Below are 113,282 nucleotides of genomic sequence, written 5' to 3'. Positions count from 1 at the left end.
TTGCCCAGGCAATGGTCAGCCATCCAGCCATCAAACGGGTACTCTATCCGGGGTTACCTGATTTCCCCGGCCATAGCTTGGCGGCGCAACAAATGGACGGGTTTGGCGGCGTACTGACGTTGGAGATTGAGGGAGGCCGGGAACAGGCTGCAAAAGTGGCCGACAGCCTGCAGGTTTTTCTGCTGGCCACCAGCTTGGGAGGCGTGGAAAGCCTGGTGTCCCAACCCTGCGCCACCAGCCACCACGGCATCAGCAAACAGGAGCGGGAGCGCCGCGGGATCAGTGACAGTATGCTGCGGCTGTCTGTTGGCCTGGAAGATGCGAAAGATCTGATCGCAGACCTGGAACAGGCTTTAGGCCAGCTATAGCTCGCCACTACTGAGGAAGTCGCGAAGGGCGGCCGCGTTATTGTGCTCGGTATCCTTTGCGGCAAACACCAGCGTTATGCGCTTGTGCTCCTTGACGATCGACTGCAGTTCTTTCAGATCTTCGGCCGCTTCATCGTTCTTCAATTCCTTCAGATACTTCTGCCGGAATTCGTCCCATTTCTCAGGGTCATGATCAAACCACTTCCGCAGTTCGGTCGAGGGGGCAAGCCCTTTCAGCCAGGTTTCGAGCTCGGCGTCTTCCTTGGCAACACCACGGGGCCATATTCTGTCGACCAGAATACGTGGTCCATCAGAACGCGCGGCGTCGTCGTAAGCTCTCTTGATTCGAATGTCCATCATCAAGCCTCCGTCTTGTCGTTCAGATAAGGTCATCCGGAGTTAACTGTTCTACCGAATTTTTACCCAACAATGCAAGAGTCAATTCTACTTCGTAACGGAAGTTTTCCAGCATCCGGGAGACAGCTTCTTCGCCACCTGCCGCCAATGCATAGGCCCATGCACGGCCCACAAGACAAGCGTTTGCACCCAGGCAAAGCGCTCGCACAATGTCCTGGCCAGAGTGCACTCCGCCATCAAACAGAATCTCGGTTTTTCCTGATACGGCGTCGACAATGCCTGGCAGCGCCGAGATGGTTGAGGGCGCACCATCAAGTTGTCGCCCGCCATGATTAGAGACAACAATGCCGTCGGCCCCGACATCCACCGCAGAACGGGCGTCGTCGGGATCCATAATCCCCTTTATCACCAGTTTGCCCGGCCAATGCTGCCGCACCCAGTCCAGATCCTTCCAGGTAACGGACGCGTCAAACTGCCTGTCCACCCAGGCTTTGAAATCTTCAGGGTTGCGGCCCGAAGGTACCGCATCGGCGAGATTACCGAACGTCAGAGGTTTGCCCTTGATGGCAACGTCCCAGAGCCAAAGCGGATGAGAAAGCAGATCAGACAGCTTCTGAATTTTCCCCCAGGGAGAAAGACCACCGTTCATGCCATTGCGCACGTCCCGGTAGCGCACACCAAGCCTGGGTAGGTCCACGGTGAACACAAGTGTGGAGTACCCCGCTTTGTGCGCCCGATTGAGCAGTGCTTCAGAGTAGCTTCTATCCTTAAGCACATAAAGCTGAAACCAGTTGGCCGCGTCCGTTGCCTCGGCAACCTCTTCCAGCGAACAGATCGAGACGGTACTCAGGCAAAACGGCACGCCGCCTTTTTGTGCTGCCCGTGCCGCCTGAACCTCACCCCGCTGCGCAAGCATGCCGGCAAGGCCTACAGGCGCGAGTGCAAGCGGTAATGAGGCGTTCTGGCCCAGTATCTGCGTTGCGGCGGAAGCACTGGAGACATCCCGCATAACCCGCTGGCGAAAATGCAGGTTCTGGAAGTCTGCCGTGTTCTCTCTGAGTGTCTGTTCGGAGAAAGCACCACCATCAAAATAATCAAACATCATTCGGGGTAATCGGGCTTTGGCAAGTAAGCGGTTATCAGATGTATTGGCAGGTGTAATCATGTCGTTGCGCGCTCTCCAACTGACCATTCCGGAAACGTTTTCCATTGACCTTTCCAGGCGCCGACTGCCTCGGGCCTCATGGGCCTCGCAATGGCATACCCCTGCGCATAAAAGCAACCAAGGCTGATCAGAAGCTCACCGTGCTCTCTGGTTTCCACTCCCTCGGCAACCAGTTTTCTGTTGAATGCATGGGACAAGCCGATAATACCTTTGAGAATGGAAATGTCATGCCCATTCGAGAGTGAGCCCCTCACAAAACCCTGATCTATTTTCAGGGTTTTCACCGGCAACTGTTTCAGGTATGACAGCGAAGAATATCCCGTTCCAAAATCATCCAGAGAAAAGGTCACGCCAAGGCTCCCGCAGTCCCGGATAATATTGTTTGCCTTATCAAGCTCGCCAAGAGCTGCTGTTTCAAGTATTTCGAGATCGAGCCGTTGTGGAGCAACATGGGGATAGCGTGCAAGAATCCTCGCAAGATTTTCCATAAAGTCAGGTTGCTGAAGATGCAGTGCGGCCAGATTCACACCCACATCCAGAGTCAGCCCCTCGGCATCCCAGGTCGCCATCTGCCGGAATGCCTGCTCGATGACCCACTCACCAATATCGATAATAAGTGGATGATGCTCCAGCATCGGCAAAAAATGTATCGGGCTGAGCAAACCTCTTGTCGGATGATCCCAGCGAATAAGCGCTTCCACACCAATCAGGTCCCCCGAACGCATGCACACCTTGGGCTGATACTCCAGTCTGAACTGATTATCTGCAAGCCCTGCCCTTATGTCTGCCAGCAGCTGCTGGCGTTCCGCAGAGAGGCGTTGTTCGTTTGCATCCAGAAACAGCCAATCTCCCTTTTGTTCCTGTTTGGCGCGAAACAATGTGTGATCAGCCTGCCGCAGAACCGTATCTGCATCACCAGCGCCATCATGAGGGAATATAACGACGCCAGCGGTGAAGTCCACGGAAATGCTGTCACCACCCAGAGTAAACGGCTGCCCGGCCGTTAGCCTCAGGGCGTTTAGTTGGGTCTCAACTTTCCCGCCATCCGCCAACAGCACCACAAACTCGTCACCACTGATCCGGGCGAGCTGCCCACCATGGGCTATGGCTTCCTTCCAACGCCTGGCAAGCAAGCCAAGCAGTCGGTCGGCAGCCTCTTCACCAAAACGGGCATTTACACCATGAAAGTTATCCAGATCAATGGAAATCAGCGCGGCGGACCCGGCTGCCAGGTCGTTTTGTTGCAAAACATGTCGGATCTCCCGGAGGATTCCATTACGGTTCATCAGGCCTGTGACAGGGTCTGAATACGCAAGAAACTGAAGCTGCCTTTCATGGTCAGAGGCCTGTTGTTCCAGTGCTGCATCGAGCTTTTCATTCTGCAATCTCGCCAGCTCATCCTCAGCGCTCAGCCTTGCTATTTTTTCACGCATCAACTGTATGGTGCTGGCAGAGAACTTGCCATAAATCTCCAGCAAAGCCGAAACCATGACAGAAACCGCCCCGCTCAGTTGACCATCTACTTCCTCTCTGGCTTTGGCTATGGGAGTTCCACGCTTTACTGCACTGACCGTAAGCGCCATTCGACGATCAGATTCCAGAATATGAAAAGCAAGCCATCGGGTCAGGTAGTTGAACAGATCTCCAATCACTTTCTCCTCAGGTTTACCGCTGGAGCGGTACATCTGAATCTGAACGAAGAAGAGTTGATGGCTATCATGATGGTTATTCACCATTTCCTGCTCACCGAGCGCCGCTTTCCAGATATCCTCTTCCTCCTTGAAGTGATAGGCAGCGTAAGAAAGCAGCTCGTCAAGAATATGTCCACATTCGACGTCCGAGGTACTGGAAGCAAAGTGCCAGGCGAGCCGGTTCAGGATTTCAACCAACACCCGGTGTTGCTCGTCAATCTTCTCGATGCCCGTTTCGAAATTCCGGTTCCACGGAAAGATTTCAAAAGCTGTGGCGTCATCATCAGACATATTGAAAGGCCCAGCGATAGAATGTTTTTGAGAGTTAGCAGCATAGGTTATGAACGCAAAAGCGACACTTGATGTATCTCATGTTCTGACCCAATAGCTGGGTGCCGTTCCCGTCCAGCGCTTGAATGCTTGTGAGAATGTCGATGCATCGCTGAATCCCAGGTTGCTTGCAATCTCCGAAATGCTCATCCCCCCTTGCCTCAACAAACGTTTAGCCCTGTTTTTCCGGACGTCTTCCAGTAACTGCCGGAAACTCACTCCTTCGGCCTGCAAATGACGCTTCAGCGTTCGTTCACTCATGTGGAAATGACGGGCGGTAATTGGCAGAGTAGGTATACGCGCTCCGGCATTCTGCAAATAATGAGTAACGACGGTCTGTATGCCGGCGTAACTCCGCCGCTGATCTATCAATGCACAACATTGCTGCTCACACAGTGCCGCTGTGACCGGGTTTGCCTGGGGCAATTTGCGATTTAACTGCTCCAAGGGAAACTCAAATGTATTGCAAGGACCTTCCGAAAACTCGAACTTATCCCCTGCCAACTCTCGCATCAAAACAATCGCTGCCGCCATGTCACGAGCAAGAACAAATTGTTTTATTGAAGGCTCCAGATCTGGCTCACCAAACACCAGAATTCCCATATTGTTCTTTTCATGATGAGAAATAACGGTAAAAGCGTAGGTAAGCGGTAGAAAACGCAGGGCTAGTTGCAAAGCATCACCTACCGTGGGGCTACACATGAGGCCATACCCCCAGAGCCCATAGGCTGAACAGTGGTATCTTTGCCCGATATCTCGGGCAACTGCTTCCACGTCTTCAAACCTGTTTACCAGATTCCGGATTACCTGCAACTCCTGGCCTGCGGTGATCTCTGTGTTTGGATTCATCAACATGGCCGGGGATATACGGCTGCCTGCAAGCAGGTCTCCGGCTGCCACTCCCTGCTCAGTTCCATAATCAACCATCAAACGCACACTCGTAATGCTACGCGTGTAATTCAGAAACCCGAGCATCGAAGCATCCATGGCCCAAAAACTAAGATTATTGACCCTGTTCAGCATTTGCGCAAGGTGACTAAAGACATACTCTGGACCTGAACAGAAAAAACAACAAATCAGGTACTTTTTATGACCACCTCCCTGATTGCGGCCAATGATCTTCAGCCACTGCTGGACGAGGTCTCCCGATTCTGCAGTGCAGAAATAGCCCCAATAGCCGCCCGCCCCGAAATTCCGGCTGCTGCTGACGATGTTTCGAAACTCAGTCAGTCCGCTCTCGAATTTGGCATTCTGCCGGGGATGGATCTGGAGCCCGGCTTTGCTTTATGGGAACAACCTGATGATGTAAACGCAATTGCTTTCAGCATCGGCGCCCTTAAACAGATAGCGTCGGTTAATGCCGGTATAGCCCTGGCATGGCACCGGCATGCATTGGCCCGTTTTCTCGCGCGTACCGCTGGATTCCAGCTTACCGAAACGCAGCAGGTGCCACTCGCCCTGACTGCAATCTCCACGGGGCACCACGGACTTGCCCGAGGCTCTCTGGCCCGTTGGCTAAACCAGCGAACTGCAAACAGAGATCAACCCATGCTGGCCGACTGGCTGGATCGAACCACTCACAAGACGACCGTCACGGCACCACCACATTGGCAGGACCTGATCTGGCCTGTGTGGCACAAAGGAATTATGAGCTGGCAACTCCTGAACCGCAAAGAGATTGCGGTTACGCCATGCCGTCCACAGCACGGGTTAGATGAACTGGGCACATGGCAAGTCAGCGCTTGTCAGGGGGCTGGCGTGGTCATCAAAGCAAAGCCACAACAGGTCTCTTCCATGCTGATTCTGGACGCCTTGGGGCTGCTTTCCATAGCGGCCGGCATCAACCAGCACGGAGAGGCTTTGGCACGGTCATTCGCCAGTCTGCGTCGTCAAGGGGGGCGGGTAATCAACGAGCACTCGGCTGTTCAGACCATGCTGGCAACGATCCAGCAAGCTCAATGGGAAGCGGAAATGGCTCTGAACGGACTGACAAGACCGTTACCCAGATTAAGCCTTAAAGATCTCCTCATGGCCCGCCAGCAACTCCATCCCAAGCTTTGCCTTGCGGCCAACCTCGTTATGCAAGTACACGGTGGCATTGGGTATATGGAGGATTGCGGGCCCGAGAAACTGCTGCGAGACCAGAACATGATGCGCTTCCAAAGCGGAGGTCTCCGGGAGATACCACTGTTCGTTCAGGCATGGGGAGAGATGTAAATGATGAACCGAGCAATGCATCTGGAAGGTCATCTCCCGGCGGATCACAAACTGGCGCCGCACTGGCAATTCCGTCACCTTTCCAGGATCGCCCAACAGATTACAAGCTACCAGCGTGATGACCTTTGGGAATCGGATACCCGCAAACTACCTGCGCCGCTGGGCAAACTGCGACGCAGAGCCCGGGCTTTCGCCGAAACGCACCTTGCTCCCCTTTCTGCCGAGGCAGATCTTGCCGCACACGAAGCACCGGGGCAGTCGTCGCCGGCAATTACGAACTTGCTGAAAGTTGCCGCACGCGAGGGATGGCTGAGTTACTTTCTGCCTGGTCCCTTAGGCAGCATGAGTTGGAAAAGAGGTCTTTACCCGCCCGTATGGCAATCCAGCCTCGTGGTTGAGGAGTTCAGCAGGGTCTGCGGTGGGCTTATGCTTCTGCTCTCAGCTCATCACCTCGGCTGTATACCGCTACTTCTTTCGGGCGATATAAACGTTATCCGACGTTTTCTGGCGCCAGTATATCGCTCTTGCCACAAAGGTGATCCGCATCTCGTGGCATTCGCCATTACCGAACCCGGCGCGGGTTCGGTAATGGCGAAGACGGGCACGGAGCCCGTGATTACAAACCAGGCGTCGTTGCCAGCCACTGCCATGGTGGCTGGAGGCTCAACGGGCGCAAGTGTTTTATAAGTGGCGGAGACATGGCCAGAACTCTGACCGTCTTTGCGGCACTTGAGGGCGAGGGCATGGAGTCCTGGACATGTTTTTATGTGGACGCGGCCACTCCGGGGTTCAGAGTTGCACGAAATGAAATGAAAATGGGCATGCGCGCATCCGGCGCTGCTGAACTGGAGTTTACAGATGTGTTTGTGCCAGATAGCCATGTTATCGGCGGCTTGCGCAAAGGCTGGGTGTTGAACCGGGCAAGCCTGAACACATCACGAATCCCGGTAGCCTCAATGGCTGCCGGGTTTGCCCGTGCAGCAACCGAACAGGCCGTCACCTTTGCCTGCCGTTATCAGCTCGGCGGCAAGCCACTGATCCACTATCAGGATGTGCAGCAACACATAGCCACCATGGTGGCGGAAACCCGGGCAATACGCAGTATAGTTTGGCAGGAAGCACAGAATGCCTGGAAGCCGCGCCAGCTGAACGCTTCGGTCTGTAAATTCCATGCGACAGATCGTGCTCAGGTTGTTGTGGAAATGGCGCTGGACCTGCTTGCCGATCAGGGCGGACTGCATGAGCAGAATGTTGAGAAAATATTCCGGGACGTTCGCCTGACCCGAATCTTCGAAGGAACCAACCAGATCAATCAGCTTTCTGTCATTGAAGACTGGCAAGACCAGCTACTTCCTCTCTGCTCAAAATCATCAGCAAACATCGGAGTTTAAGTATGACAAACTGGCACCAGGACCCGTTTTTTCAATACCCCCTGACACCCTTCGAAACCAGTGAAGGCAAAATAGACCTGCCCATACTCTACTATGACAACTCCAACTTTCTGGCACTCTATGAAGTCGAGCTGGAGAAGGCGGCTCCCCTACTGAATAGCAAGTTAGTAGACGTGGCAAGGTTCCCCGGCGGTAAGGCTCTGGTGGCGTTAGCTCTGTATGAATACCGGGAAACGGCTGTGGGTATCTACAACGAGGTTGGTGTCGCCATCGCCACCGTGCCAGCCGGAACGGCTCAACCCAAACATCCCTGGCTGGCCATGTATGAGGCGCTGGATAGGCGAATGCTTGGGCTTACCGTAATCGATCTTCCTGTAACCACAGCAGCAGCTTGCGCTGCCGGCAAAGAAGTCTGGGGATTCCCAAAGTTCATTACCGATATCAGCTTTTCACTGTCCGGATCGCGTTTTTGCAGTACCGTTAAAGACCCGGACAGTGAAGGAGACATTATTACCGTCAGCGGGTCGCCCGGTCTTGGCGTATCCGGGCCGCAACTGGACATCCTGCTCTATTCCCAACTCAACGAAGACCTGCTACGAACCCTGGTGGTTACCCGTGGTGGTGGCCGGCTGTGCTTGCCAGGTAGCATCCGGGCTTCCGTTGGCGCAGGTTCCCATGCAATGGCGCGGCGGCTACGGGATCTGGGAATTCACGGTAAAAAACCCAAACTGATATTTTATAGCCATGGTTTGCAGCTAAGGCTGAATGCCGGAGCGAAAATTAAGTGACATAGTAACGACAATGAGCCTGACAAGCTGAAAGCCCCATTCAGCGTGTTCCGATGCTGGACGATTGGAAATTGCGTGGCATATGCCCGAAAGGTCTCAATCCGATGAAACAAATCGGCCAGATCAAGGCAATGCTGGTTCGATCTCAAGTCTGAACAGGGTATTAAGGGTTATTAATCCGATTTGATCGGCAAATAATGCCCAAGCGTTTACACTGGTTCATTGTCTGACCCAAAAAACACAAACCTGAACAGGTCAACAATAGGAGCAGTCTGATGCAAACAATCCGATCCTATACCCAGTCCGTTTCAGCGATCATGACGCTGGTGATGATATTGAGTTCAATGTGGGCAATTCCCGCCTCTGCAAACATCGTCGGTACAGGCGAACTCCTGACTGAGCAGCGTGCTGAAATCGATCGCGAAGCGCTGATGGGGATGCTGGAACGGGAAGACGTCAAAACCGCCCTGGCGAACATGGGCGTGGGCGAGCAGGAGGTTCAAGACCGGATCCAAAGCCTTACACCCGCCGAACTGGCTGATTTCAAGCAACAGCTGGCACAAGCGCCTGCCGGCGAGGGTGTTGTAGGCATAATCGTGCTGTTCCTGTTGGTTTTCATTGTGACTGACATGCTGTGCGCGACGAATATTTTCCCATTCATTAACTGCATACGCTGAACAGCATCGCCATGTTCGGATTCTGGCTAAAGCCAAACCGCCCCGGTTTGGCCGCGCTCCTGGGAGTTCTACTCTCAGGCTGCGCCAGCCAGCCGCCCTGGCCCGACTCTTTCAACGCGACCACTCTCAACCAGGTACCCTTTCATCCACAAGAGCAATATCAGTGTGGTCCGGCTTCATTGGCCATGATGCTGAATGCACAGGATATTGAGGCAACGCCAGACGAGTTGGTCGACCGCGTTTACCTACCCCAGCGAAAGGGTGCCCTGCAAGTTGAAATGGTTGCGGCGGCACGTCAATACGGGATGCTGGTTTATCCGTTGGAGCCCGAACTGGAACACGTTTTAAAAGAGGTTCGAGCAGGTCACCCGGTTCTCGTTCTGCAGAACCTGCGTTTTGGCTGGTGGCCACAATGGCATTTTGCAGTGGTTATTGGCTATGACAGCGCGAAAGGAACACTGATACTTCACACTGGCACCCAAGAGAGTAATCGCCAGCCTGCCAGCGTTTTCATGGCAACCTGGGATCGCTCTAAACGGTGGGCGCGGGTTATTCTGCCGCCAGACCAGATTCCAGCAACGGCAGAGCCTCTCACTTTTTTGATGGCTGCCCACGACCTGGAGACAACTCGGCAAACAGGTGCGGCAAAATCCGCTTACAGCGCGGCAGCAGAGGCTTGGCCAGACCAGCCTGCAGCATTACTCGGCTTGGGGAACATTGCCTATCAACAAGGCCAGTGGTCTGAAGCGGAAGCGTACTATCGTGAGATGACAGAGAAGTTTCCAGACATCAATGCCGGCTGGAACAACCTGGCAGAGGCCTTATCGAAACAAAGCCTCCACAAGGAGTCTGACTAACTGTTTTCGGTTGGGTTATCCACTTCAGGTTCTTTACCTGAAAACAGCCTCTCCAGATTCAGAAGGCCATCCTGGATTAGATTGAAGCCTTCGTCGATTTCCGCGCCAAGGGTTTCGTTCATCATGCCCAAAGCCACAATCTGTTCTCGCGCCTCTGCATAACCTTTTTCGATTCCAGCTCGGGCCTGTTCCATTAAGCCGGCCAGTTTCTCGACATCTGCTCCGGCATCCGCTTCTTGCTGAAGGCGGTTCTGCACAAACCCCAAAATCACGCTGGCAACATCAGACGCCGTAGGTGGCTGAGCCTGGGTGGCGTATTTATCGGCGCCTGATGCGGCTTTGCTTTGGCCCCCCATGGCTTCCTGAAGCCTCTGTTCCATGCGCGCACGCATAACATTAATGGCGTCCGCTGGTGTGCGGATAGAAGCCTGTTTATCAGCACGCACGTCGGCGGTTGCCCGGCCTGCCGACCTTGCCTCAGTTGGGCCCGTATTCACTCGACCGATCACATCCGGCCCGCGACCAATGATTGGCGCTACCATAACTTTCTCCTCTGGCAAGGGCTTATATGTAATGGCTATCGGCAGGTTGTGACCCGGCATTAAGATTGATTGGTTATAAACCCATCAAACAGCTGACGATTCGTCCTATTTTTTAATCCAGTGGTTATCCACCTGGATGTACTGCCCGGATGGCGTCTTCTCAACCGCTTTCTGGCCCGCTACGGTCTCTACCTTGGTTACTGCAATGCCATGCTTTTCAGCAATCGCTTTGTAAGCTTCGCGACGGGCATCGTTGATGGCGCTCACAATCTCTTTAGCCCGCTGGTCGGAGCCTACTGCAGCCAGATAACCCGAGGGTGTCTCGCCCACCAGCCCATCGCTTTTGGCAGATTCAAGGGCATTTTTCGCTTCATCCAGGCTCATGGCCGTTGCCGGCAGAGCCAGGAAAAACGCTAGAATAAGGGCACTGAATCGCGCAAATAATGTCATGGTCAACTCCTTAATAGTTCGCTAAGTACAAAACACCAAGGCAATCAGAAGAGGCCCTTTTCACTGAACAGCTCGTCGACATCTTTATCAACCTTCACGTAAATTTCATGCTGTATTTTCACGTTCAGGTTCACGGTTATCGGCTCCTTGGGCGCAGCCACCTGAACCGTCGGGGTGCAAGCTGCGAGCAAGCTACCCATAACCAGGCCCGCGCACAGGGCGGACACACGCCGGGAAAGCCTGAAACCAAATTGCGTCATATCGGTGTACTCCTTTGTTACCCTTCACTCTAACAGGTCGCCTGACTCATCGTCAGGATTCCGTTCGCGCTTATTGAACAGCTTTTTTACCCTCTCCGTCACCGCATCGCTCACTTTGCCGCTCAGCTGAAGGCTCCTGAGCAACGCCGGAATGTTCTCCTCCAGATTGATGTTCAACACCACCGGCTGGCCTTTGCCAACGTTTGGGCTACTGCCTTTCAAGTGAAGCGTCAGCACCAGAGTGCCGTTCTCATCATAATCAATACCGCTACCCAGAACCGAGTAACGGAAATCCTCGAGTGCTTGTGCCACCAGCTTCATGGACTCGTTCTGGCTGGCGAGTGTTTTCAGCCGTTCGGCCGTCAGCTGCAATCGCCCCCCGGGCTCAAGTGCGTCAATACGCCCTCGCTCCACTCTTATACCGGTAGCCGGGTCGAACAACACAGGAACAGTGCCACTGAGAATTCCAGTGCCCGCAAGCCCCTCAGTCGGGTATAACTGTAAAAGATACGCAAGACTGAGCTGCTTGAGTTCAACAGGAATCGTCACTGGCGCCAGCGCCAGATCCCAACTTCCTGGCTGTATGCGTATCTCGCCTCCCAATGCATCAGAGTTGGCCTGCTTCAGAGTCAGCTTCCCGGCGTCCAGTTTCGCCAGAGGCGCTTCGTAAGTTCCAACCAGAAGCACAGGCCCGATGGGCAGCCCGGGATTCACTTCCTCCACGGTCAGCTCCGGCGTGGATAATCTGATGCGATCGTTTTCCAGTCGGAACTCAGCGGAGCCGGTCATCTCGCTCCATGCGGTGCGATCGTAGGTGCCACTCCAGTCGGCGAACACCAGCTTGCCAGTCGCTGCCATCGCCCCGTTTTGCGATTGTTTATAGGTAGCGTTAGCACTGACGGTGCCGCCGGATACCGTGAGAAGGGGGGGCCAGACTGAGAAAATACGAGACAGCGCCTCGGCTTCGCGCTCTCCACTCACCCGCATCTTCCCCTCAAGCGTCAAAGGCCGCTGGTATGGAAACGTCAAATCCAGGTTCATCGTTGTTCCGGCGTTGGCCCTGAGCACGCCTGCAACATCTGCGTGAACCTGGTCGCTGTTCACCCTGCCGCTGAACTGCCAGGGTTGCGGCAACAACTGCGGATGCCTGACCTGTTTTGCTTTCACGCTAACCGGTCCTTCAAGGGTTAACTTATCGAGTTCGCCCTGTTCCACCCTGTAGTTTGCGTTCAACATCGTTTTTCCGAGATCTGCATGCAAGCCTTTGAGCTGCGTTTCGGTTGCCGTTGCCGTTCCGGCTGTCATCCCGGAGAGCGGCTCTAACCTTTCAACCTCAAGAAACGTGGGCTCACCAAATTTCAGTGCCGCAGTGGTGGTGTTCAACCAACCCGTGAGCGCAATCTGTACCCGAGGCTTGGTCAGTCGCCAGCCGGCCGCCTCCAGTTTCGGCAAGGCTGCGGTTAATTGGGTTTTCCCCAGCTGCACCATCCATGGCGCTTTGGTGGTTACCGCGAGATGTGAGTGCATGGACACATTTGCGCCGCCGCGGCTGCTCAATTCCACATTGAGCGGCAAGAGGGCGTTCCCGGAGCCTGTTTGAACGGCAGGAGAATTGGCGGAAGGAGGCGCCAAGACCTGAGCGGGTCGGACAGATAGCGTAAGCGAGCTTGGCCGCATCAGCTCCGGCACCTTCCTTATCCACGCAGCCGGATGGTTCAACTCCAGATCAGCCTGCAGTGTTTCGGGCTGCCACTGGCCCTGGTCTGCCTCCAGAGCGACCTCTACACTGCCGCTGATCGTTCCCACGCCGGGCGCCGGCCAGGGCTGAGGTACTCGCATCTGGGCGCTCACGCTTCCCGTCGCCTGCGCCAGAAAGCGTTCGTTGCCCGGGCCCTGCAAATCCCATTCGGCTTCCATGGACCCCGTTTCCGGCTGCTCCGGCCACTGCTCTGCAGGAATGCTCTGCCAGGTTTGCAGCCAGGCCAGCAACCAGTCCGTCTGGGGCAAATCGGGCATCTTCACCAAGCCGTGCCAAGACACCAGGCCATTCGCATTCTGTTTGCGGTAACCCGAATCCACCGACAAGTACCGAGTGCCATCAACTTCCAATTCTGCAGAGAAATCCAGATCGCCATCCCAGGCACCGTCAAGCGTTGCCAGCACATTCACCTGATGGCTTTCGTGATCCAGCTGCACATTGGCATTGATGGGAAGGCGGGCGTTTGCAGCGACGATAGAGCGCAAAGCGGAGTCAGGTTCGGAAGCTGGATCGGACTCCGGAGTGGCAATCGACAGGCTTCCTGCCAGCGGGCAGCGCCCTGCCTCACACGGCAGAGTCACCCTGAACTTCTGAACGGTAATGTCAGAAGGCAGCCAAGCGGGTATTTCAGGCGGCCACAGTGTCGGTTGCTGCTCCCCCTCTGTAGGCTGTTCTCCGGGTTTTGTGTACCAATCCAGCTCCAGGTATCCAGCCGTCAGCGCCGTTAGCTTCGGCAGCCATCCCTCCCCCCATTCAGGGCTCCGCCAGCCCAACACCAGATCGCTGCCGTACAACGCAATTTCTCGTGTCGGCAGGGACTGGGTGAGCGTTAGTTCACGCACAAACACACCACTGAAAGATAGTTCCAGCCCTTGCCACTCCAGCGTATCAATTCCGTTCTGTTGTAGCGTCTCGCTCCAGAGATATCGGGCAGCCAGAATGCCGAACAGTGTGGTGAGCACCAATACCGTAAACAGTCCCCATCCAAGTGGTTTCCATGCAATGCGCATTGCGGGCTATCTCCTGACCCGTTACCGGAGTTAAGTGGTTTCTACCGTACATCGGTTGATATAACTGAAACAGTTACAGTATCTGCATCCATCAGCCTGCACTAGCCTTTGGTCTACCGCCTCTGCATGAGGATTGATTTACGTTATGTTCTTTATGAGAAAGGAAAGAGTGTATTTTTGGAACACGGACAATGACGGACTTCTCCCGAGTCTCCTCACTCGCGCTGTTTAACGAGTATTGCCAGCAAACCGGGCTGGATTCCGCCACCATGCTCAAAGCCGCCAGGCTGCCAACCCGGCAGCCATACCGGCTCATGGGCGGCCCTAATGAGTCCTCGACAGAAAAATGCGAAAGATTGCTGGGCTATAAACCCGTGTTCAGTTTTGAACAGGCCATCCAGGAACTGGCGGACGAGTTCGAACGATCATCCCAGCCATCGAAAAAGAGCCTGAAATCATGACATCGTGGAAACACGGCGCTCCTCGAGTTGCCTTCATCAGCGGCGGTGGCAGCGGTATTGGACTGTGCCTCATCAAATCATTGATCAGCGAAGACACGAACGCTGCGATTTTTGATCTGCGCGTGGACGACTCTGTCATCACAGAACTGCAGAACAATGCGAGGCCGAGCCAGAAAATTACTTTCTACGCGGCCGATGTTACCGATCCGCTCGCTGTAGAAGCGGCGATGGAAAAGGCAGTCAGCGACATGAGCCCACCGGATTTGGCGATTTATTCCGCAGGTATGATGCGCAACGGTGAGTTTACAGTCCTGCCCTACGAAACGTTTGAACGGGCTGTTTAAACGTCCACGCTCACTACCCTGGTCAATTAGTACCCTCGGGCCCTTTAGCGCACACTCTTAACACTTCAGGGCTGATATCCAGCTCAATGTCCGCTGCGATGTTTACCAATTTGAACTGGCTCCAGGGAACTGCTATCGATGAGCTCTCCGTATCCACCTCATGGGTAACAAGCGCCAACCTGACGTACTCTATACGACCGTTATGAGGATTGAGCACAATGTCGTGGATGTACCCCAAAACCTCGCCTTCACAATTTTTGACGGCATTATTGAGTAACCGGCTCAACTCAACACTTGCAAGTTTGTGTGGCATAACACTCCCGCGCTTGTTTCTGACACTTTTCGGCAGCAGCTACCCTATTCAGCACCAGCTACCCTGCGTGTAAAATTTCATGCAGATTATGAGCCAAGGGCTAACAGACCTTATGAGAAAGCGGCGCGCTTAAACATCGAACCGAGGGAAAGTACGATTTTTTGCCCAGTTTTCCGGGATGACCGGCTCTACATGTCGTATTCCTTGAGCCGGTTGTAAAGTGTTTTCAAACTTATCCCAAGCTCTTTGGCAGCGATTGTCTTGTTACCGTTATGGTAGCGCAGCGTCGCTATTATTATATTCCGCTCCACATCATCAAGTGTCCGACCGACCGGAAGTCGCAGATAATCCATGCCTATGGGCTGTTCAGATATATAATTGTCGGGCAAATCGTCCACCGAGATTTCGTTACCCGCCAGCAAAAAAGCTCTTATTACAACATTTCGCAACTCACGTACGTTTCCGGGCCAGCCGTAGATGCGGAATACATCCAACACTTCGTCAGAAAATTCCTTTTTGATCTTAGTGATTTCACACTGCTCGTAAAGGAATGCCTTAGCCAGACGTACGACATCTTCGCCACGCGCACGCAAAGGAGGAACCTCCAATGAAAACTGGGCTGCGCGATAATAAAGATCCTGGCGAAGCAGACCTTCCTGTATAGCTTCCTTCAGGTCCCTGTTGCTTGAGGCAATGATGCGGACATCGCATGATTGCGACCGCTCTGCGCCCACAGGCTGAAATGTCTGGGACTCCAGCACTCGCAACAATTTTACCTGCAAATCCTGTTTCATCTCAGTTAATTCATCGAGAAACAGCGTGCCGCCCTCGGCTTGTTTAAAAAGCCCATTATGGGCGCTGGCAGCCCCGGTGAAAGCACCTTTTACGTGGCCAAACAGTTCACTTTCAGCCAGATCAGGCGCAATTGCTCCACAGTTGACCGCAACAAAAGGACAATGACTTCGCGGAGAAAGTGCATGAATGGTACGGGCAACCAGATCTTTACCCGTACCGCTTTCACCACTCAAAAAAACGGAAATGTCGGCCGGCGCAACCTTGCGCAAGGTTTTGTACAGGTGTTCCATCGGAGGAGACTCTCCGATCAAAAGTCCGCGCCCACTTTGGTGTACGGTTTTATCGCGGCTATTTTCGCAACTAATCTCCTGTTTATATTGTTGGAGCGCCGCCGCCAGCCTATTTAGCTGACTCGGGTACACGAAAATATCCCGAGCCCCCACGCGCATGCCTTCAGCGGCCTGAACATAAGAAGGAGCGCTGCTCATGAGAAATATCTGGGTAACGTCGGCAACATTGGAGTGAGCCAAAAACGTAAGAAGCCTGGCCCGGCTACTAACGTCTTCTCCATCCAGATTGATCAACAACACTTCGGGACGCGCGCTGAGAATTATGTCTCGCGCTTGCTCGGTGTCACTAACCGATTCAACGGAAAAGTCATGGGCTCTGAAGATCTCACTAGTCTGCGTGAGCCTTTCCGGATTATTATCAACCACCAATGCATGAGGCACAGGTTTTTCCTTATCCCAGTGGCCTGATAACGGAGAGCACCAGACCATCGCTCGCAAACTTTACGAATGGCAGGTCAGGAGCAATGCCAATGTTTCACCAGCCGACACAGCTCCCGCTCAGTACTGCGGACAATCAACTCCCGATTTTCGAGCCACAGCTACACCCTGGATGATTACAGCCTTTTCCTTCCGAACATTTCTGGCAACAAAATATTCCAGCTGCAGTTTTTACGTGGTTTTTATCATCGGCAACTTTGCAGCTGCAATCATTATGGGCGCATTGATCGGTGCCATCGGCCTTTACGTTAGCCATAACTGCTCCTCCCCATATTCACAAGTTAAGATTAAGCCCTTCCAGACTTGGCCCTTACCATGCCCACATTCAAACCATAGTAGGTATTAGCGAGATCGCGCTGATATGGGCAGGAAAAAACATTACAAAAAAGTATGAGGGATATATATTTTTGCGCATGAACGCAAAAGATCCTTGTTTCGGTAAAAATGACATGACACTTTGTAGCTTTTACACAAACACCTTTGCCAAAATCAAAAAAAGAGCCACCTGCGTCGGGGGGGCTCTGCCGTAGTCACAGAGTTTGAGTACCATGACCAATGCTGGCTTTTACCAACTCCTGTTGCTCGCGCGTGGAGCAATGTGCCACAACGCTCCACTTCCCCGAATCCGTAGCCACACGTGTTTTTTCTATTAAACGGTCATGATCCGGTCGCAGGGCTACTGCGCCCGCTAGAAGCAGAGCCAGTATCGGGCCCAAGAAACCCAATGCGATAAACGTCATTACAGGACTTGATCGCGTCAATGCTGGCCCCACCATAACCAGCACCGCGGCGATCACTAACCCAGCTACCAAGCCTGCCAAGCCGAACGTCACATGTGCTTTAACCAGAGACTGCGCGATCCCCTTTGTTTCAGGCTCAATCTTGCGGGCCAAATCCGGGTCGTTTGGCTGGATAACCCGGATTTGCCCATGCGGTATCCCAGCGAGTTCCAGCGACTCAGCCGCACGGTACGCCGCCACCTGGCTGTCGAATTCTGAACTGATTTTATGGGAATAGTGCTCTCCCGACACTGCATCGTCTTCAAACATGGGGATACCTCCATCAACGTTTTATTCGTGACTGATATGAAGTGACCAGCAAAATATGTACCGCGCTGCGATTGACCAGTTCAGCCAGGTGCATAACCCTCGCAAGCAGTTGGCACGGGCAGTGCTTTCGGTGTAAGTAAGCCGGTCGGGCATATATGGCCGGCGATCGTAAATCGTAAGCCAGGAGACCGACATGAACAAAGATATTGCAGATGGGAAATGGCAACAGATGAAAGGAAAGATACAACAAAAGTGGGGCGACCTTACCGACGATGATCTGGATAGGATAAACGGCCAACGGGAGGAGTTTGCCGGCGTTATGAAGGAACGCTACGGTAAAAGCAAGGAAGAGGCTGACCAGGAATTCGACAAATTGCGTGATAGCGATATCTGATTGCCAGTCAGCTAGCTGCTGGGGGCATTGCGAAAATGCAATCGCTCCCAGCAACATCAGCATTCAAAGTACTGCAAAACTGCACTATTTAACGCCCCAGTAATCAAAATCGTCTCTCGCCTTTTAAATATCTGACAGTAAATATAAGAGCGAGCATCTGCGCAACAAATCGTTACCCTGTGTAAAAATAACCCGGTGCTTTGTAAGTTTTACAAAATCACCTGTATCAAAACTTGAAAATGAAGATATATTTCCGCCAGTTTTTACTGTATTCAAAGCGCTTGTAGGCAGCGGTCGAGAGTGATTTTTGCCAGCTGCCGTTGCCCCCGGGTAGAGCAATGCGCCACAACACCCCAACAGTCTGAATCCGCAGTGGTACGCGTTTTTTCTATTAATAGTCCATGGTCCGGCCGCAGGGTTACTGCACCGGCCAGAAGAACAGCAACTAGCGGATATGTGAAGCCCAAAGCGATAAAAGTCATCATAGGGCTCGATCGAACCACGGCCAGACCGATGGTAACCAGCATCGCAGCGATCGCCAACCCGACCATTAAGCCCAATAGCCCAAGCATCACATGCTTCTTAACCAGAACCCATGCAACTCCCTGGACTTGAGGTTCAACCTCATGCGCCATGCCTGGATCAGTAGGCCGTACAACCCGGATTTGCTCAAGAGGTATCCCAGCGACTTTGAGCGATTCTGCCGCACGGTATGCGGCCACCTGGCTGTCGAACTCTGCACTGAACCTATAGGTATAGTGTTCCCCCAGCGCTGCATCACATTCATACATAGCTGCACCTCCGCTAACGTCCTGGTCGTAGGTATCATAAAGTTGAGCGCAAGATGTGTACCACCCACGACGACGCTTCACGTTAGAAACATACCGGGACCCGTATTTGTGTGGCACAAAAGTTGCTGCTACCCAATAACGTCAACTTGCAAAAGCAGCTGACGAAACAGACACCATTTGGGAGATCAGCTATGAAAAGCTATATAGCGCTAATCGCAGGACTCGCCTTGGCAGGAGCTTCGGTTGTATATGCAGCTGATGACGAAAAGATGAAGTCCGACGACAAAGCAACCACCAGCGAGCAGCACAGCTCACAAGGTAAGTTGAGTTCCATGGATCCGGATAAACTTGAGGGCATGAACATTCACAACGACTCGAAAGAAGAAATCGGAGATATTGACGAAATCGTAAAAGATAAGTCTGGTCGGCACATGGCCGTCATCGGCCTCAAAAACAGCATGAAAGAAGTGGCCGTGCCACTGGATACGCTTTCAATGTCCAGTAACGGCGAAACGTTAACCACCAGTATGAGCCAGGAGGAATTGCTGGCGCTGCCGGATTACGACCCCATGGATATGGAAAGCGCAGATGATTGAGTGAACGTCTTCGCACTTCAGTAGGTCCCGGTTACCCCGCGTCGACAGAATTCATGTATTTGGATGGCGCGGTTTATCGACACGAAACACAGGGCCTGCGCAGATACGGCAGGCCTGATCTCCCAAGTCAGAGCCAGGCTATTCCATAGCAGGGGGGCAAAATGGAGCCATCATTCAGTTACAGCAAATCCGCCTGCAGACGTTCAGGCAAACTGAGGGGTTGCGTCGCTCTTATAACGGGCGCAGACAACGGTATAGGGCGTGCGATCGCCGTAGCTTACGCAAGAGAAGGCGCAAATATCGCCTTTACGTACCAGAAGGGATATACAGACGCCGCAGTGACGGCGGATCTGATCCGCGACTCGCGAACCTCAATGATGGCTCTTAAAATGGATCAAACCAAGCGTAATGCCAGTGAGGATGTCATCCGCCAAGTCGTTGAAACCTTCGGTCACATCGATATCCTCGTAAACAATACGGCCTACCAGCAAACCTACAGCGCACTTGAAGAGCTTGCGGACGATGAACTGGAACGCATTTCAAACACCAATATTGCCGATACAGTTGAGTTCTGTCGCGCAGCATTAAAGCACCTTCCTCCGGGTGGCAGCATCATCAACACGACGTCTATTGAGGCCGTCAAACCAAGCAATAGTCTCGCGCCGTATGCTGCGGCCAAAGCTACTCTTGCCAACTTCACTGCGGCCCTTGCAAAAGAAGCTCTTGGAAGAGGCGTTAAAGTGAACGGTGTTGCGCCTTATCTGGCAAAGAAACCATTAATACCTTCCAATTTCCCGACCTATAACGTCCCACATTTTGGCGCAAACACTCTTTTCGACCGAACTGCTCAGCCGGCGGAAGTGGCGCCGATTTTCGTGCTCCTTGCCTACAGGGCCGCCAGTTTCTTTACTGGTGAAATATATGACATGACCCGTGACCAATTCCGTAAGAGCCTGACCCTTTCGAGGAATATAGCCCGCAGGTTTCAGACCAAATTATAAAGGAACACAATCGCGATACCCGCTGGCGTTACAAACTTAAGCACCACCATAAAGGCTTTGAACGCACCGCTTTTCAAACCTATATCCTCAGCAAGCCCTTCGCGTCGGATTACCCAACCTGCAAACAGTGCAATCGCAAGACCACCTAAAGGCATCATGACGTTGGAAACCAGAAAGTCGAGCAGGTCGAATACTGTTTTGCCTTCAAAAAAACCGATGAAGCCCAAGGGATGCACATCGCTCCACAGGTTGAAGGACAGCACTGTGCCAATACCAATAAACCAGACAGCAAGCCCGCCGCCCACGGCGCTTTTGACGCGGCTTGCGCCCTTGTGCTCCTCCAGCCATTCGACAACCGGCTCCAACATGGAGATGGCCGACGTAATGGCCGCCACCAGCAGCAACGCAAAGAAGATAGCGCCAAACACAATACCGCCGCCCATCTGACCGAAGGCCAGCGGCAGGGTCACAAAAATTAACCCCGGCCCTGCTCCGGCTTCAAGGCCGTTGGCAAACACCAGAGGGAAAATTGCCAGCCCCGCAAGCAATGCCACACTGGTGTCCAGCACCGCAATGGTCATGGCAGTTTTGGCAATGTTGATGTTTTTGGGCAGGTAGGAACCGTAGGCCATCAGTACGCCGATACCAATACTGAGCGTAAACGCCGCATGACCAAGTGCGACCAGAACGCCCTCGGTTGTCAGGCGGCTGAAATCCGGTGAAAACATGAAGCTCACAGCACGGCCAAAGCTGCCGCTGTTCATGGCATAGAACACCATTACTATGAGCAGCACAAACAGCAATGGCATCAGCATGTTGACTGCTTTTTCCAGGCCAGAACGAATGCCACGGCCAACGATGAACACAACAATGGCCATAAAGACCGTGTGCCAGAGCAGCAATTCCCAGGGATTCGCCAGCAGATTGTTGAACTGCCCACCGATGGCTTCTGCATCTGCGCCAACGAACACCCCGATCGCAGCCTTGCCAATGTAAACCAGCGCCCACCCTCCGATCACAGCATAGAAGGAAAGCACCAGAAAAGAAGCCACTACACCGTTCCATCCGATGATGCGCCAGCCTTTGGATATGCCCTCGGTTTTGGTGAGTGTGCGCATGGTTGCAATGGGGCTTTGACCACCCCGGCGACCAATCATTATCTCTGCAATAAGAACTGGCACTCCGATCAGGAAAATACAGGCGAGGTACACCAGTACAAAAGCACCGCCACCGTTTTCACCGGTGATGTAGGGGAATTTCCAGATGTTGCCAAGCCCGACGGCCGAGCCGGCTGCGGCCAGAATAAAGGCCATTTTGGAGGTCCAGAGGCTACTGGCCTGCTGGTGGGGATGAACCGTCTCACTCATTGCGTTCTCCGAATAGTTGTTTTTGTCGGATCGTCATAATGGAAAGCCTCTGTGGAAGAGGCTCTGATTTAATGCTATTCAAGGGATAACTGGCGCTACATAACGCTGCGTATCGCGTTGGCAACTTGTGGCAATACCCGGTCATTCAGGCCTGCCACGTTCACCCGGCTGCTTTCCAGCATGTAAATGCCGTGCTTTTCACGCAGCTGGCGAACCTGTTCCGGCGTTATGCCCAGAAACGAGAACATACCCCGCTGTCGTGCGATAAAGCTGAAGTCGCCCACAGGCGCCAGCGCATCTGCAAAAGCATGACGCAGGCTGAGGATTCGCGCGCACATGCCGCCCAGCTCAAGCTGCCATTCGGCGCGCAATACGTCGTCACCCAGAATGATTTCGACGATGGCGGCACCATGTGCCGGCGGCATGGAATAGTGAGAACGAACAACGCTCAGTAGCTGGCTGGTTGCCGCCTTATTAATGGCCTCGGTGGCCGAGATCAGCATCAGGGCACCCGTGCGCTCCCGGTACAGACCAAAGTTCTTGGAACAGGACGCAGCAACGATCATCTCCGGGACTTCACTTGCCAGATAACGCAGGCCGGCGGCATCTTCCTCAATACCCTCGCCGAGGCCCTGATAGGCCATGTCTACAAAGGGCAACAGGCCTTTGCGCTGGATCAATTGAGTAACGACCTGCCATTGATCGAACGTAAGATCAGCGCCGGACGGGTTGTGGCAGCATCCGTGAAGCAGCACGACATCCCCCGTTTTGGCACCTTCCAGGGTGTCGAGCATGGCGGAGAAATCTACCGTTAATGTCTCGCGATTGAGATAGGGATATTCGCGAATGTTCAGGCCGGCGCCACCCAGCAACGGCATGTGGTTTGCCCAGGTGGGTGTGCTGACCCAGACTGTAGTCTCGGGGTGGCACAGCCGCAACAACTCAGCCGCCATGCGCAGTGCCCCACAACCACCCGGTGTCTGAATTACCGAGGTGCGGCCATCGCGGATCAGACTGTTGCTGTCGCCCAGAATAAGGCGCGCCATGGACTCATTGAAGCCTGCGGCCCCGGCTGGCCCCACATAACTCTTGGAAGTTTCACCTTCAAGCAGGCGCCGTTCGGCTTCATGCACCGCAGCCATGATGGGTGTATGACCGGCGCCATCCTTGTAGACCCCAACCCCTAGATCAACCTTGTCTGGCCGATTATCGTCGCGGAACGCTTGCATCAGGTGAAGGATCGGGTCCTGAGGTAACTGTTTTAGCGCCTCAAACATGATCTGCCTCCTTGTTTTCTGCCTGACTGGTTCGAATCAGTGTCGGCCGGCCCGTATCCAGAGCTTTGATCAGCTGTGAATGTTTGTCCTGAACAGCTTCGGCAGCCTGCTCACGCACCGGACCATAACCCCGAACCTCACTGGCCAGTTCCGCCAGCTGCAGGAAGGTGTCGTAATTGCTGGCATCCAGCTCACTGACAATGCGTTCCACCAGTTGCTGGTAGTCTTTCAGCTGGGCGCGGTCCATTTTCCTGTCGGCGGAATAGCTGAACGGATCGACAGGCGTGCCACGCAGCACCCGGAATTTTGCCAGCAGCTTGAATACCCGGAACATCCAGGGGCCAAACTGACGCTTCCTGGGCCGACCCTGGGCGTCTGTGCCACGGTTCATGATGGGCGGTGCCAGATGGAAGTGAACCTTGAAATCGCCTTCGAAGGTGTTGTTTACCTCCTTCATGAAGTCTGTTTCCGCGAACAGGCGAGCCACTTCGTATTCGTCCTTGAACGCCATAAACCGGTATAACTGCTGCGCCACAGCGCGAGTCAGTAACTGGTTGGTCTCACCCAGACTGTCCTCTGCCTTAAGCACCCGCTTGACCATGTCCGTATAGCGATCGGCCCAGCGACGGCTCTGATAGCCCACCAGATGTTTGTGGCGAATGTTGATTAACTCATCCAGGCTCGGCTCCGCCTTCACTTCTTCTACTCTCGCCTCGCCGGTATTCAGCAGGTCGATAATCACCTTCACGTCTGTCGCCGCGATACGACCCCAACCAAAGGCTTCCTTGTTGCGCTCAACTGCAACACCATTCAGCTCGATGGCTTTCATCAGCGCAGCCAGTGATAGCGGCAACAGCCCTCGCTGCCAGGCAAAGCCCAGCATCATCACGTTGGAAAACACGGTATCGCCCAGCAGCTTCTCGGCAATGCCATTGGCATCCATTCGTGCAAAGTTGCTGTCGCCAACGGCATTACGGATCAGATCCAGGCGCTTTTCTGACTGCATGTCCGCGTCGCGGAAAAGCACGTAATCTCCAGTGGGCAGTTCAGCCTCATTGGCAACCACACGGGTGTGATCCGGGCGCAGAACGCTCAACGCCTTCTGGGAGGACGCAACCACCAGATCGCATGCAATCACTGCATCTGCCTGGCCGTTGCTGATACGAACCTGGTGCAACTTGTCCGGAGACGGCGCCATGCGAACGTAACTGAGCACCGTACCGCCCTTCTGGGCAAAGCCGGTGAAATCCAGCACCGACGTACCTTTAGCCTCAAGGTGCGCCGCCATGGTAATAAGTTGACCCACGGTTACGACGCCTGTGCCACCAACGCCACCCACCAGCACATCGTATGAGCCTGTGAGTTCTGGCAGAGCTGGCTCCGGAATATCCGTGAGTTTGCCGGTAAGCACAGAGCCGGTATCCATACCCCGGGATTTGCGCAGCTTGCCCCCTTCGATGGTCACAAAGCTCGGGCAAAAACCATTAACGCAGGAGAAATCCTTGTTACACGAAGACTGATCAATCTTCCGCTTGCGGCCCAGCTCGGTCTGGCGTGGCACCACAGAAAGGCAATTCGACTGCACTGAACAGTCGCCACAACCTTCGCATACATGATGGTTGATGAACGCTCGCTTGGCGGGATCCGGGTAGAGGTTGCGCTTGCGCCTGCGACGCTTCTCAGCGGCACAGGTCTGGTCATAAATCAGTACCGTGCAGCCAGGAATATCGCGCAGCTCTCTCTGCACCTTGTCCAGCTCCGTGCGGTCGTGGAAGCTTACGTCATCCGGGAACAATTTCTTATGGCCATCGTACTTTTCGGGCTCATCACTGAGCACGACAACCCGACGCACACCTTCAGCCGCAACCTGCTGCGCTATCATCGGCACCGTAATCTGGCCATCCACGGGTTGACCGCCGGTCATGGCCACTGCGTCATTGAACAGAATCTTGTAAGTAATGTTGATGCCGGCCGCAACGGCCTGGCGAATCGCCATGGACCCGGAGTGGAAATAGGTGCCCTCCCCCAGGTTCTGGAACACGTGGGGATTACCGGTGTAACGGCTCTTTCCAATCCAGTTGACCCCTTCACCACCCATCTGGATCAACGACTCGGTGTTACGACCCATCCAGGACGCCATAAAGTGACAACCGATCCCGGCCAGCGCTTTACTGCCTTCCGGCACTTTGGTGGAGGTATTGTGAGGGCAGCCTGAACAGAAATACGGCAGGCGCTTAACGCCACCCGGATCCTGAGCGTTGCTCATGCTGTTGATGGCCATCAGGCGTTCGTTGTAATCCTCGCCGAAGAAGCGACCAAGACGAGCGGCCAGAAAACCAGCTACCAGTTTGGGGCTCAGTTCACCCACGTAGGGAATCAGAGGCCGGCCCAGCTCATCCTGTTTACCGGTAATCAGAACCTCACCGGGGTGATCCGGCTCCGACATGGCTTCCTTGATCTGGCTCTCGATAATGCCCCGCTTTTCTTCGATAACCAGCACTTCTTCCTTGTTGTGAACAAAGTTCAGAATGCCCCGACGCTCAATCGGCCACACCAGGCCTACTTTGTAGATATCCAGCCCCATCTCACGGGCCCGATCTTCATCAATGCCCAGCAGATCAAGCGCTTCGAGCAGGTCCAGGTGGCCCTTACCGGTGGTGACAATGCCGAAGCGCGCCTCGGCATTATTGAACAGGCAGCGATCAATGGGATTGGCGCGTGCAAAAGCCTGCACAGCTGCCAGCTTGTGCTCAATACGGGTTTCCAGCTGCGGGCCAGGCAGATCCGGCCATCGATAATGAAGGCCGGTTACCGGTGGCGTGAAATCATCGGGGGTTACGAAATCCGGCAGCGGCGGCAACTCCACCGACGCAGCACTTTCCACCGTTTCAGAAACTGCTTTAAAGCCCACCCAACAGCCGCTGTAACGAGACAATGCAATGCCCCAGAGACCAAACTCCAGATACTCCGCAATGTTGGCCGGGTTGATTGTGGGCATGAAAAAGCTCATGAACGCCACATCAGACTGGTGCGGCATGGAGGACGACACGCAGCCGTGGTCATCCCCTGCAACTACCAGCACGCCACCGTGGGGGGAACTGCCATATGTGGTGCCGTGTTTCAGCGCATCGCCGGCGCGGTCGACGCCTGGCCCTTTGCCGTACCAGATCCCGAACACACCATCCACCTGGCGATCGTCGTCGGTTTCTACCTGCTGGGTACCCAGCATGATGGTCGCTGCGAGGTCTTCGTTGATGGCGGGCACAAAATCGATGCGGTTTTCATCAAGATGTTTTTGCGCCTCCCACAAGGCCTGATCGTACGCGCCCAGAGGTGAACCTCTGTAGCCGCTCACCATACCGGCCGTATTTAGCCCCAGCTTGCGATCCAGCGCGGCCTGCATCAGGGGTATGCGCACCAGCGCCTGGGTTCCGGTCAGGAATACGCGGCCTGAATCTCTCCGGTAACGGTCTTCAAGGCTGTAATTGTCGAGTTGGGAATTATCTGGTCGAGAGAGATCGGCGGACATAACGCCCTCCTTATTGTCGATTTTATAACCAAAATTCTAGAGGGAAGTTGGCAAAAGGTGCTTGCGTATTGGGAGGGATTTCTTTCAATTTGCGAAAGGATGTTCGATAAATGACAATATGACCGAATATCCTTTGATAAATATCAGGTGTTACAAAATGAAACATGTGGAGCTGGATAAACTCGACCAACGCATTCTTGCAATACTGCAGCACGATGGGCGTATCAGTAACCAGCAACTGGCAGAACAAGTGGGCCTATCCCCTGCGGCATGCTGGCGACGAGTAAGAACACTTGAAGAAACCGGCGTTATCACGAGCTACAGCGCGCACTTGGCCCCGGAACGCATTGGCCAGGGGCTGTGCGTACTGATTAACCTGTCCCTTCAGCGACATACCATAGACAGCACAGCCGAGATCGAGCAACAGGTGAGCAGTTACCCTGAGGTGCTGCAATGCTTCGCTGTAACCGGTAACGCCGATTTTGTATTGCGGGTGATCGTGCCGGATATGGCCAGCTACGATCGCTTTCTGAACGAAAAGATATTCACCTTGCAAGGCATCGCTCAAGTGAACTCCAACTTCGTGCTGCGGGAAATCAAAAATACCCAGTCAATCCCTCTGGGAGGCTCTAAATAACTCCGCGTTGGCGCTGAAGCCGAAGTAGTACAACGGCGACTAGGCCTATGAACAACCCCGAAAGCCCAAACGACAAACCAAAACCACTTACACTGAGAATTGCGCCGAACATAAGCGGGGCCACGAAGTGAACAGCCCTATTGGCCATCAGGCGCATACCCAGCGCCCCGGACCGCTGTTCCCGCTCCACACTCTCAGCCAGAACCACCATCGACAGGGGTTGCGTGAGCCCACCTCCCAACCCGACCAGAATCGACAAGAGAGCAATAACAGGCGCATTTCCTGAGAACCCCATGCAGGCCAAGCCTACCGACACAGTACACAGGGCCAGAATTGTTGCTTTTTCGCGCCCGCCAACGGTATGGATAATCCGGGGAATAAACGGCCGTATCACCATGGAAACGCCCGATCTCAGACTGACCAACGCGCCGATCATCACCGCGCTCATTTCCAGACTGTCCAGATAAACGGGCAGATAACTGCCGTAAACGCCCAGAGCGAACATACCCGCCACAGTAATGGTGATGGATACCTGAACGCCGGTATTGTGACGCATCAACAAAGCCTGAGCACGAAACCCGGTCTGCTTGCGTGTGACCGACATGCCTGAGGTTGCATCACCCGTCAGTGCCATCCCGCATAGCCCCCCCAGCAAAGCAATACCGGCCATAACCAGAAACAGATTGTCTACGCCGCCTGCCCAATGAATCCAGCCGCCCGCCAGCAAGGGGCCAACCACCTGCCCTCCAGATAACCAGGTGGCATACCAACCAAAATAGCTTTCCAGTTTAGGTCCGGTCGCTAACGACGAGATGATGGTCTGGGCCGACAACACCATCTGCAGATGTGCCAACCCGATTAATAGCTGGCCGCCAATAAGCCCGTAATAGCCGGGCAGAACCTGCATAAGCAGAAGACCCGCAGTCATCACAAACGCGCCGGCAAGCAATGTTATCCGGCCTCCATGTCGCGCCACCACGCCGCCCAGGGGGATAGCCAATAAAAAGGGAAGAAGATACTGGGAACTGAGTATGACACCCAGCATGAGCGGAGAAGCGCCGAGTTCAAGCCCGTATACCGGCACGGTTACGAGCAACATCGAGTAGACGACGAAGCAGAATGTGAGCGATACACACACAGCCACGAAGTTCTGGCCGGCTTCGTCAGCCGGCCGTCTCAGTGCATTCTTCAGGGTTGGTCTTTTAATACGTCACCGGACAGTAGCAGAAGGAAATCTACCAGCCGAAGTCTATTACGTTTACATCAACATTTCAGGCCGGTGTCGCCCGTTTCATGGTCGCCACAACAGATCCGGCAACCACCAGCAGCGCAGCCAGGGGCAAGCGCCAGTCCGGAGATGCAACGCCGGCAATTACCAGGAACGTGGCCGCCAGGACGGGCACCCCATAGGCCAGACTGCCCACCAGCGCTGCCGGCCCGGTTCGCAGTGCCAGGTCCCATGCCACCATCGCAAGCCCATACGGGCCGACACCAAGCGCAACACCGGCAATAAGGGCGATGCCGGAAGGCAACCCGAAAGCACTACCAGAAAGAACATCAGCGATTGCCGCTCCCACGGCAGCCAGCAGAAAAAGCTCTGGCATCAGCGGTGCAATCGCAACAGGCGCAGCCTGGCATATCCACGAATACACGGCCCAACAGCAACCTGCCATCAGCGCCAATGCGTAACCTGCCATGTATTTGGAAAACGCTTCACCTCCCGCTTCCGGGGAAAGCAAAACGGCAGCGCCAGAGAACGCAATGAGTGCGCCACCCAAAACAGGCAGCGGAAGCCGGCGATGAAAAAGCCACTGACTGATAACAATAAACATCACCGGCCAAGTATAAGTTATCAGCGCTGCCTCTGCGGTCGGAGCCATTCCAACACCGGAAAGATAGCCGCCGATGGCCCCGAGTATCAGAGCCGGAACCAAGCCATAGATCGTCAGTTTCCACTTCAGGGAAACCGCAGACTGAACCGTTTGAACACTGCGATTACGTCGCTTACGAATGCTCATCGGCAAGGCCACTATGGCGCCGCTGATTAACGCAATGGTAGTGAGCTGGAACGGCGGTACCGAACTGGCAATATCTACCAGCAGGGGCGCGCCTGCCCAGAGTACAACGGCAAAAAGCGCGGCAATGATACTGATAAAAAGTGGGCGGGAGGGGTTAGTCAATATGCGCACCGTCGTGACTCCTGTGGCTGTGGGTGGATTGGATTCGACAGCTACAGGCTATACACTCACCACTCATCACAAAATCAATTGTTTTTGATACTACACATCACAAGGATTGATACATTGAGAAACCGGATACTGGATCTGAACATGCTCCTGACACTGGTGACCATCGCAGACACCGGAACAGTGACGGCCGCAGCGGAGAGGCTGGCCTACACACAGTCCACAGTAAGCATGCAGTTGAACCGCCTGGAAGCAGCGCTCGGCGTTCCGCTGCATGAGAAAGACGGGCGTCGTATCCGGTTTACAGCCGAAGGCCAGAAGCTGGTGGGTTACGCCAGAAAAATGCTGGAGCTCAACAATGAAGCCGTTGATGACGTGCAGCAACGCCAGGTTTCCGGGGAGCTGAACCTTGGCATTCCGGAGGATTATGCTTTTCTGTTGACCTCGGTACTGTCTCACTTCAACCGGCAGTTTCCGGCAGTGCAGTTGCAGGTTACCTGCAGATCAAGCGTCGAGCTGGTAAAACAGGTGCAGTCTGGAAACATGGACCTGGCAGTAGTGACACGCCAGGCCCGTTCACCGGGTGGTGAAGTCATCCGGCGTGAGCCGCTGATGTGGGCTGTCGGCGCCAACGCCCAGCCATCGCTGACCGACCCGATACCTCTGGCGTTCTATTCACCGGGGGCAGATGTATTCCGCGACGTTGCCGAACAAGCGTTAACGAACGCCGGGCGAGATTGGCGAATGGCCTATTCCAGCCAGTCCATGACCGGCCTGATGCCAGTGGTCGCAGCGGGGCTCGCGGTGGCTGTTATAACCCGCAATATGCTGACACCCCAGTTGCGAGTGCTGGATGAGCGTAGCGGCATGCCAGCACTTCAGTACGTGGAGATTGCCCTGCACCGGCCAGCTGGCCGACCTTCAGAGCCTGTAAAACAGTTGGCCGAACTGATTCGTAGCCACCTGTCGACCGAGGAATGAGCGTCCATATTTATCCCTGGCGCCCGTGACAAGGCACTTAGGCAAAAGGTGAAGGCGCGGCCTCGAATTCCTCGTACAGCTGGGGATAGTCTTCTTTAAGTCGCGCCAGATTTGCCTGTGCGCCCTCCGGCAGCATATCAAGCAGATGCTTCTGTTCTTCTTCAGACAACTGTTCACGAAAGAATGGGAATAGCTGTTCACGCTCGGCACGCAAGTAGGCGAGATGAGCATCAAGATAGGCCTTGAGATCGTCGGCAAAACGATCCATGGGCACCACCGCATCCAGAAGAATCATATCAATATTTTCGGAAAGCAGATCCAGACGCTCCCGCAGGGCCTGATAATCTTCGGCCAGTTGTTGCCCTACTTCGCCGGCTTTGAACTTTTTGGCCACCTGATGCTCGCTGTAAAGACGCTCAAGGGGCCTGACGAAAGCGTTCATATAATCAATGATGTAATCCACGACTTCACGTATCAGACGAAAGTCCGGGCGCTCGCCCTGCGCCAGGTACTCGTGCCGGAGCAAGAGTACGTGCAGCAACCGCGCCATGTTGGCGTGGTCGTGGCGCACTTGGTTAAGGGTCGCCATATTTAGAGCCTCCTTTGCTGGTAAATCATATTATAGTTATGTTTTCGAAAACCATACTGGATCGTTCTTTACCGGAATGCCAGCATCGAAACCTGGAGGAGAAGCGCGCTTTCGTATCATGAGGGCGCAGCCTCTGCCCTTTCGCCCCAAACGAGGTTTACGGAGCGATTATTTGTTCAGGTTTTACCTGAGCAGCCGTTAACCAGGTTATCAAACACTATAAAAAGAGATGGACCCGTGGCTGTAAACACATTTGAATCGATTGAACGCCGACTCGGCGTAAGCGGCAAACTCCTGATCGCACCCGTTTTCATTCTACTGCTGTTCGCATTCGTCACCTTCTACAGCATCCGAGAGTTTCAAAACCTGGATGAACGAATGGGCACGGTTGCACGGGATCTGGCCCCGGAAACAGCCGTTGCGACGGGGGTTCTCATTAATCTGTACAGGATGAGGCTGTGGGTCTTTGATTATTACGTCACAGGCGACGACGAAATTCTCTCTCGTTTCGAGCAGCTTGAATCCGAGTTTTTCGGCACAATGTCCGATGCTCAGAAAAATATTCAAAATTCAGAGCGCAAGCAGCTCGTGGGTGAAATTGAGCAGGCAACATCACAGTACGTTGGTATTTTCAAAACCGAATTGGTGCCAGCCAAACAGCAAGTACAACGTATCATTGCCGACGAACTCGACAAATATGGCCCGACCGCATCAGCAGCGCTGCGAAGAGCCATCGACGGAATTACCAACAGAGAACCCGATAGTCAGCTACGAGTCGTTCTGGAACAGTTGATCAACGACACGCTCCTGATGCGAATGGCAACACAGCGATACTTCGCAAACGGCGACGAATCCTCAGAAAAAGCCCTTGGGTATGCTATGGAAGACCTGGCTGATGGCCTCGCTTTTCTTGATATGGACACGGTTCCGCAGTACATCCGGCAGTATATCGATACCGCGACAGAAACGTTGGCGAAATATCAGGCATCCGTAGACGACCTGCTGGTCCATCAAAGAGCAATGATCAACACGAAAAACACCAAGCTTGACGTGTTGGGCCCCAATATCACCGAGCTGGCGCGAAATCTTGAACAAAAGGTCTTCGTCGCCCTCGAAACTGTAGCCGACGAAGCCGAAGCCGAAACCGGCACGGCACTCAGTTTTATACTCGCTGCATTCATCGCCTCTGTCATTCTGGGGCTGGTGGTTGCCTTTTTATTGAGCCGGATCATGGGCGCCAGTGTGAAGCGCGCCCGAACAGAAATCCTCATGTACCTGAAAGACATAGGCAATAACAAGGGGGATGTGTCGACCCGGCTAACCAGAGGGCGGCCGGATGAGATTGGGGACTTTATTTCGGCAGTAAACTCCTTTCTGGAGACGTTGGAAAACACCATTTCCCAGATCGTTACGTCGTCACGCCGACTCACCACCGAATCGGAATCCTTGTCTGGCATAACCAGCAGAACCTCAGGCAATGCCGAGCAGCAACGAGATCAGATCACCCAGATGTCGGCCGCGATGCAGGAGATGGTTTCCACCTCGGATGAAATTGCGTCGAATACGAGCGACACAGATGAATCTGCGCGTCAGGCGGCCAACCTGGCCGATACGGGGCGGGCAACGGTTGCGACGGCAATAGCATCGGTAACGAAACTGGCGGAGCAGGTAGAAGAAGGTTCACAGCGTATCCAGCGCCTGGAGCAGGAGTCGGGTGAAATTGGCGGTGTGCTGGAGGTTATCCAGGCGATTGCAGAACAGACCAACCTCCTGGCGCTGAATGCGGCTATCGAAGCAGCCCGCGCAGGAGATGCAGGCCGGGGTTTCTCTGTAGTTGCAGACGAAGTCCGTGGCCTGGCCAAGCGGGTTCAGGACTCAACCGTCGACATAGAGCGCATTGTATCGAACCTGCAAAGCGGCGCTGCGGGTGCGGTCGTTGATATGAGCAAAGCCAAGCAAATGGCGGGTGAAGCCAGAGAAGAAGCCACAAAATCCGGCACCGCCTTGTCGGAAATTCTGGCTGCCGTGAACCGGATTGTGGAAATGACCACACAAATTGCGAGCGCCACTGAACAACAGCGTGCAACGGCGGCGGAGATGACTCAAAACTTCGAGGCCAGCAGTGGTGCTATCGACGAGCTTACGGACGACATTGCCCACGTTAACCAGTCCAGCAAGTCGATGGCCGATATGGCGGAGGATCTCGACAGCCTGGTACGCCGGTTCAAGATCGGTTGATGTCATTTAAGACAAAACCCATTAGATATCGGCAAAAAAAGGAATTACCTTCCGATGCCCTACCCGATCGAAGACAAGCTCGTTATTGCAGTTGCCTCCAGCGCTCTGTTTGATCTCTGCAAGTCTGATCGCATTTTCCGGGGCCCGCAATGCGCCCTCCCATGAGCGGGTGATTACAACGCTGGAACACTGGGGCGTGGACGCCAATGAGGTTTTCTTCCTGGGGGGCATGAAGAAAGACCGGATTCTGAACGTGCTCAAACCCCACATGTTTTTTAATGACCAACGATCGCACCTGGAATCTGACGCGGGGGATATTCCTATGGTGCATATTCCGTTTGGGGTGGCGAATGTGGATGCTTGAGGATGTCGTCAGATCTCGAGCATCGGTCACGACTTAGGCACCACCCAAACCTGCATTTAAACCACCTGCGCTTTATTGAGACTTGGCACTACACTAATAGACAGACGTTTCAGCTATCTCCGGTTTAAATATCATCCTCCCAAGATGAGACCTATGAATAACCAAAAATCTACATTTCTCTTTTTGAGCGGACTCATAACCCTCCCGTTTACCACAACGGCTCATGGGCAACCTACCGCTGACATAGTGGTGACGTCTCCAGTGATGGAGCGCGCCCTTTATGAAACACCGGCTGCCATGTCGATCGTTCAGCAAGACGCGATTCATAAAGGCCAGCCCAAGTTAAAGCTGGATGAGACCCTGAGCCAGGTTCCGGGTATTTTTCTACAGAATCAGGAGAACTACGCCCAAGGTGAGCGCATAGCCATTCGTGGTTTTGGGGCCAGAGCGCCTTTTGGCGTTCGTGGCGTTACAGTTGTCGTTGATGGCATTCCCTACACGTTGCCAGATGGCCAGGCTCAGCTAGATGCCATCGACCTGGACAGCGCCGAGCGTATCGAAGTTATCCGGGGACCAGCCTCGGTTCTGTATGGAAACGCAGCGGGTGGCGTTATCAGCGTAACCACCGCCGACGGGCGTCGTCAACCTGATGAAACATCGGTACGCCTCACCGGCGGAAGCGATAGTTTTGGCAAGGTCTCCGTAAAAAATAGCCAAACCAACGGCCCTTGGTCACACAGCGTAAGCGCTTCTGCACTCAACTACGAAGGCTATCGCGACAATGCCAAGGTCGAAAAATATCTGCTTAATTCCAAGCTGCGCCGAGAGCTGGGCAACGATCGCTCACTGACCGCCATTATAAATCTGCTGCAGAATCCTCGCTCGGAAGACCCGGGGGCGCTTACCGCCGAACAGGTGGAAGCCGACAGATCCCAGGCTGGGCGTTTCACAGAAGAGTACGGCACCGGGCAAACCGTCGATCAACAAGTATTGGGCCTGCAATATCAGGATCTTTCTGCGGGGCCGGGCGTGTTTCGAGCCAAAACATTCTATATGCGCAGGAACTTCGAACAGCAACTGCCCTACCCTGGTGACAGCCGCATTGATTACGACCGGGACTATTTTGGAGCAAGGGCCGATTACCGGCAGTCGCTTGAGCTCTCAGGGCTTCCATTTCGCTACGTCGCAGGCGTAGAAGCCCGTGAGCAGCGGGATGACCGTATCCGCCGAGAAATGAGCTTCAGTGGTGATCTGCAAGGGTTGACCGCAGAGGAACTGCAAACGGCATTCGCGTTGGGCGCGTTTGCACAAGGCGACCTGAGCCTTACTGATCAAATCACCCTGTCCGTTGGTGGCCGTTTCGACCGGATTCGCCTCAAGGTCGATGATGATTTTGCCGCTGATGGAAACCAAAGCGGCAGCCGTACCTTCCGGGAGTGGAGTGGTTCTGCAGGCTTGAGCTATCGTTATCTGGAATCTCACCAGGCCTACGCCAATATCAGCACTGCGTTCGAAACACCCACATTCTCGGAGTTTGCTAACCCGTCGGGCGTGGGCGGGTTTAATCCGGAAACCGAACCACAAAAATCTCTCAATCATGAATTGGGGCTTCGCGGCACCCTCAACAACGGCATTGCCTATGACCTCACGCTGTTCTGGGTCGATGTTCGTGATGAACTGGTTCCCTATGAGTTGGCGGGATCCGATGACCGGACGTTCTATCGCAATGCCGGGGATACGACACGCAAGGGCTTCGAGGCGGCGGCCGGCTGGCTTTTTTCACCAAGTTGGCGCGTAGAAACTGCCCTCACCCTCGCCAATTACACGTTTGAGACATACCGTTCGGGAGGCGACGTTTACGATGGCAACCGGTTACCCGGCCTGCCAGAGCAAACCTGGTCTAACCGCCTCACATGGCAAGGCTTAGGTGGCATTTTTGCCACACTGGAGACCCGTTATATCGGCGACATGGTCGCCGATGATGCCAATGAGGTGGAGGTCGACGACTACTGGTTAGTAAACCTGCGCGGCGGAAACACGCTGTACGCAGGTGGAAATCTTCTGCTGAAAGGTTTTGCGGGCGCTCGCAACCTGGGCGACAAGGATTACTTCGCCAATCTTCGCATTAACGCCAGCAACGAGCGGTACTTTGAGCCGGCCTCCGGGCGCACTTGGTACGCTGGGCTCGAGTTTGTTTTCTGAAAACCTAAGCGCTGAGGCCCGCAAGCCAAGCTCATTATACCTTTGGGGCCTCAAGTGCTTTGTAACGCTCCGCTAACTCATCACGAATCGCACGACGTTGCTGGCCGTTAGCGAAGCGTCTGATTTCATCAGGAGTACGTGGCTCCAGTTTTGCTACTTTCACTGTTGCCCCGGTCTCATCAACTGCCACCTAGCCCACGCCCACCGTTGGCTCCGCAGCAACCCAGCGTGGGCTTCGCTGCGACAACACGGCCTGAATCGCGCCCGAGACAATAATCAGAACGCTTCCAGAGAGCTGCAAGGTGTTCAGGCTTTGATCAAACAGGAACCACGCCAGCGCGACTACGGTAATCGGCTCCAGATAGGCCAGGGTGCCGAAGGTCGCTGCCGGGAGCGCCCTCAAAGCCACCACTGCTAACATGATCGCGAGGAATCCCGGAACGATACCGGCCACCACCAGCCAACCCCACTGCACCGCACCGATGCTGTCACCTTGCTGAAGCATGAAAGGCAACACGCACAGGGCCCCAACGAGCATTTGAAATCCACTTCGGGTCAGCACATGCACCCGCTCGTGAATTAGTCGATTGGTCAGCATAAAGGCCGCATAACACAACATGGCACACAGTGCGTAAAACAGACCGATCGATTCTTCATTTCGCCCAGTCAGGCTAAAGTTGAACTCCATCATCATCGCAAAGCCAAACAGCGCCATGCCTATCAAAGCTGCGCTGAGCCCTGATAAACGCTCACCCATAAAAAAATGTGCGACCGCCGACGCTGTAACCGGGGCCAGATACAACAACATAACCGCGTTCGCCATGCTGGTGTAGCTCAAAGCCATTACGTAAAAGACTACAAAGCATGCGAGGAACGCGCCTGTTACCAAAACCTTGAAACCGGGCCAGGTAAATACTTTGTCTTTCTGGCCTGTAAACAGAAGAAAACAACCCATCAAAACAGCGCCAATAAACAGGCGATAAAATGTAACCGTTTCCGCGCTGACGTCAGCATAAACAGCAACCGCGCCAATTGTGCCCATGAAAACGGCCGAAAGAATGGCCGCCAAAATGTGTGGATTCATCCGCTCAAGGTTCCTTGTAAAGCCCGGAAAGGCTTGTATTATCAGCGTTTGGTCTGGCCTGGACTGGCCTGAAGAAGAAAAATCAGCGATATAAGGTCGCAGAGGGGGAAGGTTATCTTTAATAGGGGACAGAATGTAATAGGGGTTATCCATGTTGAACACTGCAAATTGCAGCAGGCTGATCAGAAAATCGGCTATTACTGATAGTACAAAACATACTCAGTAAACCAAAGAATCCGGTTTCCTGATAGAATCCCGGCTCAAACATTCCGTTCTGCCGAAGCTTTCAGGCCAAACGCCTGCCTTCGAGTTGTGACCCCACATAACCGGTCCGCATTGAGCATTTAATGATCAAAGATACATCTTCCAAAAACAGCGGGACCAACCCATCTCGCCGCTTCTGCGTCGCGCCTATGATGGATTGGACTACCCCGCAATATCGTTACCTCGCACGCCTGTTGAGCCGGCATACGCTGCTCTACACCGAGATGGTGACGACTGGCGCGTTGATTCACGGGGATACAGAGCGGTTTTTGCATCACAATCCTGCCGAGTACCCGCTAGCATTGCAGCTTGGTGGCAGTGACGCGAGTGAGCTGGCCCATTGTGCACGGTTGGCTGAACAGTTTGGTTTCAGTGAGGTAAATCTGAACGTTGGCTGTCCCAGCGACCGGGTGCAGAACAACATGATTGGCGCGTGTCTGATGGCACATCCGGATAAAGTGGCAGAAGGCGTCAACGCAATGATTGAAGCCACGCAACTCCCGGTTACCGTTAAGCACCGTATAGGCATTAACGGGCGTGAATCCTGGGAGGATCTTTGCGAGTTCGTGGACAAGGTAAGCGCCGCCGGATGTCAGACGTTTATTGTGCACGCCCGCATTGCTGTACTTGAAGGCCTGAGCCCCAAGGAAAACAGGGATATTCCGCCGTTAAAGTACGATTGGGTGTACCGCCTTAAGCAGAAATACCCCCACCTTGAGATCGTTATCAACGGCGGCATAAAAACCTTTGACGAATGCCAGGAACACCTAACGCACACCGATGGCGTGATGCTTGGCCGCGAGGCTTACCACAACCCCTGGCTTCTGGCGGGCGTGGATCCGGAGTTCTTTGGTGACGAGGCTCCTATGACCTCACGCCATGATGCTCTCAGGGCCATGTACCCGTTTATCCAGAGCGAGCTGGAGCGCGGCGTCTTCCTCGGCCATATATCCCGACATTTACTGGGGCTTTTCCATGGTGTACCCGGCGGGCGCCAGTTCCGTCGCTATATCAGCGAAAACGCTCATAAGCGCGGCGCCGGGCTGGAGGTTCTCCAGACCGCTCTGGAGAAGGTTCAGGAGCCCGCCCAGCCTGTGTTAAATGACGAGACAGCCAGCGCCTGACCGCGACCTTAACGCGTTATTGCCAGAACCTTACTTTTTGCTGTCTTGTTCCTGTCTTTACAGCCCGCTATTGTAGACCTATAACCAGCCTCCGGGATTCGGATGTGCTGATACAACATCAACCCGGACGACATTACGAATGGCCAACAAACTCGAACAATTGAAGACGATGACAACGGTAGTCGCCGACACCGGCGATATCGGTGCCATCGCCCAATGGCGCCCGCAGGATGCTACAACAAACCCGTCACTGTTGCTCAAAGCGGCCGCTTCCGAAGCCTACCGTCCTATGTTGGCAAAAGCGGTTGCCATGGCTCGCAAGCAGGGTGGCTCCGATGCCGAGCAGTTGACGGTAGCAACCGATATGCTGGCAGTTCTGGCGGGCCAGGAGATACTTAATCTGATTCCAGGGGTGGTCTCAACGGAAGTTGATGCTCGACTATCATTCGATACCGAGGCCACGCTCAAGCGCGCACGCCGCCTTGTAGAGCTTTACGACCAACAGGGCGTAGATACCCGCCGTGTATTGATCAAGATTGCTGCTACCTGGGAGGGCATTCGCGCGGCGGAGATACTTGAGCAGGAAGGTATTCGCTGCAATCTCACGCTGCTGTTCTCGTTCGTGCAGGCAGCCGCCTGCGCTCAAGCCGGTGCGTTCCTGATCTCTCCCTTCGTAGGTCGTATACTGGACTGGCACCTTGCCAGCAGCGGGCGGGACCACTTCCCTGCTACCGAGGACCCAGGTGTACGTTCAGTCGCCCGCATCTATAATTACTACAAGGCCAATGGCTACAGTACGGTGGTTATGGGCGCGAGTTTCCGCAACACCGGAGAAATTGAAATGCTGGCGGGCTGTGACCGCCTGACCATCAGCCCTGCGTTGTTGCAGGAGCTGCAGGACGACCACGGAAGTCTGGAGCAACGACTCTCTGCGGATGGAGCAAGTTCACAAGACGGCTTCAGTATTCTGGATGAAAAACGGTTTCGCTGGGAGAACAACGAAGATGCCATGGCAACTGAAAAACTCGCAGACGGCATTCGTCGCTTCACCGTCGACCAGATTGAACTGGAAGGCCAGGTCCGCCAACTAGCCAGTAAAGCGGCCTGATTACTGCGCGCCTTCAAGGTGTTCTAAATGCAACTTCAACGTACCTCAATGATCGTGACAGATTATGATTGAAAGCCTGAAAAAACTGTTTAGCACGCCGGAAACAGAGCACCATAAACCCGATGCTCGCGAGATGGCGATTGCAGCAACTGCCTTGATGGTGCAGCTTTCAAGGGTTGATAACGATGAAGACGAGCGAGAGCTGCAAGCTATCGTAGACTGTGCGGTAAAAGCTCATCACTTGACCCGGGAAGAAGCAGAAGAAATTCTCCGCCATGCCCTGGAGCAGGCGGACCATGCCACCTCGCTGTATGAATTCACAGAGCAGATCAACGAGTCTCTGGACCAAGAGGGCAAACAGTCGTTGCTGGAAAGTATCTGGCAGGTTGCGCTCGCGGATGATCGCGTCGACAAGTACGAAGAACACCTTATTCGCCGTATGGCTGACCTGCTGCACCTAAACCACCGGGAATTCATACAGGCGCGACACAAGGCAGAGAGCGCACGCTCCTGACCGGCAGATAACAAAGGAAGCCCCATGCTAGCCATTCTTCATCCCAACACGCCCCTGGACAGCGACGCCTATCGCCAGACCATGCATTTTCTGGAGCACCTGCCGGGTGTAACCGTGCGGGTGCATGAGATTCAGGGCGTCAGTCAGCGGCTGACCGAAGTTTATCTTCTGGGCGACACCAAACCACTTGATATGGCGGAAATCGAAGCGCTGCCGGCTGTCGAGCGCGCCATCCGCATATCCGAAGATTACCGGATACTGGGGCGTCACCGGGATGACAATCGGCAAACGGGCTTCAGCTACAACGGCGTGGACTTCAACCAGTCCAATCTCAACATCTTTGCCGGGCTATGCGCTGTAGACATCCCCGAGCACGTTGAAATGATGCTGAAGGCTCTCGAGGAACACGGCGAAGTTTGTACACGCATGGGTGCCTACAAGCCCCGCACCAACCCCTATTCGTTTCAGGGGCATGGTAAGGGCTGCCTGCCGTGGGTTTTCGAAAAAGCCGGCAAACACGGTATCAAAGTGATCGCCATGGAGATCACCCATGAGAGCCACATTGAGGAAATTGACACCTGCCTGGAAAAACTCGGGCGACCAACCGGGGTCATGCTGCAGGTCGGTACCCGGAACACCCAGAACTTTGAACTTCTCAAAGCCATCGGTCGGCAAACCACCTATCCGGTTCTGCTCAAGCGCGGATTCGGCATCACGCTGAATGAATCCCTGAATGCGGCGGAGTATCTCGCCAGTGAAGGCAACGCGAACGTTATTTTCTGTTTGCGAGGCATGAAAACTGAAGCCGGCCAGCCGCACCGCAACATGGTGGATTTCGCCCATGTACCGGCTGTTAAGCGGCTGACACGCATGCCCGTCTGTGTCGACCCCTCACACTCGGTAGGTACCCGAGAGAAAGCACCGGATGGCATCCTGGATGTGGTGCACGCAACCGCACAGGGCGTGATCGCAGGGGCCAATATGGTTCTGGTGGACTTCCACCCCAAGCCCGAGAAAGCTCTGGTTGATGGCCCACAGGCCCTGCTGATGGAGGAGCTGTCAGCCTACCTGGAAGACATACGCCTATGTCACGATACCTGGAAAAAACGCCAGGCTATTTATCAACGCTTGAGAGGTAAAACACCGGAATGATTGTCTACGGACACCGGGGCGCCAAAGGTGAAGCCCCAGAAAATACACTGCCCGGATTCAGGCATGCCTATCGGCAGGGCATTCGGCATTTTGAGCTGGACCTTGTGCTGTCGAAAGATGGCAAGCCCGTACTTGTGCACGATCTCACCACCGACCGCACAACCGGCCAGAAAGGTAACGTTGGCCAATACACGGCTGCTGAGCTGGCAGCTATGGACGCTCGCCGGAACACAAGCACATGGCCTGTAAGAGCGGGTATACCGACACTGGAAGATTTGCTGGACCAGTTCAATGATATCGAGCACTTCCAGCTTGAGGTAAAAAAAGATTCTCGCGCCAGGCTCAATGTTCTGTGCAACCGGTTAACGGAAATTATCCAGCATCGCAATCTTTACCAGACAGCAGCAATTACCTCGTCAGACACCTGGTTTCTGAAAGAAATACGCAGAAGAAATAAACGCATACGCACAGGTTTGGTGACAGAACGTCGATTCCCGAGGCCGCTTCGCATAGCAACCGGGCTGGGCTGTGACTATTTGTGCATTAACTGGAAATTATGCTCCCCGGAACTCGTGGAGAATGCTCACCGCAGGGAAATGCACGTCTCCTGCTGGACGGTTAACCGCATCCAGGACATGCTTCATCTTGAAGCGATGGGAGTAGACAGCATTATCACGGATTACCCTACGAGCACGCGGATGTTCTTTGATAACCGCACAAGCGCCTCACTCACGCTGCCTGGTCGCCAGGAAAACAAAACGGCGGGTAATGAGGCATTACCCGCCAGTTGAACCGGAATCGTTCAGAAGATTCGGTTCAGGCCGTTCAACGCAGCTACCCGGTAAGCTTCCGCCATGGTCGGGTAGTTAAAGGTTGTGTTGATAAAGTAATCGAGAGAGTTGGCGTCACCCTTCTGGTTCATGATCGCTTGGCCGATGTGAACAATCTCGGCAGCCTGGTCGCCAAAACAATGAATGCCCAGAATCTCTCTGGTCTCACGGTGGAACAGGAGCTTCAGCATGCCAACCGCCTCACCGGTAATCTGCGCCCGGGCGAGGTCCTTGAAAAAGGCCTGCCCGACTTCATAGGGTACCTTGGCTTCTGTCAGTTCGCGCTCGGTTTTGCCGACAGAACTGATCTCGGGAATCGTATAAATACCCGTGGGCACGTCTGAAACGAACCGGAAGTGCTCATCATGAACAATAGCCGAGGATGCAGATCGCCCCTGGTCATAAGCGGCACTCGCCAAGCTGGGCCAACCGATTACGTCGCCAACAGCATAGATGTTCTTCACCTCAGTACGATAGTGCTCATCAACCGCCAACTGCCCGCGACCGTTAGGAACCAGCTCAACATTTTCAAGCGCGAGGCTATCGGTATTCCCTGTTCTGCCATTGCACCAGAGAAACGCATCCGCCCGGATCTTCTTGCCGGACTTCAGGGAAAGCACGATGCCGTGATCATCACCATCAACAGACGCATATTCTTCGTTATGGCGCACCAACACTCCATTGTTGCGAAGGTGGTAGCTCAGGGCATCCGAGATTTCATCATCGAGGAATGACAACAGGCGACTGCCCGGGTTGATCAGATCAACCTTCACACCAAGGCCCGCAAAGATGGAGGCGTATTCCGAACCGATAACACCGGCACCATAAATGACCAGCGTGCGGGGCGTATGAGACAGGTTGAGAATGGTATCCGAGTTGTAGATCCGGTGATGGCGAAAATCCACATCTGGCGGCAGATAAGGGCGTGAGCCAGTCGCAATTACTACCTGTTTGAAGTTCAGTATTTCAACGGACTTGTTACCCCGGACTTCGAGCCGGTTGTTGTCGAGAAACGACGCGCGCCCGTTGATCAGATCCACACGGTTACGGGAATAGAACTGGGTTCTCAGCTTTACCTGTTTGCCAATAACCTTCTGTGCGCTCTGAAGTACACGGGGAAACGAGAACCAGCGGGGTTCTCCGATATCCCGGAACATCTGATTGGTATTGAAGGTAATGATCTGCTTGACCGAGTGGCGCAAAGCTTTGGAAGGAATCGTGCCCCAGTGGGTGCAGTTGCCTCCCACTGTAGGCTTGTCTTCAACGATAGCAACACGCTTGCCATGCTTCGTCGCATTCATTGCTGCACCTTCACCTGAAGGTCCAGCACCGATAACGACGACGTCGTAATGATGTTCCGCCATGCGCGCAGTGACTCCTTATCTACGTCGTGAAAAAATAATTGTGATTATTCCAAGCCTGCCAGCATTTACTGCTTACGATCCGCTTTGGTCGCATCGTATGCCAGTTCCTCAGGCGTTACGGCCTCGGAGGCCACACGCTGGTTTTCCTCCTCGCACTTCTGGGTGTTGCCACCGCAAATATCACAGGACGAACTGATGCCAAGCGCACCAATGCCGCCACAAGTGCCGCTGATCGGCTTGCGGCCAAATATGACGCCAACAGCCATACCGGCTACCAGCAGAACCACAATCAATAAAACCAGAAGAAAGGTACCCATGTTGGCTTCCCCTTACTGAGTAACGTAGGACGAAAACGCCGGAGTCTGATGTCCCTCAAACCCGCTTTCCGTCCGGATAATAAAATAGGCGGGAATATTCTCCCTCGTTGCGAGCGCACTTGCTCGCTCATAACCCATCACCGTGAAACCCGTCGCCAGCGCATCAGCGGTCATGCTGTCATCTGCGATGACCGTTACAGACGCCAGATGATGCGCTATCGGCTGTCCGGTTTCAGGATCTATTGTATGGGAGAAACGGCGCCCATCCGATTCGTAATAGTTACGATAGTCTCCGGAGGTGGCCATTGAACGGGAAGGCAGCGAAACAACGAGGTTTATCCTATGCTCTGTGCCTTCAACCGGCTGTTCAACAGCGAGCCTCCAAACGTTGCCGTCAGGCTTCTTGCCGCTGGTACGGATTTCCCCGCCTATTTCGACAAGGTACGCCTCTATGCCTTCGCTATCGAGATAGCGAGCCACAACATCTACACCGTAACCTTTTGCGATCGCGGAGAGATCGATGTATTGGCGCACTGCCGCCTTTAACGCGGGCGGCTCAGGCCGGAGCGCAAGTTGCTCATAGCCCGTAGTAGCCAAAGCTCGATCCAGACTTTCTTCTGACGGAATCTTTTCAGGTCTCGCTTCCGGCCCGAAGCCCCAGAGATTCACTACTGGCCCGATGGTCACGTCAAACGCGCCGTCTGTCAGCCGCGAAATCTCATCCGCTCTGGCCAGCACCTCAAAAAGTGCGTCCGAAACCGGAATCCAGTCCGATTGATCTTCCCGGCGATTCAGTTTCGACAGCTCCGAATCCTCTCGCCAGGTCGACATGGACGCATCAACGCTTTCAAGAGCGTCTTCAATGCCTTTCGCCAGCGCCTCAAGTTTCTCGTGGTCTTCCGGTAAGACAACGCTGATATGGTAGCTGGTACCAAACACCGGCCCGGAGATCTCCCAGATTTCCTCATCTGGCTGAAACGAACAACCCGCCAGGGCCACCAGTGCCAGCATCATGAAGACGCTGGCAAAGGCCACCCGGGCGGGTTCTAACATGCGGGATGTCATCTGAAAGGTTTAGCCTCCGAAGTCATCCAGCATGATGTTCTCGTCTTCAACACCCATATCTTTCAGCATCTTGATAACCGACGCGTTCATGATCGGGGGCCCGCACATATAGAACTCGCAGTCTTCAGGCGCAGGGTGATCCTTCAGGTAGTTCTCATAGAGTACGTTGTGGATGAAGCCCGTCGGGCCTTCCCAGTTGTCCTCAGGCTGCGCGTCAGACAGGGCAACATGCCATTCGAAGTTGTCGTTCTCTTCAGCAAGCCCGTCGAAATCTTCGACGTAGAACATCTCACGCTCGCTCCGGGCACCGTACCAGAAGCTGATCTTGCGTTTGGAGTTCAGGCGCTTTAGCTGATCAAAGATATGAGACCGCATGGGCGCCATACCGGCACCACCACCAATGAACACCATTTCCGCCTCGGTTTTCTTGGCGAAAAACTCACCGAATGGTCCCATTACCGTAACCTTGTCACCCGGCTTCAGGTTAAACACGTAACTGGACATAATGCCCGGCAGGTGATCAGTTCCCGGAGGCGGAGTAGCGATACGGATATTGAACTTGAGAACGCCCTTCTCCTCCGGATAGTTCGCCATGGAATAGGCGCGAATGGTCTCTTCCTTGTTGATTGCCTTATAGCGCCAGATGTCCAGCTTGTCCCAATCGCCGTGGAACTCTTCTTCAATAACGAAATCCTTGAAATTGATTTCGTAAGAAGGGCATTCCAGCTGAACATAACCGCCAGCGCGGAAATCGACTTCCTCGCCCTCAGGCAGCTTCAGGATAAGTTCTTTGATAAACGTGGCCACGTTATGGTTGGAGACAACCTCACATTCCCACTTCTTGACGCCAAAGAACTCCTCAGGCACCTCAATTTTCATGTCCTGCTTGACCGGGACCTGGCACGACAGGCGCCAGCCTTCTTTCTCTTCACGGTTCGTGAAGTGGGTCTTTTCCGTCGCCAGCATGGCACCGCCGCCTTCAAACACCTTGCACTTGCACTGCGCACAGGTACCGCCGCCGCCACAGGCTGAAGACAGGAAAATTCCGCTGCCCGCCAGGGTGCCCAAAAGCTTGCCACCGGCTTCCGTTTTCACGGTATGTTCCGGATCGTCATTGATTTCGATGGTCACATCACCGGTGCTTACCAGTTTGGATCTCGCCGCGAGGATGATCGCCACAAGCGCCAGAACGATAACGGTGAACATGACCACGCCGAGTATTATTTCTGTATACATGGTCTCGCCTTTTCGTTAAACCGAATCACCGGATGAGTTACAGGGAAATCCCGGAGAAAGACATGAAGCCAAGGGACATCAAACCTACGGTAATGAAGGTGATACCCAGGCCACGCAGCCCATCCGGAACATCGCTGTACTTCAGCTTTTCACGGATACCGGCCAGGGCAATAATGGCCAGGGCCCAGCCCACGCCAGCACCAAAGCCGTAAACCACACTTTCACTGAACGTGTAGTCACGCTCTACCATGAACAGTGCAGCACCCATGATCGCGCAGTTCACCGTTATCAACGGCAGAAACACGCCCAATGCGGAGTAAAGTGCCGGTATATACTTGTCCAGAATCATTTCCATGATCTGAACGATGGCTGCGATAACACCGATGTACGTGATCAACCCAAGGAAGCTCAGATCCACATCCGGCAAGCCTGCCCAGGACAGCGCGCCCTCACGCAGGATGTTGTTGTAGATCAGGTTGTTGACTGGCACGGTCAGCGTCAGAACAACAACAACGGCGATACCAAGGCCCGTAGCCGCTTCAATTTTCTTGGAAATGGCCAGGAACGTACACATACCCAGGAAGAACGCGAGAGCCATGTTCTCAATGAAAATCGCTTTGAGAAGCAGACTGATATAGTGCTCCATCAGAAGGCCTCCTTATGGGTGTGGCGAGACATCTTGTAGTCCGGCTCTTCTACCTGCTCTGGCATCCAGGCACGCAGGCCCCAGATTGCAAGGCCGATAATGAAGAACGCACTCGGCGGCAGCAACAGCAAACCGTTGGTTATGTACCAGCCACCTTCGTTTACCGGAGACAGCAGCGTTACACCAAACAGTGAGCCCGCACCAAGCAGCTCGCGGAAAAACGCCACGAACAGCAGCATGATCGAGTAGCCCATACCGTTACCGACGCCGTCCAGGAAGCTCAGCCAAGGGCCGTTCTTCATGGCGAAACCTTCAGCACGCCCCATAACAATACAGTTGGTAATGATCAGGCCAACGAATACGGACAGCTGTTTGCTTATTTCGTAAGCATAGGCTTTGAGTATCTGATCAACCACGATTACCAGGGAGGCGATAATGGTCATCTGTACGATGATCCGGATGCTGTTCGGAATCTGCGTGCGAACAAGCGATACCGCCAGGTTGGAAAACGCGGTAACCGCAATGACCGACAGGCACATAACGATGGTGACGTTCATGCTGGTGGTTACGGCAAGCGCGGAACAGATACCCAGGATCTGCAGCCCGATCGGGTTGTTACTGAAAATCGGTTCGAAAAGAACCTGTTTGGCAGTTACTTCGGCCATGATCAGACCTCCCCTTCACGAAGTTTCTTGAGGAACGGTGCGTAACCCCGGTCACCCATCCAGTAGTTAACCAATTGCTGAACGCCACGACTGGTCAGCGTCGCACCTGAGAGCGCATCAACCTTGTGTTCTTTATCAGGGGTATTGGCGCCTACGCCACCCTTCATCAGGCGGATCTGAGGTTCGGTTTTATCTTCACCGTAAAGCTCTTTACCTGCCCACTGGGATTTCCACCGCGGGTTATCCACTTCACCGCCGAGGCCCGGTGTTTCTGCGTGAGCATAGAAACCGAGACCTTCAATGGTGTTCAGGTCACCTTCAAGGGACATGAAGCCGTAAAGAGTAGACCAGAGTCCGTAACCATGAATTGGCAACACCACGCGCTTCAGGTTCCCGTTTTCACTCAAGGTGTAAACCTTGGCGATGTTGGGACGACGCTTGATACCGGCCTTGTCCTCCGAAGCAGGAATCTTGGTGGACATCTTGGGGTCAGAAGCGGCTTTGTACATGTCGTACTTCATGGGATCTTTTACATCCACGGAAGACGGCTCTACATAGTCACCGGTATCCAGATCTACCAAGCGCACTTCAAATTGCGCAAAGACCTCTTCTATCTCTTCGGCGCCTGCGCCTTGGGGAAGCATTCCCGCGGCAGACAGGATGTTGGTTTTGATATCCAGGTTCTGGTTCTTGATCTGCGCCGGGCGGAGCACGACAGCAGCGGTAGACACCACAACAGAGAACACAATACTCAGTACCAGAGCAACAAACAGCGTTCTGGAGACCGTTTCTTTAGCTTTAGCCACGAGCGAGCCTCCTTTTGACGTTGGCCTGAACCACGTAATGATCCATAAGCGGAGCAAAAAGGTTAGCGAACAGAATCGCCAGCATAATGCCTTCCGGGAATGCAGGGTTGATAACCCGGATAAGGATGGTCATTACGCCCACCAGGATGCCGAAGCACCAGCGGCCGGTATTGGTCATTGCCGCTGAAACCGGGTCCGTCGCCATGAACATCATACCGAAGGCGAAGCCACCCATAACCAGGTGCCAGTGCGCCGGAATCCCGAACATCGGATTGGTTTCAGAACCGACAAGGTTCAGCAACACGGCCATACCGATCATGCCGATCAGCACACCGCCCACAATCCTGTAGCTGGCAATTCGCATGCCGATAAGAATCAACCCACCGATAAGAACGGCCAGCGTTGAGGTCTCGCCCATCGAACCCTGAATTGAGCCCATGAATGCGTTCATCCAGCCAATATTGCTTTCCAACGCGTCAAGGCCACCGCTCGCGGCCCAGCTCAGGGCTGTTGCGCCACTGAAACCGTCGACCGCGGTCCATACAGTGTCGCCAGAAATCTGCGCCGGGTAAGCAAAGTACAGGAACGCACGGCCAGTCAGCGCCGGATTCAGGAAGTTCTTGCCGGTACCACCGAAAACTTCCTTACCGATCACGATACCGAAGGTGATACCCAAAGCGACCTGCCAAAGCGGGATCGTCGGAGGGCAAATCAACGCAAACAGGATCGAGGTCACGAAGAAGCCTTCATTCACCTCATGGCGGCGCACTGTCGCGAATAGCACTTCCCAGAAGCCTCCAACCACGAAGGTAACGGCGTAAACAGGAATAAAGTAAGCCATCCCGTACACGAAGTTATCCCAAATGCCAGCGCCAGCACCTGTAACCGCAAGGGCTTGTATGAAGGCTGCGCGCAGACCGCCATCCGCGATCAATGCGTCCGGATTGGACGCCAGAAAGCTATTAGCCTGGAAGCCAATGTTCCACATACCAAAGAACATCGCCGGGAAGGTACATATCCAGACCGTGATCATGATGCGCTTTAGATCAACGCCATCACGCACATGCGAGGTTGTGGACGTTACCGAACTGGGCGTGTAGAAAATAGTGTCAGCGGCTTCGTACAGAGCATACCAGCGCTCATACTTGCCACCTTTTTCGAAATGATGCTCGATTCCATCGAGAAACTGCCTGATAGCCATCGTATTAGCCCTCGATCTCGATTCGGGTCAGGTTCTCGCGGAGAATCGGACCGTATTCATATTTACCCGGGCACACGAAGGTGCACAGCGCCAGATCTTCTTCGTCCAGTTCCAGAGCGCCGAGCTTCTGAGCCATTTCGGTATCACCCACAATCAGCGCACGTAGCAACTGGGTAGGCAGAATATCGAGAGGCATAACCTTTTCGTAGGCACCTACAGGTACCATCGCGCGTTCACTACCATTGGTGGTGGTAGTGAAATCGAACAGCTTGCCGCCCGCAAGTTTGGACAGATAGATGTTCAGAACAGAGAACTTGTTCACGCCCGGTGTCAGCCATCCCATGAAATAGCGCTTGTTGCCCTCTTCCAGCAGAGACACCTGATTGGCAAAACGGCCAAGGTACGCACAGGAACCTTCGCCGCGACGACCGCCAAACACGGAACCGGAAATAGCGCGCACATCGCAGTCCGTCGCCACCTCACCATCGAGAAGCTCAGCCAGACTGGCACCCAGACGGGTACGAACAAGACGCGGCTTCAGGGCTTTGGGACCACCCAGCGCAACGATACGGCCAACATTCAGTTCGCCGGATGTAAACAGCTGGCCTACATCGATCACGTCCTGATAGTTAATTGTCCAGACGCACTTCGAGACAGACACCGGATCAAGATGGTGGATATGCGTTCCGACATTGCCGGCGGGATGCAAGCCATCAAACTGCTGAACATCGATGTTATCGGCTTTCGGGACGGACACGTTGGATCCGGGCCGGCCGGTCACGAACACTTTGCCAGAGGTGAGCCGGCCCAGAACGGTCAGGCCATTCTCAAACGCGGCCGCATTCTCAGCGATCACCAAAGTGGGATCAGCCGCCAGCGGGTTGGTGTCCATAACAGAAACGAAAATAGAGTGCGGGGCCGTGTCGATCTCAGGCACTTTGCTGTAGGGACGCGTCTTGAACGCCGTCCACAAACCGGACTCAACCAGGTTATCAACCACCTGCTGACGTTCCAGACCTGCGAGATCCGAGTCACTGAAGCGGGCAAAGGTCTCGGCCTCGTCACCATCGATTTCGATGACAATTGACTGAAAAACCCGACGCTCACCGCGGTTGATTTCTTTCACCACGCCAGCGGCAGGTGATGTATAACGAACGCCTTCGGTCTTCTTGTCCGTGAACAGCAGCGTACCGCGCTTGACACGGTCTCCTTCTTGTACAGCCATCGTCGGCTTCATGCCGATATAGTCAAAACCGATTAACGCAACATGGCGAACCGGCTTGCCGTCTGTGATGGTCTGTTCGGGAGCGCCGCTGATGGGAAGATCCAGGCCTTTTTTGATCTTGATCATTAGCCTCATCCAATCATCAGAAACTATTCTATGCATTTGTATGGCCTGCCCCCTGCGGCCCAGAAACGGTTGAGAAACGGGGGGACAGACATACCCAAAATCGCGCCAATTATAGAGTCTAAGGCAAGCTATTTCCACCTGAAACGAGAACAGGTTTGTACCGGAACGTAATCTCGCAGTGGCCAGTCGTCGTTAACAAAAAACCCGGCGACTTCCGGCGCCGGGTTTGTGGAACTGACAGCGCCAATTCTGACGCACTGAATTCAGTCGCGTGTGCGCTTCGGAAAGATGGGGTAATCGATACCCGCCATCTGGCTTACAACCCGAATCACCTGCGCGCTGTACCCGAATTCGTTGTCGTACCACACGTAGAGAATCAGGCGCTTGCCCGCGGCAATCGTGGCTTGCGCATCAACAACACCGGCATGGCGTGAACCAACGAAATCTGTGGACACCACTTCCGGAGAGTTCACAAAATCGATCTGCTTCTGCAGCTCAGAGTGCAAAGCCATCTCACGCAGGTAATCATTGACGCTTTCTACATCAACCTCTTTCTTCAGATTGAGGTTCAGGATCGCCATGGAAACATTCGGCGTAGGCACCCGGATAGCATTCCCCGTGAGCTTTCCTTTCAGCTCAGGAAGCGCTTTTGACACCGCCTTTGCCGCTCCCGTCTCGGTAATTACCATGTTCAGCGCGGCACTCCGGCCACGACGACTGCCTTTATGGTAGTTATCGATCAGGTTCTGGTCGTTGGTGTAAGAGTGGACCGTCTCAACATGGCCGTCTTCAATGCCGTACTCATCGTAAATTGCTTTCAGAACCGGAGTAATGGCGTTGGTGGTGCATGAGGCTGCCGACAGAATCTTGTCTTCGTCGGTAATCCAGTCGTTATTAATGCCGTAAACGATGTTCTTGATATCGCCTTTGCCCGGCGCCGTCAGCATAACGCGGCTCACGCCCTTGGACTTGAGGTGCAGGCCCAAGCCCTCTTCGTCACGCCAAATACCGGTGTTATCAATTACAATGGCATTGTTAATGCCATACTGGGTGTAATCCACCTTGTCCGGGCCGTCTGAATAGATCACCTTGATGAAGTTACCGTTGGCAATCAGCGCAGACTCTTTCTCGTCGACGCGAATGGTGCCATCAAAAGGACCGTGTACAGAATCGCGACGCAGCAGGCTGGCGCGCTTTTGCAGATCGTTTTCGGCGCCACCCTGGCGAACCACAATCGCTCGCAAGCGGAGGTTATTGCCACCACCTGCCTTTTCAATGAGGATGCGAGCGAGCAGGCGCCCGATACGCCCGAAGCCATAAAGCACAACGTCTTTAGTGCCGTTGCTGGCATCTTCTTCCGACTGGGAAGGATACTGACCAATCACCGGCCCGATTTCTTTTTTCAGAAACTCGACCAGGTCACCACCTTCTTCCTTGAACTTTACCGCCAGCTTGCCGATGTCAACGTGCGCGCGCCCGAGATCCATCTGATCCATGGCTTGCAGTAGAGGAAGAGTGTCGTGCACAGACAGCTCACTTTGTTCCACCTGACGCACGTATCTGTGAGCGCGAATAATATCGATCACCGACTGATTGATAATCGCACGACCGTATACGGAGGTAACAACGTTGTTTTTCCGGTAAAGACGGCCAATCAGCGGAATCATAGCCTCCGCAGTAGATTCTCTGTCCATCCAGTTGGACAGGCACTGGTTCATCTGTTCGTGACTCACGGTAGGGACCCCTATGTTTCGCACGTGGAATAATTAAGGTCGGGCATTATCCAACTTAAAGCGACCAACGGCAAATACGAACTGGCACGGACATCGTATAACTGCCGCCATGACACCGTCATCTGTGAACGTTAGAATAGCCGCCTCGCCGGCTCCCTCGGTCTCCCAAACACCTAATGCAGGAGAAAACGACTGCCCATGAATCAAGGTGCCCAGACTCCCGCTTCACTGCAAACACTGATTGCGCCTCTATTTCCCGAGAAACCGGGCGATAACCGCACCTGGGGGCAATTGCATGGCAGCAGTGACGCCCTGGCCATTTGCGAAAGCGCGCGGGCTCACAAGGGGTTGACCCTGGTGATTACCCGCAGCACCGCAGATGCGATTCGGCTGGAGCAGTCCATGCGGTTTTTCCTGGGTTTGCCCCCAGAGGAGGATGGAGCCACGGTTACAGCGGATGGTTTGGAACTTTTGTCACTTCCAGACTGGGAAACCCTGCCTTACGATCTGTTTTCTCCGCATCAGGATATAACGTCGCGGCGCATCCGCACCTTGCACCGCCTGCCCGGCATCCAGCATGGGGTTATCGTCGTACCAGCGAGAACCCTGATGCACCGTTTACCCCCGGTGAACTACCTCCAGGGCAACACCCTGTTGCTTGAGACGGGGCAATCACTGAATATCGACAACTGGCGCATGCAACTTGCAACCGCAGGCTACCGGCACGCCGAAAACGTCTATGAGCACGGCGAGTACGCCGTTCGCGGCTCCATACTCGATATATTCCCCATGGGCTCGAATCTGCCCTACCGGATCGATTTGTTTGATAACGAAGTTGAGACCCTTCGCACCTTCGACCCGGAAACCCAGCGCTCCATTGACCGGATTGAGCGCATCGAACTTCTCCCTGCCTATGAATTCCCCTGGCACAAGGAAGCCCGCTCCGGATTCCGTGGGCGCTGGTTCGAGCAGTTTCCAAACGCGGACAAAAACGCGCCCATCTACCAGGATGTGACTCACGGCATTACACCCCCGGGCATCGAATACTATTTACCGCTGTTTTTCGACCACACGGCCACCCTGTTCGATTACCTGCCCGGCAGCACCCACGTCGTTACAGCCGAAGGCTTGAACGACGCAGTCAGCCACTTTGATGCGGAAACCCGCAATCGATTCGAAGACCGCCGACACGACCGGCATAGACCTATTCTTCCGCCCTCCAACCTGTTTCTGCTGCAGGACGAACTTTTTGGGCACCTGAAAGCCTTTCCGCGGGTAACCATGACGCCCGAGCCCGCAGAAGGCAGCGGGGCAGTTAACTGCGCCAGCGAGGCCTTGCCGGATATCGCCATGAATGCGCGGGCCGCAGACCCTGCCGGCCAATTGAAGCGCTTTATAAAGGACTTTGCCGGGCGCGTGCTGATTTGCGCCGAGTCTTCAGGCCGGCGCGAGGCCCTGATTGAAAATCTGGGAGAGCACCAGCTTCAGCTACAAGGTTTTGAAAGCTGGCGGGACTTCCTGGCTGACGGCAGCGGAACACTGGGCATCACCATTGCGCCCATGGAGCAGGGGCTTGTGCTACCCGGCCACAACCTGGCCCTGATTACAGAGACAGCACTGTTCGGCGAGCGCGTGCTGCAGCGCAGGCGGCGTGAAAAGCCCACAGAGCTGAATGACGACGGCTACCGTGACCTGTCCGAGCTAAGAGTCGGCTCACCCGTTGTGCATATCGACCACGGCGTTGGCCGCTATCTTGGCCTGGAAACCATCACCGTAGAAGGCGAATCGAGCGAGTTTCTGATGCTCGAATACGCCGGCGGCTCAAAACTGTACGTACCTGTGTCCAGCCTGCACCTGATTTCCCGCTACGCTGGCGCAGACACAGAACACGCGCCTCTGCACAAACTGGGCACCGAGCGCTGGAGCACTGCAAAACAAAAGGCCCTGGAAAAAATCCGCGATACCGCCGCCGAGCTCCTGGACGTTTACGCACGCCGGGAAGCCCGCAAAGGATTCGCGTTCGAAGATCCAAAGGAAGCTTATCGCGCCTTTGCTGCAGGCTTCCCTTTTGAGGAGACGCCGGATCAGCAGGTTGCCATTCAGGCCGTCTTCGAAGATATGACCAATGAGAAGCCCATGGACAGGCTGATCTGCGGTGATGTCGGCTTTGGTAAAACCGAAGTGGCCATGCGCGCCGCTTTCCTGGCGACCTGGTCGGGAAAACAGGTCGCAGTGCTGGTACCCACAACGCTGTTGGCCCAACAACACTACGAATCCTTCCGTGACCGCTTCTCGGATACCCCGGTCAATATCGAACTGCTGAGCCGTTTTCGTAGCACCAGCCAGACCAGCAAGGCACTGGAAGCCACGGAAAGCGGCAAAGCCGATATCGTCATCGGTACTCACAAGCTACTTCAGGGCGACATCCGCTTCAAAAACCTGGGGCTTGTAATTATTGATGAAGAACACCGATTTGGCGTCGGCCAGAAAGAAAAGCTCAAGGCTCTGCGCGCTGAAGTAGATATGCTGAATCTCACCGCTACGCCTATTCCCAGAACGCTTAACATGGCCATGGGCCACTTGAGAGATCTGTCCATTATTGCCACACCACCGGCCCGACGTCTCTCGGTGAAAACCTTTGTACGTCAGCGCGATGAGCCGATGGTCAAAGAAGCCATCCTGCGCGAGGTTTTGCGTGGCGGCCAGGTATATGTCCTGCACAACGATGTCGCAAGCATCGAGAAAACCGCAGAGGATTTGCGCCGGCTGGTTCCGGAAGCGCGTGTGGGTGTGGCCCATGGCCAGATGCGGGAGAGACAGCTTGAACAGATCATGTCGGATTTCTACCACAAGCGCTTCAACGTGCTGGTGTGCACCACCATCATCGAAACCGGCATCGACATTCCCAGCGCCAACACCATTATTATTGAACGCGCGGACAAATTCGGCCTGGCGCAGCTGCATCAGCTACGTGGCAGGGTTGGCCGGTCTCACCACCAGGCCTACGCTTACCTTCTGACACCACCACCAAAAGCCATAACGGCCGACGCCAGGAAGCGCCTCGAAGCGATTTCCGAGGCCCAGGATCTTGGCGCCGGCTTTATGCTGGCAACCCACGACCTTGAGATTCGCGGCGCCGGCGAGTTGCTGGGCGACGAACAGAGCGGCCAGATAGAAAGCATCGGCTTTACCCTGTACATGCAATTGCTGGACGAGGCGGTGAAAGCCATTCGGGAGGGCCGCACACCCAATGCAGAGCTGCCCCTTAGCCACGGTACAGAAATGAACCTTCGCATACCGGCACTTATTCCGGAGGATTACCTGCCAGACGTTCACAACCGGTTGATGCTTTACAAACGGATTGCCAGCGTCAACGACCGCGATGCATTAAAAGAACTTCAGGTTGAAATGATTGACCGCTTCGGATTATTACCGGAACCGGCGAAAAATCTTGTACGGCAAACCGAGCTTCGGCTTCAGGCAGAGGCCCTGGGCATCGTGAAAGTGGACGCTGGCAAGGAGTGGGCGCGTATTGAATTCGGCAGCTCCACCCCCGTGGATCCGCTAATTCTGGTTAAGAAGATGCAATCTGCGCCGGCCACATATCGCCTTGAAGGCGCCAACAGCTTTCGTTTTCGGCTGAAGGACGTCTCAACCAATGGTAAACTCGACGGCATTTCCGGGATGCTGAGCGAACTGGTGCCTGCACCAAGCGCCGCTACCGCCTGACTGTCGCCTAAATACCGCCTGTAAAAAGGGCCTGAATAAAACTGGAGCAACCTCTTGCAGACTGATGGTAATCGCTTATACCGGCTACTGGCACGTGCACTACTAACGGGTCTTCTGTTCACAACTGCCATGGCAAGCCATGCGCAGCAAACGCCCGACGACTATTACCGGGCAGAGTTTGTGATTCTGGAGCGCATCGTCGATCCGGCCGCGGTGAACGAGCGCATGGTTAACCGCAAAGTGTCGGCTCCGGTGGATACCAGCGAGACCCTTTATACTGTCGCCGGCGACGGGGCGACTCGTTCCTCCCTCAAGCTAGTGTCACGCAACCAGCTTCATTTGGGTAACGCTGCAAACCGGCTGGAACGAAGCGGTCGCTACCGCGTGCTCATGTCGGCAGGCTGGTACGAAGCCTTCCCGCCAGACTACAAGGGTCAACCTCTGCGCATTGAAATTGGAGACTGGCTGCAACAGGCGGGCCAGAGAGCGATCGAAGGGCATATCACGATTGACCGACAACGTTACCTGCACGTTGCCGTTCACCTGAACCACTGGCAGGAAGGAAAGATTGCTACCGCGGGAATAACTCAAGACAACCCAGCAGAGCCTCAAGGCGCCAACCCTGCCTCTACCTCTACTTCGGTAGCAGAGCTGACGTTGAAGCCTGAGGTGCCGCTGGAGCTACTTACCTGGATCCGCGAAACCCGCCGGATGCGGAGCGAGGAAATCCATTTTCTGGACTCCCCCACCATCGGCGTACTTGTATTCTTCAAGAAGGTTGAGGCAAAGCAGTAAGAGTTCCAAGGCCGGTCATCGAGACTTCAAGGATCTTCCTGACACCAGACATCCCTTGCTCGATGGCCGCTTCGATTTCTTCCATGGTAATGATGTGGTCAGACTTCCCTGCCGCCCAGTTCACCACCAGACCCAGGCACACGTACCGCATTCCCAATTCGGCTGCCAGGGCAGCTTCCGGCATGCCGGTCATCCCTACCAGATCACACCCATCGCGCTCCATACGTCGTATTTCCGCTGCTGTTTCCAGCCTCGGCCCCTGGGTTGCGCCGTAAACACCAAACCCTGTAAACGCAACATCGTGAGCGGTTGCTGCCTGCATCAGTAGGTCTCGCGCGTTTTTGTCGTATGGCCAGGTGAAATCGATGTGGGTCACTTTATCGAGATTACCCTCAAAGAACGTACCTGCCCTGCCCCAGGTGTAGTCAATGATCTGATCTGGAATAACCACGCTTGCGGGGCCCATATCCGGATGTATCCCGCCCACCGCATTCACTCCGATTACGGTGCGAACACCAGCGTCATAAAGGGCTTTTATGTTCGCCCGATAGTTAACTTCATGGGGCGGAATTTTATGGGGATTGCCATGCCGGGAAAGAAACGCGACCCGCTGGCCGTCGAGCCGCCCTTCAGTCAACTCGGATGATGGTGCGCCCCAAGGGGTTTCGATGGTTCGCGTCCCCGCAATCTCAAGGCCCGACAGGGTAGTCAGGCCGGTACCGCCAATAATGCCAATCGCACCGTCGGTTTCAGACATCAGTCGCCATCTCCCTCTGCGTCGCCCAGGGACTGCTCACCTTCGTCCCCCGCCTGGGTGTCGTGGCGGCGGCTACGATCGCGCCTGGCACCGACTCCGTTGCTTCGCGACGCCCGTTTATTATCGCGCTCATCGTCATTTTCGGTTTGCTCGTCGTGAGTGTCTTCGTGTTCAGAAGGCCGGCTATCATCGTGGATATACAAGGTTTGCGTCGGGAAGGCTACCTCGCCGCCATGACCAACAATTACGTCGCTGATCTTCAGCAGCACATCCTGCTTCACCTCGTGATAACGAACCCATTGGGTCGTTTTAGTGAACGCGTAAACCATGATATCCAGCGACGAATGGCTGAAAGCCAGAAAATTCACAATCAGCGTTTGTTTGCTATCAATATCTTCGTGTTTTTCAAGCATCGAGCGGATATCTGCAACAATCGTTGCCATCTCACTGACATCCGCATAGCGGATGCCAATGGTCTCGGAAATACGCCGGTTGGTCATGCGCGAAGGGTTTTCTACTGCAATGGTTGTAAACGTCGCATTGGGTACATAGAGCGGGCGCTTGTCAAACGTCCGGATAGTGGTAAGCCGCCACCCGATCTGTTCCACGGTTCCTTCAATATTGCGATCCGGCGAGCGGACCCAGTCTCCGACCTTGAACGGCCGATCCAGGTGAATAATAAAACCACCGAAAAAGTTGGCAAGCAGATCCTTGGCTGCGAAACCCACAGCGATACCACCCACGCCACCAAAGGCAAGCACGCCCGAAAGACTATAGCCCAGAGACTGCAGGCTGATCAGCACGGCCGTGATGAGCACCACGGCTCTTGAAAGCTTGCTGATCGCGTTGACCGTGGTGTAATCCATGGGCTTTTTCATTTTCACCGGAGAGATGAGAATACCCTCCACTTCTTTGATCATCCTGAGCACGGCCCAGACAGAGATAAAAATGAAGCCTACCTGAAGTAAAGTCTCGTTAACTTTGAAGATTTCTGCTGATGAATAGTGATGAGCCACCTCGGCGGCCCAGTAAACCCCTTGAAGCCACACAAATGCCACAACCGGCGCACGTGCAGCGTGCAGCAGCGCATCATCCCAGAGGTTATTGGTTTTCGAGAACTTGCGCTCCAAGGCGCCGATGATATGGCTGGCAATGTAAGCAATTGTGGCGGTGCCGAAAACCAGCGCGAACACCACAATACTCACGCGCCATCCCTCAGACAGCACACCAAAGTTTTCGATCCAGCCATTCAGCATGGACATCATTTCGCCAATCATCGGAATCCTCTAATCAGTGTTATCAATCTGGTTTCAACGAATCGTAACCGGAATACCGGGCCGGACATGGTCAAATAATTCAATGACATCAGCATTGCGCATACGAACACATCCGTGGGATAGCGCAAGCCCCATGGGCTCTATGTCAGGAGTGCCATGTATGTAGATAAAGCGGCGGAAGGTATCAACACCGGAACCGCGATTTCTCCCCGGTTCCAGACCGCATAACCAGAGGATGCGACTCAGGATCCAGTCACGGCCAGGGTGGCTGGCGGCAAGTCCCGGGCTATAGACCTCTCCAGTTGGACGACGAGCACGGAACACAGTATTGATTGGTAGCCCGGAACCGATCATGGCGCGTATGTAGTGTTCCCCTCTCGGGGTACAACCACTGCCATCCTGCTCACCCGCACCATTGAGCGCTGTGGACACCGGATAGCGAACGATAACACCGCCGCTGGCATCAAGCAGCGCAAGGCTTTGGCCTTCGAGGCTGATCTCAATTGAAAAGACACTTTGGTTGTGATGGTTCACAACGGGTCGGGCTCCCTTCAGGATTCAGCAGGAAGCCTAACCGAGAGGGCGCAAGTCAGGCAACCGGGATCTTGCTTGATGTGGGAGGAACGAGCAAAGCATCGGGCGCCTGCATGCCAGCGGCAAGGAAGGGAACAAGGCGCGCGGCAATTTCCTGAACCGTGGTTTCCACGCCGAGCTTGTTACGCAGAATATCTTGCAGGGCATCGCTACTGGACATGGTAAAAGCAGTAGCACCAAGCATGAACTGGATGCGCCAGTATCGATCCACAGCCGAGAGCTGGGGCGTGGCTTCCTTCAACAACCGCATGAAACGGTTGAACGGCTCTCCGTATTCCAGCTCAAGAAACTTACGCAGATGCCCTTGCGACTGAGTATAGGCCAGCCCGAGCAGCCGCATGAAAATTGAAATACCCTTTTCATTCCGTTGGGGCATGCGAACGGCACTTTCAGTGAGCGCCCAAAGGGTCTGATTCAAAGTTGGCGGATTTCCACCGCAACGCGCTTCAAGCTCATCAAATGCGTTTTCGAGCGTCGCTGAAAACGGCGTCAGAAAACGACCAAAAACTGCATGAATCAGCGCGTTCTTGGAACCAAAGTGGTAATTCACAGCGGCCAGGTTTACTCTGGCTTTGCTGGTGATCATGCGCAGTGAGGTCTCCGAGAAACCACGTTCAGCGAACAGTTCTTCTGCGGCATCAAGGATTCGGTCAACTGTATCTGACTGGGCCATTTTGTTTTCAGTGCCTCTAGCAAACGTCTGTTTGAAACATACGTTTGACGCACATCTATGTCAAGCCCGGCTCTCAGGCTCCGCAACCGCCTTTTGCCAACCACGATCGATAGCTTCCTGGTTACCTTCAAAAAACGCCGCCTGAACTCTCCCATAAGCCTTTTCCGCTTCAAGAAGATAAATCAGATAGAGCCTTATATGCTCCCTGCGCGACAGGGCCCGGGGAAGAACTTTCTGTTCCGACAAACGCAGAAGACGGCTGAACCGGCTATTTTTCAGAGCCGGATTAAAATCTGTCATGCGGGCACACTGCCAGATCAGCCCCTCATCGCCCTCCAGATGTTCGGCGTGCTTCCGTGCGTCCCGCATCATGCGCTGGCGCTTGATCAGCAAGTCCAGATAAGAAGGCGCCGATGTGTAAATCTGACGAACAACTGGAATACCCAATAGCAGAATAATGACAAAAGCCCCAAATCCGCCACCGGCAACCCAGGCGGGCACAAAGCCTGTCAACCCACTGAGGAATACGGTTGCCGCCACCAGCGCACTGAACACCCAAAGATCACGGCTGCGGCGTGCTGACGCAACACTGAAGTTATCAGGCCAGTCATTCATTGCCAGCAGGTCAAAGTCCATCAACAGAACACGATCACACTGGCGTAGCATCAGCCTCAGCGTGCGCTGACGGGATTCTGCCTGCACCGGCCCTGCACTTTCAGTCGCCTCAACATTGTCCAGCGACTCCGTACCGGTATGAGCACTACCAACACCGTTGGTCGTAACCTCCTCGTTTTGAGACGATGGTGCCGGGACAGCCTTGATTGCCGAGCTTGCATCTGGCTGGGCAGGGACTGGGTCAGCCGACCGCCCAGGGTGCAATACAGCACCTTGGGCGGTTCCTGTTAAAGCTGCTGCGGTATTCTGGTTCTGGGCCATGGCAAACTGTCCAATGCGTTAGGGAGCCTCTATAAATGAATCTGTTAAAAATTGTATCGGCAGTCTTGCTCAGATCTTGAATTGTGATTTTCACCATGGGATTTTCCGCCCGCTAACTTGGCAGCAGCAACCTTGCTCGTTATCCTTCCCATCCGCTATTGCTATCTATATAGGCCTGCTTATGTTCACCGGTATTGTTCAGGGTATTGCTATTGTTGAAGGTGTCACCGCTGCCACGGGGTTGAGTACCTTCGCAATCCGTTTGCCGGACAGCAAAACGGATGGCGTAAATATTGGCGCGTCGGTCGCTATCAACGGCACCTGCCTGACGGTTACGCGCCAAGCCGAGAACACACTGTTTTTTGACGCCATGCACGAAACCCTGAGACTGACCACTCTCGGCGGTCTGGTGCCCGGAGATACAGTCAACTTTGAAAGGGCAGCGCGGATTGGTGACGAAATTGGCGGCCATTTGCTCTCCGGGCACATACACTCAACTGCAAACGTGGCTCAGATACTGCGCCCGGAAAACAACGTGACTATCTGGCTTGAAGTTCCGGATCAATGGGCTCGTTACATCTTTCCGAAGGGCTATATTGCGATCAACGGAGCCAGCCTGACCATTGGTGAAGTGGAGGGAAACCGGTTCAACATACACCTGATTCCCGAAACCTTGCGGGCCACAACTTTCGGCGCAATAAAAGAAGGTATGAAGGTGAACATCGAAATCGACAGTCAGACACAAACCATTGTCGACACACTGGCGCGAATGGGTTACGACCGCCCTGCTTCGGCGCGGTAAAAGAGGCTCGTTATTCAGCCCCAGGCTTCAAAGACAACAAACCTGGGACTGGCATCCAGCTGACGGACGTGGGTAAAGAACCGCTGCAAGCTGCGATGGTAGCCAAGGTGCCGGTTCCCCACCATAATCACGCGGCCGGTTTCAGACAGGCACTTTGACGCCTGCTCGAATAGCTTCAAGGCAATATGGTCGCTCACGACACCGCCTTCATGGAAGGGTGGATTTAGCAGGATAAGTTCAAACGGGCCCTTGTCTTCGGAAAGGCCATCCGCGTGCGCAAATAAAGCCTTGGAGTCGGAAAATGCCGCCTCAGTGTTCCGCCGGGCACTCAGAATTGCCTGGCTGGATACGTCACTGAAGGTGATCTCTATTTCCGGCTGAATAGCCAACGCGCTCAGACCGAGGACGCCGTTACCACAGGCGAGATCCAGCACACGGGCACCGGCGCCACAAGGTTTCAATGCGGACTTGAGATGGGGCAGCATCAACCGCGTACCAATATCCAGTTTCTCCCGCGCAAATACGGCGGGCATGGCATCGACGCGTACGTCTCTGTTATCCAACCCACCCTCCAACGCGTAACCCTTCCAGGTACCAGGCCAGCTGTCCAGCGTGGCCTCACCGCGGCCACAGGTCATCATGCGAGCCTTTTTTACCGCACGACTCACGTGTCGAACCTCCACAGCTCCGGCAAAAACGTCGACGCTGCGATCTGGCAAGTGCTTTATCATCCCGGCGGCCAGTAGGGTCCCATCCGGCTTGAGCGCACCATTGGCCCAGCGTAACAGCCAGGACAGGTAATCAGCTTCCCGAGGAATCCGCAGCAGGATCAGATCATAAGCGCTATCGGGAGGCTGCAGCCAACTGTGTATCTGCTCCGGTGCGGCGCTACCCGGATTCTGCTTCGCATTCAGCGTAATTGCATCGATGAGCTGAGCGCCGTCGGCAACAACATCCGGGACAAACCGCGACAAACCCAGCGTCAACGCGCCGTATTGGTCATCCACCACCAGTACGCGGGAACCAGGTGCAGCCTCCAGACGGCTCCACGCTTCGTGCAGGAGCAATTCGTCAGCAGCGCTCCAGGCACGCAGGTTGGGATCGTCAGTGCCGGGGCGGCTCAGAATCAGGCTACCAGCGTTAGAGTCCAGCACAGCAGTTGTCATATCAGGCATCCAGAGGATATTCGTGTAAAACATGCCATTTTAGGCTGATTACTCTAGAAAATAACCCTATTGTTCAGTTTGTTCAGCTAAAGAAAGTTCTGATTGGCGGGGCTGTCCTTGCACACTTTCGCGGTTAGCTCCGTTTTTTCCGGAAGCGAACCTTTTGCCCCTCACCCCAGGGGCTTTTTTCGTTATTGACCCCGGAAAGCACGGTAAACGGTAAAACGCCCGTCTTCCCGTAAGCGCTCGACGCGCCCAATGTGGCGTTTGATCAGAGCTTGATAAGGCAGAAAACTGTTTGCCACCAGACGCAACTCGCCGCCCGGTTGCAGGTGTTTCCTCACGTCACGAAGGAACTGCTCGGTCATGGAAGTATCGGTTTTTACACCGGTATGGAAGGGGGGATTGGTGACAATTCCTGGCCAGACGCCGTCAATAACTGCAAGGCCGTCAGACGCGAAAATCGTGCCGGCTACGTTGTTGCGCCGGTAGGTTTCCCTCGCACAGATAACCGCCTGGGACTGGACGTCCACACCGTCGACGCTGGAGATGGGCGCTTCCTGGGCGTGTTGATGGACTCGAATCCAGGCACCGATAACGCCCGCACCACAGGCAAAATCCAGTAACCGGTCAGCACGAACCGGCTCTTCAGCTAGCGTCTCCAGCAACATTTGCGTTCCATTATCCAGACCATCCTGGCTGAAGATCCCCGGCAGGCCGGCAACGTCAATGGATACTCCCGAACATTCGATTCTGCCCCAGCCCAGCCAGTCCTGAATCCGGAACCCGTGCGCCGACTCAAACGCGTCTGCACACCAGACCTGGCAGTGGCGCGCACTGTCGACCTTGTAAGCCTGCGGCGCAACCGCTTTCAGCTGTTTGATGGCGCCAGCAATGCCTTCTTTTTTTTCACCAACCAGTATCAATCGCGCATTTTCTACTGCCAGAGAGCGCGCTAAAGCCAGGCGCATCTCAAGCTCTGCCCGCGCTTTGGGCAAAAACACTACAACGCTGTCGTAGCTGTTAGCAGCCAACGTCGTGTCGTCATAACCAAAACAGGCCTGCCAGCCTTCATGGTGCTCGATCGCACGGAAAACACCCGCCTGTTCGCTCATGGCAAGGCCGCCAAGAGCGAGTTCTGGCAGCAGCTGTGCCGATGCGACACCTAACAAGGCCAGCCGACCGGATAACAAGTGCTGGTTTTTAAGCAGCGCCTGATGGGAATTCGGTAAGCCGGAGCCAGTGATACTCTGCATGGGTTGGATGATGCCGTTTTGCGGTGAAGACTAGACTTTTTTCTGACGACCAGAACGCACAGGGCGCAATACCAGCTCATCCAGACTGGTCTGCTTGATCTGCTCCCAGTCTTCAGCCCCGGCAACGGACAAGCCCATATCCCGGAGTATGCCATCTGCCAAATCGTATACGAAGCCGTGAATATTCAGCCGCTGGCCGCGCTTCCAGGCCTCCTGAACAATGCTGTTCTGACACACATGCCCTACCTGCTCAATAACATTCAGCTCACACAGCCGATCAGCCTGATCAAGCTCATTGTTACAGGCATTCAGTACGGACTGGTGGCGATCCCGCACATCCTGTACATGCCTTAGCCAGTTACTGATGAGGCCAAAACCCTCATTACGCAGAGCAGTCCGGATGCCACCGCAGCCGTAATGACCAACCACAAGAACATGCTTGACCTTCAGCACCTCTACGGCGAACTGCAAAACGGACAGGCAGTTGAAATCTGTGTGAACCACGACGTTAGCGACGTTCCGGTGCACAAAAAGCTCGCCTGGAGGCATATCAACTATCTGATTGGCCGGCACTCGGCTATCGGCACAGCCAATCCATAAATATTCCGGCGCCTGCTGATTCGACAGACGGTGAAAGAACTGTGGATCTTCGGCTTTGATGCCCTCAGCCCAGGCCCGGTTTTTTTCAAGAAGATGGTCTAGTTGACCCATTAACAGTCTCCATTTCGTGGTTCCCGCTCACGATTGAACGGGAATCCCGGCTTCAACGCAATACTCAGTTTGTCTGAATCATGCTATGACACCAGTTCAGGCTGGCTGTCACTGTGGGGCTGATGCAGCGTACTTTGCGCAAGATCCAGCAGTTCGCGCAGGGCAACCGAGAACATGGCGTACTCAGGTTCACGCACGCCCTTGAGTTCCAGCAGCATCGATTTCCAACGGCCGATCATGTGCTCATGCCGCAGCAGCCAGCCGTCCACGCAAGCAGGCACGTCTTCCGGCTTCTCAGCCAGGTTCAGCACGCCGGTCGTCAGTGCGCGCTGCTGCCAGTCCAGATCTTCGCGGAAGCTCTCACGTGCCAGCGCCTGCCAGTGCGAGGCAGGCGTAAGCTTGGCAATTGCGCTGGCAAACCAGTTCAGATCCAGCCGCTCTCCCAGTTCATAATAGAGGTTCGCAACCGTTTTAAGGGGCATATCGGTGACTTTCTGAGCCTCTATGATACCAAGCGACGAATACAGGTAGCCGGTTCCGGACACCACAGAAGCCAGCTCAGCCGGCAGTCCTGCACCAACCAGTTGTTCATTGCGCTTTTCCCAACCGGTCCGGGCCTGATCTCCCAGATAATCCGGCAGGCCTGAGGTGATCGCCCAAACACTGTCAGCAAAACGCTCCATGTGGTTCTGGATGCTGAGTTCTGCCCGGCGGTTACGTAACAACCAGCGCACAGACCGGCGCATCAGACGCATAAGATCCTGCATAAGCTCCATCTGCAGCTTTGCCGGTATGTGAAAATCGAGATCTTCGATCTTGTCCCACCAGTTATCAATCCGGAAGACGTCCCGGGTAATCAGCCACGCCAGCGCAATCGATGCGGCATCTGCACCAGTGGACTGGTTCAATCGCTCAACAAAAGTAATGCCCATGTGGTTAACCATATCGTTGGCAACCTGTGTGGCAATAATTTCCCTTCGCAGCTGGTGCTCACCGAGCTCCTTTGAGAATTTCTGAGTCAGGTCCCGGGGGAACACCTTATACATTTCACGGGCAAGCATTGGATCGTCCGGCAGGCTGCTGTCGATCAGAGTCTGTTTCAAGTCGCCTTTGACATAGGAAATCAGGACCGACAGCTCAGGCCTGGTCAGCCCCTTCTTGTTCAGTTTGCGCTCCGAAAGGGTTTCATCATCCGGAAGAAACTCCAGAGACCGGTTGAGCTTGCCTTCGCTTTCAAAGGTATTCATCAGCCTGCGGTATTCTTCAAGACGCGTTGCTGCGTCTTCGTTGGCAATACTGATCGCCTGCGTCTGCCGATAGTTGTTCTTGAGAACCAGAGCGGCCACATCATCCGTCATTTCTTCCAGCATGACGTTGCGCTGTTTGGAAGTCAGATCTCCCATGGCAACAGCACGATTCAGCAGGATCTTCATATTGACTTCATGGTCCGAGCAATCGACACCACCGGAATTATCGATAAAGTCGGTATTCAACCGCCCGCCCCTCAAGGCGTAGTCAATGCGCCCTAACTGGGTCATACCCAGATTGCCACCCTCACCTACAATCTTGCAGCGTAGCTCTGCACCGTTAATTCGCAGGCTGTCGTTTGCCTTGTCGCCGACATCACTGTGGGATTCGCTGCTGCCCTTGACGTATGTGCCAATACCGCCAATCCAGAGCAGATCAACCTGGGCTTTCAGGATGTGCGAGATCAACATGTTTGGAGGTACCCGGTCAGAATTGATACCCAACAACTTCTTGATCTCCGGGCTCAGCGGTATGGATTTCGTGTTGCGATTAAACACACCTCCGCCTTTGGATATCAGCTTGGTGTCGTAATCGGTCCAGGCCGAACGGGGCTTCTCGAACAGCCGCTTGCGCTCCTTGTAGCTCTTGGCCGCATCCGGTGACGGATCAACAAAAATATGGACATGGTTGAACGCAGCCACCAGACGGGTTTTCTCGGAACTCAGCAGGCCGTTCCCGAAAACGTCCCCCGCCATATCGCCAATGCCAATAGCGGTAAACTCGTCCTCCGCCGGGTTAACACCCAGTTCGCGGAAGTGACGTTCAACAGAAACCCAGGCGCCCCGGGCCGTAATGGCCATTTTCTTGTGGTCGTAGCCATTGCTGCCGCCAGAGGCAAATGCGTCGCCCATCCAGAAGTTGTATTCCGCTGCCAGGCTGTTCGCAATATCAGAGAATGTGGCGGTACCTTTGTCGGCAGCAACAACCAGATAGTGGTCGTCCGAATCATGACGAACCACGCGATCAGGCGGCTGGATGCCCGCGTCTACCAGATTGTCGGTAATATCGAGCAGGCCCCGGATAAACGTCTTGTACGCAGAAATACCTTCGGCCTGGAACGCTTCGCGGTCGGAGGAATCCGGCAGACGTTTGGCAACAAAGCCACCCTTGGCACCCACTGGAACGATCACCGCGTTCTTCACCTGCTGGGCCTTCACCAGACCCAGAACCTCGGTGCGATAGTCCTCAAAGCGATCTGACCAACGTAAGCCGCCCCGAGCGACCTTGCCACCACGCAAGTGAACACCCTCAACGCGAGGCGAGTATACGAATATCTCGTACACAGGCAGCGGCAGCGGCATATCCGGAATTCCGGAAGGGTCAAACTTCACGCTGATGTAGGATTTGGGGCCACCCGCTTCGTCATGCTGATAATAGTTGGTGCGCAGAGTAGCCTGTATCAATTCCAGGTACAGACGAAGCACGCGGTCTTCGCTGAGGTTTTCCACCTCATCCAACCCCGCATTGAATTCGATTTCCAGTTTCTGCTGGGCCGCCTGGCTTTTACCCTTGCTCTGATAACGATCCGGGTTGAAACGCACCTCAAAATACTCCAGCAAAATCCGGGTGAGCTCAACATGGTTCACCAGCGTGTTGGAGATGAAAGTCTGACTGTTGGAAAAGCGAATCTGGCGCATGTAGCGGGCATAAGTGCGTAACAACGCAATTTCCCGCCAGCTCATGTAGGACGTAACCAGCATGCGGTTGAAGGCGTCATTTTCTGCTTCGCCGTACCACACACGGTGAAACAGTTCTTCAAAAATGGGCCGTACCTGATGGATATCCACTACTTTGCCGCTGTGAGCGTAAAGGGTGAAGTCGTGTATCCACACGGTCTTGTTGTTGCGATCAGTCACTTCAAACGGATGCTCACCCAGAACACGGAAGCCCAGATTATCGAAAATCGGCATCACGTCCGACAGCGGCAGCTGCCCATCGGGATAAAACAGCTTGAAATGCAAAGTGCTTTCGTCTTCTTCCAACGCCCGATAGAAGCTCATCGTCAGATCCTGACGAGTGGAAGCCGCCGAAATATGCTCAAGATCAATAGCTGCCCGGCGCGCTGAGAACATCTCGGTGTAGCTCGCGGGGAAGCCTGAGGCCCAGAGCCGATAAAGCTCATTACCTTGCTCTTCGCCGTATGTCTCGCTCAGGGCACCCGAAAGACCATCGCGCCACGACTGAGCCATCTCAATGACTTTTTCCCGTATTTCAGCAATTGGCAGCTTTCGGTTTTCAACCTGGGGCACACGAATGGTGAACTGTACCCGAGCCAGCACCGACTCCGAGAAATGCGTAACAAACTCGATATCTTGCGCTTCCAGTCGGTCCAGAAGCACCTGTTCTACCTTCAGGCGAAGCTCGGTGTTGTAGATGTCCCTCGGGAAAAACGCGAGGCAGGTTACAAACTGACCGTAGACGTCTTCGCGCATGAACAACTCAATGCGGCGCCGTTCCTGTATGTACAGAATGTTTTTGGCGACATCCAACAGTTCATCCTCGGCGATCTGGAATAGCTCGTCACGTGGATAGAGGGTAAGAATCTGCTCCAGCTCTTTACCCGCGTAATCCGCGCGCAGGAAGCCTGAGCGCTTCATAACATTCTGGAACTTACGCTTGAGCAACGGGATCTCATCTGGCCGCTCATTGTAGGCGCGGGCCGTATACAGCCCGAGGAAACGGCGCTCACCAACCACTTCGCCCTTTTTGTTGAACTTTTTAACGGCAATATAATCCGGGTACGCGGGGCGGTGAACCCGCGAGCGCTGGGCAGACTTGGCGAAAATGAAAATATTGTCGGCTCGCGTCATCTCATGACGTGTGCGTTGGGGCAACTCGTTGAGACGAACCCGGTCTGGCCGCTCGTTATTTACTCGGAGTATCCCCAGCTCGGAATTTTCCACGCGTCGCACCACCATGCCCGACTTGTCAGTGGCAAAGTCGTACTCATCGTAGCCCAGGAAGGTAAAGTGATCGCGCGCCAGCCATTCCAGAAACTCACGAGCCTCCTCCTTTTGCTCGCTGCTGATACCGGCAGTATCATCAAGTTCTTTAATGATCTGACTGACCTTGTCCGTGACCACCGGGAAGTCCGCGACCGCAATACGCACCTCGTGCAATACCGTTTGCAGCGTCTGCTCCAGATCTTTCAGATCCTCTGGATTGCTGTGCCTGTCGATTTCCAGAACGATAAAAGCTTCATAGGCAGATGCAGAGTCGCTTTTCTTGGTAGCCATCAGCTTCTTGAGCTTGCCAGCGTTGTCGCGCTCTACCTGGAGAATGGAATGCTGGATCGAGTGCGTTCCGATTTCCCGTTGGTTAACCGCTATGCGCAGAGAATCAATCAGAAATGGAATATTAGGGTGCAGAATAAACACCACAGTGTGTGTGGATTGCCAGCCGTCGCTCTCGAGATCCGGATTGAACACCGCGACAGGTGTTTCCTCGGCACTGCGTTTCTGCAGAAACTGCCAGGCGGCCAGAGCCGCACCGTAGGTATCAGAGAGGCGTCGCCTGACCAGCTCATCCAGAGGGATATGGGCATAATGCTGCTTTACAAATTCGCTGATTTTCTTGGCTTCGGCTTTGGCAATTTTTCTGGAAAACTCTTCAGCCAAAAGTTCAAAAAACTGATCTTTGCTGGCCACTGTCAGCGCATTCATGGGCGACCTCAAATAATGTGAAGTAAACGTAATCGGGATATTGTGGGATAAGCATAGTCAAACCCTTGATTTTTGCCGGCCAGACACCAAAACTGCGGCAACTACTTACGCACGAGAGCAATCACTTCCAATGTCGCTACAGCATACGTTCGGGGAACTAAGGACACAGTTAGCCAAAAGGATTATCGGGCAGGAAAAACTGGTTGATCGCCTTCTCATTGCATTGCTTGCCGATGGACACCTCCTGGTTGAAGGTGCTCCGGGGCTGGCTAAAACCACCGCCATAAAGGCCTTGGCCGATCATCTTACCGGTGATTTCCACCGCATTCAGTTCACCCCGGACCTTTTGCCATCAGACGTCACCGGCAGCGAGATCTACCGTGCCGAAACCGGGCTGTTCGAGTTTCAGCGCGGGCCGATTTTTCACAATCTGGTGTTGGCGGATGAAATCAACAGGGCACCGGCCAAAGTACAGTCTGCTCTGCTTGAAGCCATGGGCGAGCGCCAGGTCAGTGTGGGCATGCGCACATTCCCGCTTGATCGTCTGTTCATGGTGATGGCAACCCAGAACCCTATTGAGCAAGAAGGCACATATCCACTTCCCGAGGCACAGCTTGATCGATTCCTGATGCATGTGGTGATTGGCTACCCCTCTGCACAGGCCGAGCAGGCCATCCTCCACCTGGCCAGAAGTGATTACCGCCAGGGCCAGCCTGCCACTGATGTTCGCCTGACCGCCGACCAGGTGTTTAAAGCCCGGGCAGAAGTTGCGGATATTTTCATGGCCGAGCCAGTTGAGCAGTATCTGTTGGCTCTGGTACTGGCAACAAGAGACCCGGGCACTCTGGACCCGGAGCTGGCACGCTGGACAGCTTTTGGCGCCAGCCCTCGAGGCACCATCGCCCTCGACCGCTGCGCCCGCGCCATTGCGTGGCTGGACGGCAGAGACTATGTAACGCCAGACGATGTTCGCGCGGTAGCCTTCGATGTACTCCGGCACCGGATTCTGCTGACGTTTGAAGCGGAGGCGGAAGGCGTAACAGCCGATACAGTCATACAACGCCTGATTGAACGTTTGCCAGTGAGCGCCTGAGGCTGGCCATGGATGTTTCCACTACCCGCATCAGCCTGCAGGCACTCATTCGCCTGCAGGCTGATGCCAAGGCGCTTAAGCTGCCTTCGGCACGCCCGGCACGAGCGCGACAAGCCGGACTACAGCACTCCTCGCAGCGCGGAAGAGGAATGGCGTTTGCCGAGGTGCGGCTTTACCAGCCGGGAGACGACATACGCAGTATTGACTGGCGCGTAACGGCCAGGCGCCAGGCTCCCCACACCAAGCTTTATGAAGAGGAACGGGAGCGCCCTGTACTTTTGATTTGCGACCTCGGCCCAACCCTGTTCTTTGCCAGCACCGGTGCTTTCAAGCAGGTACGCTGTGCTCAGCTTGCTGCCGTTCTGGCCTGGCTCGCACTGTCGGCCGGGGATCAGGTAGGCGGCATTGTTTTTAACGGCAAGACCTTGACCGTCCAACGCCCGGCACGCCGCAAGAAGTCCGTGCTGCGACTGCTGGACACGCTTGCCAGCCAACAGCATACATCCCTGGATGGCTCTGCATCCGAAACCACCCTTGATACAGCCCTTGCAGAAGCACGGCGGGTCGCGCATACCGGCAGCAGGATCTTTGTCATAAGCGATTTTCTCGGCATCTCCAGGAGCACCACTTCTTTACTGGGGGCGCTGGCTCGTCATAACAGTGTCAGCGCACTGCGGGTTGTCGACCCACTGGAGCAGGAACTGCCGCAAAGTGGGCGCTTTGCCGTTGCCGGAGCAGAAGGCCCGGTGTGGTTTGATGCGTCCAACAGAAGTTTTCAGCAGGCCTGGCGTGAAAAAACCAACCGTCATGAAACCGCCCTTGAAGAGTGCTTCCGTTTGTCTGGCATCCAGGCAACAGACGTTTCTACCCGAGAGGCGCCTGCTGTAAGCCTTAAATCCATACTTGGACCAGGAGGACGAATCGGATGATACCAGACGATCCCCTGAGCCAGCTTCGGGATATTCACCTGCCACAAACCGGAGGCTTCTGGCCGCCCGCACCGGGCTGGTGGGTTCTGGCTTTTGCACTCCTGATGGCAATCGCTGCTCTGGCATGGCTGGTCCGTCGTCATCACCGCCGAAACCGCTGGTTGAGACTGGCGCGAGCAGAGCTGGTCATCCTCGAACATACTGCGTCGAGAGAACCACAATGGTTTGCGCAACTGAATACGCTGCTAAAGCGAGTGGCGCGGGAACGCTATCCGGATGAACAACCCGAAGCACAGTCCGGAGACCAATGGACTGCCTGCCTGTTAAGCCACCTACCCGATGGCAAGATCGCACAGCGTCCGGTTGTCGAGGCGCTGGTCAACAGCGCCTGGCAGCCGCAGCCAACGGCCGAGCCCACCCAGGCCCTGGAGTTCGCCCGAACCTGGCTGGAGGCTCAGAAATGCTGAGCCTGGCTTACCCTTGGGCACTCCTGCTGATTCTGGCGCCCGTGCTGTTGCAATGGAAAAAGCCGGCTGCGCAAACCGTAGATGCTCCGGTATTTCCGGTTGGTCACTGGCTCTCGGACCTGCCTGGCGTTACCCGCCAGGGCAATGCCAGGCCGCGCTGGCAAACCCTGATTCTATTGCTGGCCTGGGCGCTTCTGGTGCTGGCACTGGCGCGCCCTCAACATATAGGTGAGCAAGTTCAGATGCCCGTCACCGGGCGCGATCTCATGCTCGTTGTGGACATATCGCCGAGCATGGAAGAACAAGACATGGTCGTCCAGGGCCGCAGCATCAACCGCCTGCAGGCTGTCAAAAGAGTACTGAATGACTTTATTGCGCGCCGCGGGGGCGACAGGCTTGGTTTGATACTGTTCGGCACAGAGCCATACGTTCAGGCACCCCTGACGTTTGATCTTGCTACCCTTGAAACGCTTTTGCAGGAATCGGGTATTGGTATGGCCGGGCGCGCAACTGCCATTGGTGATGCCGTTGGCCTGGCTACCAAGCGTTTGAGGGACCGGCCGCAACAGCAGAGGGTTGCGGTATTGCTTACCGATGGCGCCAATACCGCCGGCGAAATTACGCCCGACAAAGCCACAGAGATAGCAGCCGCTGCCGGCATTCGCCTCTACACCATCGGTATTGGCGCCGAGTCCATGATCCAGAGAGGTTTGCTCGGCTCACGCCGGGTAAACCCTTCCAGAGATCTGGACGAGAACCTGCTGATCCGAATGGCCCAACAAACCGGTGGAGAATATTTTCGTGCCCGCAGCCTGCCGGAGTTGGAGCTGATCTACGAAACCATCAATCAGCTTGAACCCATTGAGCTGGATGGTAAATTCTACCGCCCGGTCACCGACCTGTTTTTCTGGCCAGCCGGCTTGGCGGTGGCGTTTTGGTTAGGTCTTTTTCTGTTCCGACGTAGTGCAGGCAAGCTGACCCTGGCTCGATCGAGCACCGACGGGGGCGTAAACCATGGCTGATTTCCACTTCCTGCGCCCGCTCTGGCTTCTGCTGTTGCTGGTTGTACCCGTGCTTTACCTGGCATTGAAAGGAAAGGGTTCAGGAGATAGCGGGTGGTCCGGCCTGATCCCTGAGCAATTTTTGTCCCCGGTGATCCGGCGATACGGCCGCGCTTCCGAAAAACGCGGATCCAGACTTGTGCCCGCAATCAGTGCTGTTGTCATCCTGGCTATCGCTCTGGCGGGACCCGCTTGGCGTGAGGCGCCCACGCCACTGAAAAAACCGGGGGATAGCCTGGTGATCGTACTCGACCTGTCCTTGTCCATGCTGGCAACGGATCTGGAGCCCGACCGCCTGACCCGTGCAAAACGCAAGATCCGCGATATTCTGGCTGTTCGTGAGGGCAGTCTGACAGCGCTGGTGGTGTATTCAGGAGACGCCCATGTGGTGACCCCCCTGACAGACGACAGCAACACGTTAACGGGTATGCTGAACGTACTCGACCCGATCATCATGCCGGTTCAGGGCAATCGTGCCGACCTGGCCGTTTCAAGGGCTCAGGATCTTCTGCAGCAGGGCGCTCCGGGCCAAGGCCGTATTCTGTTGATTACCGATGGCGTATCCGAGCGCTATTTGACACACATCAGCGACGAACTCGCCGACACCGAGTTCACTCTGAGTACCTTGGCGGCTGGCACCCGGGACGGCGGGCCTATCCCTCTTGCACGGCGCGGCTTTATCCGCGACAACGGTAACATTGTCATAACACGTACCGACCCGGACATACTCGCGGAGCTTGCCCGTAATAACGGCGGCACAAGCCATGAACTGACGCTGGACGACAGCGACATAGCGGCCCTGAACCTCAGCCCTGAAGAATCAGACGAGTGGCAGGACACAAACACCGGGCTCACTATCGACCGCTGGAAAGACGACGGCTATTGGTTGTTGTGGCTCGCCCTGCCGTTGATGTTACTGGGCTGGCGCCGAGGCGCCTTCACCGCGATGGCTTTGATTCTGATGCCCGTGATACCGCAGCCCGCTGCGGCCATGGACTGGGGCGGCCTCTGGCAACGGGAAGATCAAAGAGCAGCAGAGCTGATACATGAAGATCCCGGCGCGGCAGCAACGATACTGGAATCACCGGAATGGCAGGGGTCGGCACTGTATCGTGCCGAGCGCTATGATGAAGCCGCAAAGGTCTTCGAAGGGGCAGACACGGTTCTCGCTGATTTCAATCGCGGCAACGCTCTGGCCCGGGCCGGCAAGCTGGAAGAGGCTATTGAAGCCTACGACAGCGCGCTGGAGCGCAACCCGGATATGGAAGATGCCCGAGTAAACCGGCAGCTGGTGGAAGACCTGCTCAAACAGCAGCAAGATAACTCCGATAAGGATCAGGGCAACAGCGATCAGGATGCCTCGGATTCATCCGGTGAGAGCAACCAGCAGGAAAGCCCTTCCGACTCCTCCAGTGAGAACCAGGATTCCAACAGCTCCCAGAGTTCCGACGCTGAGTCGGAGCCGTCGCAGAGCAGCCCTGAAGAACAGGGGCAGAGTGGCAAACAAGAGGCGCCTGGCGAAGAACAGTCCGAAGACACCTCTCAGAATAACTCTCAAACCAACTCTGAAAACAACGGTGCAAGTGACCAGGCCGCGCAGGCAGAGCCCGGCGCTGAAGACGTTCAGGCGCCTGCACCGGTTTCCGAAACGCCGCTTAGCCAGAGCCAGGAGCAGGCGTTGCGTCGGGTGCCTGATAACCCCGGCGGGCTTTTGCAGAGAAAATTCCTGCAGCAGTATCAGGAGCGCCAGACACCATCCGATAAGGGCGATACACCATGGTAAAACGGTTGATTATTCCGACAACCTGGCTGGTTGTTTCTGCAATCCTGATGGCGATCTGGCTGCCTGCTCATGCCGGCGAGCTCACTGCTGAAGCGGACCGAACCCGACTGTATGAAGGCGAAGTCCTGACGCTCACCGTTAAAGGCAGCACAAAGATTGATATCAACCTGAGCAATCTTTTCGATTTCGATATCTCGAGCCTGCCCTCGCCGGATATTGAAAAGGTGACTCCGGAGTTTGAAATACTGGCTCGCAATCAGCAGTACAGCATTCGCACCGTAAACGGCGACATGGTGGGAGAGATAACCTGGACATATCAACTTGCGCCTACGTCCACCGGAGAGATCACCATCCCCGCCCTTACCTTCAAGGATTCCGTGTCCAAACCGGTAACTATTGAGGTGGTTGACGGCAATCCTCCGGACCAGGCAGACACCAGCCGGGACAGCTTCATTGAACTGTCCGCAGACAAGGCAGAGGTCTATGTTCAGGAGCAGCTGATACTGACCGTGAGGTTGTTTTTCCGGGGCAATCTTATCCGTGGCGAGCTATCCGACCCGCAGCACCCCAACGCAATTATCGAAACCCTCGGAAAACAGCGTGAATTTTCCCGAGACCGCGATGGCGTGCGCTACCGGGTGGTAGAGCGACGCTATGCGCTGTTCCCACAAAAGCCAGGGTCACTTAACCTGCCTGCCATTCGTTTCGAAGGCCAGGCCAGAGATGCCGATGGTTCGCTCAGGTTCCTGAGGGACAGTGCTGCACTGTTCGAGGTGCCAGTGAAAGGGGTTCCACAAGAATTCAGCGGCTCAACCTGGCTCCCGGCCACCAACCTTACCTTGGCAGAAGCTGGCATGCCTCCGACACTGAACCTCAAGACCGGTGACAACCTCGCACGCACACTCAGCCTGCAGGCAACCGGGTTGCCTTCAGAGGCCCTGCCACCTCTACCAGACTCTGTGCCAGGTGGGCTCCGCAGTTACCCGGAAGAACCGCAACGGAACACCAGCACCGGCCCAGACGGCATTACATCAACGCTTACACAAACCCGGGCACTGGTGCCTGTTGAGGCCGGGAAGCTCGTGCTCCCGGCTATTCGCATTCCCTGGTGGGACACGCAATCCGACAGCGAAAAGGTCGCTGTGATCCCCGCACAAACGCTGAATGTAACCTCTGCAAATGGCGCAACCATACCCTCTCCAACCGCCACAGATACCCGGAGCGCAGCGGCAGAAACCGATAGCGAACAGAGCGCTTCCAACAAGGGGGCTGCGACCGACGGCGGGAGCTTTTGGCAATGGGTAAGCGTAGCGCTGGCAGGGATATGGGTTCTGACCATGTTGGCCTGGTGGCGTACTCGCAGAATCACATCTCGGACACTCTCCAATACTGACTTCGAAGGCGCCAGAAAGGAGAGAGCGTTATTTGAGCAGCTGCTTGACGCCGCGAAGGAAGGCAGTACCTCAACACCCGGGCTATTTGTGAGCTGGGCGAATTTACGCTGGCCTGGCCACAGTTTCCACTCTGTAAAGGATATTTTCAGCGTGCTACCGGCATCAGATCTGGAGCAGGAGCTCCAGCAATTACAGGCACACCTTTTCAGCCGGGATTATTCGGATGGCGAAAGAAGCAACAAGTGGGACGGCAGCGCTCTGGCAGACGCGCTCAAAAAAGCCAGGAAGACCAAGGGCGCTCCGTCTTCAGAAGCTGGCTTGCCGCCACTCTATCCCAGCAACCTTTCCGTGTAAGGGCAGGTCTGGCGGCAACTCAAGACTACCGAGCAACTCTTCGAGCCGGTATTCACCGGCTCAGTTAATCAGCTGTTGATCAATAACCAACGCGACCGGCGAACCCGGAACCTCGGAAACTGCAACAGGAGCGTCGGTGCTGCCCTGCCAATCACCTGCCTGAGCGTTGATGTTGCCTGATCGGGTCAGACGAGCGGTCACAACCACTTCATTTGCGCCAGATATAACCGATTGTGGCGCCATCGCATGACGGTCGTCCAGGCGGATCTCAACGGGCAATGCGCCAGCGGTCAATCTGACAACGGCTAAGGGCGGGCCGTCCTGAGTATTGGCAGCGCGGGCAAAAAGGAACAGCGTTGTATCGTCAGGAATATCTTTCTGAAATGCCTCATCCAGCGTCACCCGAACAGTAACGCCAGCGCCTTCCTGGGCCATGCTGTCATCGGGAGCCGGGAATGCGGGTTGTTCGGCTGGCGGCTGTTCACCAAGGCGCGTATACGCCTCTTTTATGCCGCCCTGAATCGAAGCCAATTGCGGGTGCTCCGGCGCGACGGCCTGGATGCGCTCCCAGTAATTAATCGCCTTACGGTAGTTGCCCTGACTGAATGAGTGGATGCCCAACAAGCCAAGCGAGTTAACCTCATCCGGGTTCAGTGCCCTTGCTTCCTCAATTGCAGACGTTACCGCTTCGGTCATGGCGCCCTGGCTGCGGAAAAACTGCGCCTGAGCCGCCAGACCCAAGGCTACAGCCTTGGACCCATCATCAGAACTGACGCTGTCAGCCAGTTGCCGGAATGCCCAGGCGGCGTCTTCGTAACTCTCGAGGCGCATATAGGTCTGGCCCAGCATCGCCCAGCCGTCCGGGTTGTCAGGGCTGGCTTCAAGCCGCGTCCGAAGTTGCAGCGCAAGTTCATTCATTTGAGCTGCTCGTGCATCGTCCGAGCTACCGAGCTCCTGCATGGCAACGAACGCTTCAACGCTGTCCATCGCGCCCCACTCTTCGTAGAGCAGAACCGTGGCCGCGGGAATCAGCAATATCGAAACCAGAGCAACCGCCATAGCGGCCTTGCGACCCGGCACTGTTTTGACGACAACCTCGTTCTCCGGAACATCGTCCAGCATGGCACCTGCGAGTTCTTCCCGGATTTGCCGGTAGTTGCCGTCATCAAGAATGCCCGCCTCGTGCTCTCTTTCCAGTTCGGCCATGCGGCCACGATAGGCCATCAGGTTCTGGTTTCTGAGGTCCATCTGCTGTCGGGCGTCCCGACGGTTGAACAACACTGGGTAGAGTACAAATGCCAGCGCAAGAATGATCAGTACCGTTGCGGCAATCCAGAAAGTTTCGGTCATGAAGATATCGTCACAGGTTCAAAAATGAATAAAACGGTGCATATTGCTCTGCGAGGTCAGGCGCTGCCGCCCTCATTCCGTTCCGCGAGCATTTTATCAATCCGGGCTTGCTCCTCGCTGCTCAGTGCCGGCGCTGCCGTACCAGCTCTCCGGGAGCGAACGACGACCCCGGCGACCACAAGAAGACCGACCAGAACCGCAATCGCGGGAGTTGCCCAGAGCACGAACGTACGGCTGTCCAGATCTGGCTTGTACTTGACGAACTCACCAAAGCGGCTCACCAGAGATTCGACTATTTCCTCGTTGCTGGCACCATCCAGCATCATCTGGTAAACAACGTTTCTCATATCTTTGGAAATGGGCGAGTTTGAATCCGCAATATTCTGGTTCTGGCATTTGGGGCAACGCAGCTCAGCAATCAGGTTCTGATAACGCTGCTCTTCACCACGGCTTTCAAAACCATAAACGGCAGAAACATCCGCAACGGAATAACCGGATGCCGTAATCGCCAAAAGGAAACACACCATGCGGAGCATCAGCCGTTCTCCCGCGCTTCGTTAATCACCGGCAACAGAATCTGTTCCCATACCTGATCGTTGACCACACCCACATGGCGGTACCGCACAACACCGGAGGCATCAATAACAAAGGTTTCCGGTGCGCCATACACACCCAGATCAAACCCCAACGTGCCTTTGGGATCATAGATAACCGTGCGGTAGGGGTCTCCCAGCCTGTCCAGCCAGACCAAAGCATCGTCACGGTTGTCCTTGTAGTTCAGCCCGATAATCGCAACCTTCTTTTCCCGGGCAACCTTCATGAGGTCGTCATGCTCGTCGCGGCAAGCAGGGCACCAGGTGCCCCAGACGTTCAGTAGAGTAATCTCACCCTGAAACAGACCCTCATCGAGCGTGGTTTCCGGTTGTTTCAGGTCTTTCAGGCTGAAGGCCGGAATCTGCTTTCCAATCAGCGCCGAGTCCAGCTTGGTCGGATCTTTGCCAATACCGGCAAACAGAACCACACCCACTACGACTGCCACCAACAGAGGCAGGAACAGTAAAAGACGCTTCATGAGACCGCTCCGGCCGTGCCTTGATCATCTTTCTGCGCCGGCTGAGACGCGGTTGCGCGCTCAGTGGCCCGCTCGCGAATCCGGTACCGGCGGTCCGACACAGCCAGGAATCCACCGGCAGCCATAAACAATGCCCCCAGCCACAACCAGCGGATCAGCGGCTTGTATTGAAGCCGAATGGCCCAGGCGTTATCCGAAATACGCTCACCCACTGCAACAAAGATATCCCGGAACAGACCGGCATCAATATCCGCTTCAGTCATAACGCTCATGCCAACAGCATACTGGCGCTTCTCCGGGTGCAGTTCGGCAACCTTTTTACCGTCGAGCATGACCTCAAACGTGCCGTATTGGGCTGTAAAGTTCTGGCCGCGCCGTTCACCGATGTCCACGAAAAGGAACTGATAGTCACCAACCTCGGCAACATCGCCAGGCACCATGCGCACATCTCGCTCGATGCCGTAGTTCGACACAACGGTTGCGCCTGCCATGGTGATCGCAAGGCCAAGGTGCCCAAGCACCATCCCGTAGTAGCTGCGAGACTGACGCTGGAGTCCGTGAATTCTCCCCTTTTTCGAAGAAGATTTGTCCCACAGATCCCAGAAGGTGGCAGAGGTTACCCAAACGGCTGTAAATACGCCAAGGAAGGCCCAGGGCGTGAAGCCGCCGTAACCAACCATAATCGCTGTGCTGAGCAGCATGCTGACCGCCAACGGCCACAAAAGCTTGCGCGCAAGCCAGCCACCATCTGTTTTCTTCCAGCGGGAAAAGGTGCCGACGCCAAGCAGAAGGCCGGTCGCCACCGCAAGTGGACTGAAAGTGAGATTGAAGAACGGCTCGCCAATTGAAATCTTGCCAAGATCAAAGAAATCAAGAACCAACGGGTACAGGGTGCCTACCGCTACCAACAGCGTCGCGGATACCAGCAGCACGTTGTTCAGTAGCAGGAATATTTCCCGTGACAGGGAGCCATAGCGGGACCGCACATGAACCACCGGCGCCCTGAATGCATAAAGCACAAGGCTTGCCAGAACAGTGATCGCCAGCAAAATCAGAAGGAAAGTACCGCGCTCGGGATCGGATGCAAAGGCATGAACCGAGGTGAGTACGCCCGAACGAACCAGGAAGGTGCCCAGAAGACTCAGCGCAAAGGTGACGATCGCCAGCAGTACCGTCCAGCTTTTAAAGACACCGCGTTTTTCCGTCACTGCCAGTGAGTGCATCAGGGCCGTACCGGACAACCAGGGCAACAGGGAGGCGTTCTCTACGGGATCCCAAAACCACCAGCCGCCCCAGCCAAGCTCGTAGTAAGCCCACCAGCTTCCAAGAGCAATACCTACAGACAGAAATGACCAGGCAACGGTGGTCCAGGGCCTTGACCATCTGGCCCAGGCGGCGTCCAGACGGCCGTTAATCAATGCCGCAATGGCAAACGCAAAGGCCACCGCGAAACCAACGTAGCCCATGTAAAGCATAGGCGGATGAACAATCAGCCCGAAGTCCTGCAGAAGCGGGTTCAGGTCAGCGCCATCAGCCGGCACATTGGGCAGTAAACGGTCGAAAGGGTTCGACGTAACAACGATAAAAAGCATGAAACCGACGCTGACCATGCCGAGCACTGATAACACCTGAGAAATCATCACCGCGGGCAAACGGCGGCTGAAAATGGCAACGGCCATCGTCCACCCGGTGAGCATAAGTATCCAGAGCAGAAGTGAGCCCTCATGGCCACCCCACACAGCGCTGAACTTGTAGTACCAGGGCAACATGCTATTACTGTTGTTCGCTACGTAAGCGACGGAAAAATCGTCTGTTAAAAAAGCGTGAGTCAGCACCGCAAACGCCAGCCCGACAAAAACAAACATGCCCGTGGTCAGAGGCCTCGCAAACGCCTGAAGATTGTCCCGACCGGTGAGTGAACCAACCAGGGGTACAACCGAAAGAAGCACTGCCAGCAACAGCGCAAGTATCAGTGCAAGCTGTCCGAGTTCGGGATACATCAAAGCTCTCCAGGGGTCAGGCTGTTGATTGTTGTGTGTTTAGTAGGTTGCCGGTTTGGCAGTTCCAGACATCGGCTTATTCTCGGCTTTAGAAGCCTTTTCCAGTGCATTGGCGACTTCCGGCGGCATGTAGTTTTCATCATGCTTGGCCAGAACCTGGTCCGCTACAAAGCGGCCTTTGTTGTTGAGCCTGCCCATGGCAACAATGCCCTGCCCTTCAGCAAACAGATCTGGCAGGATACCGACGTACTCAACTGGCACCGAAGCATTAAAGTCGGTTACCAGGAACTCCACTTTCAGACTTTCGGGATCCCGCACAACCGAGCCCTCTTCAACCATACCGCCCGCCCGGATCCGCACGTCAACCGGCGCTTCCCCGGCGGAAATCTGGCTTGGATCGTAAAACAGATTGATGTTCTGGCGTAGCGCATACGTGGTTAGTGCCACAGCGACGGAGAGCCCTACCAGCAGAAACAGAACTATAGTCAGCCGCTTTTTACGGATCGGATGCATTTACATACCTGTCAGTCAGTCTTGGGAAACGTTTACGCGCGCGAAGGACGCAGAGGTCGCTGAAGCCGCCGCCACTGTACTCTTTTCAGCCTGAAGCTCATAACCGCGACGGCAGGATTCAATAGTCGCACTCCGGCTCCGAACCGACGCGATCATCATCAGTGCCATCAACACGAAAAACACTGCGTAACAGGCCCAGACATAGGGACCATGACCTTCCATCACAATCAAGGCAGAAAAGGAATCAAATGCCATTGGTCAGACCCTTCCTTTCGTTACGAATTCTTTCACCCAGCGAGTGCGCTGCTCCCTCGACAAAATCTCTGTCTGCATGCGAACACAGGCAAGCCAGCCAAAAATCAGATACAGGCCCAGCACTGAAAGCAGCAGCGGCACCCACATTTCCGCCGGCATGGACGGTTTTTCTGTGAGCTTGAACGTCGCGGGTTGATGCAGTGTATTCCACCATTCCACGGAGTATTTGATAATGGGGATATTCACTACCCCGACCAACACCAGCACCGCCACCGCACGGGCGGCAGACTTTTCGTCATTAATGGCGCGATCCAGCGCGATAACCCCGCCATACAGAAACAACAGTATCAGCATGGAAGTAAGCCGGGCATCCCATATCCACCAGGTGCCCCAGGTTGGTTTGCCCCAGACAGCGCCGGTAAAAAGTGCCAAAAACGTGAGAATCAGCCCCACCGGCGCAACCGCCTTGACGAATACATCGGCGAGTTTCATACGCCAAACCAGTGTTACAAGGGCCGCAGACGCCATCATGATGTACACCGACTGAGCCATAAACGCCGTGGGAACATGAATAAAAATGATCCGGTAGCTATTCCCCTGAAGGTAATCCTTGGGCGCAAACGCCAGGCCCCAGATAACCCCGCTCATAAGCAACAGCAAGCCGCCCGCCAGCAGCCAGGGCATGAACCGGGTGGATATCCCGAAAAACCATTTTGGGGAACCCAGTTTGTGAAAAAATTGCCACATCAGATGGTCACCGTCCTACCGTTTACCTTGTTTTACCCATTCGACAAGCTGATTCTCAGCGCCGCGGCCGCTGCGAACGGCGCCAGTGTCAGCGCCAGCATCAGAAACGCACCCATCAGAGCAAGATAGGCCCCCACTGATGCTCCCTCTGCTGCCGCTGCAACCGTGCCCGTGCCGAAAATAAGCACAGGAATGTACAGTGGAATGATCAGCAGGGACAAGAGCACGCCTGCCGATCGCAACCCAAGTGTTAACGCCGCGCCAATAGCGCCAATCAGGCTCAGTACCGGCGTCCCGATCAGCAGCGTTAGACATAAAACAGCGATAGAGTTCCCGTCGAGATGCACCATTACACCAAGAACGGGTGTCAACATGACCAGGGGCAGCCCTGTCAGCACCCAGTGCGCCAGAGTTTTTGCCAGAATCAGCAGAAACAGCGGCTGCGGTTGAAGCACAAGCTGTTCCAGGGTGCCATCGTCAAAGTCGTGGCGGAACAGATGATCCAGCGACAGCAATACAGACAGCAGCGCTGCTACCCAGAGAATGCCGGCTCCTGCCTCGCTCAAAAATGAAACTTCCGGGCTGACTCCAAGCGGAAACAGCGTGACGACCATCACAAAAAACAGCAGCGGGTTGAGCAAATCCTGGCGTTGCCGGAATGCCACTCTCATATCCCGGGCAAAGACGCCCTTCATGGCTGCCAATGCACCCACGCTGGTACTGGCAAGCCGGGCCGCCGGGCGGGCTTCAGCGTTCATCAAACGAGCCTCCCGCACCAAGAATCAGTCTACGCATGCCTGGCAATGCCAAGTCATGGTGAGTTGTAACCAGCACGGCGCCGCCCTCGGCAGCGCGTTGCTGCAAAAGCGCCTCGAGGGCTTTTACGCCATCGGCGTCTATGGCAGTGAATACTTCATCGAGTAACCACAGTGGTTCATCAGCAACCAGCAGGCGCGCCAGCGCAACCCTGCGCTGCTGGCCTGCAGACAGGTTGCGACAAGGTATATTTTCGAAACCTCTCAAGCCTGTCCCCTCCAGCGCCTGCCCCAATGCCGCATCAGACACCGGCCTGCGACCAGCCATCAAGGCCCGGAGATTCTCCATGGGAGTAAGCAGGGGTTTGATACCCGGGCGATGCCCGAGATAAAGCATGTTCCGGAGAAACGCCTCTCGCTGACCGGCGATCGATGCGCCACACCAGTTAAGCCCGCCGGTCCACGCATCGTTCAAGCCCGCCAGTATTCTCAGCAGCGTCGTTTTGCCGGAGCCGTTCGGCCCCTCGACACGGGTTACCGTACCGGGCAGTATGGAGAAAGATAACTCACGGAAAAGTATCCGCTTGTCCCGCTCACACTGCAGATTGACAGCCTGTAGTAACGGCTCGGACATCAGGGCCCCGTAATCAGGTCGATGCGCATAGTGCATCGGGTGTGTTCACGGCAAAAGTTGCCGGCGCGGCGTATTATAACGAAAGCGCCTTCAAAATACTCTTGTCTGGTATCAAGTCAGCAGCAATGAAACTACCCAGCGGTCAACAGCCCCCTGCACCCCCGGCACCGGTTACCCCCGGCCCAGAAAAAACCACTGACACCAGGCAATCAGGCCGGGAAACGGCCGTTTTGTCTGCCCGACAGCAACTGGATCAGCTTCAGCTTGCGAACCGGGAAACCGTACTGGCCCGTGTTGCGGAAATCATCCAACGTCAAGGCGGCGGTAGTGCCGAAGTGCTTTTGGACGTTCGAGGTAAACCGCTTCAGGTAAGCGCGACCATTGGCGCCACGGAGTTGACGCCCGGGGACTGGGTGAAAGTCATGCGTGCCGGCAATGAACTGCAACTCATGGGCAAGCTGGCGCAAGCCCCGGAAGCCACCATTGCCCGGGCTCTTGCCCAACGCATGCCCTGGCAGCAGAGCCTGGACAGCGGTCTGGCCAAGCTGATGACGGCACTGAACCGCGGCGTTATTCCTGAACCGACGCCCGGCCAGCTCCCTACAACCCGCAGCCCGCAACCGCTGCCGGAGGCTGCACGACAGGCTCTCGAAACGCTGCTTGCAAGACTGCCTTCCAGTAATACCCTGGCACCGGGCGCCGGAACGCAGAACAACACCGTGCAACAAATACGGCAATGGATCGCGGAGAGCGGGCTGTTCGCAGAATCCCGCCTGACTCAGACACCATCCCCGGCCCTACCCGACCTCAAGCTTGCCATTGGCCGTATGATCACCGCCCTGCTGGCTGAACAAGGCGGCGACAAAGCAGTGTTGTTCAACCGCCTCACACCACTTGCCAGCCCCGGGCTGGTTCAGGCTCCTCTGCAGTTCCCGCAGGCGCTGACATCAACGCCGCCCGCCATGAGCTCCGAGCCCACATCAGTGGGGCAGACATTGCGAATGTTAGCCGGCATGCTGAACCGCATCACCGTAAACCAGTTACACAGCCAGATACTGACTGCGAGAGGCGGGGGTGACACACCTGCGCCCGCCTCAACCATGCTGATGGATTTACCTTGGGTGACACCCCAGGCCGAGCCAAGGGTGGCGCAATTACGCATAGAACAGCACAAGGACGAGGCCTCCTCAAAAAGTCGCGATGGCAAGCGCGCTGCCATCAGCGAATGGCGCCTTAATCTTGCCATTGACCTGGAACAGGCCGGCGCCCTGAATTTTGAAGTTTCCCTGCGCCAGCAGGAAGTCAGCGCACGGGTGTGGGCAGAAAAACAGGACACACTGAAGCAGGTGAACGAAGAGCTGCCATTACTGCGACGAAGCCTGTCGGAGCTGGGGCTGGAAGTTACTGACCTAGACTGTCGTCGTGGCAGCCCGACGTACCCGGCAACGAAGCTGGAACACAGACTGGTGGATACCCGGGCATGAAAGAGCAAAACGAACGTCATTCTTCCGACGCTGCCGTTGCACTTAAATACGACGGAGAGAAGGCTCCGACCATAACGGCCACGGGTACGTACGAACTGGCCGATGAGATTATCAGGATCGCCAGGGAGCACAATGTGCCGCTGTATGAAAACGCAGAGCTGGCAGGCATTCTTGCGCGCTTGTCCCTGAACGACGAAATACCGGAAAACCTCTACCGGGTTATAGCGGAAATTCTTGCATTCGCATTTCATATTCGCGGCCGGACGCCTGAAGACGCCGGCGGCGATTCAACAGAAACTTTATAATTTCAGGCCGCCTGACGTTTTCTCAACGCTGATACCAGTTCGGCCTCGGGACGGGATATTCCGCAGGTGTTCATAAGGTCGTCAATATCCGCTCCGAGATCAACAAGCCGTGAGGCTTCATCATAGGAAATACGCAGAGGGTCGTTCTGGCGCATCTCATCAATGGTTGAGCGCAACTCGTGTAATTGCCGTTCGCAGACCACAAGGCGCTGGCCTACACCCATGCTGCCGCTCGCTGTGGCATGCAGCTCCCGGCCGAGCGTGTCGCAGCGATCCTTGAGTGTGGCTTTCAGTTGCTGATTCTGGCGCCCGAGCATCAGCCCCTGCGCGAAAACCAGGCAGAGCGCTACTGCGGTCAGCACCCAGGGAATATAGGAAGGAATTTCTGCAAACATGATGGACGTCTCCGGTTTATTTGCCACGGAAGGCGTCCATCATAAGGCCTGGCCGGAATAGCCCCGGTCACAGCCCTGAGATTTCAGCCCATTCGTGGTCTGACAGCATTTTGTCGAACTCGACCAATATGATCAGTTCACCATCTTTGTTACACACACCCTGGATAAACCTCGCGCTTTCTTCGTTACCCACATTCGGTGCAGTCTCAATTTCACTGGCTTTCAGGTACACAACCTCGGCTACGGAATCCACCAGTATGCCCATTACCTGATCGGCCGATTCCATCACTACTATCCGGGTGGCGTCTGTCACATCCGCATCTGCCAATCCAAAACGGCGGCGGGTGTCGATAACCGTCACCACATTGCCCCGCAGATTGATGATACCGAGCACATAATCCGGAGCACCCGGTACTGGCGCGATTTCCGTGTATCTCAGTACTTCCTGGATCTGCATAACGTTCAGACCGTAGGTCTCGTTATCCAGTCGGAAGGTCACATACTGCAGTACCTGATCGTCTTGGGCCTGACTTTGCTGTCCGCTCGGGGATGCCATAACCTGAATCTCCTGTTCGGCTACCCAGCGGGCAACCTGATCGTCAAAAAAACATCATCAGCGCCCAATACTATAGTTAAGGGCACAAATCGTGCCAGCACGGCACCGTTTCATTCCGTAACCGGCTTGCCGGTCAACTCAAATCAAGATGCTGCTCACGCTCGGCACGCACCAGCAAGTTCGCCATGGTGCGCACATCAACCAGGGCACACATCTGTTCAATTACCGTTCCCGCCAGCCAGGGCCGTTTGCTGCGGGCCGTGCGCCAGCGCACATCATCCGGGCTCAGGGTGAACGACTGGGCTACGTCGTCGCAGGCCAACCCCCACTCGCTGTTATCCAGCCGAATGACAAACCGATAGTTGTCCCGGGCATTCGCGGGCACCCTACCGGCCATAATCCACTGGGCCGTATCCACAACTCGCAGATTTTGTTGAGTGCCTGGGCGAATTCCCATATACCACAGGGGGCTACCGGGGATCGGCCGGACTTCTTCTTCAATCCGGTGGATAGCGCCCAGCAGCACGAGAGGAACCGCAAGCTGCAGGCCCGCTACCGTAAAAATCAGACACTCAAACGGACGGTGCGACCACTCCGGGCGCGATACGGGTAATTCAGGTGCCGGCTCTGGCGTCGGTTCTGGCGTCGGTTCTGGCGCGGAAGCAACGACAGCAACGGCCTCTTGAGCTTGCACCGGTTTCGGCGACGGCTCCACCCTTGGCGCTGGTCTGGCCCTCAACACCGGCTTGTGCTCGGGTTTCGGGTCAGGTTTTTTTTCGGGAATCCGCTTCGGCTCAACTATCTCTTCACGCAAAGCGATATCGGTCGCCGTATGCAGCAATTCATCCAGATAACTGGCAATGGCACTGGCCGGATCCGCCAGCCTTGTCAATTTTTCGTCAGCCATGCTGACGCTCCTTCCCTGTGCCTGTCCTTGCCAACACATCATCCAGCAAGTGCCTGTAAGCCCGCACGCCGTGAGTCTGAGCGTCCAGTTTAGAAGGCACAACACCCGCCTGGCTTGCATCGCGGAATTTGGTGTCAACAGGCACCGCAAACCTCCACAGGGTATCCTGATAGGTTTTGCGCAGTTGGTTCAAGCTCTTGACCGAGGCTTGGGTACGTCGGTCGAACAGGGTTGGCACTATGGTGTAAGTAAGTTCATTCTTCTGGGAGCGCATGATCATCTGCAGGGTATGCAGCATGCGCTCAAGGCCTTTGATTGCGAGAAACTCGGTCTGAACTGGAATAACGAGATGCTGTGCCGCCGCCAGGGCGTTGACCATTAGCACACCCAGCGAGGGTGTGTTGTCCAGAATAACGTAATCAAAATCATCCCATAGCTGGGTAAGAGCCCGCGACACGATAAGCCCCATACCTTCAACGCCGACCATTCGGCGCTCCAGCGTCGCCAGTGCCGTGCTCGCCGGCAGCAGAGACAAACCGGGGCAGCTGGTTTCGGTGATAAGCTGGGCGGGTAAACCCTCAGGCACTTTACCTTGGTGCTGGAACAGGTCAAATACGCTGTGCGCAATGGTATCCGGATCGTACCCGAACCAACTGGTAAGTGAGCCATGGGGGTCAAGATCAACCACGAGAACGCGTTTGCCGCGCTCTGCCAGCAAGCCGCCCAACGCGACCACTGAGGTGGTTTTACCCACACCACCTTTTTGATTGGCTACTGCCCAGATTCGCACGTTTTTTCTCCGGAGACTACGACTACGATGTTGCGACCAGCTTAAAACCTGTTGTACTTTGATTTATCAGCCCGCAGTGGTTTATCGGCCAGCGGTTAGACAACTTGAATGGGAAAAGAGCGCTAGCGCATAATTCCCCGAACGCTGGCCTCGCGGGAGATAAGAAGCACTACACGGCGGTTTCGCCGACGCCCCTCTTCCGTATCGTTACGCGCTAGAGGCTGGTGTTGACCATACCCTACCGCCGCCAGTCGTTCAGGTTCAATTCCATCCATACCCAGCATGCGGACAACCGCAGCCGCTCGCGCCACTGACAACTCCCAATTCGAAGGGAAGCGGGTCGTACGAATGGGCTGGTTGTCGGTGAAACCTTCAACTTTTACGGCGTTATCCCGGTTCCTGAGAACTCTGGCGATTTTTTCAATCACGCCAAATGCGTCATAGTGCGGCTCGGCGTCACCGCTGCCAAACAACAAACTGTCCGGTAGGTTCAGCGCCAGCCAGCGCTCATTGGTTTCAAGCGTCACCACCCCACGATTGATCAGATCACCAAACTCCATGGCGAGCTGATCTGCCATGGTACGCAATGCCTCAGTACGCTCCGCGATCTCTTGTTCCGGATTTCGGGGCGCCTCGGTAACCGCCGGAGGAATGACATCCTCTGGCACAGTCATTTCGGGGCGCAGAGGCTGATCACCGATTTCTATGGGCTGAAAGGATCGCTGAGGGGCGTTGAAAACTCCGGTAAGCGTTTCTGAAAGCACTTTGTACTTGCCTTCATTTACCGACGACACTGAATACATCACCACAAAAAATGCAAACAGCAGGGTTATGAAATCCGCATAGGAAATCAGCCAACGTTCTTTGTTGTGCAAATCGTCCTGAGGTTGCCTGCGACGCCGCATAATAGGAACCGGGTTTGCCTACTGCAGGAAGCCCCGCAGCCGCAATTCAATGGATTTAGGGTTCTCACCCTCCGCGATGGCAATAAGGCCATCGATCATCATGTCTTCGTATCTCGAGCGTTCCTTCACCAGCCCGCGCAGCTTGTTGGCAACCGGGAAAAACAGCAGGTTGGCCAGTGCTACGCCATAAATGGTTGCCACGAAGGCCGTAGCAATGCCGTTACCGAGCGACTCGGGGTCTTCAAGGTTGGTCATTACCTGAATCAGCCCCATAACGGCACCGATAATACCGATCGTCGGTGAGTATCCCCCCATGGCTTCAAACACTCGGGCGGATTCCAGATCCCGTTGCTCACGGCACTCCAGGTCTATTTCCATGATGCTTCGGATTGTTTCTGTTTCTGCCCCATCCACCAGCAACTGCAAGCCTTTGCGGGCAAAGTGTTCCGGCTCTTTCTCAGCCAGCCCCTCAAGCCCTAACAGGCCTTGTTTACGAGCCTTTACGCTCCAGTCGATTACCTTGCCAATGCCGTCTTCGATACTGATGTAAGGAGGAACAAACACCCATCTAGCCTGTGCGGAGGCTCTTTTCAGGGTCGGCCATGAGGTCTGGAGGATAGTGGCAGCGACGGTGCCGCCAATAACGATAATTGCCGCAGGGCCGTTAAAGAGCGAGCTTAGCGCGCCACCCTCCAGCAGGTTGCCACCAAGGATGGCGGCAAATGCCAGAACAACCCCAAGCAGGCTGAGAAAATCCATCAGCTAACGCCCTCAATCAGTCGCGGAGCTACGTCATCGAGAGCCAGAACTTCATCACTCAAGCCCGCTTTTGCAACGGCCATGGGCATGCCGTAGATCACCGATGATTTTTCATCCTGAGACCAGATTTGCGAGCCACTCTGTTTCATCATGCGGCAGCCTTCCCGGCCGTCTGACCCCATTCCAGTGAGGATCACACCCAGTGTTTTCCCGGGGTATGCGCGAGCAAGCGAGCCAAAGGTAACGTCCACACAGGGCCGATAGTTCAGCCGTTCGTCCCCAGGCAAAATACGCACTCGGGGCTGGCCACCGCGGTTTTCGACCATCATCTGTTTGCCGCCCGGTGCGAGCAATGCCAGCCCGGGGCGCAGAATATCGCCGTCCTCAGCCTGGCGGACTTCTATCTTGCACAGCTTGTTGAGCCGCTCAGCGAATGCCGGAGTAAAACTCGCAGGCATATGCTGAACCAGCACAAGGGGTGAGGGAAAGGTTGCCGGCAAGGCCGTCAGGACACGCTGGAGTGCGACAGGCCCCCCAGTAGAGGTGCCGATGCCGACAACAGCATAATGCCGGGCAGGACCTTTTCGGGACGGACGGCTGGGCGCTCCCTGCGCACTCTGGTGTCCGGAGGCCAGCGGGCGCGGCTCCGGGCGGCTTGCCACGGCGGGCTTTGGCACAGCTCTGCCCCGAGACGACGGAGCAGTTCCTGGAGATTGAGGTGGAGAGTGAGAAAGGGTGTGTGATGCTCGGCCGGCCGGCCGGCTTCGCGCAACATCAAGCACGCGATCGATCAGAATTTTCTGCAGCTGGCTGCCATCCCGGGCAATTTCTTCGAAGTTCTTGGGCAGAAAATCAACCGCCCCTGCTTCGAGTGCATCCAGCGTAACCCTGGCCCCTTCATAGGTAAGAGAAGAGAACATCAGCACCGGCACAGGGCGCGTTTTCATGATCTCACGCACAGCCGAAATACCATCCATAATCGGCATTTCGTAATCCATGGTAATAACATCCGGGCGCAGTGATTCAGCCAGCTCAACACCCTCCCGGCCATTGGACGCAACACCCACCACCCGGATCTGTCCGGACGCAGTCAGTATCTCCGTCAGCCGTTTGCGGAAGAACCCTGAATCGTCAACGACCAGGACAGAAACTGTCATCCGTTTCTCCTACCGAACATCTGTTGCCCCAATCAAACACTCAACTGTAACGCTGCAACAGGCTGGGGACATCAATAATGAGAGCGATACGGCCGTCGCCGGTAATCGTAGCGCCAGCCATACCCGGTGTACCCTGAAGTCCACGCCCGAGAGGTTTGATAACCACTTCTTCCTGACCCACCAACTGATCAACCACAAAGCCCACCTGCTGCGTACCCATGGCCACAATCACCACATGGCCATTTTCAGGTTCCCCCTTGGCCGCGGCAGTGCCTTTAACCAACCAGCGTTTTATATGAAACAGGGGGAACACCTTGTCGCGCACTACAACGCATTCGCGGCCGTCTACGATGTTGGTGCGGGTCAGGTCCAGATGGAAAATTTCAACAACATTCACCAACGGCAGCGCAAACGACTGGTTGCCCAGCATGATCATCAGCGTTGGCATGATCGCCAGGGTCAAGGGCACCTTGATGATGATGCGTGATCCTTTACCCAACTCTGAAACAATGCTGAGCTGACCGTTGAGCTGGCTGATTTTGGTCTTGACCACATCCATACCCACACCGCGGCCAGAAACGTCAGAAATCTGCTCCTTGGTGGAGAAGCCAGCAGCGAAGATCAGGTTGAAACATTCCGTATCTGTCAGGCGATCGGCTGCATCCTGATCGTAAATTCCTTTCTCCACGGCTTTGCGCCGCAGTACTTCCGGGTCCATACCGGCGCCATCGTCATGGATAGACAAGAGAATATGATCCCCTTCCTGCTCCGCTGACAGCGTGACTGTGCCCTGCCGCGGCTTGCCGGCTTTTTCGCGCACGTCCGGCGCTTCGATGCCGTGATCCACCGAGTTCCGCACCAGATGGACAAGTGGATCCGAAAGCGCTTCGACGAGATTTTTATCGAGATCGGTGTCCTCGCCGTGCATGACCAGATTTACTTCCTTGTTCATGCCACGGGCAAGATCGCGAACAACACGCGGGAAACGGCCGAATACTTTCTTGATCGGCTGCATCCGGGTTTGCATGACAGCGGCCTGCAGATCTGTCGTTACGACATCAAGACTGGATACCGCTTTGTGCATATGTTCGTCTTCGCTCGCGGAACCCAGTCGCTGCAACCGGTTGCGCACCAGCACCAGTTCACCCACCATGTTCATGATGTCGTCGAGACGTTTGGTATCGACGCGGACAGTGGTTTCTGCAACGGGTGCTTGCTCACGGGAGGGCGCCGCTGGGGTAGCATTCTTGGGAGGCTGCTTGGCGGGCGGTTTTGAATCAGGCTTGCTTTTGGCAGGCCCTGGGCCGGGTTCCGCTTTTACCGGTGAAGGTTCATCGGGTTTGTTGCCCGGGCTGCCCGTTGTCGGGCTGCCGCCCTTGCCGTGCAGTTCGTCCAGCAGTTTTTCGAATTCATCGTCACTGATCAGCTCACCGCTGCTACCTGTTGCCGGACCAGCTGAGCTTGTTGGGCCTGAATCTGCGGCCGGGGCCTCTTGCACGGCAAATTTACCTTTGCCATGAAGTTCGTCCAGCAACGCTTCAAACTCATCGTCGCTGATCTCATTGTCGGCGCCATCACTGTTGTTGCCAGCTGGCGACTCATGCACCGGGCTGGGAACTGACCCACCGACGGGTGTCTCGCCGTGCAGAGCATCAAGCAGTTGTTCAAATTCATCGTCGGTAATGTCACCGCCATCCGACCCGGCTTCAGACGACTCTTCCTGAGGTACGCTTGACGCTTCCGCAATGGCATCCTTAGGCAAGGCCAGTGCATCCAGCGCGGCGATCAACTGATCAGGCGCAGGCGTAAGCTCTTCGCGATTGCGCACCTGCTCAAACATGGCGTTAACATGATCCAGAACTTCCAGAACCACGTCCATAAGCTCTGAGTCGACCTGACGCTTATGGTTGCGCAGAATGTCGAACACGTTTTCTGCAGAGTGGCAGCAGTTTACAAGAGCCTCCAACTGCAGGAAGCCCGCACCACCCTTGACGGTATGAAACCCACGGAATATGGCGTTGAGCAAATTGCTGTCATCAGGATGCTGCTCGAGATCGACAAGTTGCTCAGACAGCTTTTCGAGAATCTCTCCAGCTTCTACGAGGAAGTCCTGCAGGATCTCATCATCGGCATCAAACGCCATGGGTTAACCTCTTAAATTCAGAAACCGAGACTAGACAACAGGTCATCTACGTCGTTTTGTCCCGAAACTACATCTTCACGCTCTTCAGCCTTCATCTGAGGCCCCACGCCCTGCTCAGCGGATACTTCCTGGCCTTCAATCTGATGAACCGTGCCGGTGAGCTTGTCTACATGACTGGCCATCACAACAAGGCTGAGCATCTGCTCTTCCACGTCTTTAACCAGCGTCGTGACACGCTGAATCACCTGTCCGGTCAGATCCTGAAAATCCTGCGCCAAAAGAATTTCAGAGAGACCGCTGTATATCGTATCGGCGTCCTGGGTCAGGCTCACAAAAAAGTTGTCAATCCGACCGTATAGTTCACGAAACTCCGCAGGCTGCATTTCACGGCGGCGCAAACGCTGCCATTCTTCCCGCAAAGCGTTCGCTTCGTCACGCATTGCATTGGCTACGGGCATACTCTCTTCAACCAGATCCATGGTGCGATTGGCAGCCTGGCCGGTCATCTGCACAACGTAGGCAAGCCGATCCGAGGCGTCTGTCATCATCGACAAAACCTCCTTCTGCTCGGCACTGCGTGGGTCTATCTGAAAATTCCGTATCGATTCATGAAGTGATCGGGTCAGCCGTCCCACTTCCCGATACAGGCTCTGATCCCGGGCTTCGCCCAGCTCATTGATCACGGTCATAGCGCCAGCATAATCTCCGCTTTCAACGCATCGGCCAAGTTCTGCCGTCTGCTGTCGGAGCTTTTCGGTGACTTCCGGCTCGAGACCCCGGTGGATCTTCTCGTTATCACTCATGCGATCCATCCAATCTCTGATTACTGGATTCTTTCAAAAATTTTCTCAATTTTTTCTTTGAGAACAGCGGCGGTGAAAGGCTTCACCACGTACCCATTCACGCCGGCTTGAGCTGCCGCCACAATCTGGTCGCGTTTGGCTTCGGCCGTAACCATCAACACCGGGAGGGTTTTCAGGTTGTCATCGGCCCGCACTGCCTTAAGCAAATCGAAGCCAGACATTCCTGGCATATTCCAATCTGTCACCAGAAAATCGTACTTGCCGCTTTTGAGCATAGGCAAAGCCGTGTTGCCATCATCGGCTTCATCGGTATTGGTGAAACCCAGATCGCGGAGCAGGTTCTTGATAATCCGCCGCATTGTGGAGAAATCATCCACAATGAGAATTTTCATGTTCTTGTCCAAAGGGACCTCCAGTAAGTAAGACCCGGAATTCGTTTGACCTTTGCGCTCAAAATTTGGCAGGCCGCTGATTTAAGCACTTATTGTCTGATCTTTATCACGGTTGTAAAGCATCGGTTACCAAATACTACACACCAGTACGATCCAGAAACCCAAGGGCTTCCTAACTGCCATCTTCATGACGCCATTCAGAGAGCCTGCCACGCAGCCGCAGCGCCGCCTGGCTGTGAATCTGGCTGACCCTGCTTTCGCTGACGCCCAGCACTGCGCCAATTTCCTTGAGGTTCAGCTCCTCCTGGTAATACAGGCTCAGAACCAGCTTTTCCCGCTCTGGTAGCTGTTCAATTGCAGCTACCAGATTGCTGCGAAAGGAATCAGAAGCCAGTCCGTCCAGTGGATTATCACTGGTCTCTGCTTCTCCTATCGGCAGCTCTCCGGATTCATTGAGCTCATCAAGGCTAAAAAGTCGCCCACTGTTCGAATCAGACAGAGTGGCATGGTATTCAGAAAGCCCCATACCGAGCTCTTCGGCAACCTCCGCGTCCTGGGCTTCACGTCCCAAACGATTTTCAACAGCCTTGATAGCCTGTGCAACCCGGCGACCGTTCCTGTGAACAGAGCGCGGCACCCAGTCGCCTTTGCGGATTTCATCCACCATGGAGCCGCGAATGCGTATACCGGCATAAGTCTCGAAAGTTGCGCCTTTGGTGGAGCTGTAACGTTGGGCAGCCTCGAGCAAACCAATCATACCGGCCTGCATGAGGTCATCGAGCTGCACAGAAGCGGGCAGTCGCGCCAAAAGATGGAGAGCAATTTTCTTGACCAGCGGCGCGTGTGTTTCGATCAGCTCTGAAGAGCTCTTTGCACCCGCCTGGCTGTAGATTCCCAGATTTTTCGTCAATGTCATGTATCCGGTATTGTTTGACGGGGTCCGTTTCAGACTTCGACGAGCCGCTCCACAAAGAATTCCAGATGCCCGCGGGGGGATGAAGGCAGCGGCCAGCTTTCTACCTTGTCGGCTAATGCCTTGATAGCGAGCGACGCCTTGGCTCGGGGGTAAGCTTCCAGAACAGCCTTCTGGCGCTGGACCGCTTTCTTCACAGCTTCGTCGTACGGCACCATACCCACATATTGTAATGCCACATCCAGAAAGCGTTCCGTAACCCGGGTCAATTTTTCAAACAAATGGCGGCCTTCCTGCTCGTTTCCTACCTGATTGGCAAGAATCCGGAAGCGGTTTGTGCCGTAGTCCCGATTCATCAGTTTAATCAGAGCATAAGCGTCTGTAATCGATGTCGGCTCATCGCAGACCACCAGCAGCAATTCCTGGGATGCCCTGAGAAAGCTCACGACCGACTCGGAAATGCCGGCAGCCGTGTCCACGATAAGCACATCAATCTGGTCGCCCAACTCGCTGAACGCATTGATAAGCCCGGCATGTTCCATCGGACTGAGCTGGGTCATGCGTTGCGTGCCAGAAGAGGCCGGAACTATTTTGATACCGCCGGGGCCATTAACCAGTATGTCTCTGAGATCGCACTCGCCCGCCAGCACATCCTGCAGCGTACGGTTGGCTGTAATGCCAAGCAGCACATCAATATTGCCAAGACCCAGGTCGGCATCAAGCAAAACAACACGCCTGCCCTTCTGCGCCAGAGCAATGCCAAGATTGACCGACACGTTACTCTTGCCCACACCGCCCTTGCCGCCGGAAACTGCGATCACCTGTACCGGATGTGCTTTGCTCATATTGTTTATTATCTCTTGCAACGTTTAGCCGGTTATGACTTATAGCTGGGTACAACTCGGATCTTCACGGCTTCATGCCATTTCGCGCGGCCGCTCAGCGCTGGGTAAGCGTTCTGCTGCTGCCTTTTGTTGAAGCATTTTAAGACGTTCAACAGCCAACCGCACAAGCGGAACCGCTTCGGCGTGATGCAGATCCCCCGGAATTTTCTGACCATCTGTGTAGTAGGCCACCGGTAATCCGGTCTCCATTACAAAGCCCAGAGATTCGCCCAGCGTGAGGGCCTCGTCAATCTTTGTCATCACGCAGCCAGTAAGACTTGCCATCTTATAGCAATGCCATACGGATTTCATAATACGCGGCTGACTGGTTGCAGAAACAACCAGGTGCGTGCGCACCTTGTGGTGACTGCGGGCAAGCTCTGTCAGTTGCTCCTGGTAGCCCTTGTCTGAGCTGGTCAACCCTGCGGTATCAATCAGTACCAGATGACGATCCGACAGTTCGTCAAGAATATCATCCAGCGTGTGGCTTTCGTCTACCACTCGAACCGGCACGTTCAGAATGCGGCCAAATACGAAAAGCTGCTCATGCGCGGCAACCCGATAACGATCGGTGGTGACCAACGCCAACGAATCGGCGCCATGCTTCAACACATACCGGGCAGCCAGTTTGCCAATGGTAGTGGTCTTGCCAGAGCCCGTAGGGCCAACCAGCGCATAAACTCCGCCCTCGTCCAGCCACTCCTTGTGTGGTGTACGCACACCGGTAACGAGCATTTTCAAGGATTGTTTCCAGCCGTCATCCAGCTTCCCGCCTTTGTGTCGGCGAGAGAGAGAGCCTGCCAGATCCGGGCTCAGGCCAAACTCCTGCAGCCGCTCTGCAAGCCGTTGTTGAACCGCATTAGCACCAGGCTTTTCCGGTTCTCCACGCTGGCCACTCATGAGGTCCCGCAAAGAACTGATTTCTGCGCGCATGCGGGCGAGCTCATCAGAGTAGTCAGTATTGCTGCTGCCCGTGGAGCGCGGCGCATCGAAACCATCAGTTGAAGCTTCATGCAGCTCAGCAAACGAGGCGTCGACATAGCCCTGGTTACGCACTGCGCGATTTTCCCGGACATCGCGAATACGGGAGCGGGAACGGCTTAGCTCATCTTCCAGGCGGCGGTGCTGCTCTGCCTGCATTTCACCGAGCCGGGATCCATTGGTGGCTTCGATAGCTTTGTCGCCGAGGCTTTGGCGCGCCATATTTTCGTCGTAGTCCAGCGCACAGACAATCTCGACGCCCCCGTCGACACGCCGGTTAGAGAGGATGACAGCATCCGGGCCCATCTGTTCACTGACCTGCTTCAGCGCTTCGGCCATGCTTTTGGCAAAAAAACGTTTCACTTTCATGTTATTGCATCCTCCACCGGCAACGCCGTTTTGGCGCTGTCCGTTCTTTCATCCGCGTGCTTACTGGCCCACGGACGCCACGATCGTAATCTGTTTGTTATCCGGTATTTCCTGGTAGGAGAGCACATGTAACCTCTCCACACCGTAGCTGGCAAACTTTGCCAGCACCGGCCTCAGCGGTCCGGATACCAGCAAAATGGCGGGCTTGCCCAGCATCTCCTGGCGCTGCACGCTGTCTTGTAGTGAGCGCTGCAGTTTTTCCACCATGTTTGGCTCCAGAACCATGCCTATATCTTCCTGGCCGCCAGATTGTTGACTCTGCTGAACAGACTTCAGCAATAACTGTTCCAGATCTGGATCCAGAGTAATAACCGGTATTTCCTGATCGTTGCCGCAGATGCTCTGAACGATCATACGGCGCAGCGCCTGACGCGCCACCGTGGTCAACAACCTGGGGTCCTGACTCTTCGGGTGCACGTTCACCATGGCTTCAGCAATGGAGCGCATATCGCGGATGGGAACTTCTTCTTTTAGCAGGTTCTGGAGCACTTTGAGCAGAAGGCTGATGGACACGGTGGTCGGCACCAGTTCTTCAGCCAGCTTTGGTGACACTTTTTCCAACTGGTCCAGCCATTTTTGGACTTCTTCGTGTCCCAGCAATTCGTGAGCGTGTTTCTGCAGAATCTGGTTCAGATGTGTCGCAACTACGGTGCTGGCGTCAACCACGGTATAGCCAAGGGTCTGGGCCTGGTCTTTCTTTCCCGGCTCAATCCAGCTCGCATCCAGGCCAAAGGCAGGATCCTTACCTTCTATGCCCTCTATTTTTCCGAATACCTGACCTGGGTCGATCGCCAGCTCCCGGTCGGGGTGTATTTCCGCCTCTGCGATAGTCACGCCCATCAGCGTAATGCGGTACACATTAGGCATCAGGTCCAGATTGTCGCGAATGTGCACGGAGGGCATCAGAAAGCCCATGTCCTGGGACAGCTTTTTACGCACACCTTTTATGCGGCTCAGCAACTGGCCGCCCTGGGATTTATCGACCAGCGGAATCAGGCGATAGCCCACCTCCAACCCCACAATGTCCACCGTTGCCACATCGTCCCACCCCAGTTCACGGGTTTCCCCCGGCGCAGGCAACTGGCGGCCCGGATCGCCACCCGAGTCACCTGTCAGAGCAATATCGCGCCCGCCGGAACCGGGCGCCACAGCCGCGCCTCCCCGGCTCGGGAACATGCCTCCCTCTTCCACCGTCTGCTGGTCTTTCTTCCAGATAAACCAGGCGGCCGCAGCAGCAAGGCTGCCTAGCCCCAGAAACGCCACATGGGGCATTCCGGGAATCAGACCCAGCAGAATAAGAATGCCGGCCGCGATCGCAAGGGCCTTGGGTGCATTGAACATCTGCTGAAGAATCTGTCCGCCCATATCCTGGCTGGAGGTTACCCGGGTAACCATGATGGCAGCGGAGGTAGAAAGCAGCAGAGACGGAATCTGGGCTACCAGGCCGTCACCAATGGTAAGCAATGCGTAGCGTTCCATCGCAAGCCCGAAATCGAGGCCATGCTGGATCATTCCGATGGCGACACCACCAATAATATTGATCGCGAGGATCAGCAGGCCGGCGACAGCATCACCCTTTACAAACTTGGACGCACCATCCATGGAGCCGTAAAAATCCGCCTCCTGCGCTATCTCGGCGCGCCGGTGCTTGGCTTCTTCCTGATTGACAAGGCCGGCGTTCAGATCGGCGTCAATGGCCATTTGCTTGCCCGGCATCGCATCCAGCGTAAAGCGCGCGCTGACTTCCGAAACCCGGCCGGCACCCTTGGTAACAACAAGGAAGTTGATAATCATCAGAATGGCGAAGACCACGAGACCAACTGCGTAGTTACCGCCGATCAGCACCGCCCCGAAAGATTCGATAACCTTACCCGCCGCATCGCCGCCTTCATGCCCCTCCAATAATACAATTCGGGTTGAAGCCACATTCAGCGCCAGACGCAACAGGGTTGCTACCAGCAATACCGTGGGAAAGGAGGCAAATTCCATCGGCCGCAGCGCGTATACGCAGACCAGAAGAATGACAATCGAGAGAGTGATATTGAACGTGAAAAACACGTCCAGGAGAAAGGCGGGCATGGGCAGTATCATCATGCCCAGCAGGCCCATCAGCATGACAGGCACGCCGAGGTTGCCCCGCGTCAGGGTTTTGACGTTACTAAGGACTAAAGCTCTGTCCATGCCGGAAGCATCTCCGATTCACTGTTCATGAAGGCGTTTTCAGGGTCGAAATTCTGACACCCAGGCGTCTTTTTCAGTGATACCGCAAGATCCATACCATCGTGTTTAAATTTTCGTTCGCAAGCTGGCTTTACCTGCCTGACTCACATTCCAAGATACGGTATCCTTGCGCCACTAAAACGCGACACTGAACCTTTAACCACACATCCCCAAACACACAAGCAGGTGAGCCCATGCCAGTCCACGAGGTAAAACACCCCCTGATCAGACATAAACTCGGCCTGATGCGCCGCGCGGAGATCAGCACCAAGAATTTTCGTGAACTGGCGCAGGAAGTTGGCGCTTTATTGACGTATGAGGCCACCAAGGATTTCAGCCTTCAGGAAAAAACCATTGAAGGCTGGGCTGGCCCGGTGAAGGTGGAGCAAATTCACGGTAAGAAAATCACGGTTGTACCCATTCTGCGTGCGGGGCTAGGCATGCTCGACGGTGTTCTTAGTCTGATCCCCGTAGCCCGGGTCAGTGTGGTGGGACAGATCCGGAATGAGGAAACTCTGGAAGCCGACACTTATCTGGAGAAGTTGGTTGGCGAGCTGGATCAACGCATGGCATTGATCGTTGACCCGATGGTTGCCACCGGTGGTTCGATGATTTCTACCATCGACGTACTCAAGAAAGCCGGAAGTACCGAAATTCGTGCGCTGGTGCTGGTGGCAGCACCGGAAGGCATCAAAAAAGTTCTGGACAAGCACCCGGATGTCTCTATTTATACCGCTTCCGTGGACGACTGTCTGAATGAAAAAGGCTACATCCTGCCAGGGCTCGGCGATGCCGGCGACAAGATTTTTGGTACCAAGCAGAAGGACGCCTGATCATGGACGACCACACCAAGGATCCCGTCTGGAAGCAGGCGATTGCCGGCTCTCAGATGCTGCTCGTAGCCTTCGGCGCTCTGGTTCTGATGCCGCTGATCACCGGCCTCGATCCCAACGTTGCACTGTTCACCGCCGGCCTGGGCACGCTGATATTCCATATTGTGACCGGCGGCCAGATCCCGATTTTCCTGGCCTCATCCTTCGCATTCATCGCACCGGTTATCGCGTCCAAAGGCAAATTCGGCCTTGAGGAGACGCTGGGCGGTCTGATGGCAGCGGGTATTCTCTATATCTTACTTAGCGGTGCAATACGGCTGCGTGGTACAGGCTTTGTCACTCGCCTTCTACCCCCGGTGGTTATCGGCCCGGTTATTATGGTGATTGGTCTTGGGCTGGCGCCCGTTGCGGTACACATGGCCTCAGGCCGCACCGGCGATGGTGCTGCTCAACTGGTTCCAGAGGATACGGCTCTGTGGATTGCAATGATCTCGCTGACGGTGACCATCATTGCGTCGGTCTGGTCCAAGGGTATCTTTCGCCTGATTCCGATCATGTTTGGTGTGATTGTTGGATATGTTTTGTCTGCGCTCGCAGGCATTGTTGATACAACTCCTATCCAGCAGGCACCCTGGCTTGCGGTTCCCAACTTCGTCGCGCCAGCGTTCAGCTGGGGCGCTATCCTGTTCATGATTCCGGTTGCCATTGCGCCGGCCATTGAGCACATCGGTGATATTCTGGCGATTGGCAACGTTACCCGCAAAAACTACCTCGAAAAACCCGGCCTGCACCGCACTCTGCTGGGCGATGGCCTGGCTACCAGCGCTGCCGCCATGCTGGGCGGACCACCGAACACGACCTACTCTGAAGTAACCGGCGCTGTGATGCTGACCCGCAACTTTAATCCGAAGGTTATGTGGTGGGCGGCGTGTACGGCGATCGTTCTGGCCTTTGTGGGAAAATTCGGCGCGGTTCTGCAGACAATTCCGGTACCGGTTATGGGTGGCATTCTATGCCTGCTGTTCGGTTCCATTGCAGTTGTCGGCATGAGTACACTGATTCGCCACCAGGTTGATCTTTCTCTGGCGCGGAATCTGGTTATCGTGGGTGTGACCCTGGTGTTCGGTATCGGCGGCATGGTTATCGGCCACCTTGAGGGTATCGCCCTGAGTGCGGTGGCAGCCATCATCCTGAACCTGATACTTCCGGGCAGCCGCGAGGCCTGGGGCAAGGCGATTTACGAGCATAAAGAAGACTGACGTTAAAGCGTTACCTCGCCACTCCGGTATTATCAAACACCGGTTTTCGTCTGCAGGCAGCCTGTGATTTAGGTGCCTGCAGGCGTGCAGAACCCCCTTCCAAAAACCGCTACGAGCACATCCATGTGCGCTTGTTTCCGGCCGTCCATGGCCTCCAACATTTTTGGAAGGGGGTTCTGCACGCCTGCTGTTTAACTTTCGAGATACCGCGTCGACAAAATCCCTTTTTTGATAGCAATGGATTTAGCCTCAAACATCCATAGAAGCTAAAGCAACGCCACAATTATGCGTTTAAGCTTTGGCGATATCGTGAGGCCTGACGAGTGGTGGTGGCAGAGCGGTTCAGGACTGTCGGTGGCCAAGGACGGCCACCGTCAAGCCCCCATGGATGGGCTCGCAGCGTGTCCTGAACCGCTCTGCCACCACCACTCCCACCCCCAAACTAGCAGGCTAGAAACCCAACTCAGACATCCCGCCGCAAATCAGAAGGAATCGGTAAATCAGGCATCCCGGGCTTAGGCCCGCGCCCCTTACGGAACTGCCGAAGCTGGAACACGTAAGCCAACACCTGAGCAATAGCCATATACAAGCCATCCGGGATTTCATCACCTATGTCGCTGTTGTGGTAAACAGCACGGGCAAGCGGTGGCGTACGGAGAATTTCGACTTTGTACTCACGGGCAATTTCCATAATCTTGAAGGCGGTCTCGTCATTGCCTTTAGCCACGACCATAGGTGCGCCCATGGAGTCAGGATCGTACTTCAAAGCTACCGCGTAGTGGGTCGGGTTGGTGATGACGACGTCTGCCGTGGGTACATCCTGCATCATGCGGCGCTGGGCCATTTCCCGTTGAAGCTGACGGATTTTGCCTTTGACCTCGGGCTTGCCTTCACTGTCTTTGTACTCGTCTTTGACCTCCTGCTTGGTCATTCGCAGTTTTTTCTGGTGATCAAAAATCTGGAACGGCACGTCGATCATCGCAATGACGATGGTGGCACAAGAGAGCACAAAAAAGCTCCAGCCCAAGGTCCAGAGTACATGCTCCATCGCCGGCACAGAGGACTCTTCCGCGATGGCAAGCAGGTCTTCGGTGCGGACGTTCAGGATAAAAATGGCTACGGCCATAACCAGGCCCACTTTGGCGATGGCTTTGACCAGTTCAATCAGCGAACGCATGGAGAACATCCGGCCCAGGCCTTTGATCGGATCCATGCGGTTGAGTTTGGGGGCTATGGCTTTGCCGCTGAACAGCAGTCCTCCAATGCCTATGGAGCCGGCAACGGCAGCGACGAGCAAGAGCAGGAAGATGGGCGCCAAAGCCCAGCCGGCTTCTTTAGCGGAGGCCATGAGCTGAATGCTCATGTGCCGAGTGTCGAATATGGCCGAGCGCTCCAGCGTGAAGGCGTCGCGCATGATGGCCTCCATGGCGGCGCCCAGCTGGGATCCGAACATCAACAACCCACCGGCGCCGGCGATCAGAACGGCCATGGTGGCGAGCTCTTTTGACCGGGCTGTCTGGCCATCCTCCCTGGATTTTTCAAGCCTTCGGGGGGTGGCCTCTTCGGTTTTCTCCTGACTGTTGTCGTTCTCTTCTGCCATGCTCTAACTCTTGAGGTGTCGCCAGGGCCCGTTCAGGGCTGCCCCTGAAGGTTTCGCATAAACTCAAAGGTTTGCCGTGTGTAATTTTCAAAGTGCGGCAGAAAGTTGGCGTGCAGCACCCATATGGCAAACAATCCAAAAATCAGGCCAATCGGGAAACCCAGGGCGAAAATGTTCATCTGTGGCGCCGCCCGGGTCATTACGCCGAAAGATATGCTGACAATGAGTACAGCCGTTACAGCCGGCAGTGCCAGCAACATGGCCGAGGTGAACATCCAGCTTATACGGTGTGCCAACTCCCAGACTCCCGTTTGCCCCAGGCCTTCCATTCCGATGGGCAGGGTTCGAAAGCTTTCGATGAAGACTTCAAACGCTACCAGGTGGCCGTTCATGGCCAGGAACAGCAAGGTAACGGTTATGGTGTAGATCTGAGCCAGCACTGGCACATTGACCCCGTTGGCGGGGTCGACCATGGAGGCAAAACCCAGGCCCATCTGCATGGCAATCATCTGGCCGGCGACAACAAACAGCTGCCAAAGGGCTGTCAGCGCAAACCCCATGCCTACGCCGATCAGAATCTGCTGCAAGGTGATGATGACAGCGTCGGCACTCAGGGCCTCAACCTTGGGCACTTCCGGGATCATGGGAACGATCAGTATGGTCATTAACAGCGCCAGCCCGAGGCGCACTCTGGCAGGTACCAACTGGGTTCCGAAAATGGGAATAACCATCAGAAAGCTGGCCAGGCGGAACAGCGGCCAGAGGTGCTGCCCAACCCATTGGCCAAGCATATCTGCATTGAGTTCCATGGGCGTCATGGATCAACCGATCAGGAAAGGGATGCTGGAGATCAGCCGGTGTGCGTGATCCAGAAGTCTGGTCAGTAACCAGGGCCCCAAAACGATGATAACAATGAGCGTTACCAACAGGCGCGGCAGGAAACTGAGCGTTTGTTCGTTGATCTGGGTGGCGGCCTGAAAGGTACTCACTACAAGGCCAATAACCAGCCCCGGGCCGATAATCACGGACGCGAAGAGCACGATCATCCACAGTGCTTCCCGCAGGATGTCGATAACAGTTTCCGGAGTCATGGTTTCCTCCTATATCCCATAACTGGCGGCCAGCGTGCCCATGATCAGGGCCCAGCCATCCACCAGAACAAACAGCATGATCTTGAATGGCAGCGATATGATAATGGGTGACAGCATCATCATACCCATTGCCATCAGTACGCTGGCCACAACCATGTCGAGAATCAGAAACGGGATAAACAGTATAAACCCTATTTGAAACGCTGTTTTGAGCTCGCTGGTCACGAACGCAGGCATCAGGATCCAGAAGGAAACATCCTGTGCTGTATCGTACTGAACGTCGGCAATACGCATGAACAGCGCCAGGTCGTCTTCCCGGGTCTGTTCCAGCATGAATTTCTTGAAGGGCTGGCTGGCCAGTTCAACCGCTTCCAGCGACGTAACTTCTTCCTGAAGGTACGGCTGTAACCCGACGCGATTGGCTTCTTCGAGAACAGGTTTCATGATGAAAATACTGAGGAAGAGCGCAAGCCCGAGCAGTATCTGGTTTGAGGGCGTTGCCTGCAGGCCCAGCGCTTGGCGCAGGATAGCAAACACCACGATGATGCGAGTGAAGGAGGTCATCATCATGAGCATGGCGGGCAAAAACGTCAGCGCGGTCATCAGCGCCAGAATCTGCAAAGTTACCGAGTACTCCTGAATGCCCTCGCCCTCGCCGGGCTGCACCGTAAAGGCGGGAATGCCGGGCAGGTCCGCGAACGCCAGAGGTGCCCAGAACAGGCCGCCGAGCAGAACAGACAGCGGGATGAGTCGTTTAAGCGTTGCCACCTTCATGGGCCTGTTCATTCCTTGTTCGGGGCTGTCCAGGATTTACCGATCATGCCCTGCAGGCGTCGGGCAAAGTCTCCGGACGCCGGGTTGCTCGCATCCACGATCGGCTCTTCAAAGATTTGTAGCGTTCGAATAGCCGATGGGGTTATGCCGAGAAGGATCTGCTGCCCACCCACTTCAATCAGTGCGATACGCTCGCGGGCGCCTATGGCCATTACAGACACGACCTTGATCGCATTGTTGTTCATGCCCGTCATCCCGTTCATACGACGGATAATCCAGGCACAACCGTATATCACTGCAATGACCGCTAACAGGCCAGCACCAAGGCTGAGCAGGGTGCCTAGCGTGTCAGATGTTCTGCCCGGGCTGCTCTGTATCGTTTTGGCTATTTCTTCGGCCATGACAGGCATAGCCGTAAGCAAGAGTGATAAACCCGCCGTTTTCATCCACATTCTATTTCTGCAGCCGTTTGATGCGTTCACCGGGGCTGATGACGTCGGTCAGGCGAATACCGAACTTTTCGTTGACCATGACCACTTCACCATGAGCGATAAGCGTGCCGTTCACCAGCACGTCCAGTGGCTCACCCGCGAGTCGGTCCAGCTCGATAACCGAACCCTGGTTTAATTGCAGAAGGTTGCGAATAGGAATCTGGGTATTGCCCACTTCCATAGAGATACTGACGGGAATGTCCAGAATGACGTCGAGATCCGGTGGTGGCCCACTGCCCTGAGTAGCCATGGACACCTCATCGAATTCTTCCATAGGCGCTGCTCGTACGCCGCTATTGGCACCTTCGCCCTTCTCTCCAGCTTCTTCCATAGCTTCCGCCCACTCATCATCCCGGGATTCTTCTGCGCCCTCTTCACCGGTCTCTTCCATGGCGGCCTCCCATTCGGCTGCCAGCTTTTCGTCTTCGCTCAGCTCCTGACCGTCTTTCTTGTCGTCAGCCATTGCGTCCTACCTTCGGTTGTTTTTTTGAATTGGGCCGTGTCGCCCGTTCATGAATCCTGAGCGCCAGTTTTCCGTCCCGGGTCCCCATGGTTGCTTTGTATATGGGGATACCATTGGCCGTTACTGTCAGATATTCAGGCACTTCTACGGGAATAATATCGCCGGCTTTGAGTTTGGCGATGTCTCTCAGTGAAATCCTGCGCCGGCAGACCGTGGTGTTGACGGGAACATCCACCTCCTTGATATCCTCCCGCAGCGCATTGACCCAGCGCTCATCCACATCATCAATGTCACTTTGCACCCCAGCATCGAGTACATCCCGGATCGGTTCAATCATTGAATAGGGCAAAGCAAAGTGCAGCTCACCACCGCCACCATCCAGCTCAATGTGGAAGGTACTGACCACCACCACTTCGCTGGGGCTGACAATGTTGGCCATGGCCGGGTTTACCTCGGAACTGAGATACTCAAAATCCACTTTGGTGACCGCTTGCCAGGCTTCCTGCATATCGTTGAAAACCTGGTTAAGCACCATCTGTACAATGCGGTTTTCCGTAGGTGTAAACTCCCGGCCCTCGATCTTTGCGTGCCGCCCCTCACCCCCGAAAAAGTTATCAACCAGTTTAAACACCAGTTTGGCATCCAGCACAAAAAGCGAAGTTCCGCGCAAAGGGCGAACCTTGCACAGATTCAGGCTGGTGGGCACATAAAGTGTGTGTATGTATTCACCGAACTTCATGATCTGGACGCCACCGGTAGAGACATCCGCGTTGCGGCGCAAAAGATTGAACAGACTGATGCGGGTGTAGCGGGCAAAGCGCTCGTTGATCATCTCTAACGTGGGCATCCGACCGCGTACGATGCGATCCTGGCTAGCGAGATCGTAGTTTTTTACGCCGGTTTCATCAGCTTCTTCATAGGTATCAATGTCACCATCATCCACGCCGTGGAGGAGCGCATCAATTTCATCCTGTGACAGTAAATCCTGCATACTTTGTCCTGCCGCTGAAAGCCTTGCCCGTGTCAGGGCTCTATTGAACTACAAAATTCTTGAACAGTACCTGATTGACGCTGGGCTCGCCTTCCTGTTCCAGCACCTGGTTAACCGTTGCCAGCATGCTTTCTGCAAGACCCTGCCGGCCCTCGGGCGTCTGCAGTTCCGCAAAACTACTGCTACCAAGCACCATCACAAGCTGGCTACGAATAAGGGGCATATGCAGCTTGGCTGCGACCAGCGCCTGCGGATCTGTTGCGCCGAAAGCCACGTAGGCCTGCGCGTAGCGCTGACGGCCTTCACCTTGAACCGTTGTCACCAGGGCTTTTTCGATGTTCAGATAAGCGGTTGGCACGAAGGTTTCTACCGCCATATTGTCCTCGGCTTGTGCATCGTCGCCCATTCCGGGCAATCCGCCACCAAGAAACCACAAGGTGCCAGCTACCGACAGTGCAATCGCCAGTATCACCACCAGCGTAACCAGGATGATCAGCTTCAGTTTGCCTTTCTTGGCCGGTGTAGCCTCAGGTGCGCTATTTTCTGCCATAGTGTTTTTCGCCAGAAATCCGTCAATGGAAGTGCTTTTCCATGACTTTTACAGAATGACTGCAAAGGGCGGGCCAGAAGGCCCAACCCTCCCGCTCAGAACCGCAGTTTAGCGTCGCGCGAAGGGATGGGCAAAGCGGATTGGCGAGGAGTACTCAATGAGATGGCGCAGGCGCTCAAGCAAAAATATCGACGGCGCCGTTCCAGCTCAAGTCAAGACTGCCAACATGAGTGTCTGCTTCACCGACTTCTGCTGCAGAAAGCGTTGTTCCAGAGCCAGAAGACGAAGCTTCTCCATCGCCTGCACCCTGCTCTCCGGGCTGGTTCTGTGAATTGTCAGAGACGTCAAACTGGGCCAGTGCAAGGCCCTGCTCGCCCAGCATGTCTCGTAGCCGGTGCGAATGCAGTTCCAGCTGATCCCGCACAACCGGGTTAGCTGCATGAACAGTAATAGTGGCTTGATCATTTTGAACCCGAACCCGCACTTCCATTGGCCCCATATCAGGCGGGGTCAGGTGAATCTCTGCCACTGACAGGTTTTTGGCGGTCAACCAACTGAGCTTGCCCATCAGTTTATCCCCCCACTCCGCGTGGTTTACGGGAACATCGACTGATGTTGCATAACTTCTCAGGGGTACCTGAGCCTCTGCCAAAAGCTTGCCGGCGGAGTTGGTGTTTTGCTGAGAAACCAGATCCATGGCAGATTCAAACCGGGCACCACTGAGCAGGCTAGAAGGATCGGTGGAACCGGCCTTTTCCCCGACAGCAGACTTCAGGGCATCGGTTATTTGGAGGCCGACCAGCCCACCACTGCCGCTGGATACGGCTTTGCCACCCTGCCCGGGATTACCCCCGGCAAGCCCTGGAAAAAGCACAGAGCCCTGTATGGCTGCCGAGCTGCTCCCTGCAGAGCCTGCTGTATCTCCGGCCACTACTGCCTGCCCGGTTGCTGGCAGCAATAACGCCTGCAACTGAGCGAAGGTCAGCGGAGTTGTGGTGGCTTCCATTTCCGCCGCAGTCTCTTCGCTCTTTACCGCCGTTCCGTCATCAGGCACTTTGCCTTCACCGGCTTCGGACGTGTTACCGCCCCTGCCCGGTTCACCACTTTTTTTACCCGATTCGGCCTGGCTAACGGACTGAGCGCCACTCTCTTTTCGGGCATCTTTGACGCCGGCTTCCCCGGCGTTCCGGGGTTTGTCGTTACGCGCAGACTGCTGTCGATCGAGGCGTTTCTGCTCCGCACGGGATACAGATTCATACCGGCTTTCACCGGCGCCGTTATCTCGACCGGCATCAGCTTTGGATGCGCCGACGTCTTTTTGCGTGCCCGGCGCGGGAGTCTGGGGAAGAACCATCTGTGTCATGGCAACCTCTTGCCGCTTTTGATCGGTAAACGCACTGTTCAGCCCCTTTCAGAGCTGATTTTCAGGCGATTTCCCAAACAGCTGCAAAAGCAATGCCAGCCGCGACCTGTTACTGCTTCCGTTCCGGCTCTAGGCCCTGTGCCATCAGTCGATTGAGCGCGTCTGTCACTTGCTGAAATTCTTCCTGAATCGCATCCAGAACGGGCGGCACTTCGCCCAGACGCTCGTTTTGCCCGGCGGTTTCCGCTTCCCTGCACAGCGCTCCAAGGCGCGGAGCCCCGATATTGATACAACTGCCCTTGAAGCTGTGGGCGGTTTTGGCAAACGCGTCGGCGTCCCCCCCATCCATAGCTGCCTTCAAACCCTCGATTCGCTCTTTTGAGTCGTTCAGATAGGTCTGAATCAGAGTCGGAAATTCATTTTCCATTACGTCCTGAAGCTCTGCCAGAGCTTCTTCATCAAGGTGTGGCTTATCAACCATGACCAACTCCCTTGCTTCTGTTAAAAGCATCCATTAAATGCAATCACTAACTAAAAATACCAATCATATGCAATTTCCACCCGGTTCCCCTGCTCATGAAACCTGATGGATTCTGCCAGCCGCTTTAGCAGAACCAGCCCGCGACCCGAGTAACGGGGGCCGCTCTGCGCCATCTCCGTGGCTTGCAGAACTGGATGATTCTGGAAATCGAACCCCTGGCCGCTGTCTTCACAAACAACCTTCAAACGCCCACCCCATTGCATAGGCTCATGGTGGAAGCTGAATCGGATGTAGTGGCCACTCACCTCACAAAGGCGCGTGGAACGCTCCGAATAGTACCGGCCAAACCCCTCCGGTGTATATTTCCAATCAGATGGAAGCTCCAGAACACCATGCTCCAGCGCATTATTGTACAATTCTGAAAGCAGGGTATAAATTTCGCCGCTTTTTCGCCTGAGTCCAGGCACTTCCATGCATATATGGAGCATCAACGGCAGTGGGCTGAATTCCCCCAGTGTACTTCCCTGGATTTCGTATACGCACTTCCACTCCGTTGGCCCGGCCAGGGTGGAAGGCGCGGCCCCTTCTGCCAGAGTCACAAGCCCTGCTTCATCAACCATTTCCAGACAGCAGAGCGTGAGGTCGTCACCAAACTTCTTGCGCCCCGTGAACCGGCGAATTCCCGCCATGAGAGTATCAAACGGATGCCGCGCAGAGCCCAGATCCTCGACTGCACGTCGCACACCCTGCTCACCGAAAAACTGGCCTTTTTCGTTGCTACACTCAAGCACACCATCCGTCATCAGCAAAAGCCGGTCGCCCGGGCGGGTTCTGATGGCCTCCATTTCTGCGTTAAACTGGTCAGCGTTCAGGATACCCAGCGGCAAATGCCGGGAAGGCAGGCGATAATTTGCTGCAGAGGAGCGCACCAGCCACCCGTCGGGCAAGCCGCCGTTCCATACTCTCAGCTGATTTTGCGCGAAATCGGCTTCAACCATCGCGCCGCAACAGAACATATCCTTAGGCAATATGCGCACGAGTTTCTGATTGATTTCCTGGAGAATATCCGACCCATCAAAGCCTTTGCTGGCCATGCCATAAAAGGTTTCAGCAATGGGCATGGCGCCAATGGCTGCCGGCAATCCGTGGCCGGTAAAATCGCCTGTAAAAATAAGCATCCCGCCCGCAGGGCGAGGTGAGGCAAACAGCACATCCCCACTGAAAACCGATAAAGGGGACCCGTGATAGCGAATATTGGGCGCATTCAAGCACCCGGTGTGCGCAACGTTGTCAAAGACACGGCGCGCCACATGCTGTTCTTCCAGCAGTTGCCGGTTGCGCTCGTGCATGAGGTCTCTCTGGTCTGACAGCGCCTGATGCATCAATCGCATCCGGTTAAAGGCATTGACCTTGGCTTTGATCATTACCCGGTTATAGGGCTTGCTGAGAAATCCGTCGCCGCCTGCCTCAAGGCATCGGGCCAGATCTTCCGCGTCCGACAAAGAGGTAATAAAAACCAGAGGCACCAGGCGCTCACCCGCAAGCCGTTTGATCTCCCGCGCTGCCTCCATGCCATCCATTGCAGGCATCCTTGCATCCAGAAGAACAATATCCGGCGCGCCTGATCGAAAAAGCGCCACAGCCTCCTGACCATCTGCCGCATCCAGCACCTGGTGGCCAAGGCGGTTCAGCATCGTTTTCAGAATCAGCCGGTCGCTGTCGCTGTCATCGGCAATGAGGATTTTCAGGGGGTCACTTTCTGCGGCGGACTCGTCCATGGGGTGTTCCGGCGGCCTGAGCACTCACCGAATGGTGAACAGTTGCTCGAAATTGGAAATGGTCAGAATCTTGCGGACATCGTTGTTGCAGTTTTCAATAACGATACGGGCATTGTCACCCCCGGCATGATCCCTGAGCAAAAGCAGCATGCCCAGCGCTGAGCTGTCGAGATAGGTTGCTTCGGACAAATCCACAACGTAGCCACACACATCTTTGCCACTATGCTCGTAGGCATCGCGAAAGGCTTGATGGGTGCTGAAGTCAAAGCGCCCTTCAATTTTGATGATCTGAGTCTGACCGTCACGACTGCGGCGGGTCTGGATTGGCATCCGCGAAACCTCCGGTAGTATTCATTGAAACACACTGCTCCCCCATGTGAAGCGACCTGTGTTCCTACTAGAATAGCTCAGCGCGGTCAGTTTGCTCGGGATTACGAGTAATTCAAGGCAAGGATCAACGACGCCGGCGCGCAAAAGCCCGGCCTGCGGCCTCATCAGACAGTTTTTGTTCCTGCACATCCTGTGCGCTTTGCTCTTGTTTGCGACAGGTCTCGATGTATTTCTCCATACCTCGCCGGCGCTCCCAGGCTTGCTGCCACTCGCTCCGGCGAGTCTCGAACACTGCTTCGGCCTGAGCCAGCTGTTGTTGCTGCTGCAAGATAACCTGATCAAGCTGCGCAATAAATGCCTGCCATGCCTGCAAACGACTCACCTGCACAACACCGTGCTGGCTGCTGCGAATCTGGTCGCGGTACTCCTGCTGGTAGCGATTGAGGTTTTCTACTTGCCCCTTGTGCTGCTCCATCGCTTCCCGGGCTTTGCCCATTTGCTCCAGCGCTGCCTGTTCCTTTCGCTCTTCCAGAGAGAGCACCACGGCAAGGCGCTGAGATCGCAACATCAACCCGCACCTCTACTGACATTGACGGCAGCGGGATCAGGAACGGCAGATTTCCGACGTTCTGGTGAGCGTCGTTCGGGCACTACGGTAAGCAGCCCTTCGATACTCTCGGCCAGCGAGGCACGCTCGTTCAGACCCTGCTGCAGGAACTGGCGCATATTTCCGATATGAGTAATGGCAAAGTCGGTTTCGGGATCGGAACCTTTCACATAGGCGCCTACGCTGATCAGGTCCCGGGCCTGCTGATAGCGTGAATAAACCTGTTTAAAGCGCTGGGATCTTGAGAAATGCTCGGTTTCTGTCACTTGCGGCATAACCCGGCTGATGGAGGCTTCAACGTCGATGGCCGGATAATGCCCCTCTTCCGCAAGCCGACGCGAGAGCACGATA

The 113,282-nt window shown here is 55.1% G+C and carries 111 protein-coding genes and 2 pseudogenes (2 of these 113 running past the window's edge); 37 read left to right on the top strand and 76 right to left on the bottom strand.

Going from position 1 to position 113,282, the window contains the following annotated elements; all coding sequences use genetic code 11:
* A protein-coding gene (locus FFI90_RS02630; protein ID WP_144776249.1) for a trans-sulfuration enzyme family protein crosses the window boundary here: on the top strand, positions 1-368 show its 3' end. It extends 829 nt beyond the left edge of the window; 368 of the gene's 1,197 nt are visible here — the last part of the coding sequence; its start codon lies beyond the left edge, outside the window; the stop codon is at positions 366-368.
* On the opposite strand, the gene FFI90_RS02625 is transcribed toward FFI90_RS02630, so the two are convergent.
* The 4 genes from FFI90_RS02625 to FFI90_RS02610 form a co-directional block, all read right to left on the bottom strand.
* Positions 363-728, bottom strand: coding sequence for a DUF488 domain-containing protein (locus FFI90_RS02625; protein ID WP_246123297.1), 366 nt, complete (start codon positions 726-728; stop codon positions 363-365). The genes FFI90_RS02630 and FFI90_RS02625 overlap by 6 nt on opposite strands.
* Positions 729-747: 19 nt before the next feature.
* On the bottom strand, positions 748-1,935 hold the full coding sequence (locus FFI90_RS02620) for an L-lactate dehydrogenase (protein WP_222120470.1): 1,188 nt from the start codon (positions 1,933-1,935) through the stop codon (positions 748-750).
* On the bottom strand, positions 1,887-3,872 hold the full coding sequence (locus FFI90_RS02615; protein ID WP_144776247.1) for a putative bifunctional diguanylate cyclase/phosphodiesterase: 1,986 nt from the start codon (positions 3,870-3,872) through the stop codon (positions 1,887-1,889). The genes FFI90_RS02620 and FFI90_RS02615 overlap by 49 nt, the downstream gene beginning before the upstream one ends.
* Positions 3,873-3,950: 78 nt before the next feature.
* Positions 3,951-4,886 carry an AraC family transcriptional regulator gene (locus FFI90_RS02610; protein ID WP_222120469.1) on the bottom strand — a complete coding sequence of 312 codons (936 nt, stop codon included), beginning with the start codon at positions 4,884-4,886 and terminating at the stop codon, positions 3,951-3,953.
* A gap of 114 nt (positions 4,887-5,000) precedes the next feature.
* Here FFI90_RS02610 and FFI90_RS02605 point away from each other — a divergent pair, with 114 nt between their 5' ends.
* From FFI90_RS02605 to FFI90_RS02580, 7 genes and pseudogenes are all read left to right on the top strand, one after another.
* Positions 5,001-6,128 (top strand): acyl-CoA dehydrogenase family protein, encoded by a 1,128-nt coding sequence (locus FFI90_RS02605; protein ID WP_144776243.1) that lies wholly within the window; start codon positions 5,001-5,003, stop codon positions 6,126-6,128.
* The gene (locus tag FFI90_RS20175; RefSeq protein WP_222120468.1) at positions 6,129-6,815 is read left to right on the top strand and encodes an acyl-CoA dehydrogenase family protein; all 687 of its coding nucleotides are present in this window, start codon (positions 6,129-6,131) and stop codon (positions 6,813-6,815) included.
* Positions 6,782-6,931: pseudogene (locus tag FFI90_RS20430) on the top strand (acyl-CoA dehydrogenase family protein); the annotation flags it as partial. The gene FFI90_RS20175 and the pseudogene FFI90_RS20430, both read left to right, overlap by 34 nt.
* Positions 6,932-6,937: 6 nt before the next feature.
* Positions 6,938-7,519 (top strand): acyl-CoA dehydrogenase family protein, encoded by a 582-nt coding sequence (locus FFI90_RS20170; RefSeq protein WP_342779354.1) that lies wholly within the window; start codon positions 6,938-6,940, stop codon positions 7,517-7,519.
* A 2-nt stretch (positions 7,520-7,521) separates the two neighbouring features.
* Positions 7,522-8,307: an acetoacetate decarboxylase family protein gene (locus FFI90_RS02595; RefSeq protein WP_144776241.1), complete on the top strand. Its 786-nt coding sequence runs from the start codon at positions 7,522-7,524 to the stop codon at positions 8,305-8,307.
* 275 nt (positions 8,308-8,582) lie between these two features.
* On the top strand, positions 8,583-8,984 hold the full coding sequence (locus tag FFI90_RS02585) for a PA2779 family protein (protein WP_144776239.1): 402 nt from the start codon (positions 8,583-8,585) through the stop codon (positions 8,982-8,984).
* 11 nt (positions 8,985-8,995) lie between these two features.
* A complete protein-coding gene (locus FFI90_RS02580; protein ID WP_144776238.1) occupies positions 8,996-9,841 on the top strand; it encodes a PA2778 family cysteine peptidase in 846 nt (281 codons plus the stop codon).
* On the opposite strand, the gene FFI90_RS02575 is transcribed toward FFI90_RS02580, so the two are convergent.
* The 4 genes from FFI90_RS02575 to FFI90_RS02560 form a co-directional block, all read right to left on the bottom strand.
* A complete protein-coding gene (locus FFI90_RS02575; protein ID WP_144776236.1) occupies positions 9,838-10,383 on the bottom strand; it encodes a DUF5610 domain-containing protein in 546 nt (181 codons plus the stop codon). The two genes, FFI90_RS02580 and FFI90_RS02575, sit on opposite strands and share 4 nt — an antisense overlap.
* Before the next feature lie 105 nt (positions 10,384-10,488).
* The gene (locus tag FFI90_RS02570; RefSeq protein ID WP_144776234.1) at positions 10,489-10,833 is read right to left on the bottom strand and encodes a YdbL family probable chaperone protein; all 345 of its coding nucleotides are present in this window, start codon (positions 10,831-10,833) and stop codon (positions 10,489-10,491) included.
* A 44-nt stretch (positions 10,834-10,877) separates the two neighbouring features.
* Positions 10,878-11,033: a YnbE family lipoprotein gene (locus FFI90_RS02565; protein WP_144777188.1), complete on the bottom strand. Its 156-nt coding sequence runs from the start codon at positions 11,031-11,033 to the stop codon at positions 10,878-10,880.
* Between the two features lie 84 nt (positions 11,034-11,117).
* Positions 11,118-13,862 (bottom strand): intermembrane phospholipid transport YdbH family protein, encoded by a 2,745-nt coding sequence (locus FFI90_RS02560; RefSeq protein ID WP_144776232.1) that lies wholly within the window; start codon positions 13,860-13,862, stop codon positions 11,118-11,120.
* Between the two features lie 191 nt (positions 13,863-14,053).
* Here FFI90_RS02560 and FFI90_RS02555 point away from each other — a divergent pair, with 191 nt between their 5' ends.
* Both FFI90_RS02555 and FFI90_RS02550 read left to right on the top strand, forming a co-directional pair.
* Positions 14,054-14,323: a Rossmann-fold NAD(P)-binding domain-containing protein gene (locus FFI90_RS02555; protein WP_144776230.1), complete on the top strand. Its 270-nt coding sequence runs from the start codon at positions 14,054-14,056 to the stop codon at positions 14,321-14,323.
* Positions 14,320-14,667 carry an SDR family NAD(P)-dependent oxidoreductase gene (locus FFI90_RS02550; RefSeq protein WP_144776228.1) on the top strand — a complete coding sequence of 116 codons (348 nt, stop codon included), beginning with the start codon at positions 14,320-14,322 and terminating at the stop codon, positions 14,665-14,667. Before FFI90_RS02555 ends, FFI90_RS02550 begins: the two co-directional genes overlap by 4 nt.
* A 22-nt stretch (positions 14,668-14,689) precedes the next feature.
* Here the strand turns inward: FFI90_RS02550 and FFI90_RS02545 are convergent, their stop codons facing one another.
* From FFI90_RS02545 to FFI90_RS02530, 3 genes are all read right to left on the bottom strand, one after another.
* On the bottom strand, positions 14,690-14,980 hold the full coding sequence (locus FFI90_RS02545; protein ID WP_144776226.1) for a PRC-barrel domain-containing protein: 291 nt from the start codon (positions 14,978-14,980) through the stop codon (positions 14,690-14,692).
* Between the two features lie 188 nt (positions 14,981-15,168).
* Positions 15,169-16,506, bottom strand: a complete 1,338-nt coding sequence (locus FFI90_RS02540) for a sigma-54-dependent transcriptional regulator (protein ID WP_186317896.1) — start codon at positions 16,504-16,506, stop codon at positions 15,169-15,171.
* 587 nt (positions 16,507-17,093) lie between these two features.
* Positions 17,094-17,612 carry a hypothetical protein gene (locus FFI90_RS02530; RefSeq protein WP_144776220.1) on the bottom strand — a complete coding sequence of 173 codons (519 nt, stop codon included), beginning with the start codon at positions 17,610-17,612 and terminating at the stop codon, positions 17,094-17,096.
* A 193-nt stretch (positions 17,613-17,805) separates the two neighbouring features.
* On the opposite strand from FFI90_RS02530, the gene FFI90_RS02525 reads away from it, so the two are divergent.
* On the top strand, positions 17,806-18,006 hold the full coding sequence (locus FFI90_RS02525; RefSeq protein WP_144776218.1) for a CsbD family protein: 201 nt from the start codon (positions 17,806-17,808) through the stop codon (positions 18,004-18,006).
* A 272-nt stretch (positions 18,007-18,278) separates the two neighbouring features.
* On the opposite strand, the gene FFI90_RS02520 is transcribed toward FFI90_RS02525, so the two are convergent.
* Positions 18,279-18,797: a hypothetical protein gene (locus FFI90_RS02520; RefSeq protein ID WP_144776216.1), complete on the bottom strand. Its 519-nt coding sequence runs from the start codon at positions 18,795-18,797 to the stop codon at positions 18,279-18,281.
* A gap of 191 nt (positions 18,798-18,988) precedes the next feature.
* Between FFI90_RS02520 and FFI90_RS02515 the strand changes: the two genes are divergently transcribed.
* Positions 18,989-19,393, top strand: a complete 405-nt coding sequence (locus tag FFI90_RS02515; RefSeq protein ID WP_144776214.1) for a hypothetical protein — start codon at positions 18,989-18,991, stop codon at positions 19,391-19,393.
* 161 nt (positions 19,394-19,554) lie between these two features.
* On the top strand, positions 19,555-20,394 hold the full coding sequence (locus tag FFI90_RS02510) for an SDR family oxidoreductase (protein ID WP_222120466.1): 840 nt from the start codon (positions 19,555-19,557) through the stop codon (positions 20,392-20,394).
* Here the strand turns inward: FFI90_RS02510 and FFI90_RS02505 are convergent.
* The 3 genes from FFI90_RS02505 to FFI90_RS02495 all read right to left on the bottom strand — a co-directional run bounded on the left by FFI90_RS02505 (position 20,379) and on the right by FFI90_RS02495 (position 26,567).
* Positions 20,379-21,761, bottom strand: a complete 1,383-nt coding sequence (locus FFI90_RS02505; protein WP_144776212.1) for a sodium-dependent transporter — start codon at positions 21,759-21,761, stop codon at positions 20,379-20,381. The genes FFI90_RS02510 and FFI90_RS02505 overlap by 16 nt on opposite strands.
* Positions 21,762-21,856: 95 nt before the next feature.
* Entirely contained in the window at positions 21,857-23,038 is a 1,182-nt protein-coding gene (locus FFI90_RS02500; protein ID WP_144776210.1) for an amino acid aminotransferase, read from the bottom strand.
* Positions 23,031-26,567, bottom strand: coding sequence for an indolepyruvate ferredoxin oxidoreductase family protein (locus FFI90_RS02495; RefSeq protein WP_144776208.1), 3,537 nt, complete (start codon positions 26,565-26,567; stop codon positions 23,031-23,033). Before FFI90_RS02495 ends, FFI90_RS02500 begins: the two co-directional genes overlap by 8 nt.
* 157 nt (positions 26,568-26,724) lie before the next feature.
* Between FFI90_RS02495 and FFI90_RS02490 the strand changes: the two genes are divergently transcribed.
* Positions 26,725-27,204: an Lrp/AsnC family transcriptional regulator gene (locus tag FFI90_RS02490; protein ID WP_144776206.1), complete on the top strand. Its 480-nt coding sequence runs from the start codon at positions 26,725-26,727 to the stop codon at positions 27,202-27,204.
* Here FFI90_RS02490 and FFI90_RS02485 read toward each other — a convergent pair.
* Positions 27,197-28,348 carry an MFS transporter gene (locus tag FFI90_RS02485; protein WP_246123292.1) on the bottom strand — a complete coding sequence of 384 codons (1,152 nt, stop codon included), beginning with the start codon at positions 28,346-28,348 and terminating at the stop codon, positions 27,197-27,199. The two genes, FFI90_RS02490 and FFI90_RS02485, sit on opposite strands and share 8 nt — an antisense overlap.
* Before the next feature lie 127 nt (positions 28,349-28,475).
* Positions 28,476-29,393, bottom strand: coding sequence for a DMT family transporter (locus tag FFI90_RS02480; RefSeq protein WP_144776204.1), 918 nt, complete (start codon positions 29,391-29,393; stop codon positions 28,476-28,478).
* A 114-nt stretch (positions 29,394-29,507) separates the two neighbouring features.
* Between FFI90_RS02480 and FFI90_RS02475 the strand changes: the two genes are divergently transcribed.
* The gene (locus FFI90_RS02475; protein WP_144776202.1) at positions 29,508-30,371 is read left to right on the top strand and encodes a LysR substrate-binding domain-containing protein; all 864 of its coding nucleotides are present in this window, start codon (positions 29,508-29,510) and stop codon (positions 30,369-30,371) included.
* Positions 30,372-30,408: 37 nt separating this feature from the next.
* Here the strand turns inward: FFI90_RS02475 and FFI90_RS02470 are convergent, their stop codons facing one another.
* A complete protein-coding gene (locus FFI90_RS02470) occupies positions 30,409-30,960 on the bottom strand; it encodes a hemerythrin domain-containing protein (protein ID WP_144776200.1) in 552 nt (183 codons plus the stop codon).
* A gap of 237 nt (positions 30,961-31,197) precedes the next feature.
* On the opposite strand from FFI90_RS02470, the gene FFI90_RS02465 reads away from it, so the two are divergent.
* From FFI90_RS02465 to FFI90_RS02455, 4 genes and pseudogenes are all read left to right on the top strand, one after another.
* Positions 31,198-33,198, top strand: a complete 2,001-nt coding sequence (locus FFI90_RS02465; protein WP_246123290.1) for a methyl-accepting chemotaxis protein — start codon at positions 31,198-31,200, stop codon at positions 33,196-33,198.
* 54 nt (positions 33,199-33,252) lie between these two features.
* Entirely contained in the window at positions 33,253-33,363 is a 111-nt protein-coding gene (locus FFI90_RS20470; RefSeq protein WP_425463072.1) for a 5'-nucleotidase, read from the top strand.
* Positions 33,326-33,562, top strand: a pseudogene (locus tag FFI90_RS20425) (5'-nucleotidase); the annotation flags it as partial. The gene FFI90_RS20470 and the pseudogene FFI90_RS20425, both read left to right, overlap by 38 nt.
* A 153-nt stretch (positions 33,563-33,715) precedes the next feature.
* Entirely contained in the window at positions 33,716-35,764 is a 2,049-nt protein-coding gene (locus FFI90_RS02455) for a TonB-dependent receptor family protein (protein WP_144776198.1), read from the top strand.
* 34 nt (positions 35,765-35,798) lie between these two features.
* On the opposite strand, the gene FFI90_RS20385 is transcribed toward FFI90_RS02455, so the two are convergent.
* Both FFI90_RS20385 and FFI90_RS02445 read right to left on the bottom strand, forming a co-directional pair.
* Complete coding sequence (locus tag FFI90_RS20385) at positions 35,799-35,927, bottom strand: hypothetical protein (RefSeq protein ID WP_281288080.1); 129 nt, start codon at positions 35,925-35,927, stop codon at positions 35,799-35,801.
* A 27-nt stretch (positions 35,928-35,954) separates the two neighbouring features.
* Complete coding sequence (locus FFI90_RS02445) at positions 35,955-36,848, bottom strand: DMT family transporter (protein WP_144776196.1); 894 nt, start codon at positions 36,846-36,848, stop codon at positions 35,955-35,957.
* A gap of 347 nt (positions 36,849-37,195) precedes the next feature.
* Here FFI90_RS02445 and dusA point away from each other — a divergent pair, with 347 nt between their 5' ends.
* From dusA to FFI90_RS02420, 5 genes are all read left to right on the top strand, one after another.
* Positions 37,196-38,236 (top strand): tRNA dihydrouridine(20/20a) synthase DusA, encoded by a 1,041-nt coding sequence (gene dusA, locus FFI90_RS02440; RefSeq protein WP_144776194.1) that lies wholly within the window; start codon positions 37,196-37,198, stop codon positions 38,234-38,236.
* Between the two features lie 139 nt (positions 38,237-38,375).
* Positions 38,376-39,344, top strand: a complete 969-nt coding sequence (gene tal / locus FFI90_RS02435; protein WP_144776191.1) for a transaldolase — start codon at positions 38,376-38,378, stop codon at positions 39,342-39,344.
* Positions 39,345-39,408: 64 nt separating this feature from the next.
* Positions 39,409-39,858, top strand: coding sequence for a tellurite resistance TerB family protein (locus FFI90_RS02430; RefSeq protein WP_144776190.1), 450 nt, complete (start codon positions 39,409-39,411; stop codon positions 39,856-39,858).
* Between the two features lie 24 nt (positions 39,859-39,882).
* Positions 39,883-41,010: a 3-deoxy-7-phosphoheptulonate synthase gene (locus FFI90_RS02425; protein ID WP_144776188.1), complete on the top strand. Its 1,128-nt coding sequence runs from the start codon at positions 39,883-39,885 to the stop codon at positions 41,008-41,010.
* Positions 41,007-41,801, top strand: a complete 795-nt coding sequence (locus tag FFI90_RS02420; RefSeq protein WP_144776186.1) for a glycerophosphodiester phosphodiesterase — start codon at positions 41,007-41,009, stop codon at positions 41,799-41,801. Before FFI90_RS02425 ends, FFI90_RS02420 begins: the two co-directional genes overlap by 4 nt.
* Positions 41,802-41,812: 11 nt before the next feature.
* Here FFI90_RS02420 and sthA read toward each other — a convergent pair whose 3' ends face one another.
* From sthA to FFI90_RS02370, 10 genes are all read right to left on the bottom strand, one after another.
* Positions 41,813-43,204 (bottom strand): Si-specific NAD(P)(+) transhydrogenase, encoded by a 1,392-nt coding sequence (gene sthA, locus FFI90_RS02415; RefSeq protein ID WP_144776184.1) that lies wholly within the window; start codon positions 43,202-43,204, stop codon positions 41,813-41,815.
* A gap of 65 nt (positions 43,205-43,269) precedes the next feature.
* Positions 43,270-43,521, bottom strand: a complete 252-nt coding sequence (gene nqrM, locus FFI90_RS02410) for a (Na+)-NQR maturation NqrM (protein ID WP_144776182.1) — start codon at positions 43,519-43,521, stop codon at positions 43,270-43,272.
* Between the two features lie 12 nt (positions 43,522-43,533).
* A complete protein-coding gene (locus FFI90_RS02405) occupies positions 43,534-44,586 on the bottom strand; it encodes an FAD:protein FMN transferase (RefSeq protein WP_144776180.1) in 1,053 nt (350 codons plus the stop codon).
* 9 nt (positions 44,587-44,595) lie between these two features.
* Entirely contained in the window at positions 44,596-45,822 is a 1,227-nt protein-coding gene (nqrF, locus tag FFI90_RS02400) for an NADH:ubiquinone reductase (Na(+)-transporting) subunit F (protein ID WP_144776178.1), read from the bottom strand.
* Between the two features lie 37 nt (positions 45,823-45,859).
* Positions 45,860-46,468, bottom strand: coding sequence for an NADH:ubiquinone reductase (Na(+)-transporting) subunit E (gene nqrE / locus FFI90_RS02395; protein WP_144776176.1), 609 nt, complete (start codon positions 46,466-46,468; stop codon positions 45,860-45,862).
* On the bottom strand, positions 46,468-47,133 hold the full coding sequence (locus FFI90_RS02390; protein ID WP_144776174.1) for an NADH:ubiquinone reductase (Na(+)-transporting) subunit D: 666 nt from the start codon (positions 47,131-47,133) through the stop codon (positions 46,468-46,470). Before FFI90_RS02390 ends, nqrE begins: the two co-directional genes overlap by 1 nt.
* Positions 47,134-47,135: 2 nt before the next feature.
* The gene (locus tag FFI90_RS02385; RefSeq protein WP_144776172.1) at positions 47,136-47,939 is read right to left on the bottom strand and encodes a Na(+)-translocating NADH-quinone reductase subunit C; all 804 of its coding nucleotides are present in this window, start codon (positions 47,937-47,939) and stop codon (positions 47,136-47,138) included.
* Entirely contained in the window at positions 47,932-49,140 is a 1,209-nt protein-coding gene (locus FFI90_RS02380) for an NADH:ubiquinone reductase (Na(+)-transporting) subunit B (RefSeq protein ID WP_144776170.1), read from the bottom strand. Before FFI90_RS02380 ends, FFI90_RS02385 begins: the two co-directional genes overlap by 8 nt.
* 4 nt (positions 49,141-49,144) lie before the next feature.
* A complete protein-coding gene (locus FFI90_RS02375; protein ID WP_144776168.1) occupies positions 49,145-50,491 on the bottom strand; it encodes a Na(+)-translocating NADH-quinone reductase subunit A in 1,347 nt (448 codons plus the stop codon).
* A 263-nt stretch (positions 50,492-50,754) separates the two neighbouring features.
* A complete protein-coding gene (locus tag FFI90_RS02370) occupies positions 50,755-52,209 on the bottom strand; it encodes a glyceraldehyde-3-phosphate dehydrogenase (protein WP_246123382.1) in 1,455 nt (484 codons plus the stop codon).
* Positions 52,210-52,422: 213 nt separating this feature from the next.
* On the opposite strand from FFI90_RS02370, the gene mfd reads away from it, so the two are divergent.
* Positions 52,423-55,953, top strand: a complete 3,531-nt coding sequence (mfd, locus tag FFI90_RS02365; protein WP_144776164.1) for a transcription-repair coupling factor — start codon at positions 52,423-52,425, stop codon at positions 55,951-55,953.
* Positions 55,954-56,007: 54 nt separating this feature from the next.
* Positions 56,008-56,748 (top strand): CsiV family protein, encoded by a 741-nt coding sequence (locus tag FFI90_RS02360; protein ID WP_246123288.1) that lies wholly within the window; start codon positions 56,008-56,010, stop codon positions 56,746-56,748.
* On the opposite strand, the gene FFI90_RS02355 is transcribed toward FFI90_RS02360, so the two are convergent.
* The 5 genes from FFI90_RS02355 to FFI90_RS02335 form a co-directional block, all read right to left on the bottom strand.
* On the bottom strand, positions 56,723-57,505 hold the full coding sequence (locus tag FFI90_RS02355; protein WP_144776162.1) for an S-methyl-5'-thioinosine phosphorylase: 783 nt from the start codon (positions 57,503-57,505) through the stop codon (positions 56,723-56,725). The genes FFI90_RS02360 and FFI90_RS02355 overlap by 26 nt on opposite strands.
* Positions 57,505-58,782 (bottom strand): mechanosensitive ion channel family protein, encoded by a 1,278-nt coding sequence (locus FFI90_RS02350; protein ID WP_144776160.1) that lies wholly within the window; start codon positions 58,780-58,782, stop codon positions 57,505-57,507. Before FFI90_RS02350 ends, FFI90_RS02355 begins: the two co-directional genes overlap by 1 nt.
* A 33-nt stretch (positions 58,783-58,815) precedes the next feature.
* Entirely contained in the window at positions 58,816-59,280 is a 465-nt protein-coding gene (locus tag FFI90_RS02345) for a L,D-transpeptidase family protein (RefSeq protein ID WP_425463084.1), read from the bottom strand.
* A gap of 91 nt (positions 59,281-59,371) precedes the next feature.
* Positions 59,372-60,049, bottom strand: a complete 678-nt coding sequence (locus FFI90_RS02340) for a TetR/AcrR family transcriptional regulator (RefSeq protein ID WP_144776156.1) — start codon at positions 60,047-60,049, stop codon at positions 59,372-59,374.
* A 60-nt stretch (positions 60,050-60,109) separates the two neighbouring features.
* Entirely contained in the window at positions 60,110-60,985 is an 876-nt protein-coding gene (locus tag FFI90_RS02335; protein ID WP_144776154.1) for a hypothetical protein, read from the bottom strand.
* Positions 60,986-61,166: 181 nt separating this feature from the next.
* On the opposite strand from FFI90_RS02335, the gene FFI90_RS02330 reads away from it, so the two are divergent.
* Entirely contained in the window at positions 61,167-61,787 is a 621-nt protein-coding gene (locus FFI90_RS02330) for a riboflavin synthase subunit alpha (protein WP_144776152.1), read from the top strand.
* A 14-nt stretch (positions 61,788-61,801) separates the two neighbouring features.
* On the opposite strand, the gene FFI90_RS02325 is transcribed toward FFI90_RS02330, so the two are convergent.
* The 4 genes from FFI90_RS02325 to FFI90_RS02310 form a co-directional block, all read right to left on the bottom strand.
* Positions 61,802-62,953 (bottom strand): class I SAM-dependent methyltransferase, encoded by a 1,152-nt coding sequence (locus FFI90_RS02325; RefSeq protein WP_144776150.1) that lies wholly within the window; start codon positions 62,951-62,953, stop codon positions 61,802-61,804.
* Between the two features lie 191 nt (positions 62,954-63,144).
* Positions 63,145-64,209, bottom strand: a complete 1,065-nt coding sequence (locus FFI90_RS02320) for a class I SAM-dependent methyltransferase (RefSeq protein WP_144776148.1) — start codon at positions 64,207-64,209, stop codon at positions 63,145-63,147.
* A 30-nt stretch (positions 64,210-64,239) separates the two neighbouring features.
* Positions 64,240-64,920, bottom strand: coding sequence for a carbonate dehydratase (gene can / locus FFI90_RS02315; protein ID WP_144776146.1), 681 nt, complete (start codon positions 64,918-64,920; stop codon positions 64,240-64,242).
* Positions 64,921-65,003: 83 nt separating this feature from the next.
* A complete protein-coding gene (locus FFI90_RS02310; RefSeq protein ID WP_144776144.1) occupies positions 65,004-69,890 on the bottom strand; it encodes an NAD-glutamate dehydrogenase in 4,887 nt (1,628 codons plus the stop codon).
* Positions 69,891-70,020: 130 nt separating this feature from the next.
* On the opposite strand from FFI90_RS02310, the gene FFI90_RS02305 reads away from it, so the two are divergent.
* The 6 genes from FFI90_RS02305 to FFI90_RS02280 are packed head-to-tail and all read left to right on the top strand — an operon-like array spanning position 70,021 to position 76,971.
* Positions 70,021-70,983, top strand: a complete 963-nt coding sequence (locus FFI90_RS02305; RefSeq protein WP_144776142.1) for an AAA family ATPase — start codon at positions 70,021-70,023, stop codon at positions 70,981-70,983.
* A gap of 8 nt (positions 70,984-70,991) precedes the next feature.
* Positions 70,992-71,912 (top strand): DUF58 domain-containing protein, encoded by a 921-nt coding sequence (locus tag FFI90_RS02300; protein WP_144776140.1) that lies wholly within the window; start codon positions 70,992-70,994, stop codon positions 71,910-71,912.
* Positions 71,909-72,379: a DUF4381 domain-containing protein gene (locus FFI90_RS02295; protein ID WP_144776138.1), complete on the top strand. Its 471-nt coding sequence runs from the start codon at positions 71,909-71,911 to the stop codon at positions 72,377-72,379. The genes FFI90_RS02300 and FFI90_RS02295 overlap by 4 nt, the downstream gene beginning before the upstream one ends.
* Positions 72,373-73,401, top strand: coding sequence for a vWA domain-containing protein (locus FFI90_RS02290; protein WP_144776137.1), 1,029 nt, complete (start codon positions 72,373-72,375; stop codon positions 73,399-73,401). Before FFI90_RS02295 ends, FFI90_RS02290 begins: the two co-directional genes overlap by 7 nt.
* Positions 73,394-75,223: a vWA domain-containing protein gene (locus FFI90_RS02285; RefSeq protein ID WP_144776135.1), complete on the top strand. Its 1,830-nt coding sequence runs from the start codon at positions 73,394-73,396 to the stop codon at positions 75,221-75,223. Before FFI90_RS02290 ends, FFI90_RS02285 begins: the two co-directional genes overlap by 8 nt.
* Positions 75,217-76,971 (top strand): BatD family protein, encoded by a 1,755-nt coding sequence (locus FFI90_RS02280; RefSeq protein ID WP_144776133.1) that lies wholly within the window; start codon positions 75,217-75,219, stop codon positions 76,969-76,971. The genes FFI90_RS02285 and FFI90_RS02280 overlap by 7 nt, the downstream gene beginning before the upstream one ends.
* 60 nt (positions 76,972-77,031) lie before the next feature.
* Here FFI90_RS02280 and ccmI read toward each other — a convergent pair whose 3' ends face one another.
* The 9 genes from ccmI to ccmA are packed head-to-tail and all read right to left on the bottom strand — an operon-like array spanning position 77,032 to position 84,297.
* Entirely contained in the window at positions 77,032-78,321 is a 1,290-nt protein-coding gene (gene ccmI / locus FFI90_RS02275; RefSeq protein ID WP_144776131.1) for a c-type cytochrome biogenesis protein CcmI, read from the bottom strand.
* 56 nt (positions 78,322-78,377) lie between these two features.
* A complete protein-coding gene (locus FFI90_RS02270) occupies positions 78,378-78,857 on the bottom strand; it encodes a cytochrome c-type biogenesis protein (protein WP_144776129.1) in 480 nt (159 codons plus the stop codon).
* Positions 78,857-79,393: a DsbE family thiol:disulfide interchange protein gene (locus tag FFI90_RS02265; RefSeq protein ID WP_144776127.1), complete on the bottom strand. Its 537-nt coding sequence runs from the start codon at positions 79,391-79,393 to the stop codon at positions 78,857-78,859. The genes FFI90_RS02270 and FFI90_RS02265 overlap by 1 nt, the downstream gene beginning before the upstream one ends.
* Positions 79,390-81,393 carry a heme lyase CcmF/NrfE family subunit gene (locus tag FFI90_RS02260; protein WP_144776125.1) on the bottom strand — a complete coding sequence of 668 codons (2,004 nt, stop codon included), beginning with the start codon at positions 81,391-81,393 and terminating at the stop codon, positions 79,390-79,392. The genes FFI90_RS02265 and FFI90_RS02260 overlap by 4 nt, the downstream gene beginning before the upstream one ends.
* Before the next feature lie 39 nt (positions 81,394-81,432).
* Entirely contained in the window at positions 81,433-81,906 is a 474-nt protein-coding gene (gene ccmE / locus FFI90_RS02255) for a cytochrome c maturation protein CcmE (RefSeq protein ID WP_144776123.1), read from the bottom strand.
* Positions 81,907-81,921: 15 nt separating this feature from the next.
* Positions 81,922-82,161: a heme exporter protein CcmD gene (gene ccmD / locus FFI90_RS02250; RefSeq protein ID WP_144776121.1), complete on the bottom strand. Its 240-nt coding sequence runs from the start codon at positions 82,159-82,161 to the stop codon at positions 81,922-81,924.
* Positions 82,162-82,164: 3 nt separating this feature from the next.
* Positions 82,165-82,908, bottom strand: a complete 744-nt coding sequence (ccmC, locus tag FFI90_RS02245) for a heme ABC transporter permease CcmC (RefSeq protein WP_144776119.1) — start codon at positions 82,906-82,908, stop codon at positions 82,165-82,167.
* 32 nt (positions 82,909-82,940) lie between these two features.
* Positions 82,941-83,666 (bottom strand): heme exporter protein CcmB, encoded by a 726-nt coding sequence (ccmB, locus tag FFI90_RS02240; RefSeq protein WP_144776117.1) that lies wholly within the window; start codon positions 83,664-83,666, stop codon positions 82,941-82,943.
* On the bottom strand, positions 83,656-84,297 hold the full coding sequence (gene ccmA, locus FFI90_RS02235; protein WP_144776115.1) for a cytochrome c biogenesis heme-transporting ATPase CcmA: 642 nt from the start codon (positions 84,295-84,297) through the stop codon (positions 83,656-83,658). Before ccmA ends, ccmB begins: the two co-directional genes overlap by 11 nt.
* 230 nt (positions 84,298-84,527) lie before the next feature.
* On the opposite strand from ccmA, the gene fliK reads away from it, so the two are divergent.
* The gene (gene fliK / locus FFI90_RS02230; RefSeq protein ID WP_246123285.1) at positions 84,528-85,781 is read left to right on the top strand and encodes a flagellar hook-length control protein FliK; all 1,254 of its coding nucleotides are present in this window, start codon (positions 84,528-84,530) and stop codon (positions 85,779-85,781) included.
* A complete protein-coding gene (locus FFI90_RS02225) occupies positions 85,778-86,086 on the top strand; it encodes an EscU/YscU/HrcU family type III secretion system export apparatus switch protein (RefSeq protein ID WP_144776111.1) in 309 nt (102 codons plus the stop codon). Before fliK ends, FFI90_RS02225 begins: the two co-directional genes overlap by 4 nt.
* A gap of 2 nt (positions 86,087-86,088) precedes the next feature.
* Here the strand turns inward: FFI90_RS02225 and FFI90_RS02220 are convergent, their stop codons facing one another.
* The 14 genes from FFI90_RS02220 to flhA form a co-directional block, all read right to left on the bottom strand.
* On the bottom strand, positions 86,089-86,481 hold the full coding sequence (locus FFI90_RS02220; protein ID WP_144777184.1) for a DUF2802 domain-containing protein: 393 nt from the start codon (positions 86,479-86,481) through the stop codon (positions 86,089-86,091).
* Positions 86,482-86,548: 67 nt separating this feature from the next.
* Positions 86,549-87,037 (bottom strand): chemotaxis protein CheW, encoded by a 489-nt coding sequence (locus FFI90_RS02215; protein ID WP_144776109.1) that lies wholly within the window; start codon positions 87,035-87,037, stop codon positions 86,549-86,551.
* A 133-nt stretch (positions 87,038-87,170) separates the two neighbouring features.
* On the bottom strand, positions 87,171-87,944 hold the full coding sequence (locus tag FFI90_RS02210) for a chemotaxis protein CheW (protein ID WP_144776107.1): 774 nt from the start codon (positions 87,942-87,944) through the stop codon (positions 87,171-87,173).
* On the bottom strand, positions 87,937-88,734 hold the full coding sequence (locus FFI90_RS02205) for a ParA family protein (protein ID WP_144776105.1): 798 nt from the start codon (positions 88,732-88,734) through the stop codon (positions 87,937-87,939). Before FFI90_RS02205 ends, FFI90_RS02210 begins: the two co-directional genes overlap by 8 nt.
* Positions 88,735-88,856: 122 nt before the next feature.
* Complete coding sequence (motD, locus tag FFI90_RS02200) at positions 88,857-89,639, bottom strand: flagellar motor protein MotD (protein WP_144776103.1); 783 nt, start codon at positions 89,637-89,639, stop codon at positions 88,857-88,859.
* Positions 89,640-89,657: 18 nt separating this feature from the next.
* Entirely contained in the window at positions 89,658-90,398 is a 741-nt protein-coding gene (locus FFI90_RS02195) for a flagellar motor protein (RefSeq protein ID WP_144776101.1), read from the bottom strand.
* Entirely contained in the window at positions 90,398-91,555 is a 1,158-nt protein-coding gene (locus FFI90_RS02190; RefSeq protein WP_144776099.1) for a protein-glutamate methylesterase/protein-glutamine glutaminase, read from the bottom strand. Before FFI90_RS02190 ends, FFI90_RS02195 begins: the two co-directional genes overlap by 1 nt.
* A gap of 40 nt (positions 91,556-91,595) precedes the next feature.
* Complete coding sequence (locus FFI90_RS02185; protein ID WP_144776097.1) at positions 91,596-93,698, bottom strand: chemotaxis protein CheA; 2,103 nt, start codon at positions 93,696-93,698, stop codon at positions 91,596-91,598.
* 17 nt (positions 93,699-93,715) lie between these two features.
* Entirely contained in the window at positions 93,716-94,501 is a 786-nt protein-coding gene (locus FFI90_RS02180) for a protein phosphatase CheZ (protein ID WP_144776095.1), read from the bottom strand.
* A 20-nt stretch (positions 94,502-94,521) separates the two neighbouring features.
* Positions 94,522-94,905: a chemotaxis response regulator CheY gene (cheY, locus tag FFI90_RS02175; RefSeq protein ID WP_072796801.1), complete on the bottom strand. Its 384-nt coding sequence runs from the start codon at positions 94,903-94,905 to the stop codon at positions 94,522-94,524.
* Positions 94,906-95,065: 160 nt separating this feature from the next.
* On the bottom strand, positions 95,066-95,809 hold the full coding sequence (locus tag FFI90_RS02170; RefSeq protein WP_144776093.1) for an RNA polymerase sigma factor FliA: 744 nt from the start codon (positions 95,807-95,809) through the stop codon (positions 95,066-95,068).
* Between the two features lie 29 nt (positions 95,810-95,838).
* Positions 95,839-96,651 (bottom strand): MinD/ParA family protein, encoded by an 813-nt coding sequence (locus FFI90_RS02165; protein WP_144776091.1) that lies wholly within the window; start codon positions 96,649-96,651, stop codon positions 95,839-95,841.
* A gap of 72 nt (positions 96,652-96,723) precedes the next feature.
* Positions 96,724-98,040: a flagellar biosynthesis GTPase FlhF gene (gene flhF / locus FFI90_RS02160; RefSeq protein ID WP_144776088.1), complete on the bottom strand. Its 1,317-nt coding sequence runs from the start codon at positions 98,038-98,040 to the stop codon at positions 96,724-96,726.
* 60 nt (positions 98,041-98,100) lie between these two features.
* Positions 98,101-100,281 carry a flagellar biosynthesis protein FlhA gene (gene flhA, locus FFI90_RS02155; protein ID WP_144776086.1) on the bottom strand — a complete coding sequence of 727 codons (2,181 nt, stop codon included), beginning with the start codon at positions 100,279-100,281 and terminating at the stop codon, positions 98,101-98,103.
* A gap of 233 nt (positions 100,282-100,514) precedes the next feature.
* Here flhA and upp point away from each other — a divergent pair, with 233 nt between their 5' ends.
* Both upp and FFI90_RS02145 read left to right on the top strand, forming a co-directional pair.
* Positions 100,515-101,153 (top strand): uracil phosphoribosyltransferase, encoded by a 639-nt coding sequence (gene upp / locus FFI90_RS02150; RefSeq protein WP_144776084.1) that lies wholly within the window; start codon positions 100,515-100,517, stop codon positions 101,151-101,153.
* A gap of 2 nt (positions 101,154-101,155) precedes the next feature.
* Positions 101,156-102,412, top strand: a complete 1,257-nt coding sequence (locus FFI90_RS02145; RefSeq protein WP_144776082.1) for a uracil-xanthine permease family protein — start codon at positions 101,156-101,158, stop codon at positions 102,410-102,412.
* A gap of 463 nt (positions 102,413-102,875) precedes the next feature.
* Here FFI90_RS02145 and flhB read toward each other — a convergent pair whose 3' ends face one another.
* The 14 genes from flhB to fliI form a co-directional block, all read right to left on the bottom strand.
* The gene (flhB, locus tag FFI90_RS02140) at positions 102,876-104,012 is read right to left on the bottom strand and encodes a flagellar biosynthesis protein FlhB (RefSeq protein WP_144776081.1); all 1,137 of its coding nucleotides are present in this window, start codon (positions 104,010-104,012) and stop codon (positions 102,876-102,878) included.
* Positions 104,013-104,044: 32 nt separating this feature from the next.
* Positions 104,045-104,830, bottom strand: a complete 786-nt coding sequence (gene fliR / locus FFI90_RS02135; RefSeq protein WP_144776079.1) for a flagellar biosynthetic protein FliR — start codon at positions 104,828-104,830, stop codon at positions 104,045-104,047.
* 3 nt (positions 104,831-104,833) lie between these two features.
* A complete protein-coding gene (fliQ, locus tag FFI90_RS02130; RefSeq protein WP_144776077.1) occupies positions 104,834-105,103 on the bottom strand; it encodes a flagellar biosynthesis protein FliQ in 270 nt (89 codons plus the stop codon).
* 9 nt (positions 105,104-105,112) lie between these two features.
* A complete protein-coding gene (gene fliP / locus FFI90_RS02125) occupies positions 105,113-105,877 on the bottom strand; it encodes a flagellar type III secretion system pore protein FliP (RefSeq protein WP_144776075.1) in 765 nt (254 codons plus the stop codon).
* Positions 105,878-105,885: 8 nt separating this feature from the next.
* Complete coding sequence (gene fliO / locus FFI90_RS02120) at positions 105,886-106,329, bottom strand: flagellar biosynthetic protein FliO (RefSeq protein WP_144776073.1); 444 nt, start codon at positions 106,327-106,329, stop codon at positions 105,886-105,888.
* Position 106,330: 1 nt separating this feature from the next.
* Positions 106,331-106,831, bottom strand: coding sequence for a flagellar motor switch protein FliN (gene fliN, locus FFI90_RS02115; RefSeq protein ID WP_144776071.1), 501 nt, complete (start codon positions 106,829-106,831; stop codon positions 106,331-106,333).
* Positions 106,824-107,822 carry a flagellar motor switch protein FliM gene (gene fliM / locus FFI90_RS02110; protein WP_144776070.1) on the bottom strand — a complete coding sequence of 333 codons (999 nt, stop codon included), beginning with the start codon at positions 107,820-107,822 and terminating at the stop codon, positions 106,824-106,826. Before fliM ends, fliN begins: the two co-directional genes overlap by 8 nt.
* Before the next feature lie 40 nt (positions 107,823-107,862).
* The gene (locus tag FFI90_RS02105) at positions 107,863-108,372 is read right to left on the bottom strand and encodes a flagellar basal body-associated FliL family protein (protein ID WP_144776068.1); all 510 of its coding nucleotides are present in this window, start codon (positions 108,370-108,372) and stop codon (positions 107,863-107,865) included.
* A 175-nt stretch (positions 108,373-108,547) separates the two neighbouring features.
* Positions 108,548-109,735 (bottom strand): flagellar hook-length control protein FliK, encoded by a 1,188-nt coding sequence (locus tag FFI90_RS02100; RefSeq protein ID WP_144776066.1) that lies wholly within the window; start codon positions 109,733-109,735, stop codon positions 108,548-108,550.
* 109 nt (positions 109,736-109,844) lie between these two features.
* Positions 109,845-110,216, bottom strand: coding sequence for an Hpt domain-containing protein (locus FFI90_RS02095; RefSeq protein WP_144776064.1), 372 nt, complete (start codon positions 110,214-110,216; stop codon positions 109,845-109,847).
* Positions 110,217-110,266: 50 nt separating this feature from the next.
* A complete protein-coding gene (locus FFI90_RS02090) occupies positions 110,267-111,994 on the bottom strand; it encodes an ATP-binding SpoIIE family protein phosphatase (RefSeq protein WP_144776062.1) in 1,728 nt (575 codons plus the stop codon).
* Between the two features lie 24 nt (positions 111,995-112,018).
* Complete coding sequence (locus FFI90_RS02085; protein ID WP_144776060.1) at positions 112,019-112,324, bottom strand: STAS domain-containing protein; 306 nt, start codon at positions 112,322-112,324, stop codon at positions 112,019-112,021.
* 124 nt (positions 112,325-112,448) lie between these two features.
* On the bottom strand, positions 112,449-112,892 hold the full coding sequence (gene fliJ, locus FFI90_RS02080; protein ID WP_144776058.1) for a flagellar export protein FliJ: 444 nt from the start codon (positions 112,890-112,892) through the stop codon (positions 112,449-112,451).
* A protein-coding gene (gene fliI / locus FFI90_RS02075) for a flagellar protein export ATPase FliI (RefSeq protein ID WP_144776056.1) crosses the window boundary here: on the bottom strand, positions 112,892-113,282 show its 3' end. 1,010 nt of this gene lie beyond the right edge of the window; only the last 391 of its 1,401 coding nucleotides appear in the window; its start codon lies beyond the right edge, outside the window — the gene reads right to left on this strand; it ends in the stop codon at positions 112,892-112,894. Before fliI ends, fliJ begins: the two co-directional genes overlap by 1 nt.

This window comes from Marinobacter maritimus, from assembly GCF_007671675.1.
Classification (GTDB): domain Bacteria; phylum Pseudomonadota; class Gammaproteobacteria; order Pseudomonadales; family Oleiphilaceae; genus Marinobacter; species Marinobacter maritimus.
The sequence above is the reverse complement of the archived record's forward strand: the minus strand, read 5'-3'. Positions and strand labels throughout refer to the sequence as shown.

What these genes read in the sequence shown, in the direction of transcription:
- FFI90_RS02625 (WP_246123297.1), bottom strand. Translation starts at nt 728, where the DNA reads ATGATGGACATTCGAATCAAGAGAGCTTACGACGACGCCGCGCGTTCT.
- FFI90_RS02620 (WP_222120470.1), bottom strand. Translation starts at nt 1,935, where the DNA reads ATGGAAAACGTTTCCGGAATGGTCAGTTGGAGAGCGCGCAACGACATG.
- FFI90_RS02615 (WP_144776247.1), bottom strand. Translation starts at nt 3,872, where the DNA reads ATGTCTGATGATGACGCCACAGCTTTTGAAATCTTTCCGTGGAACCGG.
- FFI90_RS02610 (WP_222120469.1), bottom strand. Translation starts at nt 4,886, where the DNA reads ATGCTCGGGTTTCTGAATTACACGCGTAGCATTACGAGTGTGCGTTTG.
- FFI90_RS02605 (WP_144776243.1), top strand. Translation starts at nt 5,001, where the DNA reads ATGACCACCTCCCTGATTGCGGCCAATGATCTTCAGCCACTGCTGGAC.
- FFI90_RS20175 (WP_222120468.1), top strand. Translation starts at nt 6,129, where the DNA reads ATGATGAACCGAGCAATGCATCTGGAAGGTCATCTCCCGGCGGATCAC.
- FFI90_RS20170 (WP_342779354.1), top strand. Translation starts at nt 6,938, where the DNA reads ATGAAAATGGGCATGCGCGCATCCGGCGCTGCTGAACTGGAGTTTACA.
- FFI90_RS02595 (WP_144776241.1), top strand. Translation starts at nt 7,522, where the DNA reads ATGACAAACTGGCACCAGGACCCGTTTTTTCAATACCCCCTGACACCC.
- FFI90_RS02585 (WP_144776239.1), top strand. Translation starts at nt 8,583, where the DNA reads ATGCAAACAATCCGATCCTATACCCAGTCCGTTTCAGCGATCATGACG.
- FFI90_RS02580 (WP_144776238.1), top strand. Translation starts at nt 8,996, where the DNA reads ATGTTCGGATTCTGGCTAAAGCCAAACCGCCCCGGTTTGGCCGCGCTC.
- FFI90_RS02575 (WP_144776236.1), bottom strand. Translation starts at nt 10,383, where the DNA reads ATGGTAGCGCCAATCATTGGTCGCGGGCCGGATGTGATCGGTCGAGTG.
- FFI90_RS02570 (WP_144776234.1), bottom strand. Translation starts at nt 10,833, where the DNA reads ATGACATTATTTGCGCGATTCAGTGCCCTTATTCTAGCGTTTTTCCTG.
- FFI90_RS02565 (WP_144777188.1), bottom strand. Translation starts at nt 11,033, where the DNA reads ATGGGTAGCTTGCTCGCAGCTTGCACCCCGACGGTTCAGGTGGCTGCG.
- FFI90_RS02560 (WP_144776232.1), bottom strand. Translation starts at nt 13,862, where the DNA reads ATGCGCATTGCATGGAAACCACTTGGATGGGGACTGTTTACGGTATTG.
- FFI90_RS02555 (WP_144776230.1), top strand. Translation starts at nt 14,054, where the DNA reads ATGACGGACTTCTCCCGAGTCTCCTCACTCGCGCTGTTTAACGAGTAT.
- FFI90_RS02550 (WP_144776228.1), top strand. Translation starts at nt 14,320, where the DNA reads ATGACATCGTGGAAACACGGCGCTCCTCGAGTTGCCTTCATCAGCGGC.
- FFI90_RS02545 (WP_144776226.1), bottom strand. Translation starts at nt 14,980, where the DNA reads ATGCCACACAAACTTGCAAGTGTTGAGTTGAGCCGGTTACTCAATAAT.
- FFI90_RS02530 (WP_144776220.1), bottom strand. Translation starts at nt 17,612, where the DNA reads ATGTTTGAAGACGATGCAGTGTCGGGAGAGCACTATTCCCATAAAATC.
- FFI90_RS02525 (WP_144776218.1), top strand. Translation starts at nt 17,806, where the DNA reads ATGAACAAAGATATTGCAGATGGGAAATGGCAACAGATGAAAGGAAAG.
- FFI90_RS02520 (WP_144776216.1), bottom strand. Translation starts at nt 18,797, where the DNA reads ATGTATGAATGTGATGCAGCGCTGGGGGAACACTATACCTATAGGTTC.
- FFI90_RS02515 (WP_144776214.1), top strand. Translation starts at nt 18,989, where the DNA reads ATGAAAAGCTATATAGCGCTAATCGCAGGACTCGCCTTGGCAGGAGCT.
- FFI90_RS02510 (WP_222120466.1), top strand. Translation starts at nt 19,555, where the DNA reads ATGGAGCCATCATTCAGTTACAGCAAATCCGCCTGCAGACGTTCAGGC.
- FFI90_RS02505 (WP_144776212.1), bottom strand. Translation starts at nt 21,761, where the DNA reads ATGAGTGAGACGGTTCATCCCCACCAGCAGGCCAGTAGCCTCTGGACC.
- FFI90_RS02500 (WP_144776210.1), bottom strand. Translation starts at nt 23,038, where the DNA reads ATGTTTGAGGCGCTAAAACAGTTACCTCAGGACCCGATCCTTCACCTG.
- FFI90_RS02495 (WP_144776208.1), bottom strand. Translation starts at nt 26,567, where the DNA reads ATGTCCGCCGATCTCTCTCGACCAGATAATTCCCAACTCGACAATTAC.
- FFI90_RS02490 (WP_144776206.1), top strand. Translation starts at nt 26,725, where the DNA reads ATGAAACATGTGGAGCTGGATAAACTCGACCAACGCATTCTTGCAATA.
- FFI90_RS02470 (WP_144776200.1), bottom strand. Translation starts at nt 30,960, where the DNA reads ATGGCGACCCTTAACCAAGTGCGCCACGACCACGCCAACATGGCGCGG.
- FFI90_RS20470 (WP_425463072.1), top strand. Translation starts at nt 33,253, where the DNA reads ATGCCCTACCCGATCGAAGACAAGCTCGTTATTGCAGTTGCCTCCAGC.
- FFI90_RS02455 (WP_144776198.1), top strand. Translation starts at nt 33,716, where the DNA reads ATGAATAACCAAAAATCTACATTTCTCTTTTTGAGCGGACTCATAACC.
- FFI90_RS02445 (WP_144776196.1), bottom strand. Translation starts at nt 36,848, where the DNA reads ATGAATCCACACATTTTGGCGGCCATTCTTTCGGCCGTTTTCATGGGC.
- dusA (WP_144776194.1), top strand. Translation starts at nt 37,196, where the DNA reads ATGATCAAAGATACATCTTCCAAAAACAGCGGGACCAACCCATCTCGC.
- tal (WP_144776191.1), top strand. Translation starts at nt 38,376, where the DNA reads ATGGCCAACAAACTCGAACAATTGAAGACGATGACAACGGTAGTCGCC.
- FFI90_RS02430 (WP_144776190.1), top strand. Translation starts at nt 39,409, where the DNA reads ATGATTGAAAGCCTGAAAAAACTGTTTAGCACGCCGGAAACAGAGCAC.
- FFI90_RS02425 (WP_144776188.1), top strand. Translation starts at nt 39,883, where the DNA reads ATGCTAGCCATTCTTCATCCCAACACGCCCCTGGACAGCGACGCCTAT.
- FFI90_RS02420 (WP_144776186.1), top strand. Translation starts at nt 41,007, where the DNA reads ATGATTGTCTACGGACACCGGGGCGCCAAAGGTGAAGCCCCAGAAAAT.
- sthA (WP_144776184.1), bottom strand. Translation starts at nt 43,204, where the DNA reads ATGGCGGAACATCATTACGACGTCGTCGTTATCGGTGCTGGACCTTCA.
- nqrM (WP_144776182.1), bottom strand. Translation starts at nt 43,521, where the DNA reads ATGGGTACCTTTCTTCTGGTTTTATTGATTGTGGTTCTGCTGGTAGCC.
- FFI90_RS02405 (WP_144776180.1), bottom strand. Translation starts at nt 44,586, where the DNA reads ATGACATCCCGCATGTTAGAACCCGCCCGGGTGGCCTTTGCCAGCGTC.
- nqrF (WP_144776178.1), bottom strand. Translation starts at nt 45,822, where the DNA reads ATGTATACAGAAATAATACTCGGCGTGGTCATGTTCACCGTTATCGTT.
- nqrE (WP_144776176.1), bottom strand. Translation starts at nt 46,468, where the DNA reads ATGGAGCACTATATCAGTCTGCTTCTCAAAGCGATTTTCATTGAGAAC.
- FFI90_RS02390 (WP_144776174.1), bottom strand. Translation starts at nt 47,133, where the DNA reads ATGGCCGAAGTAACTGCCAAACAGGTTCTTTTCGAACCGATTTTCAGT.
- FFI90_RS02380 (WP_144776170.1), bottom strand. Translation starts at nt 49,140, where the DNA reads ATGGCTATCAGGCAGTTTCTCGATGGAATCGAGCATCATTTCGAAAAA.
- FFI90_RS02375 (WP_144776168.1), bottom strand. Translation starts at nt 50,491, where the DNA reads ATGATCAAGATCAAAAAAGGCCTGGATCTTCCCATCAGCGGCGCTCCC.
- FFI90_RS02370 (WP_246123382.1), bottom strand. Translation starts at nt 52,209, where the DNA reads ATGAACCAGTGCCTGTCCAACTGGATGGACAGAGAATCTACTGCGGAG.
- mfd (WP_144776164.1), top strand. Translation starts at nt 52,423, where the DNA reads ATGAATCAAGGTGCCCAGACTCCCGCTTCACTGCAAACACTGATTGCG.
- FFI90_RS02355 (WP_144776162.1), bottom strand. Translation starts at nt 57,505, where the DNA reads ATGTCTGAAACCGACGGTGCGATTGGCATTATTGGCGGTACCGGCCTG.
- FFI90_RS02350 (WP_144776160.1), bottom strand. Translation starts at nt 58,782, where the DNA reads ATGATTGGCGAAATGATGTCCATGCTGAATGGCTGGATCGAAAACTTT.
- FFI90_RS02340 (WP_144776156.1), bottom strand. Translation starts at nt 60,049, where the DNA reads ATGGCCCAGTCAGATACAGTTGACCGAATCCTTGATGCCGCAGAAGAA.
- FFI90_RS02335 (WP_144776154.1), bottom strand. Translation starts at nt 60,985, where the DNA reads ATGGCCCAGAACCAGAATACCGCAGCAGCTTTAACAGGAACCGCCCAA.
- FFI90_RS02330 (WP_144776152.1), top strand. Translation starts at nt 61,167, where the DNA reads ATGTTCACCGGTATTGTTCAGGGTATTGCTATTGTTGAAGGTGTCACC.
- FFI90_RS02325 (WP_144776150.1), bottom strand. Translation starts at nt 62,953, where the DNA reads ATGACAACTGCTGTGCTGGACTCTAACGCTGGTAGCCTGATTCTGAGC.
- FFI90_RS02320 (WP_144776148.1), bottom strand. Translation starts at nt 64,209, where the DNA reads ATGCAGAGTATCACTGGCTCCGGCTTACCGAATTCCCATCAGGCGCTG.
- can (WP_144776146.1), bottom strand. Translation starts at nt 64,920, where the DNA reads ATGGGTCAACTAGACCATCTTCTTGAAAAAAACCGGGCCTGGGCTGAG.
- FFI90_RS02310 (WP_144776144.1), bottom strand. Translation starts at nt 69,890, where the DNA reads ATGAATGCGCTGACAGTGGCCAGCAAAGATCAGTTTTTTGAACTTTTG.
- FFI90_RS02305 (WP_144776142.1), top strand. Translation starts at nt 70,021, where the DNA reads ATGTCGCTACAGCATACGTTCGGGGAACTAAGGACACAGTTAGCCAAA.
- FFI90_RS02300 (WP_144776140.1), top strand. Translation starts at nt 70,992, where the DNA reads ATGGATGTTTCCACTACCCGCATCAGCCTGCAGGCACTCATTCGCCTG.
- FFI90_RS02295 (WP_144776138.1), top strand. Translation starts at nt 71,909, where the DNA reads ATGATACCAGACGATCCCCTGAGCCAGCTTCGGGATATTCACCTGCCA.
- FFI90_RS02290 (WP_144776137.1), top strand. Translation starts at nt 72,373, where the DNA reads ATGCTGAGCCTGGCTTACCCTTGGGCACTCCTGCTGATTCTGGCGCCC.
- FFI90_RS02285 (WP_144776135.1), top strand. Translation starts at nt 73,394, where the DNA reads ATGGCTGATTTCCACTTCCTGCGCCCGCTCTGGCTTCTGCTGTTGCTG.
- FFI90_RS02280 (WP_144776133.1), top strand. Translation starts at nt 75,217, where the DNA reads ATGGTAAAACGGTTGATTATTCCGACAACCTGGCTGGTTGTTTCTGCA.
- ccmI (WP_144776131.1), bottom strand. Translation starts at nt 78,321, where the DNA reads ATGACCGAAACTTTCTGGATTGCCGCAACGGTACTGATCATTCTTGCG.
- FFI90_RS02270 (WP_144776129.1), bottom strand. Translation starts at nt 78,857, where the DNA reads ATGCTCCGCATGGTGTGTTTCCTTTTGGCGATTACGGCATCCGGTTAT.
- FFI90_RS02265 (WP_144776127.1), bottom strand. Translation starts at nt 79,393, where the DNA reads ATGAAGCGTCTTTTACTGTTCCTGCCTCTGTTGGTGGCAGTCGTAGTG.
- FFI90_RS02260 (WP_144776125.1), bottom strand. Translation starts at nt 81,393, where the DNA reads ATGTATCCCGAACTCGGACAGCTTGCACTGATACTTGCGCTGTTGCTG.
- ccmE (WP_144776123.1), bottom strand. Translation starts at nt 81,906, where the DNA reads ATGCATCCGATCCGTAAAAAGCGGCTGACTATAGTTCTGTTTCTGCTG.
- ccmD (WP_144776121.1), bottom strand. Translation starts at nt 82,161, where the DNA reads ATGGCATTTGATTCCTTTTCTGCCTTGATTGTGATGGAAGGTCATGGT.
- ccmC (WP_144776119.1), bottom strand. Translation starts at nt 82,908, where the DNA reads ATGTGGCAATTTTTTCACAAACTGGGTTCCCCAAAATGGTTTTTCGGG.
- ccmB (WP_144776117.1), bottom strand. Translation starts at nt 83,666, where the DNA reads ATGAACGCTGAAGCCCGCCCGGCGGCCCGGCTTGCCAGTACCAGCGTG.
- ccmA (WP_144776115.1), bottom strand. Translation starts at nt 84,297, where the DNA reads ATGTCCGAGCCGTTACTACAGGCTGTCAATCTGCAGTGTGAGCGGGAC.
- FFI90_RS02225 (WP_144776111.1), top strand. Translation starts at nt 85,778, where the DNA reads ATGAAAGAGCAAAACGAACGTCATTCTTCCGACGCTGCCGTTGCACTT.
- FFI90_RS02220 (WP_144777184.1), bottom strand. Translation starts at nt 86,481, where the DNA reads ATGTTTGCAGAAATTCCTTCCTATATTCCCTGGGTGCTGACCGCAGTA.
- FFI90_RS02215 (WP_144776109.1), bottom strand. Translation starts at nt 87,037, where the DNA reads ATGGCATCCCCGAGCGGACAGCAAAGTCAGGCCCAAGACGATCAGGTA.
- FFI90_RS02210 (WP_144776107.1), bottom strand. Translation starts at nt 87,944, where the DNA reads ATGGCTGACGAAAAATTGACAAGGCTGGCGGATCCGGCCAGTGCCATT.
- motD (WP_144776103.1), bottom strand. Translation starts at nt 89,639, where the DNA reads ATGCGGCGTCGCAGGCAACCTCAGGACGATTTGCACAACAAAGAACGT.
- FFI90_RS02195 (WP_144776101.1), bottom strand. Translation starts at nt 90,398, where the DNA reads ATGGATTTTCTCAGCCTGCTTGGGGTTGTTCTGGCATTTGCCGCCATC.
- FFI90_RS02190 (WP_144776099.1), bottom strand. Translation starts at nt 91,555, where the DNA reads ATGACAGTTTCTGTCCTGGTCGTTGACGATTCAGGGTTCTTCCGCAAA.
- FFI90_RS02185 (WP_144776097.1), bottom strand. Translation starts at nt 93,698, where the DNA reads ATGGCGTTTGATGCCGATGATGAGATCCTGCAGGACTTCCTCGTAGAA.
- FFI90_RS02180 (WP_144776095.1), bottom strand. Translation starts at nt 94,501, where the DNA reads ATGAGTGATAACGAGAAGATCCACCGGGGTCTCGAGCCGGAAGTCACC.
- FFI90_RS02170 (WP_144776093.1), bottom strand. Translation starts at nt 95,809, where the DNA reads ATGACATTGACGAAAAATCTGGGAATCTACAGCCAGGCGGGTGCAAAG.
- FFI90_RS02165 (WP_144776091.1), bottom strand. Translation starts at nt 96,651, where the DNA reads ATGAGCAAAGCACATCCGGTACAGGTGATCGCAGTTTCCGGCGGCAAG.
- flhF (WP_144776088.1), bottom strand. Translation starts at nt 98,040, where the DNA reads ATGAAAGTGAAACGTTTTTTTGCCAAAAGCATGGCCGAAGCGCTGAAG.
- flhA (WP_144776086.1), bottom strand. Translation starts at nt 100,281, where the DNA reads ATGGACAGAGCTTTAGTCCTTAGTAACGTCAAAACCCTGACGCGGGGC.
- upp (WP_144776084.1), top strand. Translation starts at nt 100,515, where the DNA reads ATGCCAGTCCACGAGGTAAAACACCCCCTGATCAGACATAAACTCGGC.
- FFI90_RS02145 (WP_144776082.1), top strand. Translation starts at nt 101,156, where the DNA reads ATGGACGACCACACCAAGGATCCCGTCTGGAAGCAGGCGATTGCCGGC.
- flhB (WP_144776081.1), bottom strand. Translation starts at nt 104,012, where the DNA reads ATGGCAGAAGAGAACGACAACAGTCAGGAGAAAACCGAAGAGGCCACC.
- fliR (WP_144776079.1), bottom strand. Translation starts at nt 104,830, where the DNA reads ATGACGCCCATGGAACTCAATGCAGATATGCTTGGCCAATGGGTTGGG.
- fliQ (WP_144776077.1), bottom strand. Translation starts at nt 105,103, where the DNA reads ATGACTCCGGAAACTGTTATCGACATCCTGCGGGAAGCACTGTGGATG.
- fliP (WP_144776075.1), bottom strand. Translation starts at nt 105,877, where the DNA reads ATGAAGGTGGCAACGCTTAAACGACTCATCCCGCTGTCTGTTCTGCTC.
- fliO (WP_144776073.1), bottom strand. Translation starts at nt 106,329, where the DNA reads ATGTGGATGAAAACGGCGGGTTTATCACTCTTGCTTACGGCTATGCCT.
- fliN (WP_144776071.1), bottom strand. Translation starts at nt 106,831, where the DNA reads ATGGCTGACGACAAGAAAGACGGTCAGGAGCTGAGCGAAGACGAAAAG.
- fliM (WP_144776070.1), bottom strand. Translation starts at nt 107,822, where the DNA reads ATGCAGGATTTACTGTCACAGGATGAAATTGATGCGCTCCTCCACGGC.
- FFI90_RS02105 (WP_144776068.1), bottom strand. Translation starts at nt 108,372, where the DNA reads ATGGCAGAAAATAGCGCACCTGAGGCTACACCGGCCAAGAAAGGCAAA.
- FFI90_RS02100 (WP_144776066.1), bottom strand. Translation starts at nt 109,735, where the DNA reads ATGACACAGATGGTTCTTCCCCAGACTCCCGCGCCGGGCACGCAAAAA.
- FFI90_RS02095 (WP_144776064.1), bottom strand. Translation starts at nt 110,216, where the DNA reads ATGGTTGATAAGCCACACCTTGATGAAGAAGCTCTGGCAGAGCTTCAG.
- FFI90_RS02090 (WP_144776062.1), bottom strand. Translation starts at nt 111,994, where the DNA reads ATGGACGAGTCCGCCGCAGAAAGTGACCCCCTGAAAATCCTCATTGCC.
- FFI90_RS02085 (WP_144776060.1), bottom strand. Translation starts at nt 112,324, where the DNA reads ATGCCAATCCAGACCCGCCGCAGTCGTGACGGTCAGACTCAGATCATC.
- fliJ (WP_144776058.1), bottom strand. Translation starts at nt 112,892, where the DNA reads ATGTTGCGATCTCAGCGCCTTGCCGTGGTGCTCTCTCTGGAAGAGCGA.